The organism is Faecalicatena sp. (genome assembly GCF_058819085.1).
Genome location: NZ_JBZUUL010000019.1, coordinates 1 through 115,343, shown reverse-complemented (window position 1 = coordinate 115,343; position 115,343 = coordinate 1). Strand labels below are relative to the sequence as shown.

At 46.9% G+C, this 115,343-nt stretch carries 89 protein-coding genes, 1 pseudogene and 1 other annotated feature (1 of these 91 running past the window's edge); of the genes and pseudogenes, 74 read left to right on the top strand and 16 right to left on the bottom strand.

From position 1 onward, the window contains the following. The 17 genes from AC4OGX_RS09605 to AC4OGX_RS09525 form a co-directional block, all read left to right on the top strand. Positions 1-3,885 carry the 3' end of a GLUG motif-containing protein gene (locus tag AC4OGX_RS09605; RefSeq protein ID WP_493330113.1) on the top strand. Its footprint begins 8,664 nt before the window's first position, so 3,885 of the gene's 12,549 nt are visible here — the last part of the coding sequence; its start codon lies off the left edge, out of view; the stop codon is at positions 3,883-3,885. A gap of 106 nt (positions 3,886-3,991) precedes the next feature. Continuing rightward, a complete protein-coding gene (locus AC4OGX_RS09600; RefSeq protein WP_493330111.1) occupies positions 3,992-4,768 on the top strand; it encodes a hypothetical protein in 777 nt (258 codons plus the stop codon). Further along, positions 4,752-5,141: a hypothetical protein gene (locus AC4OGX_RS09595; RefSeq protein WP_493330110.1), complete on the top strand. Its 390-nt coding sequence runs from the start codon at positions 4,752-4,754 to the stop codon at positions 5,139-5,141. Before AC4OGX_RS09600 ends, AC4OGX_RS09595 begins: the two co-directional genes overlap by 17 nt. Before the next feature lie 30 nt (positions 5,142-5,171). Continuing rightward, positions 5,172-6,425: a pilus assembly FimT family protein gene (locus AC4OGX_RS09590; RefSeq protein ID WP_493330108.1), complete on the top strand. Its 1,254-nt coding sequence runs from the start codon at positions 5,172-5,174 to the stop codon at positions 6,423-6,425. A 206-nt stretch (positions 6,426-6,631) separates the two neighbouring features. After that, the gene (locus AC4OGX_RS09585) at positions 6,632-7,342 is read left to right on the top strand and encodes an ABC transporter ATP-binding protein (RefSeq protein ID WP_493330106.1); all 711 of its coding nucleotides are present in this window, start codon (positions 6,632-6,634) and stop codon (positions 7,340-7,342) included. Next, complete coding sequence (locus AC4OGX_RS09580; protein WP_493330104.1) at positions 7,343-8,920, top strand: putative ABC exporter domain-containing protein; 1,578 nt, start codon at positions 7,343-7,345, stop codon at positions 8,918-8,920. A 68-nt stretch (positions 8,921-8,988) separates the two neighbouring features. Further along, positions 8,989-9,465, top strand: coding sequence for a methylglyoxal synthase (locus tag AC4OGX_RS09575; protein ID WP_493330102.1), 477 nt, complete (start codon positions 8,989-8,991; stop codon positions 9,463-9,465). A 329-nt stretch (positions 9,466-9,794) separates the two neighbouring features. Next, positions 9,795-11,327 (top strand): sodium:solute symporter family transporter, encoded by a 1,533-nt coding sequence (locus tag AC4OGX_RS09570; protein ID WP_493330101.1) that lies wholly within the window; start codon positions 9,795-9,797, stop codon positions 11,325-11,327. 278 nt (positions 11,328-11,605) lie between these two features. Beyond that, a complete protein-coding gene (locus AC4OGX_RS09565) occupies positions 11,606-12,976 on the top strand; it encodes a sodium-dependent transporter (RefSeq protein WP_493330100.1) in 1,371 nt (456 codons plus the stop codon). Positions 12,977-13,348: 372 nt separating this feature from the next. After that, positions 13,349-15,076 (top strand): NAD(P)/FAD-dependent oxidoreductase, encoded by a 1,728-nt coding sequence (locus AC4OGX_RS09560; RefSeq protein ID WP_493330098.1) that lies wholly within the window; start codon positions 13,349-13,351, stop codon positions 15,074-15,076. After that, positions 15,073-16,368 (top strand): NAD(P)/FAD-dependent oxidoreductase, encoded by a 1,296-nt coding sequence (locus AC4OGX_RS09555; protein ID WP_493330097.1) that lies wholly within the window; start codon positions 15,073-15,075, stop codon positions 16,366-16,368. Before AC4OGX_RS09560 ends, AC4OGX_RS09555 begins: the two co-directional genes overlap by 4 nt. After that, complete coding sequence (locus AC4OGX_RS09550; protein ID WP_493330095.1) at positions 16,365-16,739, top strand: DUF1667 domain-containing protein; 375 nt, start codon at positions 16,365-16,367, stop codon at positions 16,737-16,739. The genes AC4OGX_RS09555 and AC4OGX_RS09550 overlap by 4 nt, the downstream gene beginning before the upstream one ends. A 3-nt stretch (positions 16,740-16,742) precedes the next feature. Continuing rightward, entirely contained in the window at positions 16,743-18,485 is a 1,743-nt protein-coding gene (locus AC4OGX_RS09545) for an FAD-binding oxidoreductase (protein ID WP_493330093.1), read from the top strand. A 115-nt stretch (positions 18,486-18,600) separates the two neighbouring features. Then, entirely contained in the window at positions 18,601-20,169 is a 1,569-nt protein-coding gene (locus AC4OGX_RS09540) for an FGGY-family carbohydrate kinase (RefSeq protein ID WP_493330091.1), read from the top strand. A gap of 587 nt (positions 20,170-20,756) precedes the next feature. Further along, the gene (locus tag AC4OGX_RS09535; RefSeq protein ID WP_493330089.1) at positions 20,757-21,734 is read left to right on the top strand and encodes an RpnC/YadD family protein; all 978 of its coding nucleotides are present in this window, start codon (positions 20,757-20,759) and stop codon (positions 21,732-21,734) included. After that, a complete protein-coding gene (locus tag AC4OGX_RS09530) occupies positions 21,721-22,488 on the top strand; it encodes a GNAT family N-acetyltransferase (RefSeq protein WP_493330088.1) in 768 nt (255 codons plus the stop codon). Before AC4OGX_RS09535 ends, AC4OGX_RS09530 begins: the two co-directional genes overlap by 14 nt. A 72-nt stretch (positions 22,489-22,560) precedes the next feature. Next, entirely contained in the window at positions 22,561-22,977 is a 417-nt protein-coding gene (locus AC4OGX_RS09525; protein ID WP_493330087.1) for a hypothetical protein, read from the top strand. A gap of 3 nt (positions 22,978-22,980) precedes the next feature. Here AC4OGX_RS09525 and AC4OGX_RS09520 read toward each other — a convergent pair whose 3' ends face one another. The 3 genes from AC4OGX_RS09520 to AC4OGX_RS09510 form a co-directional block, all read right to left on the bottom strand. Further along, on the bottom strand, positions 22,981-23,307 hold the full coding sequence (locus AC4OGX_RS09520; RefSeq protein WP_493330086.1) for a hypothetical protein: 327 nt from the start codon (positions 23,305-23,307) through the stop codon (positions 22,981-22,983). Between the two features lie 28 nt (positions 23,308-23,335). Continuing rightward, positions 23,336-24,601: a DNA polymerase Y family protein gene (locus AC4OGX_RS09515; RefSeq protein ID WP_493330084.1), complete on the bottom strand. Its 1,266-nt coding sequence runs from the start codon at positions 24,599-24,601 to the stop codon at positions 23,336-23,338. Between the two features lie 128 nt (positions 24,602-24,729). Continuing rightward, positions 24,730-25,392, bottom strand: coding sequence for a DUF3298 and DUF4163 domain-containing protein (locus tag AC4OGX_RS09510; protein WP_493330083.1), 663 nt, complete (start codon positions 25,390-25,392; stop codon positions 24,730-24,732). Positions 25,393-25,563: 171 nt separating this feature from the next. On the opposite strand from AC4OGX_RS09510, the gene AC4OGX_RS09505 reads away from it, so the two are divergent. From AC4OGX_RS09505 to AC4OGX_RS09485, 5 genes are read left to right on the top strand one after another with little or no spacing between them, the layout of a single operon-like run. Next, positions 25,564-26,241 carry an ABC transporter ATP-binding protein gene (locus AC4OGX_RS09505; protein ID WP_493330081.1) on the top strand — a complete coding sequence of 226 codons (678 nt, stop codon included), beginning with the start codon at positions 25,564-25,566 and terminating at the stop codon, positions 26,239-26,241. A 1-nt stretch (position 26,242) separates the two neighbouring features. Next, a complete protein-coding gene (locus AC4OGX_RS09500) occupies positions 26,243-26,998 on the top strand; it encodes an ABC transporter permease (RefSeq protein WP_493330080.1) in 756 nt (251 codons plus the stop codon). Between the two features lie 2 nt (positions 26,999-27,000). After that, positions 27,001-28,002, top strand: a complete 1,002-nt coding sequence (locus AC4OGX_RS09495; RefSeq protein ID WP_493330078.1) for a hypothetical protein — start codon at positions 27,001-27,003, stop codon at positions 28,000-28,002. Positions 28,003-28,052: 50 nt separating this feature from the next. Beyond that, complete coding sequence (locus AC4OGX_RS09490; RefSeq protein WP_493330076.1) at positions 28,053-28,745, top strand: response regulator transcription factor; 693 nt, start codon at positions 28,053-28,055, stop codon at positions 28,743-28,745. Next, positions 28,742-30,145 carry an ATP-binding protein gene (locus tag AC4OGX_RS09485; RefSeq protein WP_493330075.1) on the top strand — a complete coding sequence of 468 codons (1,404 nt, stop codon included), beginning with the start codon at positions 28,742-28,744 and terminating at the stop codon, positions 30,143-30,145. Before AC4OGX_RS09490 ends, AC4OGX_RS09485 begins: the two co-directional genes overlap by 4 nt. Here the strand turns inward: AC4OGX_RS09485 and AC4OGX_RS09480 are convergent, their stop codons facing one another. From AC4OGX_RS09480 to treR, 3 genes are read right to left on the bottom strand one after another with little or no spacing between them, the layout of a single operon-like run. Further along, the gene (locus AC4OGX_RS09480) at positions 30,146-31,465 is read right to left on the bottom strand and encodes a replication-associated recombination protein A (RefSeq protein ID WP_493330073.1); all 1,320 of its coding nucleotides are present in this window, start codon (positions 31,463-31,465) and stop codon (positions 30,146-30,148) included. Between the two features lie 41 nt (positions 31,466-31,506). Continuing rightward, positions 31,507-32,097 carry an SOS response-associated peptidase gene (locus AC4OGX_RS09475; protein ID WP_493330072.1) on the bottom strand — a complete coding sequence of 197 codons (591 nt, stop codon included), beginning with the start codon at positions 32,095-32,097 and terminating at the stop codon, positions 31,507-31,509. A gap of 23 nt (positions 32,098-32,120) precedes the next feature. Continuing rightward, entirely contained in the window at positions 32,121-32,846 is a 726-nt protein-coding gene (treR, locus tag AC4OGX_RS09470) for a trehalose operon repressor (protein ID WP_493330071.1), read from the bottom strand. 252 nt (positions 32,847-33,098) lie between these two features. On the opposite strand from treR, the gene treP reads away from it, so the two are divergent. The 10 genes and pseudogenes from treP to AC4OGX_RS09420 all read left to right on the top strand — a co-directional run bounded on the left by treP (position 33,099) and on the right by AC4OGX_RS09420 (position 42,232). After that, entirely contained in the window at positions 33,099-35,057 is a 1,959-nt protein-coding gene (gene treP, locus AC4OGX_RS09465) for a PTS system trehalose-specific EIIBC component (RefSeq protein ID WP_493330070.1), read from the top strand. Positions 35,058-35,112: 55 nt separating this feature from the next. Next, the gene (treC, locus tag AC4OGX_RS09460; protein WP_493330069.1) at positions 35,113-36,783 is read left to right on the top strand and encodes an alpha,alpha-phosphotrehalase; all 1,671 of its coding nucleotides are present in this window, start codon (positions 35,113-35,115) and stop codon (positions 36,781-36,783) included. A 45-nt stretch (positions 36,784-36,828) separates the two neighbouring features. Continuing rightward, positions 36,829-36,945, top strand: a pseudogene (locus tag AC4OGX_RS09455) (ABC transporter permease); the annotation flags it as partial. A gap of 212 nt (positions 36,946-37,157) precedes the next feature. Beyond that, positions 37,158-37,355 (top strand): hypothetical protein, encoded by a 198-nt coding sequence (locus AC4OGX_RS09450; protein WP_493330068.1) that lies wholly within the window; start codon positions 37,158-37,160, stop codon positions 37,353-37,355. Between the two features lie 3 nt (positions 37,356-37,358). After that, a complete protein-coding gene (locus AC4OGX_RS09445; protein ID WP_493330066.1) occupies positions 37,359-39,254 on the top strand; it encodes a recombinase family protein in 1,896 nt (631 codons plus the stop codon). Between the two features lie 209 nt (positions 39,255-39,463). Continuing rightward, entirely contained in the window at positions 39,464-40,231 is a 768-nt protein-coding gene (locus tag AC4OGX_RS09440) for a GDSL-type esterase/lipase family protein (RefSeq protein WP_493330064.1), read from the top strand. Positions 40,232-40,287: 56 nt separating this feature from the next. Continuing rightward, positions 40,288-41,556, top strand: coding sequence for a Y-family DNA polymerase (locus tag AC4OGX_RS09435; protein WP_493330062.1), 1,269 nt, complete (start codon positions 40,288-40,290; stop codon positions 41,554-41,556). Further along, complete coding sequence (locus AC4OGX_RS09430; protein ID WP_493330061.1) at positions 41,546-41,881, top strand: YolD-like family protein; 336 nt, start codon at positions 41,546-41,548, stop codon at positions 41,879-41,881. The genes AC4OGX_RS09435 and AC4OGX_RS09430 overlap by 11 nt, the downstream gene beginning before the upstream one ends. A gap of 26 nt (positions 41,882-41,907) precedes the next feature. Then, positions 41,908-42,048 carry a PD-(D/E)XK nuclease domain-containing protein gene (locus tag AC4OGX_RS09425; RefSeq protein WP_493330060.1) on the top strand — a complete coding sequence of 47 codons (141 nt, stop codon included), beginning with the start codon at positions 41,908-41,910 and terminating at the stop codon, positions 42,046-42,048. 7 nt (positions 42,049-42,055) lie between these two features. Continuing rightward, entirely contained in the window at positions 42,056-42,232 is a 177-nt protein-coding gene (locus AC4OGX_RS09420) for a hypothetical protein (protein ID WP_493330059.1), read from the top strand. Between the two features lie 165 nt (positions 42,233-42,397). Here the strand turns inward: AC4OGX_RS09420 and AC4OGX_RS09415 are convergent, their stop codons facing one another. Together AC4OGX_RS09415 and AC4OGX_RS09410 are read right to left on the bottom strand one after the other, a co-directional pair. Beyond that, entirely contained in the window at positions 42,398-43,096 is a 699-nt protein-coding gene (locus tag AC4OGX_RS09415) for an ABC transporter permease (RefSeq protein ID WP_493330057.1), read from the bottom strand. After that, entirely contained in the window at positions 43,089-43,856 is a 768-nt protein-coding gene (locus AC4OGX_RS09410) for an ABC transporter ATP-binding protein (protein WP_493330055.1), read from the bottom strand. Before AC4OGX_RS09410 ends, AC4OGX_RS09415 begins: the two co-directional genes overlap by 8 nt. Before the next feature lie 239 nt (positions 43,857-44,095). Between AC4OGX_RS09410 and AC4OGX_RS09405 the strand changes: the two genes are divergently transcribed. The 3 genes from AC4OGX_RS09405 (at position 44,096) to asd (ending at position 47,437) form a co-directional block, all read left to right on the top strand. After that, complete coding sequence (locus AC4OGX_RS09405) at positions 44,096-44,725, top strand: epoxyqueuosine reductase QueH (RefSeq protein ID WP_493330054.1); 630 nt, start codon at positions 44,096-44,098, stop codon at positions 44,723-44,725. A gap of 165 nt (positions 44,726-44,890) precedes the next feature. Beyond that, positions 44,891-46,270 carry an argininosuccinate lyase gene (gene argH / locus AC4OGX_RS09400; protein ID WP_493330052.1) on the top strand — a complete coding sequence of 460 codons (1,380 nt, stop codon included), beginning with the start codon at positions 44,891-44,893 and terminating at the stop codon, positions 46,268-46,270. A gap of 81 nt (positions 46,271-46,351) precedes the next feature. Next, a complete protein-coding gene (gene asd / locus AC4OGX_RS09395) occupies positions 46,352-47,437 on the top strand; it encodes an aspartate-semialdehyde dehydrogenase (RefSeq protein ID WP_493330051.1) in 1,086 nt (361 codons plus the stop codon). A gap of 124 nt (positions 47,438-47,561) precedes the next feature. Here asd and AC4OGX_RS09390 read toward each other — a convergent pair whose 3' ends face one another. Beyond that, on the bottom strand, positions 47,562-48,353 hold the full coding sequence (locus AC4OGX_RS09390) for a hypothetical protein (protein WP_493330050.1): 792 nt from the start codon (positions 48,351-48,353) through the stop codon (positions 47,562-47,564). A gap of 287 nt (positions 48,354-48,640) precedes the next feature. Between AC4OGX_RS09390 and AC4OGX_RS09385 the strand changes: the two genes are divergently transcribed. The 10 genes from AC4OGX_RS09385 (at position 48,641) to AC4OGX_RS09340 (ending at position 60,031) form a co-directional block, all read left to right on the top strand. Next, a complete protein-coding gene (locus AC4OGX_RS09385) occupies positions 48,641-49,066 on the top strand; it encodes a LytR/AlgR family response regulator transcription factor (protein ID WP_493330049.1) in 426 nt (141 codons plus the stop codon). A gap of 152 nt (positions 49,067-49,218) precedes the next feature. Beyond that, a complete protein-coding gene (gene leuC / locus AC4OGX_RS09380) occupies positions 49,219-50,493 on the top strand; it encodes a 3-isopropylmalate dehydratase large subunit (protein ID WP_493330048.1) in 1,275 nt (424 codons plus the stop codon). Then, positions 50,493-50,984 carry a 3-isopropylmalate dehydratase small subunit gene (leuD, locus tag AC4OGX_RS09375; protein WP_493330047.1) on the top strand — a complete coding sequence of 164 codons (492 nt, stop codon included), beginning with the start codon at positions 50,493-50,495 and terminating at the stop codon, positions 50,982-50,984. Before leuC ends, leuD begins: the two co-directional genes overlap by 1 nt. A gap of 237 nt (positions 50,985-51,221) precedes the next feature. Then, positions 51,222-52,208, top strand: coding sequence for an ornithine cyclodeaminase family protein (locus AC4OGX_RS09370; protein ID WP_493330046.1), 987 nt, complete (start codon positions 51,222-51,224; stop codon positions 52,206-52,208). A gap of 139 nt (positions 52,209-52,347) precedes the next feature. Continuing rightward, a complete protein-coding gene (gene ilvD / locus AC4OGX_RS09365) occupies positions 52,348-53,991 on the top strand; it encodes a dihydroxy-acid dehydratase (protein ID WP_493330044.1) in 1,644 nt (547 codons plus the stop codon). Continuing rightward, on the top strand, positions 53,985-54,782 hold the full coding sequence (locus AC4OGX_RS09360) for a TrmB family transcriptional regulator (RefSeq protein ID WP_493330043.1): 798 nt from the start codon (positions 53,985-53,987) through the stop codon (positions 54,780-54,782). The genes ilvD and AC4OGX_RS09360 overlap by 7 nt, the downstream gene beginning before the upstream one ends. A gap of 17 nt (positions 54,783-54,799) precedes the next feature. Next, the gene (locus tag AC4OGX_RS09355) at positions 54,800-56,107 is read left to right on the top strand and encodes a Na+/H+ antiporter NhaC family protein (protein WP_493330042.1); all 1,308 of its coding nucleotides are present in this window, start codon (positions 54,800-54,802) and stop codon (positions 56,105-56,107) included. A 123-nt stretch (positions 56,108-56,230) separates the two neighbouring features. Next, on the top strand, positions 56,231-57,724 hold the full coding sequence (gene thrC, locus AC4OGX_RS09350) for a threonine synthase (RefSeq protein WP_493330041.1): 1,494 nt from the start codon (positions 56,231-56,233) through the stop codon (positions 57,722-57,724). A gap of 3 nt (positions 57,725-57,727) precedes the next feature. Continuing rightward, a complete protein-coding gene (locus AC4OGX_RS09345; RefSeq protein ID WP_493330040.1) occupies positions 57,728-58,072 on the top strand; it encodes a hypothetical protein in 345 nt (114 codons plus the stop codon). 267 nt (positions 58,073-58,339) lie between these two features. Further along, on the top strand, positions 58,340-60,031 hold the full coding sequence (locus AC4OGX_RS09340) for a phosphoenolpyruvate carboxykinase (ATP) (protein ID WP_493330038.1): 1,692 nt from the start codon (positions 58,340-58,342) through the stop codon (positions 60,029-60,031). Between the two features lie 275 nt (positions 60,032-60,306). Here the strand turns inward: AC4OGX_RS09340 and AC4OGX_RS09335 are convergent, their stop codons facing one another. After that, the gene (locus AC4OGX_RS09335; protein ID WP_493330036.1) at positions 60,307-61,089 is read right to left on the bottom strand and encodes an EFR1 family ferrodoxin; all 783 of its coding nucleotides are present in this window, start codon (positions 61,087-61,089) and stop codon (positions 60,307-60,309) included. A gap of 214 nt (positions 61,090-61,303) precedes the next feature. Next, positions 61,304-61,536 (top strand) — a binding site (T-box leader). 140 nt (positions 61,537-61,676) lie between these two features. On the opposite strand from AC4OGX_RS09335, the gene pheS reads away from it, so the two are divergent. From pheS to AC4OGX_RS09305, 6 genes are all read left to right on the top strand, one after another. After that, the gene (pheS, locus tag AC4OGX_RS09330) at positions 61,677-62,696 is read left to right on the top strand and encodes a phenylalanine--tRNA ligase subunit alpha (protein WP_493330035.1); all 1,020 of its coding nucleotides are present in this window, start codon (positions 61,677-61,679) and stop codon (positions 62,694-62,696) included. Between the two features lie 79 nt (positions 62,697-62,775). Continuing rightward, positions 62,776-65,193 (top strand): phenylalanine--tRNA ligase subunit beta, encoded by a 2,418-nt coding sequence (gene pheT / locus AC4OGX_RS09325; protein ID WP_493330034.1) that lies wholly within the window; start codon positions 62,776-62,778, stop codon positions 65,191-65,193. An 80-nt stretch (positions 65,194-65,273) separates the two neighbouring features. Beyond that, positions 65,274-66,299 (top strand): tRNA preQ1(34) S-adenosylmethionine ribosyltransferase-isomerase QueA, encoded by a 1,026-nt coding sequence (queA, locus tag AC4OGX_RS09320; RefSeq protein ID WP_493330032.1) that lies wholly within the window; start codon positions 65,274-65,276, stop codon positions 66,297-66,299. Positions 66,300-66,621: 322 nt separating this feature from the next. Further along, a complete protein-coding gene (locus tag AC4OGX_RS09315) occupies positions 66,622-70,086 on the top strand; it encodes a carbohydrate binding domain-containing protein (protein ID WP_493330030.1) in 3,465 nt (1,154 codons plus the stop codon). A gap of 17 nt (positions 70,087-70,103) precedes the next feature. Further along, positions 70,104-72,518 (top strand): glycoside hydrolase family 94 protein, encoded by a 2,415-nt coding sequence (locus AC4OGX_RS09310; protein ID WP_493330029.1) that lies wholly within the window; start codon positions 70,104-70,106, stop codon positions 72,516-72,518. A 13-nt stretch (positions 72,519-72,531) separates the two neighbouring features. Continuing rightward, positions 72,532-75,234: a GH36-type glycosyl hydrolase domain-containing protein gene (locus AC4OGX_RS09305; protein WP_493330026.1), complete on the top strand. Its 2,703-nt coding sequence runs from the start codon at positions 72,532-72,534 to the stop codon at positions 75,232-75,234. A 64-nt stretch (positions 75,235-75,298) separates the two neighbouring features. Here AC4OGX_RS09305 and AC4OGX_RS09300 read toward each other — a convergent pair whose 3' ends face one another. After that, positions 75,299-76,039, bottom strand: coding sequence for an AraC family transcriptional regulator (locus AC4OGX_RS09300; RefSeq protein WP_493330024.1), 741 nt, complete (start codon positions 76,037-76,039; stop codon positions 75,299-75,301). A 243-nt stretch (positions 76,040-76,282) separates the two neighbouring features. On the opposite strand from AC4OGX_RS09300, the gene AC4OGX_RS09295 reads away from it, so the two are divergent. The 18 genes from AC4OGX_RS09295 to AC4OGX_RS09210 all read left to right on the top strand — a co-directional run bounded on the left by AC4OGX_RS09295 (position 76,283) and on the right by AC4OGX_RS09210 (position 105,440). Continuing rightward, positions 76,283-77,662, top strand: a complete 1,380-nt coding sequence (locus tag AC4OGX_RS09295; RefSeq protein ID WP_493330023.1) for a carbohydrate ABC transporter substrate-binding protein — start codon at positions 76,283-76,285, stop codon at positions 77,660-77,662. 63 nt (positions 77,663-77,725) lie between these two features. Then, positions 77,726-78,682: a carbohydrate ABC transporter permease gene (locus AC4OGX_RS09290; RefSeq protein ID WP_493330021.1), complete on the top strand. Its 957-nt coding sequence runs from the start codon at positions 77,726-77,728 to the stop codon at positions 78,680-78,682. A 3-nt stretch (positions 78,683-78,685) separates the two neighbouring features. Continuing rightward, a complete protein-coding gene (locus AC4OGX_RS09285; RefSeq protein WP_493330019.1) occupies positions 78,686-79,531 on the top strand; it encodes a carbohydrate ABC transporter permease in 846 nt (281 codons plus the stop codon). 15 nt (positions 79,532-79,546) lie between these two features. Next, the gene (locus AC4OGX_RS09280; protein ID WP_493330018.1) at positions 79,547-82,000 is read left to right on the top strand and encodes a glycoside hydrolase family 3 protein; all 2,454 of its coding nucleotides are present in this window, start codon (positions 79,547-79,549) and stop codon (positions 81,998-82,000) included. 343 nt (positions 82,001-82,343) lie between these two features. After that, on the top strand, positions 82,344-83,015 hold the full coding sequence (locus AC4OGX_RS09275) for a response regulator transcription factor (RefSeq protein ID WP_493330017.1): 672 nt from the start codon (positions 82,344-82,346) through the stop codon (positions 83,013-83,015). Beyond that, positions 83,012-84,199 carry a sensor histidine kinase gene (locus tag AC4OGX_RS09270; protein WP_493330015.1) on the top strand — a complete coding sequence of 396 codons (1,188 nt, stop codon included), beginning with the start codon at positions 83,012-83,014 and terminating at the stop codon, positions 84,197-84,199. The genes AC4OGX_RS09275 and AC4OGX_RS09270 overlap by 4 nt, the downstream gene beginning before the upstream one ends. A 71-nt stretch (positions 84,200-84,270) precedes the next feature. Next, positions 84,271-84,951 carry an ABC transporter ATP-binding protein gene (locus tag AC4OGX_RS09265; protein ID WP_493330013.1) on the top strand — a complete coding sequence of 227 codons (681 nt, stop codon included), beginning with the start codon at positions 84,271-84,273 and terminating at the stop codon, positions 84,949-84,951. A 5-nt stretch (positions 84,952-84,956) separates the two neighbouring features. Beyond that, on the top strand, positions 84,957-87,170 hold the full coding sequence (locus AC4OGX_RS09260; RefSeq protein WP_493330011.1) for an ABC transporter permease: 2,214 nt from the start codon (positions 84,957-84,959) through the stop codon (positions 87,168-87,170). A gap of 109 nt (positions 87,171-87,279) precedes the next feature. Beyond that, complete coding sequence (locus tag AC4OGX_RS09255) at positions 87,280-88,137, top strand: AraC family transcriptional regulator (protein WP_493330009.1); 858 nt, start codon at positions 87,280-87,282, stop codon at positions 88,135-88,137. Between the two features lie 29 nt (positions 88,138-88,166). Continuing rightward, the gene (locus AC4OGX_RS09250) at positions 88,167-88,559 is read left to right on the top strand and encodes an SRPBCC family protein (RefSeq protein ID WP_493330007.1); all 393 of its coding nucleotides are present in this window, start codon (positions 88,167-88,169) and stop codon (positions 88,557-88,559) included. A 306-nt stretch (positions 88,560-88,865) separates the two neighbouring features. Beyond that, complete coding sequence (locus AC4OGX_RS09245) at positions 88,866-90,131, top strand: ABC transporter substrate-binding protein (RefSeq protein WP_493330005.1); 1,266 nt, start codon at positions 88,866-88,868, stop codon at positions 90,129-90,131. 6 nt (positions 90,132-90,137) lie between these two features. Beyond that, positions 90,138-93,107 carry an ATP-binding protein gene (locus AC4OGX_RS09240; protein ID WP_493330003.1) on the top strand — a complete coding sequence of 990 codons (2,970 nt, stop codon included), beginning with the start codon at positions 90,138-90,140 and terminating at the stop codon, positions 93,105-93,107. Between the two features lie 200 nt (positions 93,108-93,307). Continuing rightward, positions 93,308-94,714, top strand: coding sequence for a GntR family transcriptional regulator (locus AC4OGX_RS09235; RefSeq protein ID WP_493330001.1), 1,407 nt, complete (start codon positions 93,308-93,310; stop codon positions 94,712-94,714). A 301-nt stretch (positions 94,715-95,015) separates the two neighbouring features. Continuing rightward, positions 95,016-96,734, top strand: coding sequence for a two-component system response regulator (locus tag AC4OGX_RS09230; protein ID WP_493329999.1), 1,719 nt, complete (start codon positions 95,016-95,018; stop codon positions 96,732-96,734). A gap of 51 nt (positions 96,735-96,785) precedes the next feature. Further along, positions 96,786-100,004: a response regulator gene (locus AC4OGX_RS09225; RefSeq protein ID WP_493329997.1), complete on the top strand. Its 3,219-nt coding sequence runs from the start codon at positions 96,786-96,788 to the stop codon at positions 100,002-100,004. A gap of 3 nt (positions 100,005-100,007) precedes the next feature. Next, positions 100,008-100,373: an Hpt domain-containing protein gene (locus tag AC4OGX_RS09220; protein ID WP_493329995.1), complete on the top strand. Its 366-nt coding sequence runs from the start codon at positions 100,008-100,010 to the stop codon at positions 100,371-100,373. Between the two features lie 2 nt (positions 100,374-100,375). Next, a complete protein-coding gene (locus AC4OGX_RS09215) occupies positions 100,376-104,281 on the top strand; it encodes a PAS domain-containing hybrid sensor histidine kinase/response regulator (protein WP_493329993.1) in 3,906 nt (1,301 codons plus the stop codon). Between the two features lie 43 nt (positions 104,282-104,324). Then, entirely contained in the window at positions 104,325-105,440 is a 1,116-nt protein-coding gene (locus AC4OGX_RS09210) for a glycosyl hydrolase family 18 protein (RefSeq protein ID WP_493330216.1), read from the top strand. 183 nt (positions 105,441-105,623) lie between these two features. Here the strand turns inward: AC4OGX_RS09210 and rpiB are convergent, their stop codons facing one another. From rpiB to AC4OGX_RS09190, 4 genes are read right to left on the bottom strand one after another with little or no spacing between them, the layout of a single operon-like run. Next, complete coding sequence (gene rpiB / locus AC4OGX_RS09205; protein ID WP_493329992.1) at positions 105,624-106,082, bottom strand: ribose 5-phosphate isomerase B; 459 nt, start codon at positions 106,080-106,082, stop codon at positions 105,624-105,626. Between the two features lie 45 nt (positions 106,083-106,127). Further along, entirely contained in the window at positions 106,128-106,772 is a 645-nt protein-coding gene (gene dhaL / locus AC4OGX_RS09200) for a dihydroxyacetone kinase subunit DhaL (RefSeq protein ID WP_493329990.1), read from the bottom strand. An 11-nt stretch (positions 106,773-106,783) separates the two neighbouring features. Beyond that, positions 106,784-107,779: a dihydroxyacetone kinase subunit DhaK gene (locus AC4OGX_RS09195; RefSeq protein ID WP_493329989.1), complete on the bottom strand. Its 996-nt coding sequence runs from the start codon at positions 107,777-107,779 to the stop codon at positions 106,784-106,786. A 35-nt stretch (positions 107,780-107,814) separates the two neighbouring features. Next, complete coding sequence (locus AC4OGX_RS09190) at positions 107,815-108,906, bottom strand: alcohol dehydrogenase catalytic domain-containing protein (protein WP_493330214.1); 1,092 nt, start codon at positions 108,904-108,906, stop codon at positions 107,815-107,817. A gap of 586 nt (positions 108,907-109,492) precedes the next feature. On the opposite strand from AC4OGX_RS09190, the gene AC4OGX_RS09185 reads away from it, so the two are divergent. The 4 genes from AC4OGX_RS09185 (at position 109,493) to AC4OGX_RS09170 (ending at position 113,072) form a co-directional block, all read left to right on the top strand. Beyond that, positions 109,493-110,326 carry an ATP-binding cassette domain-containing protein gene (locus AC4OGX_RS09185; protein ID WP_493329988.1) on the top strand — a complete coding sequence of 278 codons (834 nt, stop codon included), beginning with the start codon at positions 109,493-109,495 and terminating at the stop codon, positions 110,324-110,326. After that, positions 110,272-110,997, top strand: a complete 726-nt coding sequence (locus AC4OGX_RS09180; protein ID WP_493329987.1) for an ATP-binding cassette domain-containing protein — start codon at positions 110,272-110,274, stop codon at positions 110,995-110,997. Before AC4OGX_RS09185 ends, AC4OGX_RS09180 begins: the two co-directional genes overlap by 55 nt. After that, on the top strand, positions 110,997-111,968 hold the full coding sequence (locus AC4OGX_RS09175; RefSeq protein WP_493329986.1) for an ABC transporter permease: 972 nt from the start codon (positions 110,997-110,999) through the stop codon (positions 111,966-111,968). Before AC4OGX_RS09180 ends, AC4OGX_RS09175 begins: the two co-directional genes overlap by 1 nt. An 81-nt stretch (positions 111,969-112,049) precedes the next feature. After that, the gene (locus AC4OGX_RS09170; RefSeq protein WP_493329984.1) at positions 112,050-113,072 is read left to right on the top strand and encodes a sugar ABC transporter substrate-binding protein; all 1,023 of its coding nucleotides are present in this window, start codon (positions 112,050-112,052) and stop codon (positions 113,070-113,072) included. A gap of 131 nt (positions 113,073-113,203) precedes the next feature. Here the strand turns inward: AC4OGX_RS09170 and AC4OGX_RS09165 are convergent, their stop codons facing one another. Continuing rightward, positions 113,204-114,331 carry an ROK family transcriptional regulator gene (locus AC4OGX_RS09165; protein WP_493329982.1) on the bottom strand — a complete coding sequence of 376 codons (1,128 nt, stop codon included), beginning with the start codon at positions 114,329-114,331 and terminating at the stop codon, positions 113,204-113,206. A gap of 214 nt (positions 114,332-114,545) precedes the next feature. On the opposite strand from AC4OGX_RS09165, the gene AC4OGX_RS09160 reads away from it, so the two are divergent. Further along, positions 114,546-115,343: superoxide dismutase family protein (locus AC4OGX_RS09160; RefSeq protein ID WP_493329980.1), on the top strand; the 798-nt coding region annotated here is incomplete at its 3' end.

Genomic DNA, 115,343 nt, shown 5'->3' with positions numbered 1-115,343 from the left:
CCTTGGAAGAACCAGTGGTCTATCTGTCAGTACGGGCATGTAGTGAAGGGAGGCGTTTCAGCGGACGAACTAACAGCAGTCACAGATGCAGACAGAAACGGGGAATCCATTTTCAAGGAAAATGACCAGGGAATAAAAGAGCTGCGTCCAGGCTACTCGGTCCGTTTAGAAAAAGACGGGACTTATACGGTCGTATACAGCATCTTTATGCAGTACAGCAGTCAGTTTGGTAAACAGTTCAAACAGAATATGCTTCATGTAAATGAGGATGCAGATGGTCAGAAAACCTCTGTCAGCCAGAAAGAAAACGCAGCGAAGCAGATACCGATCCAGCAAAATCCTGTCATAGAGGAAGACAGCTGTACGGTACAGCCAAAAGGGGATGGCGCGCAGTATACGTTTACTTGGGATGAAGATCTGGTTCAGAGCGGCGCGGTGTATGATCTGCAGCTATATGGAATGACATCCGGCGGACGGACTCTGCTGGCGTCTCAGGATCGTGTAAAGACGAATGAGTATACATTTGAGGATACAAACGGTAACTGGAATTATAAAAATATGGCTCTTCGTGTGATCCGTGTCGGTTCACCGGAGGACGATGCATCAGCCGTATCTAAGAAGCTGCCATTCTATACAGAAAAGATATTTGATGTGAAGATTGCATTGGAGCGGATATCCAGGCCAAAGGTAAGTCTGTATCAAAAGGATAAGGATCATCTGTACTATGACGTGGAGTGGACCGGGATCGCCCATACAGAGCAGGATCAGATACCGGACTATCTGGCCGGATATGCGGTAACAGCAGAACGAAGCCAGGAGGATACTGTATGCAGCCAATATGATGCAGCAGGGATCCAGGCGCTCAAAGAAGATCTGGAAGCAGAAGGATATACTGTTTCCCAAGGGGAAGGTTTGGATGCGGTGACCTATCGCAGAACAATCGAACATGCAGATTCGGAAATCTATCGGGAAGCGGACAGGGTAGAAAAGACGGTCGAGATCACCAAAAACAGTGATGGGAGTTATACGGCTGCACGTAAAGAAATCTGGACATTCTTCAATCTGAATGAGGTGGAGACGGCATCCTCGGCAAAAATAGTACGTGCGGTGGATTTAAGCGAATTTACAGGCAATACAAAGCTTAAGATTTCCGTCAGGGCATTAGCGTCCCAGGATTCCAGTGTTTATAAAGACGGTCCGTCAGGAGTCGGCAGTGAGATGACTCTTCCGAAGAGGCTTGATACACCGGATATGGAAAAGCTTTTAGAAGGAACGGCGGGTGCAGCAGGTGATAAGCTGGAAATGCAGGAAACATATCATTTACAGGAATGTATGACCTTAGATCAGATGAATGTCCTTGAGGATACGAACGGCCTGCATATCAATATATGGGATCACAGCCGTTTGTCAAGCGGGAAGTATGAACTGAACATGGCTTTCTATGAGGAGTATCCATTCGATACAGCTCAGGGAGAAAACCAGGCCGGAGAAACCGCTGGAACAGCGAGGCCGAAATACCGCTTGAAGGATGCGAATGTTTTAATGGAAGGCTCCTTAAAGAAGGGCAGCTATCACCTGCCTGGTACGGGAATAAAAGTAGTGGATGGAAACGGTGAGACACAGACACTCAGGCTTTCAGACCTTGCGGGAATGTACTGTGTACTGGCATTTCGGGCAACCGCAGATAATGAGATCAGTTCTCTTTGGACTTATGAGGACAGACACAAGGTAAGTTATGTCCAGTTCAGAATACCGCGTGCGCAAAGTGAGACACCAAAGTTGAGTGAGTCACAGACAGAGGTCATCTATTCAGGCGGCGGGCATTTGGAAGAAGATATCCAGGGAGCAGGCGGGACTGTCGTAAAACAGACAACGCTGACAGGAAGTGTGGAAGATTATGCACAGGATTTCCTGTTTGAGACGGCACACCATTCACAAAAGGTGGATGGGATGTCAGATTATGATACGCGCATAGATCTGGACTGGATTTATGCGAAGAGGAGTGTGAATGGTTACAGCATTTACCTCTTATCCACAGACAAAGATGAGATGGAGAGCTTAGGGACCGAGAGTCCTGACACTGAAGCGGCAGAGCGTATGGACGTTCAGAATGCAGGATACGTGGGCGAGCTTCCAATGGGAGGCAGTCTGGATCTGCCGTACCGGCTGGAGATACAGACAGGTTCTGGTTCCATGACCACAACATCCTATCTGAAATGCCAGGCTGACGGGCAGGGAAATACACAACTGGTTCTTGTACTCGCAGATGCAGAGGCCGTGAATGGGACGGCAGTTTCCGAATATGCCAAGACAAAATACGTTAAGGCAGTGGGACTTACAGGCAGTATTGAGCGGTATGAAGATTCTAAGACGGCTTCCTGGTATCGTGGAAAGGAAGAGAATGTTCCTGCTGATGACAGCCTTTCCTATGGAACAGGGGCGCTGTCTGCAAGAGAGGGACACTCCTTAGAGGTGCCGCTTGCAGGAGATTCAAAGAGCCATTACATTTACAGGATCACGGATTTGGCAGAATATGGAAGCACGTATGCGAAAACAAAGGGCGGTATCATAGAGTCTGTTCTGTTTTTAAAGGAATATGGAAACGGGACACTTCTGCCGGAGTTCAGGAGAGTTGAGGATAAGAGGATAGCCGGCGGGTGGAAGTCAGCAGGAGATGCCATCTCTCTGTATGATGAGACGACCTATACGGATGCCAATGTAAAACAGCCTCAGGTCTATATGAATACACGGGATGACAGAGATCAGTATGTGATCGTCATAGCCGGGTACAGCCAGGGAGCCCAGATTTATCTGGAACGGGTGACAAAGGCAGATGGTGAGATATATTACCATGTATTTTATAATGATACCAGAACCGATCTGGCATCGGCTTATCCGCTTGCAGGAACCAAAAAGGAGAAGAAGTATCAACATGTAAGTGACCTTATGGTCGAAAAAGAGGGGACTTACTATCCTTCCTGCAGTGAAGAGCAGAACGCATATTATCTGGGAGATATCCGGGAAGATACGGTATTTGGGCTTCCTTATCTGCTGAAAACCGCAAACGAAGCGGGGACAGAGTTCTTAGAAACCCAAAGTAAACTAAAGTGGTCTGGAAATACATTTGCCATGACGCTCCCGGATGTGATTGGGATCGAGAATAACACAAAGAATTTTGCGCTCAACCAGGATACACAGCAGATTACATTCCAGGCGGCAGGAGAGAATTACCAGACAAACTGGTGGTATCAGGATGGCAGAAATGTCGTGAACCAAAGCGATATACAACAGAATGACTGTCTCGTAAACCTTGAGGATGGACTGTTGGATATTGTTTATGAGAATAAGTTATATGGATATCAGGCGGTATTTAACGCAGTACTGGATGCGGATAGAAAGACCTGTACGGTTACAGAAACACAGGGAAGTACAGCTTATGGCATCCTGTTCCAGTTCACAGGTGTGGATGGAAGTGTGCAGTTTAGATATGCACCGGCAGGAAATGCAGAATTTGAAGTACAGGATCTGGATCAGGTCACTGATCTGAAAGTCAGGGTGATCGACTGGGCCGGAGGCGGCTGTACCAGGTGGCAGGAATTGTCAGGAATCCAGATCAAGACAGCAGAGGAACGTTCAATGGCGGAGGAGAGTCAAAAAGAAGACGGTGCGAGCGCAGAAGAAGGCCATAGGAAGGATAACGGTGTACAGGATACGGAGACACCGGGAAATGCACAGAATGAGGATGCTTCAAAAAATGATGCACAGGAAAATGCTCCGCAGAAAGAGCCTTCACAGGAGAACCATACACAGACAGGGAATGTGCAGGATAATAGTACACAAAATGGGACTTCCGGGGAAGAGCCAAAGCATTCAGACGGTCAGTAAACGTTAGAGGATCAGTAACATGTAATAGGAAGAACCTAAATTCTGGTTCATCCGTTATAGCAGACCGGGATGGATGAAAAAGGACGGGAAGGAGGTACAAGAAAAGTTGGATAAAAAGAAAAGCCGGAAACGCAAGAAAATAAAGAACAGCCCAAACGGCAGTATAAGCTGGAACAACCGGGGCTCCGCACTGGTATATGTGCTGTGTGTTATGGCTGTGATCGTGGTTTTGTGCCTCTCCCTGCTGCTTTTGTCATTTTCGATGTATAAATCCTCGCTGGGCTATAAGAATCAGGAACAGTGCCAGCTATTGGCAGTCTCACTGAGCGGGGAAATCCGGGATGAACTGGAAAATGACGGAAATAGCTGGTATATTACCTTTGACGGAAATACGGTTGCTAAGAGAATCCCAATATATTCTTATGACTCGAAAAACAAAAAGCCGGGATCAAAAGAAGCCCCGGAGCTGGTTGATTTTATCATACGAAACATGTGGAGCAGTGAATGGCCCTATTATGATGAGGAAGAGGAGGGCAGCCACAGCCACAGTAAAAGGGCGGCTGTCCGTGAATTGAAGCTGGATACCGATGCGATTGCGGATGAGTCTTTCCGCAAGCTGGCCGGTGATATTACGGTGGAAATGTATTGGGGCAGCACCAGTGAAAAGGTGATGGAGACAGACAGTGAGAAAAAGAAAAACGGAACACCTCTGGTCGTCACTGTAAAATGCAGGATCGGAAAGCAGTCCAGTACGATCACAAGGACCTATGAGCTGGCATACAGCACGGATAGTAAGCCGGAAGACGGAAATGAAATCTGGGGATGGTTTATGACCAATCCCGGGGAAGAGAGGGGGAGTCTGGAAGATGAGGATTCAGAGTAAGCTTAGCATAAAACAGGGCCATGGAGCTGTTTTTGTGAATAACAGGAAGGGCTCCACCTTTGTAGAACTGATCGTTGGTTTTGTTGTTCTCGTGCTTTTGATCGGAACATTTACAAAGGTAGTTACACAGTCAGGTAAACTATTGACACGCTCTCAGGAAATCCGGAAAAATACAGAATCCATGCTTTCCTCTTTCTATAAACAGAAGCATGATGCCGCAGAGACCCCGAAAACTGCAGTGACGATCAAGGAGAAAGAGGAAACACTGCAGCTCATATATGATGGAGAGAAAATCAATTTAGAGAACCAGAAGATCAGGGCTGCAACAGGAAATGAGATTACGATTTATGAATTTAAAGAAGATGAACCGTAGAGACAGTCAGACGGCGATGGTGGAGATTAGATGAAAAAGTGGATGATCAGGATACGTGAAAACTTACAATCGAATAAAGGGTTTACAATGGTCGAGATGGTAGTCACGATTATTCTGACCGGGATTCTTTTTACGATGGCCTGTACGATGCTGTTGTCCTGGGGAAAGTCCTATGACAAACTCAAAACGATCGAGCATGCCGAGCAGCTTACGGATACGCTCATGGACAAAATTTCTGGAGAAATATCCGGTGCACAGGACCGCAATATACCGGATCACACGAAGGGAACGGAAAATCTGGACCATGTGATTATCAGCGCAGACAATACTGAGATCGAGCTATATGACAGAACCGGAAGTCATATCAAGATCAGTGCCATAGAGAGCACTCCGGGGGATGCATCCACAAAAGAACTCAATATCCATTATTATGAAGTGAAGAATCTAGCCGGAGATGATAACCTCTACGATGCGGTTGACTGGAAATATTCGAAAAATATGTACATGAATTATTACGTCCAGGAGTTAAGATTCGATACCGTGAAGGGAAAAACAGGGAATCTGCTACCCCTTGTAGACGTTACGCTGAAGGTTCGCAATGAAAAATATCAATACACCTGTACGGTGACGAAGACGATCGAATGCTATAACTCGCCAACCATTTCAGGACCGGGAGGGACACCGGAGGAGCCAGATAATCCGCCGATTGATCCGGATAACCCTCCGGTAGATCCGGATAATCCGCCGATTGACCCGGATAACCCGCCGGTCGACCCGGATAATCCCGAGAATCCAGATCATCCGGACAACCCAGATAACCCGGTTCCGCCAGAGGAACCGGATATAAATAAGGAGCAGGGTTATATAGAGATCACGGATGAAGTGATATTCCACGAAGGATCACCGACTTTTGATGAATTAAAAGAAAAAGCACATAATGCAGACAGCAGTAAACCAGTGGATATTTTTATACCGGCAGGAATTTATAGAGATAATAACCGTTGGTACTGGGTTAGGAAAGATAAGACAGTGAAAAGCACCGACTGCCATAATATGCAGCAGGTAATCAACACAGGATATCAGGAAGTATTGGAATTGGATGCAAAAGAGTTTGTTACTTCGGATGATATAAAGAACGGAGAATTTACATCCAATATTCATCCGGGAGGTTTATACTATCATGACGGAAAATGTTATGTCTATGCCGGATGGGGACCGACTGAAGATCCAAAAGATTCTGGGTGGCTGCTGATCGATCCGCTAATTGTATTGGTAAGAGATTAAGTTTAACTGTTAAGAGGTAGAGAAGAAAGACTTTCGGAGCCATTTGGCTCTGAAAGTCTTTCTTAAAATGGTATAATCCAATAAGAATGTTAAATCCAATAAGATAGTATTGACAAGAAAATGAATAACCTGTATTCTTGTATTAAGAAAGTAATACAAGAATCAATATTAACTGAAGTTTACTACATATATGCAGGAGGGGAATCATGCTGGAAATTCAAGACCTAAGTAAATCATATGGTAAGTACCTTGCGGTGGACAAGGTGAACTTTTTTATCCCGGATGGCCAGGTGGGCGTTCTACTGGGGCCCAATGGGGCGGGGAAATCTACGATTATCAAAAGCATTGCAGGACTGCTTCGCTATACCGGAAGGATCGGGATCCAGGGGATCGATGCCAAGACATTGGAAGCGAAACGTCTTTTTGCCTATGTTCCGGAGATTCCGGCCATGTTCGAGGCACTGACCGTGAGGGAACATATCGAGTATGTCCGCCGGGCTTATAACAGCGATGTTACGGATGAGGAGATCGAGGCACTGCTTGCCCGGTTCGATCTGGCTGATAAGCAGGAAAAGCTGGGCAATGAGCTGTCAAAGGGGATGATGCAGAAGGTCAGTATCTGCTGTGCCCTTGCAATTAAACCAAAGGTCATCCTTTTAGATGAGCCGATGGTCGGTCTGGACCCGAAGGCGATCAAGGAGTTAAAGGAGGTCGTGCTTGAGCTTCGTGACCAGGGAGTGACGGTGCTGATCAGTACGCATATGCTTGAGATGGTGGAGAATCTGTGGGACGTAATGTTCGTGATGGAGAAAAGTCATATCATTGGTTCTTACAATAAATCAGAGGTCGGCGAGAAGGATTTAGATGACCTGTTCTTTGAGATGACAGGCGGCTGGGAAACGGATGGTGAGTCATAGATGAATGCATTATTATATGTGACGAAACGCAGATTTATCAATAACCTGAAAAGGGCAGTGAAGAAGCCCGCAAGCCTGATCCTTATTATATTCTGCATATTATATGGGATTTTTATTGTGGTTACATTGGGAGGGGTTGCGGTACAGATTCATTTTGATTCTCCCAAAGGGCTGGTCGTCGTTATCACCATCTGGACGTTATATATATTCCTTTCCAATTTTGCAAGCTATGCATCCAGAAAAGGGATTATTTTTAAAACTTCAGATGCCCATTTTATCTTTCCGGCACCGATCAGCCCAAAGGTAATCCTTCTGCACAGCGCCTGGATGAATTATCTGCTGTCGGCAGCGATCGGTATTTTGTTTGCCATAGCAGGACTGACCGTGTTTGGTGTGGCACCATGGCGGGTGCTCCTTTTGTTTCTGATTGCGACTGTTTTGGAAATCAGCATGGAAGTCAGCGTGATGGTAATCCTTTATACAAATGACAGGATTCCGCAGAAGGTCATTACATGGATAGGCAGAGCGATCAAGGTATTTCTGATTGGTGTGACTGTCTTTATTATTCTGTATTTTAAGAAGTATGGGATTACGCTGGAATCTGCGTCGTCTTTCATTGACTGGCCGGGGTTACAGATGATTCCTTTTGTAGGCTGGAATATTGCAGCATACCGGCTTGTTCTTCTGGGACCAGAGCTTTTGAATATCATCTGTACGATCTTATACCTGATCACAGTGGCGGGGATGTTCCTGGCGGCATGGCGGACGAAGACCGACGGCGGCTACTATGAGGATGCCGCAAAGTTCGCAGATGATTATGCCGAAATGAGGAAACGTAAGTCCAACGGCGAGATGGTGACGGGAATCGGAAAGAACAAGCGTAAGTTCCGCAATGTCAACGAATCTTTCAAAGCGACCGGCGCAAAAGCAATTTTTTACAGGCAGCTTTTAGAGTATAAAAAGGAGAAATATTTTATCTTTTCTAAAATGACACTTCTGCTGCTTGGAATCGCTCTGATCTTAGCGAAAACAATGGCTGATAATGTGAGGGAATCAGGAGTGCCACAGATGTTTCTGGCGGGGATGATTCTGTATATTACTTTGATTTTTTCCGGCTACCTGGGAAAGTGGGAGAAAGAGCTGGCAAATCCGTATTTGTTTTTGATACCAGACAGTCCCGTGAAAAAATTGTGGTATGCGACTCTGATGGAGCACCTGAAGGCTTTTGTGGATGGATGCATTTTCTGTATTCCGCTTGGGATCGCATGGGGGATCAGCCCGGTTCAGATCGTTCTTGCGGTTTTGACATATACGGTGCTGCAGGCGAACAGAATGTATACGCGGGTGGTGTCCCAGTGTATCCTAGGGGATTCCCTTGGAAAGACGGGACAGAATATGGTGAGGGCCCTCATTCAGATGATGATCTTAGGGCTCGGTGCAGGTATTGCTATCGGGATAGGATTTGTGGTCAATGCGGATTTGGTCTTTCCAATTATCCTCATTTATAGTATGATAGTAACAGTAGTCATCGGGCTATTGGCATCGATCCGTTTCAACACGATGGAACAGATCGGGTAGATCAGGATGATACATTCAGGCAGTAAATGCCAGACAGTACATGAGTCAGAACTATGGGAGGAAAAAAGATGTTGGACGACAATTATGTAACACTTGAGATTGGCAAAGCAAAGCATATCGCACTGGTAGCACATGATGGCAAGAAGAAGGAGCTGGTGGACTGGTGTGATAAGAATAAAGATGTATTAAAGGGACATTTTTTATGCGGAACAGGAACGACTGCAAAGCTGATCTCGGAGCGCACAGGACTTCCTGTAAAGGGCTATTGCAGCGGTCCCCTGGGCGGTGACCAGCAGATCGGCGCGAAGATCGTAGAGGGACAGATCGATTTCATGATCTTCTTATGGGATCCGCTTGAGGCACAGCCTCATGATCCGGATGTTAAGGCGCTGCTCAGGATCGCGGTTGTCTATGACATTCCGATTGCGAATAACCTTGCTACAGCAGACTTTATGCTGAATTCTAAGTATATGAATGAACCATACTGCAGGAAGATCGAGAATTTTAATAAGACCATCCAGGACAGAGTAGAGCAGATGAAGTAGGAAGCTGTACATAAAAATGCAGGCCGGAAGTTTGGTGGATTGGTACATGGCTGTTAGATAAGCCAGTATTGATACCGCGGACTTCCGGTCTGTTTTTATTTCCGGGAAGGAGATATCAGAAAATTTTATCCTGTTAAAGGATTGACAAGTGATGGGTATGTGTGTTAGTATACTTTTACGCTTTAAAGCGCAACGCTTTAAAGTGAATTAGTAAAAACCAAGGCTGAACAGAGGATTCATTGCACAGTACATAGAATAGGGTGCGGGATTTTTGCTTAGAGGCGTGGTTTTTAAGATGAAAAAATTAGTAGAAGGAGATGAGGACGAAGATGGGGATCAAGTTGCTTTTATTGGTTGTATTTTTTGCTGTTATGGTGGGGGTCGGCCTTTATTCGAGACGGCATACGAGGAGTGTTGACGGGTTCGTCCTCGGAGGACGTTCGGTCGGACCATGGCTGACAGCTTTCGCATATGGGACTTCTTACTTTTCTGCGGTGGTGTTTGTCGGATACGCCGGACAGTTTGGGTGGAAGTATGGAATTGCATCTACATGGATCGGGATCGGGAATGCCGTGATCGGAAGCCTGCTGGCCTGGGTAGTGCTTGGGCGCAGGACAAAAGTCATGACACAGCACTTACATTCCAAGACGATGCCGGACTTTTTTGGGGCACGTTATGGGTGTAAGTACTTAAAAATTACGGCGTCAGTAATCGTATTTGTGTTCCTGATCCCTTATACGGCTTCTGTATATAATGGTTTATCCAGGCTGTTTGGGATGGCGTTCAATGTGCCGTACACATACTGTGTGATCGTAATGGCAGCCTTTACGGCAGTATATGTGATTCTTGGAGGATACATGGCGACGGCGATCAATGATTTTATACAGGGGATCATCATGCTGATTGGGATCGTGGTGGTGATCGGGGCAGTACTGAGCGGAAAAGGAGGATTTCTCCAGGCGGTCCAGACGATGGCCCAGATCCCGAGTGATGTGCCGCTGACACAGGGGCAGCCAGGGGCATTTACCTCCTTTTTCGGTCCTGATCCTTTGAATCTTCTGGGCGTTGTGATCCTGACTTCTCTGGGGACCTGGGGCCTGCCGCAGATGATCAATAAATTCTATGCGATCAAGGATGAGAAGGCGATCAATACGGGAACCGTAATCTCTACTCTTTTTGCAGTGGTGGTTGCGGGAGGATCCTATTTTCTCGGTGGTTTCGGGAGACTGTTTGACAGTCCGGCCATCCATGACGAGGCAACAAAAGCAGTGATATATGACAGTATTGTACCGTTTATGCTCTCAACGCTGCCGGATATCCTCATCGGGATCGTGGTGGTACTGGTGCTGTCAGCGTCCATGTCCACGCTGTCCTCTCTGGTGCTGACTTCCAGCTCCACGATGACACTGGATCTGTTGAAAGATAATGTGCTAAAAGAGATGAGTGAAAAAAAACAGGTCATTACAATGCAGCTTTTGATCGTATTCTTTATTGTGGTGTCTGTTGTGATCGCCTTGAATCCGCCGACCTTTATCGCGCAGCTTATGGGGATATCCTGGGGCGCTCTGGCAGGGGCATTTCTGGCACCGTTTTTATACGGCTTGTACTGGAAAGGAGTGACCCGCGCAGCTGTATGGGCAAGCTTTATCACAGGGGTTGGAATCACAGTTTCGAATATGTTCCTGGGCTACATCAGTTCGCCGATCAATGCAGGTGCGATTGCCATGATCGCAGGGCTTGTCATTGTTCCGGCAGTAAGTCTGGTGACACCGAAGGTACAGAGGGAAAAGGTCGATGAGATATTTGGCTGCTACGATGAGCAGGTAACGATCACTAAAAAGAGATCACTGGATGTGGAGTGAGAATAAAAAGTTAAGAAAGGAGATCCTGGGTGAGTTGGTATGCCTATCAGCCGCCTGGGATTTTTTTGTTTTTATATCATTATAAGAGCATACAGTAAGGACATGGCAGTCAGCGCCATGGATGCATTTTGCTTGACAGAAAAATGACAATGACGTAAGATACTTCTTAGCGGCTGAATTTGTTCTTGTGCAGTGGAAAAGCAAAAAAGTACACAGATATATTGAGAGTTATCGGCCGCCGTTTAAAAGTCAAGAGATAAAGAGAGGATTCTAGAGGTATGAAAAGAGAAAAGTTTGGTTCCAGGCTTGGGTTTATCCTGATTTCGGCAGGATGTGCCATTGGGCTTGGGAATGTATGGAGGTTTCCCTATATCACAGGGCTGTACGGAGGGGCGGCATTCGTGCTGATCTATTTATTTTTTCTTTTGGTATTGGGGCTTCCGATCATGGTCATGGAGTTTTCGGTGGGACGTGCGAGCCAGGTAAGTGCAGCGCTGTCCTTTGACCGATTAGAGTCTAAAGGCACGAAGTGGCACTGGTATAAATATGGTGCAATGGCAGGAAACTACCTTCTTATGATGTTCTACACGACCATTGGAGGATGGATGCTGTTATACTTTGTAAAAATGGCCGGTGGTAAATTTGAGGGTCTGAACGCAGAAGAGATAGCAGGTGAATTCGGCGCATTGACAGCACAGCCTGTCCTGATGACTGTCTGCATGGTCATTGTGGTGGCGCTTTGCTTCGGGATCTGCAGCCAGGGACTTCAAAAGGGAGTTGAGAAGATCACAAAGGTCATGATGCTTCTGCTGCTGGCTCTGATGATCGTGCTGGCTGTCCGTTCCGCAACCCTGGAGGGGGCAGGAGAGGGACTTCGGTTTTACCTGTTTCCAGATTTTTCAAAGGTAAAAGAAGCGGGAATATTTGATGTTGTATTTGCAGCTATGGGACAGGCATTCTTCACCTTGAGCCTGGGGATCGGCGCTATCGCTATCTTTGGAAGCTATATCGATAAGAAACGTACTCTGACAGGGGAAGCGGTATGTGTGACCGTGCTCGACACCTGTGTGGCACTGGTGGCAGGGATGATCATCTTTCCGGCCTGCTTTGCGTTCGGCGTGAATCCGGACAGCGGACCGAGCCTGATCTTCATCACTCTGCCCAATATCTTTAATTCCATGGGAGGGGGAAGAATCTGGGGAACTTTATTCTTCCTGTGTATGTTCTTCGCAGCTGCGTCCACGATCATCGCAGTATTCGAAAACATCCTCTCCTTTGCTATGGACCTGACCGGATGCAGCAGAAAAAAGGCAGTATTGGTGAACCTGATAGCGATCATTCTTCTGTCGCTTCCCTGTATCTTAGGGTTTAACCTGTGGAGCGGTTTCCAGCCGCTCGGAGCGGGAAAGAACATTTTGGATCTGGAGGATTTCCTTGTAAGTAATAACCTCCTCCCAATCGGCAGCCTGGTCTATCTTTTATTCTGCACCAGTAAGATCGGCTGGGGCTGGAAAAATTTCACCAAGGAAGCCAACACCGGAGAAGGGCTTAAGTTCCCTAAATGGGCAAGACTGTATGTCAGCTATGTTCTTCCTGTCATCGTCCTGTTCATCTTTATCCAGGGATACTGGTCTATGTTCCATAAGTAAAATGGTCTTTCGGCTATATCAAGAACAGCTCGCAAACATGATATGTCTGCGGGCTGTTTTTTAGTTATAGAGCTATGAAGTAAATATCCTTCTAATCTTTTATCTTGTAAATGTCCAACTGTCTTTTAATTCTTCGTACTGTATATCGCAAATGGCAACATACAGGAATCCTGACAAAGCCACGATCCCCACATAAGCCGCCATAAAATTATTTCCGACAGGACAGGTTTTTCGTCGTTAGCGTATAGAATTGTCTACTAAAAGTTTTGATAATAAGGTGGTAATGTCTGATAACTTGGCGTATAATACACATATGGTTTAAATATTGAGAAAATAGATTCTGTATATCTTATTGGGGAAAGAAGGTATTGGATGAATGTGAAGTCACTTCAGAAGAAGCTTGTGAAACGCTTCGGTCCTACCGTTTCTGTCCGCGTGAAGGACAGGAGCATCGTTGTTTCCGGTCATTTAGACAGCTGGGATAAGATTGTCGCCGCATGTACCATGTGCGTGGATAAAAAGTCCGGTATGCATGTGGTAAACGATATCCGTCTGGATGGTGTCAGGATCCCGAAAATGCGCATACCACAGCTTCAGGACGATGCGCTTGAAAATGCGGCTCCGGATGTCCTGATCATCGGGGGCGGAATCTCCGGGGCAAGTATCGCCAGGGAGCTTTCTAAATGGAAGCTGGATATCCTTCTGGTGGACAAGGAACCGGATCTTGCGGTGCAGGCGTCCGGCAGGAACGACGGGGAGGTCCATCCGGGGGTGGATCTGAATACAGGGAGTTTAAAGCAGCACTATGTCCTTTTAGGAAACCGGATGTTTGACCGTGTCTGCAGAGAGTTAAGTGTTCCCTTTAAACGGTGTGGACAGTATGTCGGTTTTACGGACAAATGGGTGTACCCGGTCATCTGGGCATATGTGTGGCAGCGGAAGCATATCTGCCGGGTGACGGATACGCGGATATTGAAAAGGGAAGAGCTGCTCAAAAGAGAGCCGAATCTGAATCCTGAGTTTCAGTTTGCCATGTTTAATCCGTCGGCAGGCTGTGTCTGTCCCTACGGACTTACCATCGCCTATGGAGAAAACGCCGTGGAAAACGGTGTAAAGGTGTCTTTAAATACGGCGGTTCTTGGCATGGAGGTCAAGAATGGAAGAATCTGTTCGGTCAAGACAAACAGAGGAACGATTTACCCGAGGATCGTGGTCAACGCAGCGGGAGTATTTGCGGAGGATGTGGCAAAAATGGCAGGAGACCGTTTTTATTCCATCCATCCAAGAAGAGGGACGAATTCTATCCTGGATAAGAAGTCCGGCAGCCTTGTAAAAGGGATCGCTTCCATCAAGACTTTAAAGAAGAATAAGAATCATACCAAGGGCGGAGGGATTCTGCATACGGTCCATGACAATCTGCTTGTGGGACCGAATGCTGTGGAGACTTACGAAAAGGAGAATTTCGAGACGTTAAAGAGCAGTATCGATACGGTGTTTGCAAAACAGAAGCTGACCGCAGGGGCGTTGAATGAGAAAGATATCATTACATATTTTACAGGAGTCAGACCGGCAACGTTCGAAGAGGATTTTATCGTGGAAAAGGGACGGAAAACGAAGAATCTGATCCACTGTGCAGGGATCCAGTCTCCGGGGCTTACTACGGCGCCGGCCATTGCACTGGATATTGAAAAGATGGTTATTTCGGAACTGTCAAAGGAGAAAAAGCCGGAAAGAAATACGGCATTTAACCCGGTCAGAAAAGCACCTCCGGTCTTGAACCGACTTTCGAAAGAAGAAAGAAACCGTCTGATCAGGGAGAATCCCGATTATGGAGAGATCGTCTGCAGATGCGAAGAGATCAGTAAAGGAGAGATCCTGGATGCACTGAATTCTCCGATCTGTGTGCCCACCATTGACGGGATCAAAAAGAGGGTGCGTCCCGGAATGGGAAGATGTCAGGGAGGTTTTTGTATGCCTCTTGTGACAAAGATCATCAGTGAATTCCTGCAGGTGCCCGAAGAAAAGGTGTTAAAGGCCGGTGAAGGGTCGGAAATTTTGTTTGGTGATACAAAATGCGCGGACAAGGAGGGGATCAAATGAGCAGATATGATGTCATTGTGATCGGAGGCGGTCCGGCAGGCCTGGCAGCGGCCATTTCTGCGGATAAGCGCGGGGCGGAGGTACTCCTGATTGAGCGGGAGGCCCGTCTGGGCGGTATTTTAAAGCAGTGTATCCATGACGGATTCGGATTAATCCGGTTTGGAGAAAAGCTGTCGGGACCGGAATATGTAGAACGTTTTATCCGGGAATTCAGGGAACGAAGGATCAACTTTAGTCTGCTGACCTTTGTCACGGACATGAAGAAGACAGACCGCGGTTTCGTACTGACGGCAGTGAACCGGGAAGGTGTTCAGGAGTATGAGACAAAGGCATTGGTGCTTGCCACCGGATGCAGGGAGAGGACGGCAAAACAGGTACAGATCCATGGCACGCGCCCGGCGGGGGTTCTGACGGCAGGGACGGCACAGCATTTCGTGAATCTGCAGGGGAAAATGCCTGCGGGAAAGTGCGTGATCCTGGGCAGCGGAGACATCGGGCTGATCATGGCGAGAAGGCTTACACTGGAAGGGGCAGAGGTGTCAGGTGTCTACGAAGTGAAACCCACACCGTCCGGCCTGACCCGCAACATTGTGCAGTGTCTGGATGACTATCATATTCCTCTTCATCTGTCCCATACGGTCACCCGGGTGTTTGGTGACCAGAGGCTTACTGCCGTGGAGATCGCGGAAGTGGATGAGCAGATGAGACCAATTGAATCCACGAAAAAAAAGATTGCATGCGATACATTAATTTTGTCGGTCGGCCTGATACCGGAAAATGAGATGGCAGAAAAGCTGGGGGTCCGTCTGGATCCTAAAACAAAAGGTCCCGTGTGTGATCAGAGGTTTATGACAGAGGTGGAAGGGATCTTTTCCTGTGGAAACGCCCTGCACGTCAATGATCTGGTGGACTATGTATCGGAGAGCGGGGAGCTTTCCGGCGCAGCAGCGGCAGAGTATGCAGAATCAAGGTTTGGAAGCGGTGGCGGGAAGAAAGGGGAAACTTCGGATAGGGAAATTACCTTACAGGCCGACGCTTCGCTGCAGTATCTGGTCCCCCAGAAGCTTAAACTGTCAGGGAGAACAGACAAGGTCGTATTTTATTTTCGCAGCAGAGAAATATTGAAGCAGGGAACACTTTATTTTAGGGTGGATGGGAAGGACGTATTTCATAAGAAATACAGAAACCTAAAGCCGCCTGAAATGGAACGGCTGGAATTAGACTGCACGTCCTTCGGGTTACATGCGGCAGGCCAGGTTGAGGTTTTGATAAAAAGGGAGGGAGACATTTGAAGGAGTTAACTTGTATTGTCTGCCCCAATGGATGCAGCCTTAAGGTGGAGGAAAAGGACGGGCAGTGGGAAGTGAGCGGAAATCAGTGCAGGCGAGGGGTAACGTTTGCCATAGAGGAAATGACACATCCGATGCGCACGATCTGTTCCACTGTGAGGACGATCTATCCGGAGATGCCGGTCATTCCGGTCCGGACTGCATCAGAGATCCCCAGGGAGCGGATCTTCGATGTTATGAAACAGATCAATGAGGTAACAGTGGATCACATTTTAAGTACCGGTGACGTGGTGATAGAAAATGTCCTTGGCCTTAACGTGGATGTGATCGTTACGAGTGACATTCTGAAAGAATGGGAAGAAGGGAGAGCATAGACGATGAGTAATAAGCCATATAAAGATTTTGAACCAAACTGGGTGAAGACACCTGCGCCAAAGGACAGCTACCGTTCGATTTTCCGATGGGGAGACCCGGAGTATGTGAAATATCCAAAAGAGTCGCTGTACAAACTGATGAAGGAAAAGTTCAACATGACGGACGACGATTTCCGTTCCTATGACGGGGATATCGGGATGGATCCTGTGAAGCTGGATGCACCCTGTAATCTGGCAGAGGAACATATCGAGGCACTGAAAAAGATCGTGGGGGAGGAATTTGTGACGACAGAGGATTATCCCAGACTTGCAGTAGCTTATGGGAAGACCGGATATGATGCGGCAAGGCTGCGCCAGAGGATCATCGAGAATCTGCCGGATGTGGTGGTCTATCCGGGAACCACGAAACAGATCGAGGAGATCGTGACCTATTGCACAAAATTCGGGATCCCGCTTTATGTATATGGCGGCGGAAGCAGCGTGACCAGGGGTGTGGAGCCGGTAAAGGGCGGGATCTCTCTGGATATGCGCAAACGTTACAATAAGATCGTTTCCTTTAATGAGACCGATCAGACGATCACTGTACAGAGCGGCATGTCCGGGCCGAAGCTGGAGCGTGCCTTAAACCATGCGCCGAAGCTGATGTGGGCAAAACGTGCCTATACATGCGGACATTTTCCACAGTCCTTTGAGTACAGCAGTGTGGGCGGCTGGGTTGTGACCCGGGGGGCAGGACAGAACAGTACTTATTATGGCTGTATTACGGATATTGTGATGTCCCAGAAGTATGCGACTCCGATCGGAAATATCCAGACCAGCCATTATCCGAGGGAGGCGACGGGGCCGAACTTAAATCAGATCATGATGGGGAGTGAAGGAACGTTCGGTGTGCTGACAGAGGTCACATTAAAGGTGTTCCGCTATATGCCGGAAAATAGAAAAAGATTCTCCTACATATTTAAGGACTGGAAGACTGCACAGGAGGCTGCACGGGAGATGATGCAGTGTGAAGCCGGATTTGCTTCTGTATTTCGATTGTCAGATCCGGAGGAGACGGATCTGATGCTGCGGCTTTATAATGTGGATGAAACACCTCTGTGGAAGCTTTTGGATGCGAGAGGGTATATGGATATGGAGAGATGCCTTTTCCTGGGATTTACGGATGGAGAAAAGGGATTTTCCGAAAATATTGCCAAAAATATCCGCAGGATCGCGAAAGAACACGGCGGGATGAGTCTGACCTCCTTTGTTACAAAAAGCTGGGAAAAAGGACGTTTTACAGACCCTTATCTCAGAGACACAATGCTGGATTTCGGAGTGATGACAGATACACTGGAGTGTACGGTCAACTGGTCTAATATGGGAAAGGTACATGAGGAGGTGCGCAGAGTCTGCCACGCCCTGCCCAATACGATCGTGACGACTCATATGTCACACTGCTATCCCCAGGGAGCCAATCTGTATTTTATCTTTATTACGAGAATGGATGATGCGGAAGAATTTAAGAAGTATCACAGCACGATCCTGGATGCCATCCAGAAATCCGGGGCTGCCTTAAGCCATCACCATGGAATCGGCAAAATGTTCGCACCTTGGCTGGAGGGGCAGATCGGCAGAAATGAATATGGAATGATCCGTGCCCTGAAAAATTATTTCGACCCGGGATATAACATGAATCCGGGCGGAACGCTGGGATTAGATCTGAAAGAAGAGGAAAAGCGGTTTTTAAGAGAGGATATTCAGTAAAGGGATGGCCTTGTGATACCCTGCTTGACAGCACGGTTTTCGACCTGCCCGTCAGGGCATATGATGCAAAATACTTTGGAGGGTAAGAACTGCAGATCTATAGGGAGGAAATGCCATGAATGAAGAAAGGGAGAGGATTGTCCTGACCTTTGATGTGGGAACGCAGAGTTCCCGTGCATTGCTGATCAATAACCGGGGCAGGATCTTAGGAAAGGGGCAGCGAAAGCATGAGCCGGCCTATGTTTCCAGACAGCCTGACTGGGCGGAGCAGGAGGCATTGTTCTATTATGAACATATCTGCGGTGCAGCCAGGGAATTAAAGGAGGCTGTGAAAGAAAAGGGGGTGTGGGAGCGGATCGAGGCAGTTTCGATCACCACCATACGGGACACCGTTGTCTGTGTGGATGAGAAAGGCCGGCCGCTGCGCCCTGCCATCGTCTGGCTGGATAAGCGGAAGGCCGAGGGCGGTCCAAGACTTTCTCAGGTTACCAGGATGATGTTTAAGGCAGTGGGGATGGAGGAGACAGCAAAGCTCCAGTTTCAAAAGTCCCACTGCAACTGGATCATGCAGAAGGAACCACAGATATGGGAAAAGACGCATAAATATCTGCTGCTAAGCGGTTATCTGACGTATCAACTGACGGGAAACATGGCGGATGCAGCAGCTGCACTGGTAGGACGCCTGCCCATAGACAGTCAGAGCAGGAGCTGGCAGAAGAAAGGGGCACTGACCCGCCCGGTGTTTGATGTGGAGTCCCAAAAACTCTGTGAGGTGCGGGAATCCGGGGAGGTGCTCGGATACATCACGGCGCAGGCCGCAGAGGATACCGGACTAAAAGAGGGACTGCCTGTTCTGGCATCCGGTTCGGATAAAGCATGCGAAATTCTGGGATTAGGATGCACTTCTAAGGAAAAGGCAGCGATCGGCCTGGGAACGACAGCGACGATCACCTTTAATACAGAGAGGTATCTGGAGCCGGAAAGATTCATCCCGCCCTATCCTTCTGTGATCCCCGGCTGGTTTAATCCTGAGATCGAGATCTACAGAGGGTATTGGCTGATTTCCTGGTTTAAGAAGGAATTTGCGGAAAAAGAAGTGGAGCAGGCCAAACAGCTTGGTGTCTCCGCGGAAGAGCTGTTGAACCGACGGCTCAAGGAGATTCCCGCAGGATGTGACGGCCTGTTGTTTCAGCCCTATTTCACCCCAAATGTGACGATGCCTGTGGCAAAAGGCTCGATTATCGGATTTTCAGACCAGCATACAAGAATCCATCTCTACCGCGCGATCATTGAAGGAATCAATTTCGCTCTGATGGATGGGATGCGGCTTTTGGAAAAACGTTCCGGGCATGTATTTGAGGAGATCCGCCTCGGAGGCGGCGGTTCCCAGAGTGATGAGATCTGTCAGATCACCGCTGATATGTTTGGCATTCCTGTGAAACGGACGGACACCTATGAGGCCACAGGGATGGGGAGTGCGATGGCGGCATTTGTGGGGCTGGGAGAGTTTCGAGATTACGAGGAGGCACAGAAGGCCATGGTACATCTAAAGGATGTGTTTGAACCGGATATGGACCAGCACAGGATCTATGAGGAGCTGTACCGGGAGGTCTTCCAGAATATTTACGGGAAGCTGGCGCCGCTGTATGAAAAATTAAATGAGATATACCGCCGGAGACGATAGTCAAATTATTACCGCATGCTGGGGGAAGTAACAATTCAGCCATGCAAGCTCGATTCCGCGGCAGAGCCGCTGCATCTCGCTTCGGCTAAACGCCGTATGGCAATAAATAAAGAATCTGTGTTTAGTGAGCAAGCTCCCACACACAGATTCTCTATTTATTACCGCATGGCTGAATAGTTATGAAAGTTTTATGAAATGTTCTTTCTTGCTTGTGGAAAAGGTTTTTGTATGATAAAGTGGAATCACCTGGAAATCATAAGGGTGCATTTCAAACATTCTTGGTATCTAATCACAATGGAATCTTAGATTTCATTCCTGAGGGCTGATTCGCCTGAATATTCAATGTTTGGAAAAAGAAACGGTAGTTTGTAACTGATAGTATGCTGATTTGTAAGTTTGTAAAGCGGGGGATGCGTATTGAGAGAGTGAACTTGTCGGGCAAATTGTAAAATTATAGTATCTGTTTAATGCTTTTACACGGACTGTGCAGTAAATGTGCAATCCTGTACGGAACAGATACAATTCATTTACTTATTGAGCTATTAGTGTGCAATAAGGTAAATCATCTGACAAGGAGAAAATTGAATATGGGGAAAAATGATATTTATATGAAACGCTGGCTTTCTGATAAGGAGCGTTTTACGGATCTGATCAATGGGTCTATGTTTCAGGGGAGAAAAGTATTCTCACCGGAAACTCTGCGGGTAGAGAATACGGATCAGGGAATGGTTCTTAAAAATTCTGACGGCAGGAGGATCACGATCCAAAGGTATCGCGATATTGCAATGTCGGCAGAGGACGGGACCCGCATTGTTATTCTTGCATGTGAAAATCAGGAAGAGGTACACTATGCGATGCCGGTACGGGGGATGCTGTATGATGCGCTCACCTATGCAGAGCAGGTCTTAAATATCCGGCAGGAGAGAAGAGAAAAGAAGGACTTAAAAGGAAATGCAGAATTCCTTTCCGGTCTTAAGAGATCCGATCTGCTGCATCCGGTGATCACGGTTGTCCTTTACTATGGGGAAGAAGAGTGGGATGGGAAAAAAGAATTACACGGCCTGCTGGGAATGGACAGGGAGGAGTATAAACTTTTAAAGAAATATGTTCCTAATTACCGGATCAATCTGATCGATCCAAGGCAATTGGAAAATTTGAACTGTTTCCAAACCGATTTACAGATTGTTTTTGGCATGCTAAAATATAGGAAAAGCAAGAGCGGACTTAAGAAGTATGTAAACTCTAACCGGGAATATTTCAGTAATATTGATACAGATTCTTATAACGCAGTAAGGGCTATTCTAGGCTCAGAGCGCGGCCTTAAGGAAATAAAGCAGAAATCAGGAGGGATTGATATGTGTCAGGCATTGGAGGATTTATATCAAGAAGGAATTGAGCAGGGAATTGAACAAGGGATCGAGCAGGGCATCCGGGCTTTCATCCTGGATTACATCGAAGAAGGATACAGCAGGGAGAAGATCCTGGAGAAATTACAGAAACGCTTTTCATTAAGCGGGGAGAAAGCTGAAACATATTTTAAGGGGGTTAAAGATGGGAGTTTATGAGGTTAAGGACAGGCAGTCTATCGCCCCGCTGTTTGCAGGCTGGGAGGAGACCTTTATCTGGTCTTATCTTCAGGGCTGTATGGGCAGAGCCTATGCGTCCGGGGATTCTCCTGTAGAATCTGCACTGATCCTGACGGGGGATTTCTGCTGTCTGGCGGGAAGAGCATGCCGGGAACTGCTTGAAGACCAGCAGATATGGGAAGGAAAAGGGTTTATCATTCTGGTTCCTCAGAGTGAAGCATGGTCGGAGTTGATCGAGAAGTGCCTCGGCAGCTGTGCTGTGCGCAGGGAACGTTATGCATTAAAAAAGGAAGGCGATCTGTTTGACAGAGAAAAGCTTTCCCACATTGTGAACGAGATCAGGGAACCCTATGAGATCCGAATGATCGATGAGGAAATCTTCCATGAGGCATTGGCAAGTGGATGGGCACAGGATCTGTGCTCCCAGTTTGAGGATTATGACGATTATAAAAGGCGCGGATTGGGAGCAGCAGTCCTGAAACATGGAGAGCTGGTGTCAGGAGCCTCGTCTTATATCGTGTATCGGGAGGGAATCGAGATTGAGATCGATACCCGGGAGGATGAAAGAAGGAAGGGGCTTGCTCTTGCCTGTGGGGCAAAGCTGATCCTGGAATGTCTGGAACGCGGGCTGTATCCCAGCTGGGACGCACATAATCGGGGATCACTTAGGCTGGCTGAAAAACTGGGATATCATTTTGATAAGGCATATCCGGCATATGAGGTGTTTTTTTAACTTAAGAGGGAATAAAAAAACAGCAGGAAGAACTCTTTGGTATGTGGAAAAAGATTTTGAAAGGAGCCATACATGAAGATAAAAAAAGGAAAACTGATCGGTGGTGCAGTTGTACTGGCTGCTCTTGTGTATCTCTTCTTTTTTGCACCGCCTATTATGGTTTCAAGGGGTGGAATTGATTTAGGATATTATGATGAAAATTTTGAAAATCCATATGCACATCTTGCGGATGATGCCCTGGCTTTTGAAAATAGGAATGTGCATGATACCAGCGATTTTGAGCATTTCTATTTCCTGAATTTTAAGTTCTGGGAGGAGCTTGAGATCCGGCAGGCTGAGTATGCGGGGGCCAAAAAAGCGGCTGAGGTAAAAAAGCTCCTTCCGTTTTTATATTCCGTGGAGCAGAATCAGAAGAATTCCCCTCATAATGCATTTGGCGTCAGGCGCGGGGATAAGGGGTGGTATTTTGACTATTATACTACGATCTAATCTCTAAAGCGGTTCTGCCGATTTCCACAGTACCGTCCATTTTTGATGTTCTACATAATAGAGCAGGTAAAAGCAGTACTTTAGTGAGTTTACCACGGCATTACATTCATATTCAATGGTGGGAATGCCGCAGTAATTTTTCTTTTCACAGGCAGTAACATGTAAATGAGTCAGGGTGCGGATCTTGCCATCTGCATCCTGAAACTTTATCATCTTCGGCACAGCGTCTCCTGTGCTTGTGTACCAGACCCCGCAGGCCACGGGCTCCTGATGTCCTCTGATTTTTCCGGCATCCGGCGTATGGACGTTGACTCCGATTCCCATACCCATGATGAAACACCTCCAATCTTTTACATTGTTATTTGATTTCTAAACAAGAATAGTCTACCGTTCGTTTCTCACGGGATACCCCTCCTTCCATATGGTCAAGAGGTACACCAAGAAAGGCAGCTCTTTTTACTGCATCTATTCCATATCTTTTCCGTATAGAATCTACGGTTTTATCTAATTGTTCTAATTTTACAAAGTCTATCGTGTCAAACAGATTCATCTGCCGCAGGCCGTTATTTTCTGACAGCCGCCCTGTGTGGATGCCCAGGTGCCGGATTGGGGTCTTCTTGTCCCAGAGCCGGTCGAAAAGCAGGCAGGCATAGTGGTAAAGCTCGGTTGTGATATTGGTCGGATTTTTGAGGATCATCTGATGGCTGGCATAACTCAAATCGCAGCTTTTGATCCCGACGGACATTAATTCTGCCTGAACATGATCCTTCCTTAACCGGGTCCCCACGGTCTCCGCCAGCCCAAGAAGGACCAGCCTGGCGGTATCCGCATCTGATACGTCAAACGCAATGGTCGTAGAATTGCCGTATCCCTTCTGGGGCGGAGGGACCGGCTCTACAGAGGAACAGTCGATTCCGTTGGCAAAAGCCCAGATCGTTTCCCCATGCTTCTTTAAGTGAAGAGAGAGAAGTTTAGGGTCACTCTGGGCAAGCTCGCCGATCGTATGGATCCCCAGATTCAAAAGCTTTTTCGTTGCAGCCTTTCCTGTGAAAAATAGATCCGACACAGGCAGCGGCCACATTTTCTCTGGAATTTCTTCTGGAAAAAGCGTATGGACCCGGTCTGGTTTCTTTAATTCGCCGGCCATTTTCGCGAGTAGTTTATTGCAGGAGATCCCCACATTTACCGTAAATCCCAGCTCCTCCCTGATGCGGTTCTTAATCTGATGCGCGGTTTCAACGGGCGTACCGAACAGGTGGAGCGTCTCGGTCATATCCATGAAGGCCTCGTCGATACTGTACTGCTCTACCATAGGTGTATATTCCTTAAGGATCTTAAGAAATGCCTCGGAGCATTTCTGGTACAGCCCATAATTAGGCGGAGCCATGTACAGGGAAGGACATTTCTGTATCGCTTCTGGAATCGTCTCTCCGGTGCGGATCCCAAACCTTTTCGCAGGGAGGCTTTTTGCAAGAATAATCCCATGTCTTAAGGCGGCATCCCCGGAAATCGCAGAGGGGATGTCTCTAAGGTCCAACGTCCCGCCCAGGTGATGAATGCGGTAAGCCGCTTCCCAGGAGAGAAAAGCACTGTTTACATCGATATGATAAATAACTGGCTCCATAAGAAAGTCCTCCTTTGCTGTATTTTTGTCAGGCTTTACGACGCGGCCCTCTCGTTCCTGCCAGCCGGACGGCAGAAAAACGGAACGTTCTTAAGTATCCTTTGAAATTATTATACAGAACGTATGTTCTATACACAAGTGGGAAAGTTTTCCTGGAAAGGTATGGTAAAAGTCGGAATTCCCGTGGAATAAGGAGCAATATCATACTGCTGGTAATAGATCACGATCCCTTCTGGTTTCAGATAATAGTTTTGGGGATGAAAATTTTCCCGGATCAAAACGGCATAATCGTTAAAATAGGAGGATGGAGAATCTTTTAAACGTTCTGCGATCTGTGCCTCAATGTTCTGAAAAAGATCCTCTGGAAAATCAGGGTCAGAAGGAAAAAACTGTTCCAGGGAAAGCTTGACACCATCGTACAGATCCCAGGTGTCGGACAGGCGCGTGGTGGAGCCGTGAGCGCCTCCCATATATTCATACTGGTCCATATACAGGCTTACGATGCAGTCCTGATTGAGAGTAACCTGAAAAATGGACTGGAACTGGTAACTGTGGAAAGGGGGACGGTTAGTCTGGATATAGCGGGCGCTTTCCACGGCCTGGGGAAACAGGACGGTGTGGCAGTAATGTTCGGTCTTTTGGGACTGCAGGGTATAATATTGATTGACTTTTTTCTCGGTATCAGGATGGAGCGGGATGGAAAAAGCCGGATAATCGATCTGATATGTGAATACAGGAATCGAGCGGTAATACATCGTGTCCTGCCGTGTTTTTGTAGAAACGGTCTGCATGGCGGCCTCTTTTATTGTTCTTCCTTATAGTATATTGCCGGAAGAAGGAAGATGTGAGGGGAGTCAGACGGGAGGACAGGCGAATCTTAAGGCGGTCTTAAGGTTGGATTTATTTTGGCTTTAAGTCCCCCTATTACAATAAATACATCTTAAGAAAAGGAGAGAAAACTTATGAATATGTTGTCATGCAGTCATCTGAAAAAAATATATCAAAAGCAGTGTGTTGTAAATGAATTGAGCTTTTCGGTGCACCAGGGGGAGGCATTTGCACTTCTGGGAAGCAACGGTGCAGGAAAGACGACAACGATCAAAATGATTTTGGGACTGATCCCGAAGGATGGGGGAACCGTTAAGAAGCAGGAAGGGATCAGGATCGGGTATTCCCCGGAAACCCCGTATTTTCACCCTTTCTTAAATGCAAGGGAGGTTCTGGAATTTTACGGGGGTCTGCAAAAGATTCCTAAAAACGAGTTAAGGGAGCAGATCCCGATGCTGCTGGAACGCTCGGGGCTGGAGGATAATCAGACGAAGGTAAAAAATTACTCCAAAGGAATGCTTCAGCGTCTGGCACTGGCACAGGCTTTACTGGGAGATCCCCAGCTGTTGATCCTGGATGAGCCCGCGGCAGGTCTGGATGCCCTGGGGCGGGTGGAAATGATGCAGACGATACAAAGCTTAAAGGAGGAGGGGCGTACGATCATCATCAACTCCCACATCCTGAACGATATCGAGCGCGTCTGCGACCGGGGCATCATTATCAAGAAGGGCGATCTGCTCTATGAATGGGAGAAGGAAAAAGAAGTAAGAAGCCTGGAAGAAATCTTTGTAGAGAAAATCGGAGGAAAATAAAATGGGAATCATGAAAAATGCTTTGAGAGAGAGGATCAGAAGAAAAGATATTTACGTGGTGATCATGATCGGAATGCTGATCGTTACGATGTGTATGAGTGGTACAGCAACCCTGGCTATTAATGGTGTGTCTGTGACGGAATTTGAGATGCTGATGCCGCTGGTCCTGAATGTGATCTCTGTGCTCGGAGGAGGGATCGCAGTCGCGCTCAGCCTGCGGACGATTCCCAATGAATACGAGCGAAGGACCAGCCATCTGATCTGGATTCGGGGTGTGAGCCAGTGGAAGTATCACGGACAGCTGGCCCTGGCAAATGTGATCAGCTCCGTAGGAGCGCTGTTCATCCTGTATGCGGGTGTCATGGTATTTGCAGCAGTGAGAGGTGAATTCGCAGTGCTGACAAAAGGCCTTCCTGCATTCGCAGTCTTTGCAATCAGCACAGCGGCAGTGAGTCTGTTTACCAGCGCAGTCAGCCTGGTAGTTCCGGGAATGGCAGCAGGGGTGATTTGTACCGCCTTCATGCTGATCGGGACACTGCATCCGATCCTGGAAACCATATCCGGGATCGTGTCAGGAGCAGCCAGAGGGCTGCTCAATGGGATCTTATTTGTAGTACCCAGTTTGTATGCAGTTGAATCACAGGCAGCCAGTCTGCTGTCAGGAAAAACAGTGCAGATACATGAGATCCTGGGAGGGCTTTTGGTGCTGTATGTCTGTACCGTGATGTTGTATGTGTTCCACAGAAGGGAGGCATAGCCGTGAAGAAGAAACATATGGTATCTGGAAAAAGGATTCTCTGGAAGGCGGCTGCCCTGGCAGCAGGAGCGGCTCTTTTAGCAGGATGGATCCTGACAGGGACGTCCGGGATCAGTAAGGAAGACAAGGAAATCTATGAGGCGGCACTTGAAATGCAGACAGAGGTGGATCAGATAGGATTTCAGGATTTTCGTCTGGCAGATTATCCGGTTGCGATGTATGACGGGAAAAGAGACTATGTCTTTTATCAGGGAAAAATAGAAAAACGTGCTCCGGTTCTGGAGACCTTTGCCGGGACAGCATACCCGGTGGAGGATCATTTCGAAGTCATCGTCCCGACACGGGAGCAGTTAGAGGGGCTGTTGTCCCTTGCCGGAGGTGTGGAAACACTGGCATCAGGCAGCGGTTATGAGAAAGAGGAGCAGATCGCAACGATCTGGCATGAAACCTTTCATGCATGGCAGATGAGCAATTACGCTGTCTTAGGAGAGACGATGACTCCTCAGGAGATGGCGGCGGAGCTTGAGGAAGAATCCGGGGACGAAGAATCCATGGGTGAAGATGCAGTTCTGGTAAGAGCAGTGGACAAAAATCCAGATATGAAAAAGAAAGTGGAGCAGGAGATGAAGCTCCTGAAAAAGACCGCATTGTCGGAAGCCGGGATTGACGAGATAAAGAGCGGGGTATTAGAATATAGGAAGCTGGAAGAACGGCGGAAGGCAGAGATGTCAAAAGAGGCCGTGCAAGTGGAGGAGCGCTGTGAGCTGATGGAGGGAACTGCATACTATGTGGAGGCAAATGTCCTGAAAATCCAGAAAGGCGGGCAGGAATACCGGAAACGGTATATAGGCACCCTGGATCGGTTTGACGCTGGAAGAGGGAAGTATTACCGCACCGGAATGGCAAAGTGTATGATCTTAGACCGGATCTCTCCGGACTGGAAGAAGAACTTAGATTTTTCTAAGAGCCTGGATGAGCTTCTGGATGATGCTGCCGGAGAGTGAGCCTGACCGGAATCCGACAGGCAGGAGTGCATAAGACAGGGAGGAAAAGGATGGAGTATACGATTTTAGCGGCAGATGATGAGGCCGAGCTTTTAGATGTACTGGAATTATATTTAAGCCGGGAACAGATCGGGATCAGAAAGGCGAAGGACGGGATCGAGGCAATGGAGATCTTCCGGCAGGAGGAGATCCATCTGGCTCTGCTGGATATCATGATGCCGGGACTGGATGGATTTGCAGTCCTGCGCAGGATCAGACAGACAAGTAAGATCCCTGCGATCATGCTGACTGCAAAAAGTGAAGATTATGATAAGATCCTGGGACTGGAGCTGGGTGCCGATGACTATATCACCAAGCCCTATAATCCGCTGGAGGTGGTAGCACGGATCAAGGCACAGCTTCGGCGCAATTATGATTACCGGGAGGATGCAGTGGGGGAGCATGAGCTTTTACAGATCAAGGGGCTGAAGCTTCATAAGACGGAAGGACTGGTTACTTTAGATGAAACGGCGGTGGAGCTGACCTCCACGGAGTTCAAGATCCTGAGACTCTTTATGGAGCATCCGGGCCGGATTTTTACGAAGCGGCAGATCTTTGAACAGGTGTGGGAAGAAACCTATGCCGGGGATGACAATACGGTGATGGTACATATCAGTAATCTGCGCAGCAAGCTAACGCCTGGCGGGGCACCGCAGATCAAAACAGTCAAGGGGCTGGGATATAAACTGGAGAAGGAAGCATGAGAATAAAAGGGAAGAAGGCAGGCAGCGTATTTAAACAGCTGGTGGGCAGCTATATTCTATTTTCCATCCTGCTTGTAATTGGGATGTACGTCTGCATGTTTGGTCTGCTGATCGGTTTAAGCGGAGGGAAAATTGAATCACTGGCGCCCTATGAACTGGTGGACGAAAAGGGAAACGTGGGCGACCTGAGATCACTTGAGAGAATGGGGGGATGGATCGAAAAGCTGGATACAGAGTATCATGTCCTGGCGGTATATGGAGAGAAAAAGGATGAGGCCAGATCCTATACGCAGGAGGAGATTTACGAGTATCTGGTGATCGACAAGCTGGTGGACACCAATACCTCTGCAAAAGAATACCGCGGGTTTTTGGATACGGCAAAAGAAGATGGAAAGACATTTTACTACTTTGTGAAGCTTGACCGGGATGTGTTAAGCCTGACCTACAGCTATCAGGTGAATAATCACGTCGGGGGAGGCAGGATAGCAGTGGTTTTTCTGGCCATATTTCTCCTGATCTTCTTTGGAAACTGTTTCCTGATGAGCCGCTATCTGTCACGAAAGATCAAAAAGCCTTTGAATGAGATCATAGGCGGGATGGAGCAGGTCATTGAGCAGGGAGTAGACCAGGTACATCTGGATTTCCACGCACAGAAGGAGTTTGAGGAGATCCGTGACAGCTTTAATGTTATGACGGAACGTCTGGAACAGGAAAAAAGGGAAAAACGGGTACTGGAAGAGAAGAAGAACCGGATGCTGCTGGAACTTTCCCATGATATTAAGACCCCGGTGGCGACGATCAAAAGCTATGCAAATGCGTTGGAGGAGGGACTGGTAAAGGCAGAGGATTTCAAAGACTATTATCAGATCATTGATAAAAAGGCCGTCCGGGTGGATGTACTTGTAAATGAGCTGTTTCTGATGTTAAAGCTGGACAATCCGGAATATGAACTGGAACTTAAAGAGACGGATCTGTGTGAGCTGGTGCGGACAGTCTGTGTGGAGTACTATGAAGAGCTGGAAAGCAGAGGGATCGAGATGCATATTGAAATCCCGGAGACTCAGATCCGGGCAAAGGTGGATCCAAAGGAACTGACCCGGGTGATCGAGAACCTGCTGGGAAATATCGTGAAATATAATCAGACCGGACATGGCGCCTGGGTGACCGTGAAGGAAGCTAAGGGAAGAATAGAGATTCAGGTTCAGGATGACGGAGAGGCCATCGCAGAGGAAATCCGGCCCGTCCTGTTTGATCCGTTCACCCGCGGGGATCAGGCCAGGACCACACGCGGCGGTACCGGCCTGGGGCTTGCGATCGCACGGAAGATTATGGAGAAACTGGGCGGGGAGATCATATACCTGTATGAGGATGGGAAGAATCAATTTCAAATCAAGCTATAATCAAGGAGTGCCTCGTTTCCATTCCTGTATCGCTTCCAGCCGTTCTTTTGCCTTTTTTTCCTCGCCCTGCACGGTAGGGTGATAATATTCTCTGTCCTTTAACGATTCCGGCATACACTGCATATGGGTCAGCTTTTCTTCGGTATCATGGGCGTATTCATACCCTCTCCCATATTCCAGTTCTTTCATAAGCTGTGTAGGGGCATTGCGTATCTGCAGCGGAACCGGTTCGGCCCTCTGCTCGCGGACATCCTTTTTGCAGGCCTCACAGGCCATGTACAGGGCATTGGACTTGGGGGCGAGTGAGAGGTAGGTTACCGCATGTGTCAGATGCACATCGCATTCAGGCATCCCCAGGAAATGGCAGGCCTGATAGGCCGCTACGGCGACCTGGAGCGCATGGCTGTCTGCCATGCCGATATCCTCACTTGCAAAGCGGATCAGTCGTCTTGCGATATACAGAGGAGTTTCCCCTCCCTCCAGCATACGTATCATCCAGTAGATGGCGGCATCAGGATCACTGTTGCGCATGGATTTATGCAGGGCAGAGATCAGGTTATAATGCTCCTCACCGTTTTTATCGTAAAGCAGGGATTTCTTACTGATACACTGTGCCAGCCCTTCGTTTGTCACGGTGATTCCCCTGGAACTGATCTCGCCATTGATCACAGCCATCTCCAGGGTATTGAGTGCGGTTCTCGCATCCCCGTTTGCAAACGCAGCGACTGCCTGTATCTGCTCTGGGGTGATCTGAACATTCTGATTTCCAAAGCCGGAAGGAGATTTTAGGGCATGATAAAGCAGCTTTACCAGATCCTTTTCCTCCAGAGCCTTTAATACAAAGACACGGCAGCGGGAGAGCAGAGCGGCATTGACCTCAAAGGAGGGATTTTCCGTGGTAGCTCCGATCAGGATGATACTGCCCCTTTCTACAAAGGGAAGAAAGGCATCCTGCTGAGCCTTATTAAAACGGTGGATCTCATCTACAAAGAGAACCGTGCGGATGCCCATACGGCGGCTGTTTTCCGCCTGGTTCATGACTTCCTTGATCTCCTTGATCCCGCTTGTGACAGCGCTGAAATTAATAAAATCCGCTTTCGTCTGTCCCGCGATGATACTGGCAAGGGTGGTTTTTCCCACACCCGGAGGACCCCAGAAGATCATGGAGGAGATCTGGTCCCGCTCGATCAGCTGTCTGAGCATCCTGCCCTTTCCAAGTAAATGCTCCTGTCCCACAAAGTATTCCAGCGTATCCGGGCGCAGACGGCTTGCCAGAGGGGCTGTCAATTTCCTGTCATCAAATAATGTCATTTGTTCCATTTCCACTTCTCCTTTGTAAAAACAAAAATGTCTCCGGGCATCTATTTCAAAAAGTCCAGTGTCTGCTGTTCATATTCGGTGTCCTTTTTTAACGCTCCGGGAACCTTATGCAGGATCAATTCTGTCTGGGAATCGTCAAAAAGCCAGGCATCCAGCTCCTCATCATTTAAGACAAGGGGCATCCGGTGATGCACGCTTTTCATTGACTCGTTGGCATCCGTAGTCAGGATCACAAACCGGACGCTGCCTTTAAATTCCTTGTAGAACCCCGCCAGGTAGCAGATCCTGCCATCCGGTCTCTGGAAGGTGTATTTCTCCTTTTCCTTGTTCCACTCATAAAATCCGGCGGCCGGAACGGCACACCTGTGGTTTCGGATGCTTTCCTTAAACATTCGTTTTTCCAATGCAGTCTCCGAGCGGGCGTTGATGATCAGATTCTTCTGATCAAATCCAGGGAATCCCCATGTAAAAAGCTCAGCAGAAAATTCATTCTGATACCCGGTGATAACGGGAGCCTGGCCGGAAGGATAGATATCTCTTCTGCCTCCTGCTTTAAATTTCTGGTCAAGATGGCGGACAAGCCGTTCAATCTCCCTGGCTGTCTCATCATCGATATAATAACGTCCACACATGAATTATAATTCCTTTCCACTTCCTATTGCCGTTTCCTTGTAGCTGTATCCTGGAAACAGAAGTAATCCGGCCGATGGCGGGACTGAGTATACTCGAACATGATCCCGTCTGCATTATAGGTCTGCCCGGTGATTACGGCCAGACAGTTATAGTCGTTGAGCTCCAGATATTTTTCATCGATCTCAGTCGCCCGCTCCACGGTCATCTTACGCTTACTTGTGATAATAGCCATTCCCAATTCATTTTCAATATATTCATAGATGGACCTTGCGGCGATCTCTTTCGTAAGCCCGGGGACGACAGACTTTAAAAACATGTTCACATCCAGGATCAGCGCCTTTTCTTCCAGATAGCGGACACGCTGGATATAGTAGAGTTCGCTTCCCTCTAAAAATCCCGTTTTGGAAGAAATCCGTTCATCTGCAGTAATCTCCGCAAACTGGATCACATCGGTGCGTGTTTTCTTATGGTTTCTGGCGGCAGATTCCTTGAAGGATTCGATTCCGCCTATGGTAAAGGAGGCCTGATCAACGGGCTGGTAAATGACGCGGACGCCTTTGCCGTGGAGAGACTGTACATAACCCACCTCAGCCAGTTCAGATACGGCCCTGCGGATGGTATTGCGGGAACATCCGTAGATATCCACCATAGTATTCTCGGAAGGGAGCAGCTCCTGATAGGGATACTCCTGGGATTCGATCTTCTGTTTTAAATCTTTATAGATTGTTTCAAATTTGGCTTTCGGCATGACTTCACCTTTCTTTAATGTTATGCTTGTTTAAACATCTGTTTTTATTATAGCTTAAAGGGGCGATAAGTCAAGGGAACGAAAAGAACAGTTTTTAACATGATCCGGCAGATAGATGGATAGAAAGAAAGTTTAAAATTGAAAACGGGGTTGACTTGTTTAAACAAGTATGGTATAAAATAATTAAAGAACTTGTTTAAACAAGATTGACAAAGTGGATCTCATTGGATGAAATAATCGGGAGGAAAGATCATGGGCAGATATGCTAAGGATGCAGAAGAACTTTTAGAATTGATCGGAGGGCGGCAGAACATTGCGGCGGTCTCACATTGTATGACAAGAATGCGGTTTGTGTTAAATGATCCGTCAGCGGCGGATGTGGAAAAGATCGAAGCAATGAAAGTGGTAAAGGGAAGCTTTACACAGTCAGGACAGTTTCAGGTCATCATTGGGAATACTGTTGCAGATTTCTACAATGATTTTACGGCTGTGGCAGGGGTTGAGGGAGTTTCAAAAGATACGGTGAAGCAGGCTGCAAAAAAGAACCAGAGTGTATTGCAGAGGATGGTCACGGCAATTGCAGAAATCTTTGCACCACTGATCCCGGCGATTATCGTCGGCGGCCTGATCTTAGGTTTCCGGAATTGTATCGACAGCCTGTATCTATTCGAAAACGGAACAAAGACATTGTGTGATATCAGTCAGTTCTGGTCCGGGATCGACAGCTTCCTGTGGCTGATCGGTGAGGCCGTATTCCATATGCTTCCGGTCGGGATCTGCTGGTCTGTGACCAAGAAAATGGGAACCACCGAGATGCTGGGAATCGTTCTTGGTCTGACGCTGGTTTCCGGGCAGCTTTTGAATGCCTATTCCGTGGCTTCCACGGCAGCATCAGAGATTCCGTTCTGGGATTTTGGATATTTTAAGGTCAATATGATCGGATACCAGGCACAAGTAATTCCTGCGATCCTGGCAGCATTTACCCTGGTCTATCTGGAAAAGTTTTTCAGGAAGATCACGCCCCAGGTAATCTCTATGATCGTCGTTCCCTTCTTCAGTCTTGTACTGGCAGTAATCGCGGCGCATTTTATCCTTGGCCCGGTCGGCTGGAAGATCGGCTCTGCAATTTCAAGTGTTGTGTATGCAGGAATCACCGGACCTTTTAAAGTTGTATTCGGAGCAATTTTCGGTTTTGTCTATGCGCCCCTTGTTATCACCGGACTGCATCACATGACAAATGCCATCGATCTGCAGCTGATCGCAGATTATACAGGGACCATGCTGTGGCCGATGATCGCCTTATCCAATATTGCACAGGGGTCCGCAGTCCTGGGCATGATCACGCTGCAGAGAAGAGATCCACAGGCACAGGAAGTAAATGTTCCGGCATGCATTTCCTGTTACCTGGGAGTAACAGAACCGGCGATCTTTGGCGTCAACCTGAAACATTTCTTCCCTTTTGTATGCGGGATGATTGGTTCTGCATGTGCAGCAGTCATTGGCGTGGCGTGGGGGACAACGGCAAATGCCATCGGAGTCGGAGGGCTTCCGGGGATTCTGTCCATCCAGCCGAAATATATGCTTTCCTTTGCTGTGTGTATGGCAGTTGCAATTGTGGTGCCTTACGTGCTTACAGTAATAGTAGGAAAGAAAAGGGGGATCGGTAAGGCTTTAGAAAAGGAAACAAAAAGGGTTCCTGAGAAGAAAGAAAAGATCCTTGAAAAGAGAGACCGTGCAGAGGAACAGGCAGGAGAAACGAAAGAATTAAAGGCTTTTCTTGACGGAAGGGTAATCCCATTGAAAGAAGTGGGTGACGGTGTATTTTCCGAAGGGATCATGGGGGATGGACTGGCGGTTATCCCGGAAAGTGAAACACTGTATGCCCCGGCTGACGCAACTGTAACCGTTCTGATGGAGGAATCCAGGCATGCATGCGGCTTGACACTGGGAAACAAAATGGAACTGCTTCTCCATATTGGGATCGATACGGTCGATATGAAGGGGGATGGCTTTGAATACCTTGTAAAGCAAGGGGAGAAGGTGGCAGCAGGGACACCGCTGATCCGGTTTTCACGGGAAAAGATCCGTGCAGCAGGACATTCAGATACAACAGTCTGTGTCATAACAGATGAGGGCGATGCAGAGAATATAGAATTTCATACAGGAATCTGCGCCCGTGCAAAGGAGACAGGTATCGTTACATTTGAATAAATATGTTCCTTATTGGATATTAGCAGTCGATTGAATAAGCAGGAGGAAACACGGCATGACCGATTTTAAAAATAAAGTAGTATACCAGATTTATCCCAAGTCGTTCAAAGATTCTGACGGGGATGGGATCGGAGATTTAAAAGGAATCACGGAAAAGCTGGATTATCTGGAAGCCCTGGGGGTGGATTATCTGTGGCTCACTCCGTTTTTTGTCTCACCCCAGAGAGACAATGGATATGATGTGGCAGATTACCGGAAGATCGATCCGGTATTCGGTACCATGGAGGATCTGGAAGAATTGATCAAAAAAGCACAGGAAAAGGGGATCGGACTGATGCTGGATATGGTATTTAATCACACCTCTACGCAGCATGAGTGGTTCCAGAAGGCCCTCCGGGGCGATCCTGAGTACATGGATTATTATATCTTTCAGGATGGAACACAAGATCAGATCCCGACCAACTGGGAGTCCAAGTTTGGCGGTCCGGCGTGGGAATATGTGCCTGCCCTGAAAAAATGGTACCTTCACCTGTTCGATGTGACCCAGGCGGATTTAAATTGGGAGAATCCCAAAGTACGTGAGGAACTAAAGCGGATCATCTGTTTCTGGAAAGCGAAAGGAATCAAAGGATTCCGGTTTGATGTGGTAAATCTGATCTCAAAGCCGGAGGTTTTTGAGGATGACCTGGAAGGAGACGGACGGAGATTCTATACGGATGGGCGTCATGTACACGAGTTTTTGAAAGAACTGGTTTGCGATACCGGGATCGAAGATATGGTGACAGTGGGAGAGATGTCCTCTACTTCTCTGGAAAACTGTATCCGGTATTCGAATCCACAGGAAAAAGAGCTTTCCATGTGTTTCAATTTTCATCATTTGAAAGTGGATTATAAGAACGGTAATAAATGGGAGCTGACGGAACCGGATATTCCGGCATTGAAAGAACTGTTTTGCAGATGGCAGCGTGGAATGCAGGAAAATCAAGGGTGGAATGCGGTGTTTTGGTGTAACCATGATCAGCCAAGAATCGTGTCACGTCTGGGAGATGATCAGAACGCCTGGAAGGAATCGGCAAAAATGCTGGCGGCCTGCATCCATCTGATGCGCGGAACCCCTTATATTTATCAGGGAGAAGAACTGGGAATGACCAACCCCGGATATGAGACGATCGGGGATTACCGGGATGTGGAGAGCCTGAACTATTATGAGATCCTGTTGAAAGAGGGGCATACAAGGGAAGAGGCGCTTGAGATCCTATCCAAACGATCCAGGGACAACGGGCGTACCCCTATGCAGTGGAATGATGGAGAAAATGCCGGATTTTCGGATGTCAGGCCGTGGATCGGGCTGCCGGAAAATTATAAAAGGATTAACGCAGAGGCAGAAATGGCAGATAAAGATTCCATCCTGGCTTTCTACAAGAGACTGATCATGTTTAGAAAAGAGAACCCTGTCATCTCAGACGGGAAGATTGAATTTTTGTGCCAGGAGAATAAAAATATACTGGCGTACAGGCGCTATCTGGAGGAAGAGGAACTGCTCGTGTTCTGTAATTTCCGGGGAGAGTGTGTACAGATGGGGGATATCCGGGATGCAGAGGGAGAGAAGGAATATTTCCTTGATGAACGATACGAAAAGATTCTCGGTAACTATGAGGGGAAGGGGGAAGACGAAACCCTGCGTCCATATGAAGTTATAGTGTATGAGAAGAGGATAGAAAAATAGACGGCAAAAAAAGAACCCTATCTGATTTAAAATGTCTTTTCCCCTTCACAGCTATTTAAAATGGATTGGCTCCTGATGTCTATCGTTCTATTGTGCATTATGGCGATGGGACTGTATGCACTCATCAATCTGGTCGAAAAAATATATTTGAAAAGGTTTTAACTGTTCAGTACAGGACTGTGCATTTACTGCACAGTCCGTGTGAAAGCGTCGAACAGCTACAAAGATTTACAAAGTCTGTAAACAGCAGGACAAGACATTTTTTAAAAGGATGTTTTGTCCTGCTGTTTTTTGCAGAGCTGGGATTTCTACATAAGTACAAGGTGTTTTTTCATATGCTGATGTAAGGACGGTGAAAGACGGCTGATGGAAGATTGGAAGATTGTAAGGAAAAGCTGCTGCCAGGCGGCAGGAAAAAAAGGATGGCAGAGCAGGATAAGAGGTATGAGCAGAGCCGGAAACAGGAAGCAGAAAAAAGAATACTCCTCCATCTTGCTGATCTCCTTAGGGAGGAGAATTTTTTGACATCGGAAGAATGGATGCGCTTAAAACAGCGTATCGCTTTGGAGTAGCGTATGCTGCGCGCTGTGATCTACTGCCGCTGCAGTACCGAGGAAGAAAGCCAGAAGGATGCCCTGAAACAGCAGGTGAATGAAGCACGTCAAAGTGTCTGCAGGCAGGGCTGGACACTCGTAGATGAATACATAGAGGCAAAGAGCGGTACCACAACGGCCAATCGGAATGAATATAACCGGCTGTATGAGGAACTAAAGAGCGATAAATTTGATGTTGTGGTGATCAAGAGCCAGGACCGTTTGATGAGAAACACGAAGGACTGGTATCTTTTTATAGACCGCCTCATATCCAATGAGAAACGGTTGTTCATGTATCTGGACGGAACGTTTTATTCTGCAGATGACGCTCTGATCACCGGGATCAAGGCGATCCTGGCTGAGGAGTACAGTAAAGAGCTGTCCAGGAAGATCAACAATGCCCATTCCCACAGGCAGCAGGATGGCAGGTCTTTTATTCTGCCGCCGGAGACATACGGTTTGAGAAAAAAAGCAGACGGAACAGTAGAACTTGTTCAGGAAGAAGCAGAAGCAATCAAGCTCATATTTCTTCTATGTAAAAGTATGGGATGTACTTCCATTGGACATTACTTAAAAGAGAATGGGATTTTTGATCGTAATGGCAGACCCTTTAAGGAAGAGACGATCCGCAGGATCATCCGCAACCCGATCCGATGCGGAACTGTGGTACAAAATAGAATGCATTTTGATTTTCAGACAAAAAGAACGGTCAGACTGCCAAAGGATCAGTGGGTCATACACGAGAACGCGGTTCCGGCAGCGGTTTCCAGGAAAGAATGGGAAGAAGCAAACGATGCCATGGATAAGCGCAGAACAACGGGGAAAACCGGACAAAAAGAAGCTTATAAAGCCGGGAGAAAATGCAGGAATTATCTGCTCTCCGGAAAAATTCAATGTGGGATATGCGGCAGTCCTTATTACCGCAGGTATAGAAAACGGTGTAAGGATCAAAAGCTAGTCATTGAATGGAGATGTAAAAATTATATTCAAAACGGAAGAAACCGGGAACCGGCCGGCAGTAAAAAGAATCCTCTTACAGAGGAATTCTCTAGGGGGTGTAGTAACATTCACCTCAGGGAAGAGGAACTGCTCCATCTGCTGGAACACGTTTCCGAGCAATCCTTTCCAAAGAAGGTGTGGCAGGATGAGAAGATCGTTGACAACATGATGTTCCTCTTATCAGAAGTACTGGGACAAAAAGCTTTAATTAGTCAGGTGAAAAAACTTCAAAAGGAAAAGGGACGCTGTGAGCAGAAGAAAAGAAAGCTTTTGGATAAGCTGCTTGAGGACGTGATCTCGGATAGCGATTATCAAGAAAAAAGACGGGAGATTCAACAAAGGATCGTGAGAATCAACCAACAGCTTGAAAAGGTAAGAGATTCTGGGAGCATGCAGGCAGACAGGGAACAACGGCTGGGGAAAATACGGAAACGCCTGGAGAATGGCGCCGTCAGACAGGCAGACACTGCCGCAATGATTGAAGGGATTGAAAAGATTATGGTGTTTCCTGAGAAAGTTACGATCATATATAAAGTGCAGGATGTGGGAAGAGAGGCCCCCGTCACTGTGAACGCGGCACAGGAGATACAAAGGGATGACGGCATGCTGCGGATGGACGTACCGCTTGGCTTAGAATTTCGGTATCAGGCAGAAAAAGAGGCATTAAATCAGCGGATTGTGGGATATATGCATGAGGATCCTCGAATTACTGCAAAAATGATCGCAGAAAAAGAGAACATCAGCCTGTCCAGAGTCAATGCAGGAATCAGAAGACTAAAGCAGCAGGGGAAGATCTATTTTGAAGGGAAGGGGGGCCGCGGTGAATGGAGGAGCATATCGTCTGACGGGAACAAAGGATTGTGCAACAGAGAAGAATGAAGTATAATAAATCAGGGATGCGTCTTGAAACGTATCCCTGTGCTATATAGGTACAATTTGCAGGTATCATGGTTTTTCCATGGCATACCTTAATCTGCAGCGTATGCTGCGGACCCGCCCGCCAGGGCATGAGTTGCGGGATGCCCTCCGGGTATGATGAAATTGGGAAGATATTCTCAAAAGATGTGATATAGAAAGAGGAAGATTTTATGATAAACAGACTGGTAAAATATATGCTTGGAATCGTAGCTTGTGTGATGATTTTAGCAGCCACAGGGTGTGCAGTGAATCGGGAGAAAGCGCACACGGTACCGGACAAAACACAAGCTGCTCAATCAAAGCCAAAAGAGATAAAAATAGCCTGCATCGGAGACAGTATTACCTTTGGGGCGGGCGTACACCAGACGCGTGATCAGGATAGTTATCCTGCAAAGCTGTCGGGCTTGTTAGGAAGTGGCTATACCGTTTTGAACTATGGGATCAGCGGGAAAACGCTGCTCAACGGAACGAATACACCCTACAGGGCAATGGATTTTTTTGAGGAGTCAAAGCAGGCTCTGCCGGATATTGTGCTGATTATGCTTGGTACGAACGATTCGAAGGCGTATAACTGGAATGCGGGAGAATATGAGAAGCAGCTGGAAGAATTTGTGGATATTTATAAAGGACTGCCATCCGGCCCGGAAGTATACCTGATGACCTGCTGTGCCGCATTTGGTGCAGAGGACAGCGATGTGGTGGCTTTTCATGTCAATAAGTCAGTCATTGCAAATGAGGTGAATCCTATCATCAGAAGAGTGGCAGAAAAGTGCCGGGTCCCGGTGATCGATATTTATGAGGTTACGAAAGACCATTCTGGATATTTCGTAGACGGGGTCCATCCGAATGCAGAAGGCAATGAGGTGATCGCGCAGGCGGTATATGAGGCAATTGAGGCATCTGGCGCTGACAGAAAAACAGTGGATGAACAGAAATAGGAAACAGATAAAAGGCAGCATTTAAGGGAAAAACGAGGAAGGGAGAAGAGAGCGTTATGCAGCAGGAAAGAGTCTATATCTGCATTGATCTGAAATCATTTTTTGCCTCGGTAGAATGTGTGGAGCGCGGTTTGGATCCACTGACGACGAATCTTGTGGTTGCAGATCCGGAGCGGACAGAGAAGACTATCTGTCTGGCTGTTTCTCCTTCCATGAAGGCACAGGGAGTAAAAAACCGCTGCCGGGTGTTTCAGATTCCTGAGAACCTTGAATACATTAAAGCAGTACCGAGGATGCAGCTGTATATTGATTACTCTGCAGAAATATATGCAATTTATCTCAAATATATCTCAAAGGATGATATCCATGTATACTCCATAGACGAGGCATTTATGGATGTGACGGATTACCTCGCCATGTACCAGATGAGTGCAAAAGAGCTGAGTAAGGCGATTATGCAGGATGTATATCAAAAAACAGGGATCACGGCAACATGTGGGATCGGGACCAATCTCTATCTTGCAAAGATTGCTTTGGATATTACGGCAAAGCATGCAAAAGATAACATCGGAGTATTAGATGAAGAATCCTACAGGCAGACGCTGTGGGATCACAAGCCTCTCACAGATTTCTGGAGGGTAGGAAAAGGAACAGCAGAGCGTCTGAGACACTCCGGCATCAGCACTATGAGAGAGATCGCACAGGCGGATGAGGCGCTTTTGTACAAATTATTTGGCATTGATGCGGAGCTGCTCATCGACCATGCCTGGGGCAGGGAGATCACAACAATAGCAGATATCAAAGCATATAAGCCAAAGTCTAACTCTATCTCCAGCGGGCAGGTGCTGGGATGCGATTATTGTTTTGAAGACGCAAAGCTGGTGGTCAAGGAGATGGCAGACATGCTGAGCCTGGAACTGGTGGATAAGGAGCTGGTGACAGATTCTATCTCCCTTTATGTAGGTTATGGCAGCCGCTATGAGGCGAAGTCGGCACACGGAACGATCAGCATGACAGTGACAACCAGTTCGGCAAAGCAGATCATTTCCTATACGGAAAAGCTGTATGACAGGATCGTAGACAGGCATATCCCCATACACAGGCTGAATCTGGCATTCAACAATGTGGTGGATGAGAAATATCAGCAGTATGATCTTTTCACGGATCCGGCAGAGCTGGAGCGGGAGCATAAGATGCAGAAGGTCATGCTGGATATAAAAGAGAAGTATGGGAAAAATGCCATATTAAAGGGCATGAATCTGGAGGAAAAAGCAACGGCCAGGGAACGGAACAGACAGATCGGAGGTCATAAGAGTGGCATCTAAAATGAGCAGGGAAGAGCGTGCAAAACAGTTTATGCCATTTGCGGCTTTAAAAGGATATCCGGATGCGCTCAGGAAGAAGGAAAAGATCATCGTGCCGAAAATGGAGCTGTCCGAGGAGTATAAGGAAGAACTGGACAGGAAGCTAAAGCAGGTGCAGAAAAACGACATGATCACAGTGGTTTATTATGAAAAGAATGAGTATCTGAAAAAGACCGGGATGGTCTCCAGGATCGATGAGACGGCGCGGGTCCTAAAGATCGTGAATACGAAGATACCTTTTGAGAGTATCTTTGAGATCAGCGGGGAGAAGATGAAGGAATTTTAAGTTCGATGGACAATTAGTTATGCAAAATGGAGGATGAGGCAGAAAAAGCGTTACGACAGATTGCGGACAGGCATTATGATCAGGAGCTGAAAAGGGATGGATATGAGAATATTATCCGGTATGGAGTTTCATTTTATAAGAAAAACTGTCTTGTGGCGAAGGTGTAGGTAATATATGAAGCTATTAAATCCCCTCTACTTAAATAAACTCCCAAAACAGATATTGGGGAGTTTAGGAGTAACAATTCAGGAAGATAGTGAAATAAGCGAAGAATACGATGAATTTATATTAGAGTGGATGGCGGATGTGTATACTTATATGCAGTGGAAGTATGATATTTTTTTCCAGTGAAATAATATGTAAAGTAAAACCGGGAGAATTATATTCAAAATATAGTCCTTTGCATGAGACACCATTAAGTAATGGTGTAGAAAGATTAATAAAAATATATAGTCTCTGTTAGAAAACATGAAAGAAATTTAAAAGTCAGCATTGTCTTTGTGTCATTTTCCCCACCTAAGTAAACACCTGGCTGGAGTATATAATCAGATATCCAAGTCCGTCCCGTGCCGCCAGGAACTCCCCGATGATGACACCGACCAGGCAGAGCCCGATGTTGACCTTCATATTGCTGATGATCGCCGGGATGGAGCTGGGCAGCACGACCTTGGTCAGTGCATGCCATTTATTCCCGCGTAAGGTGTAGATCAGCCGGATCTTCTCACCGTCTACCGTAGTAAAACTGGTGTAGAGGTTTAAAATGCTTCCGAAGATAGCCACGGACATGCCGGCAACGATGATCGTTGTTTTCGTAGCGCCCAGCCATACGATTAACAGCGGGGCAAGTGCGGATTTGGGCAGGCTGTTGAGTACGACAAGGTAGGGATCCAGGATTTCCGAGAGCTTCTTACTGCACCATAGGGCGACTGCAATCATGACACTGATGACAGTGACCAGAAGGAAACTAACGATTGTCTCATATAAGGTGACCCAAATATGGACAAAAATGCTTTTGTCCAGGACCATTCCCCAGAAGCAGAGGGCAATTTTGGACGGGCTGCTGAAAATAAAGGAATCAATGATCCCTACATTTGCTGTGAATTCCCAGAGAAATAAAAAGCTTAAAAGGATTGCCACGCGGGAGACCCGGACGATCCTTTTGTGTTTTTTGTGCATATTCAGATAACTTTGCTGTCCTGCGGAAATTTCATTCATTTTGATTCAACTCCTCCCATATAATATTAAAGTAATTCTTGAACTCCGGTGCATTCCTGCGAAGAAGAGGGGTGTCTTTATCCAGAGTAAATGTGATAGGTACGATCTTGGAGATATGGGCAGGCCTGCTTGTTAGGATGATGACCTGGTCGGCGAGACTGACTGCTTCTGAAAGGTCATGTGTCACTAATAATGCCGTTTTGTGTGCGTGACGAATGATCTGTCCAATGTCATCGCCAACGGAGAGTCGTGTCTGGTAGTCTAAAGCGGAAAACGGTTCATCCAGAAGCAGAAGATCCGGTTCCAGGACAAGAGTGCGGATCAGAGCTGCCCGCTGTCTCATTCCTCCCGATAATTCGGATGGTTTTGAATTGGCAAATTGTTTCAGCCCGTACAATTCCAGAAGTTCCTTTGTCTTGGCTTTTGATTTTGGGGAGAGCATGTGTTGGATCTCCAGCCCTAGAAGTACATTTTTATACACCGTGCGCCACTCAAAAAGGTGGTCGTGCTGCAGCATATATCCGACATTCATGGTGCTTTCTTTCATATATTTCCCATTCATTTTTATCAATCCCTTTTCGGGCTCCAAAAGCCCTGAGATAATCGAGAGCAGGGTAGATTTCCCACAGCCGGAAGGTCCGACGATCGCGACAAACTCACCGGAAGCGATGGAAAATGAAATATCTGTCAGTGCCTTGGTTTCTCCTTCTAAAGTGTGATATGCATAATTAATGTTTTTTAATTCAAGTATCGGTTCCATGCAGACACTCCATTCGACAAGTATATAGTTAGTTTATGGAAAAATGCCAGTAAGGTGAATAAACATCTGATCCGAGGTATTTAACGAGCTTAGCATTTGTGGTATAATGCTCGCACTTAGCGCGGTATTTCCGCGCTTTAGAAAGACATATACCCAAATCCTTAGCGAGGTATTTAACGAGCTTAGCATTTGTGGTATAATGTTCGCATCTATTAGCACAGGAAAGGTGTTTGGGCGAGATGAACTATAGAAATGTTAATTATCAGAAAGAACTGGACAAGCTGATTAGTGCACTCCAAAAGGAGAATAGGGTGCCGAAGCTTCTGCTTCACAGCTGCTGTGCTCCCTGCAGCAGTTATGTACTGGAATATTTATCCGAATATTTTGAGGTCACGGTTTTTTATTATAATCCGAATATATTTCCGGAGAGCGAATATACAAAACGTCTGTTAGAGCAGCAGACGCTGATCGGGGATATGCGCTTTAAGCATCCGGTGTCTTTTTTGGCGGGAAATTATGACAAGGATAAATTTTATGCCCTGGCAGCAGGGATGGAGCACTTAAAAGAAGGCGGGGCACGCTGTTTTAAATGTTATGAACTGCGTTTGAGAGAGACGGCAGAGATGGCAGTCAAGGGAGGATTCGAGTATTTTACCACCACCCTGAGTATCAGTCCTTTGAAAAATGCCGGGAAGCTGAATGCAATCGGCATGGAGATCGCATCCGAATATGGGATCAAGTATCTCCAGTCTGATTTTAAAAAGAAGAATGGGTATAAGCGGTCCATTGAGCTATCAAAGGAATACGGGCTTTACAGGCAGGATTACTGTGGGTGTGAATTTTCAATTGAGAAGAAAAAAGAAAAATAATTACAGATATCCCGGCAGACCCGCAGTTAAACTATGAAAAAATGTGAAATGTTCCAAATATTTTTTGGCGAAAGGCTGCAAAACCGTGAAGTTTCATGTGGACATTAACACGTTACTATGATAAACTAATGAGAAAATCTAACAGAGAGAAGAGAGGATAAGGAAATGGCACAGTTATGGGGCGGTCGTTTCACAAAGCAAACAGACCAATTAGTGTACAATTTCAATGCATCAATATCTTTTGATAAAAAATTTTATGAGCAGGATATCCGCGGCAGTATTGCTCATGTGACCATGCTTGCAAAGCAGGGGATCCTGACAGAAGAGGAAAAAGAAAAGATTATCGAAGGGCTTTTAGGCATCAAAACTGATGTGGAGAGCGGAAAATTAGAGATCACGGATGAATATGAAGATATCCACAGCTTCGTGGAGGCGAATCTGATCGACCGGATCGGAGATGCGGGCAAGAAATTACATACAGGAAGAAGCCGCAACGACCAGGTTGCTTTAGATATGAAGCTTTACACCCGGGATGAGATCCTGGAATTAGATCAGCTTTTGAAGGAGCTTCTCGAAGTGTTATTGAAGCTGATGAAGGAGAACACAGAGACCTACATGCCTGGTTTCACGCATCTGCAGAAGGCACAGCCGATCACACTGGCTCACCATCTGGGAGCATATTTTGAGATGTTTAAGCGTGACCGGTCCCGTATGAAGGATATTTACCAGCGTATGAATTACTGTCCGCTGGGATCCGGTGCACTGGCCGGAACCACTTATCCTCTGGACCGGGATTACACGGCAGAGCTTTTAGAATTTGCAGGCCCGACGTTGAACAGCATGGATTCCGTGGCAGACCGGGATTATCTGATCGAGCTTCTGTCCGCGATGTCAACCGTTATGATGCACCTGAGCCGTTTTTCCGAGGAGGTCATCATCTGGAATTCCAACGAATATCAGTTTGTGGAGATTGACGATGCATACAGCACAGGCAGCAGCATCATGCCGCAGAAGAAGAATCCGGATATTGCGGAGCTGGTACGTGGAAAGACGGGACGTGTCTACGGGGCATTGATGTCACTTCTGACTACGATGAAAGGAATCCCTCTTGCATATAATAAAGATATGCAGGAAGATAAGGAATTTGTTTTTGACGCCATCGATACAACGAAGGGATGTCTGGCACTGTTTACAGGCATGATAAAGACCATGCGTTTCAACGATCAGCGTATGGAAGACAGCGCGAAGAACGGATTTACAAACGCAACGGATGCGGCAGACTATCTGGTGAATCATGGAGTACCTTTCCGTGATGCACATGGCATCGTTGGACAGTTGGTTCTCTACTGTATTGAAAAAAACATTGCGCTGGACGATATGTCACTGGAAGAATTCAAAGTGATCTCTCCTGTATTTGAAGAAGATATCTATGAGGCAATCAGCATGAAGACGTGCGTGGAGATGCGCAATACAATCGGTGCACCGGGAAAAGCGGCCATGGAAAAGGTGATCGCAGCACATGAGATGTACTTAAATATAGAATAGATGTCAAAAAGGATCTGGCAGGATCCGAAATGGCAGGAACACATACAGAAGCAAGTTGAGAGAAAGGAAAAGGTGAGGAAAATGGATCAGAAATTAAGAGTGGGTATTTTAGGTGCAACAGGAATGGTGGGTCAGAGATTTATTTCCCTGCTGGAGAACCATCCCTGGTTCGAGGTAGTGACCGTGGCAGCCAGTCCGCGTTCTGCAGGAAAGACCTATGAGGAGGCAGTCGGTGACAGGTGGAAAATGGACACACCGATGCCGGAGGCAGTGAAGAAATTAGTGGTGTTGAATGTAAACGAAGTAGAAAAAGTTGCGGCTACCGTTGACTTTGTATTCAGTGCAGTGGACATGACAAAAGAAGAGATCAAAGCGATCGAGGAAGCGTATGCTAAGACAGAGACTCCGGTCGTATCCAACAACAGCGCACACCGCTGGACACCGGACGTACCGATGGTAGTGCCGGAGATCAATGCAGATCACTTTGAAGTCATTGCAGACCAGAAGAAGCGTCTGGGAACCACCCGCGGATTTATCGCAGTAAAACCAAACTGCTCGATCCAGAGTTATGCACCGTGTCTCGCAGCATGGAAGGAATTCGGACCAAAGGAAGTTGTAGCGACCACATATCAGGCAATTTCCGGCGCAGGTAAGACCTTCAAAGACTGGCCGGAGATGGTGGAAAACATCATCCCATATATCGGCGGAGAAGAGGAAAAGAGCGAGCAGGAGCCGCTGAGAGTACTCGGCAAAGTAGAAAATGGTGAGATCGTGAAGGCAGAGCTGCCGAAGATCACATGTCAGTGTATCCGTGTACCTGTATTAAACGGACACACCGCAGCCGTTTTCATCAACTTTGAGAAGAAGCCAACGAAAGAAGAACTGATCGAAAAAATAGTTTCTTATAAAGGATTCCCACAGGAGGCAGAGCTTCCGAGCGCACCGAAGCAGTTTATTCAGTATCTGGAAGACGACAACCGTCCGCAGGTAAAGTTGGATGTGGATTATGAGAATGGAATGGGCGTATCCATCGGACGTCTGAGAGAGGACAGCATGTTTGATTATAAATTCGTTGGACTGTCTCACAATACAGTTCGCGGAGCCGCAGGCGGAGCGGTACTTTGTGCAGAAGCGCTTACTGCGAAGGGATATATCCAGGTGAAGTAGAGCAGATGGAGAATGGACAGATCAGGAAGGATACTGTTTCAATCTGCAGGGTTAAAAAGATGCCGTTTAATCATGTAAAATGATTGAGCGGCACCTTCTTTTTTACCGGAATTTCTATGAATGATTAAAGAAATCCATCTTCGTTATAATAATTTGTATTGCGGTAATCCTCAAGCACTCCGTAATATTTTAAGAGGGTGGTTTTGTCCTGCATGTATTTTCCAACATCCTCGGGACCATAGCGGAGAAGGTAATAGTCCATGTCATGCAGGATACGGTAAATATTTATGACACAGTTTACATCGTGTGTGTCTTTCGCTTTTTGGACCAGATCGGACAAGGCTTCAAAGTTTTTTCGGAAGGATTCGTTGTAGACGCTCTCTTCAAGCTCTCCAAGAATCTGGAGAATGGCTTTTGCGTCATAGTCACTGGTGGCATAAACCGGTTCACCGTACTTCTTCTGAAATTCTTCCTCAGTTAATCCAAGCTGTTCCTTTTTGTCCATATCTTCTGACTCGTAGGCATAACCAATGATAAATTCACCCGTCACATCCAGATATTTCCATGTACCGTCATCTGGATTAGAAAGGTGATCCTGTAAGTCTTCAAATATCAGGTGGCGTTCTAAACGTAGATTTGCGTTTGAAATGACAGTTTTTAGCCTCTTGATACTCTCAGGACTCATTCCTTCCAGCGCTGCGCTTCGCATAGTGAGGACGGTAGCTTTATCAGGATGTTCACTATTTCGTTTTTCATTGGTGTCCAAAGCAGCGGTCTTGTCAGAGAAAACAGCTGGAGCAATAGAGGCCTTTTCCGTTTTGGGACTGCAGCCGGTAAAGAGCAGGCATAACACCAGAAGAAACGGACAGAGCGCAAGACAGCGAATCATTTGTTTTTTACGTGTTTTTTTAAACATAGTATCTCCTCCATAAACAATGTGACAGTAAGCTCGCCCGCAGAGCATGAATTATGGGATGTCCTGTGGGGATAGGCAGGGTATATATATTTATTGTATCATACCCTGCCGGATAAAAAGATGCAAATATTGAGGATAACTGGGATTGTTTTTGGGTTAATCGAGACTTATGGAATCCAGATACCAATTGTGCAGGAATGTTTCCCAGTTATACAAACCAGTTTACAGGAGTGCATAAACATAGTATTCTAGAAAAAATATTGTTAAAAGAACGACAGGAGATTCAAATGATAAATACAGTAATATATGGCGTGATCAATGGAGTGAGCTTCTGTCTGGGGCTTCTTTTTGTGATCCGAAATTTTCCGGATAAAAGGTTTCGGTCAAAATGGATGCAGGCAGTTGAAAATACGGGTTCTGTCATAGAGAAGGTATATTTTGACGATATATTCTACATAGAGACCAGGATAAGGAAAACTTGTGTCCATAAGAAGAATCTCAGCTATGTATCCAAGACAACGATGTCTGATTATGAAAAGAAATTGGATGAGAGATTTTACCGCTGTCATGCCGCTTATATCGTCAATATGTATTATATCAGGAAAATAGAAGAGATGAAGATATATCTGAGCAACGGAGAATTTATCTTCATAAGTAAAGGAAGGCGCAGTAGATTCATACAGGCTTACATGGAATTCTTACAGGGAATTTAGAAGAATAGTTCAGTTTCTGTTCATACCTTTTGGGCGTGCACAGTAATGCAGCACACTCGTTTCCTAAAAGAGGATAATATCTCTACTTTCTTTTCGCACTTTAATATGATAAAATGAAAAACAGAATTTATATGAAAGAGGAGGTTGTCGTTATGGGAATGACAATGACGCAGAAAATTCTGGCGGCTCATGCGGGACTGGATTCTGTAGCAGCCGGTCAGCTGATAGAAGCGAAATTAGATGTGGTAATGGCAAATGACATTACCGGGCCTATGGCTCTGCCGATTTTTAAACAGATGGCAGACAAGGTTTATGATAAAGATAAAGTGGTACTGGTTCCGGATCATTTTACACCGAATAAGGATATCAAGTCCGCAGAGAATTCCAAAGCGATCCGTGAGTTCGCGAAGGAGCAGGGCTTAAAGTGGTATTTTGAGCAGGGAAAATCAGGTGTGGAGCATGCCATCCTTCCTGAGGCAGGCGTGGTTGCTGCAGGAGAGTGCATCATCGGCGCAGACTCTCATACCTGTACATATGGTGCGCTGGGCGCATTTTCAACCGGTGTTGGTACAACGGATATTGCAACTGGTATGGCAACAGGAGAACTGTGGTTCAAGGTGCCAAGTGCCCTGAAGTTCGTATTAACAGGAAAACCAGGACCTTATGTGAGCGGCAAGGATGTGATCATCCATATCATTGGTAAGATCGGTGTGGACGGGGCACTTTACAAATCTATGGAATTTACAGGGGACGGTATCCAGAATCTTTCCATGGATGACCGTTTTACGATCGCTAATATGGCGATCGAAGCGGGAGCAAAGAACGGGATCTTCCCGGTCGATGAGCAGACAAAGGCTTATCTGGATGAGCATACAGTGAAAGAATATACTGTTTATGAGGCAGATGAGGATGCAGTTTATGATGAAGTGATCGAGATCGATCTGTCCAAGGTTCGTCCGACCGTTGCATTCCCGCATCTTCCGGGCAATGCGAAGACCATCGATGAGATCGAGGCCATGGAGCCGATCAAGATTGATCAGGTAGTGATCGGATCCTGTACGAATGGAAGAATGGAAGATATGCGTAAGGCTGCTGCGATCCTGAAAGGACACGAGGTTCACCCGGATGTGCGCGTCATGGTGATCCCTGCGACTCAGAAGATCTATAAGCAGTGTATGAAAGAGGGACTTCTGGACATCTTTGTAGACGCAGGCTGTGCAGTAAATACACCGAGCTGCGGACCTTGCATGGGAGGACACATGGGGGTCATGGCGGCTGGAGAAAAGTGTGTTTCTACAACTAACCGTAATTTCGTAGGACGTATGGGACACGTAGATTCTCTTATTTATCTGGCTTCCCCAGAATTAGCTGCTGCAAGTGCGATCGCAGGCTGCATCGCGAATCCGGAGAAAGTAGGTGACAAATAATGAAAGCATTGGGACACGTTTTTAAATATGGAGACAACGTAGATACAGACGTTATCATTCCGGCAAGATACTTAAACTCTTTTGATGCACAGGAACTGGCAAGCCATGCAATGGTCGATATTGATCCTGATTTTGTCAAGAAAGTACAGCCGGGAGACTTGATCGTGGCAAATAAAAACTTCGGCTGCGGTTCCTCCAGGGAGCATGCACCGCTGTGTTTAAAGACAGCAGGGGTCAGCTGCGTGATCGCAGAGACATTTGCAAGGATCTTCTACCGCAACGCCATCAATATAGGGCTGCCGATCATCGAGTGCCCGGAGGCGGCCAGAGGGATCGAGGCAGGAGATGAAGTGGAAGTGGATTTTGACAGTGGAAAGATCTATAACCGCACAAAGGGGACACAGTTTCAGGGACAGCCGTTCCCGGAATTCATGCAGAAGCTTATCGCAGCAGGCGGACTGGTGAATTATACCAATAGTAAGAAAAAATAATAGCAATGGATCAATAGAAGTAAAAAAAGAGGAAAAGTGAGGTGTCGGCCTTTCTTTTCCTCTTTTTTTCTGACACGTGCTCCTTAAGTCCATCAGGGATGCATGTTATAGCGGTGGTATGTTATAGAGGGGATTGACATTTCTCCCGGGATTGTTATAATGAATATATTAATAGTTACCTTTGGGGTATACTAAGCTAAAACCAGAATACGGGATCAAAAATTAGGAGGTATTGTTATGCTGTTATTATCGAAATCGGACATTAAGAAGGTGTTTTCCATGAGGGAAGCAGTGGAAGCGGACAAGGAAGCTTTCCGGTTATTTTCGGAGGGGAAGAGTGAGGTGCCTCTGCGTACGAATATCCAGGTGCCAAGACATGAGGGAGCACTTCTTTTCATGCCTTCCTTTGTGGATGAATTGGATACGGCCTGCCTAAAGGTTGTAAATGTGTTTCCTAAGAATATTGAGCAGGGGCTGCCTTCCACTCCGGCACAGGTGCTTTTGATCGATGCTTCGAATGGACTGGTTGTTTCTGTTCTGGACGGGACCTATGTGACACAGCTTCGCACCGGAGCTGCTTCCGGCGCGGCACTGGATGTTCTGGCGAAAAAGGATTGTAAGAAGGGGGCTCTGATCGGGACAGGCGGACAGGCAGCCACACAGCTCGAAGCGATGGTAGCCGTCCGCAATCTTGAGACCGTTAAGGTCTTTGACCTGAATGCACAGCGTTTGAATGCCTTTGTCGGGCAGATGAATGAAGAGCTATCCGAATATGGAACGCAGATCCTTCCGGCAGAAAGCGCAGATGACGCAGTAGAGGATGCGGATATCTTAGTCTGTGTGACTCCATCCACGCGTCCTGTATTTGACGGCACAAAGGTGAAGGCAGGGGCAACGGTAAGCTGTGTAGGCTCTTATCAGCCTCATATGCAGGAGATGGATCCGGAAATCCTAAAGCGTGCTTCAAAGATTTATTTTGACTCTGAGGATGCAGTTCTTTCGGAGGCCGGAGATATCCTGATCCCGTTAGAGCAGGGAATCATCACGAAGGAGGATTTCACAGGCGATTTGGGAGATGTGCTGCTTGGAAAAGTAACAGGCAGGGAAAATGACGAGGAGATCATCGTTTTCAAGACGGTGGGGATCGGTACGCAGGATCTGATGGCGGCAAAACGGATTTACGACAAAGCGCTGCAGGCTGGTGTGGGTACAGTCTGGGAATAAGCCGAAAGCCGGGGGAAACCATAATTTGAGGATAAGCAGAAAGCGATACCCATAGGGCATACTTTATCGAACTGCTAATGTTCGATAAGTGTAAATGTTCGATAAGTGTAAATGAAGAGATATTCAGGAGGAGATACAAATGGAATCATATTGGAACGGGGCAGAGGCGGCACACCGCCGTGTCATGATGAAAGCAGCAGGATATTCCGATGCGGATATCCGTAAGAAACCACATATTGGAGTACCTAACTCATACATGGAGGGTTCACCGGGAAGTGCTCATCTCAGACAGATCGCTGAGGCAGTCAAGCAGGGGATCTGGGCGGCAGGCGGAGTCCCTGTTGAATTCGGCATCCCGGCGACCTGCGGCAATATTGCAAACGGAGCGGAGGAGCTAAAGTATGAGCAGGTAGGACGCGACATTGTAGCGATGTCTGTAGAATTTGTTTCCAGGGTACATAATTTTGACGGACTTGTCATGATCGCATCCTGTGATAACATCATAGCAGGCTGTTATCTTGCCGCGGCGAGAATGGATATCCCATCTATGGTTGTGACCGGCGGCTCCATGCAGCCGGGACATCACTGCGGGAAAGCGGTTGTGGAGGCGGATCTGGATGTGGCGAGATTTTCCGGTTCCACAGAGGAGGAGCTGATGGAGCTTGAGGAGGCCGTCTGTCCATCCTTTGGTGCCTGTCCTTCGATGGGAACAGCCAATACCATGCAGATGCTCGGGGAGGTCATGAATCTGGTCATGCCAGGCACGTCTACGATCCCGGCATCAGACAACCGGAAGCTGCGCCAGGCAAGGGAAGCGGGAAAGTTTGCGGTGAAGCTTGTAAAATCAGGCTTGAAGCCTTCTGACCTGATCACAAAAGAGGTTCTATTGAACTCGATCATGTTTGATATGGCAGTGGCAGGCTCTACCAACGCAGTACTTCATATTCTGACCATGGCTTATGAGCTGGGGATCGACATTACTCTGGCTGATTTTGAAAAATATGCGGAAAAGATCCCCTGCATCAATGCAGTCATTCCAAGCGGACCTTACACGGTCGTGGATTTCCATTATGCAGGCGGCGTGCCCAACGTCATGAAAATGCTGGAGCCTCATTTGTTTACGGATGCTTTGATGATGAATGGCGGCACATGGGCCGAATACCTGTCCAGTGTGACTGCACAGCCAAATGAAGTGATCCATTCACTGGAGAAACCGCTCTTTCATGAGCCAGGATTAAAGATCCTGCGCGGAAACCTTTCTCCCAACGGTGCGATCGTGCGTCCGACAGCAGTTCCGGATCCTGTAAAATATATCCGGGGGAAAGCGAAGGTCTTTGACGGTGACAGAAGTGCATTTGAAGCGATCGAGGCAGGGCAGATCGTTCCCGGTGATGTGATCGTCATCCGTTATGAGGGCTGTAAAGGCGCTCCTGGTATGAAGGAGCTGATGCTGAGTATCGATGCGCTGATCGGACATGGCCTCCATACAAGTGTTGGCCTGATATCAGATGCAAGATTTTCCGGCTTTAATTATGGCGCGATCATCGGACATGTTTCACCGGAGGCGTATGACGGCGGAACCATCGCCCTTGTAGAGGAGGGGGATGAGATCGTGATCGATATTCCAAACGGAAAGGTGACGCTGGAGGTATCAGAGGAAGAGCTGGAGAAAAGAAAGGCTGCCTGGGTCTGCCCGCCCCTCAAGGAACAAAAGGGCTGCCTGAATCTGTTTGCACGTAACTGCAGACCGGCAGAAGAAGGTGGTGCGATGCAGCCTTGGTAGATAAGATCGGTTTACTCAATAAGGTAGGGCTTACGGATGCGGAGGCCAAGGTTTATCTGACTCTCTTAAAAAATGGCGGTGCAACGGGGTATGAGGCGAGTAAATTTTCGGCAGTTCCCCGTTCCAAAATTTACAATGTGCTGGAATCTCTTGTCATAAAAGGATTTATATTGTATTCTGAACAGGAGAATACCAACCGTTATGTTGCTGTACCTGTGGAAGAGATCTCCGAGAGAGTGAAGCATGAGACTGATGTGACTCTTAAGGAGCTTAAAAGCCAGCTAAAGGATTACAGGGCACAGACGGATATGGATGAGTTTTGGCATATCAGGGAATACGAAAACGTATTTGCAAAATGCCGCAGTATCTTAAAAAGGACAGAATCAGAGCTGCTTCTGCAGATCTGGGAGGAAGACCTGGACCGGCTGCTTCTGCCTATACAGGAGCTGGAAGCGAAGGGGATCCGCACAGGAATCGTTTATTTCGGGGAGAAAAACGAGGATGAGATCTTGCTTCGTCACGTCTGCCGCCACGGAATGCTGGAGGATAAGAGGCAGGAGATGGGAGGGAGATTTTTGACACTTGTTTCTGACAACCGGGAGGTAGTGTTCGGACAGATCATCAGTGACGCCGTTTCAGAGGTGATCTGGACAAAGTCAAAGCCCATGGTCGCCATGGCGGCAGAGTGTGTCCGGCATGACATCTATTTTTACAAGAGTGCAGGGTTATTCCAGGAACAGATGCAGGAGGAGCTTGGCGAGGATTTCCATAAGATACGGGAAATATTTTAACGAAGAGAGGATATGGAATGAGACAAGAAAGTACAACAACAGGAAACGAGAAGGGCAGGGCGTCTGCGCTGCTTCCTATCGGAGTGTTTCTGGTAATTTTCCTGGGAGCAGGGATCGTGACGAAGGACTTCTATGCGATGCCTGCCATTGTGGGATTTTTGATCGCATTATTTGTGGCTTTCCTGCAGAACAGAAAACTGAATTTTAATCAAAAGCTGAAGATCATCGCGAGAGGAGCAGGGGATGAGAATATTATTACGATGAGCCTGATCTTCTTATGCGCAGGAGGATTTTCCGGTGCGGTTACCGCAGCGGGCGGTGTGGAGAGTACGGTCAATTTTGGATTGTCGATCCTTCCGGCGAGGGTCGCGATCGTCGGATTGTTCGTGATAGGATGCTTTATTTCTGTTTCTATGGGAACCTCCATGGGGACGATCGCGGCTCTGGCGCCGATCGCAGTGGGAATCTACGAGGAGACCGGATTTCCTTTGGCGATCTGTATCGGAGCAGTTGTCTGCGGAGCGATGTTTGGTGACAATTTATCTATGATATCAGATACCACCATCGCGGCGGTCAAGACGCAAGGATGTGAGATGAAGGATAAGTTTAAAGCGAACTTTCTGATCGTGCTCCCGGCAGCAGTCATCACGATCGTGATTTTCTGGCTGACGACCCGCAATGTGAAGCTGCAGGTGACTGCATCGATGGACTATAATTTGTGGAAGGTCCTGCCGTATATTCTGGTCCTGGTAGGGGCATTGATCGGAATTAATGTGTTCCTCGTCCTGATCGGCGGGATCGTAGTTTCCCTGATCGTGGGCGTGGCAACTGGCAGTATTGCGCTGTCTCAGATCTTTGCCGTTGTAGGTGAGGGAGTGACCTCCATGTACGATATCACGGTGATTTCTATCGTCGTAGCATGTATCGTGTCACTTGTAAAAGAATATGGGGGGATCCAGTTCATCTTAAACATGATCAAGAGCAGGATCAAAGGAAAGCGCGGCGGAGAGCTTGGGATCGCCTTATTGGCACTGTTTGTGGATCTGTGTACGGCAAACAATACAGTAGCCATTGTCATGGCGGGGCCTATAGCCAAGGAGATCAGCGACGAATTTGAGATCACTCCGAAACGTTCCGCCTCCTTATTGGACATTTTCACTTCCGTGGGTCAGGGACTGATCCCATACGGAGCGCAGCTGTTATCGGCTGCCAGTTTAACGGGGCTGACTCCGTTCCATATTATGCCATATCTGTATTATCCGATGCTGATGGCTGCCAGCGGAATCCTTTTCATTATGTTCCGCAGGCATGAGAAAACAAATTAGAAACGAAAACAAAACCTTATAAACACACTCTGGTTCCTGGATTCCCACTCTTGAATCTGCAAAGGACATATGATATAATTCAGTGCAGTAACACAGTGAAGAAAGAAAAAGAGGGTAAAAAGAATGAATCTATTATACAAAAGTACAAGGAATGCAGAGAAAACAGTCACAGCCTCCGAAGCGATCTTAAAAGGTCTGGCAGAAGACGGCGGACTCTTCGTCCCTGTGGAGATTCCAAAGCTGGATGTAACAATGGACGCCTTAAAGAGTATGAGTTACCAAGAGACGGCATATGCAGTCATGAAACAGTTTTTCACTGATTTCACAGAGGAAGAGTTGAAACATTGTATCAACAGTGCTTATGATGAGAAGTTCGATACAGAAGTGATCGCGCCTCTTGTCAAGGTGGGAGATACCTATCACCTGGAATTATTCCACGGTGCAACGATCGCGTTCAAGGATATGGCATTGTCCATCCTTCCACATCTGCTTACCACAGCAGCGAAGAAGAATCATGTGACAAAGGAGATCGTGATCCTGACAGCCACATCCGGCGACACCGGGAAAGCGGCTCTTGCTGGATTTGCGGATGTTCCTGGTACCAAGATCATTGTATTTTATCCAAAGGACGGAGTGAGCAGAGTCCAGGAGCTGCAGATGGTGACACAGAAAGGGAAGAACACTTCTGTAGTAGCGATCCACGGCAACTTTGACAATGCTCAGAGCGGCGTAAAGGCTCTTTTTGAAGATAAAGAGCTGGAACAGGAGTTAAGCCGGGCAGGGTATCAGTTCTCTTCCGCCAACTCCATCAATATCGGCCGTCTGGTTCCACAGGTCGTATACTATGTGTACGCGTATGCGAAGCTGCTTGAAAACGAGGAGATCGAGAACGGCGAGGAGATCAACGTAACGGTTCCGACCGGTAACTTTGGCAATATCCTGGCTGCATATTATGCAAAACAGATGGGCGTTCCGATCGCTAAGCTGATCTGCGCATCCAATGAAAACAAAGTGCTTTTCGATTTCTTCCAGACAGGAAGATACGATAAGAACCGTGAGTTCGTGCTGACCTCATCCCCATCCATGGATATCCTGATCTCCAGTAATCTGGAGCGTTTGATCTATACGATCGCAGGAGGGGATGCACAGAAGAATGCAGAGCTGATGAAAAAGCTCAATACAGAAGGGGTATACGAGATCACGCCGGAAATGAAGGAGAAGCTGGCTGATTTTGCAGGCGGCTATGCAACTGAGGATGAGACAAAAGAGGTTATCCGGGATACATACCGCTCAACAGGTTATGTGATGGATACCCATACAGCGGTTGCGGCCCACGTATGTAAGGCATATAAGAACGAAAGCGGCGATACCAAAAAGGCACTGGTCGCATCCACTGCAAGCCCATACAAGTTTGCAAGAAGTGTGATGACAGCGATCGATGCTTCTTACGATACAATGGATGAGTTTGCCCTGATCGATGAACTGGAAAAAGCATCGGGAGTCGAGATCCCTAAGGCGATTGAGGAGATCCGCAATGCAGAGATACTCCATACAAGAGAGTGTGATGTGGATAAGATGAAAGAGACCGTGAAGATAATTCTCGGCGTAGAGGTGTAATGTATGGATAGTATGTTTGGTGCGATCAGTATCCTGATCTTATGCTGTGGTATTTACTGCCTGTATGCATATTTAAAAATGAAAAAGGATGGACATATCAACGAAGTACTTCTGCTAGGTAAGAATTACTCAGAACATAACTGTAAGGATAAAAAAGCATATATGGAAAAGGCGGTTCCGGCAGTTCTGATATTCGGTATCGCAACCACTCTGTATGGTGCTGTCGATGTGATCCATTTTTATGTGACTCCGATCCAGATTCTTGATTACATTGCGATGGCGGTATTTTTTGCTGCAATGGTCTGGTTCATGGTCTATACGACAAAATTAAAGAATAAATACTTTTAAATATGCGTTTAGTGAAATATTTAACAAGCGAGTTGCAAAAAAGAGCTTAAAAAGCGGTAAAAAAGAGATAAAATGAACAATATAAAGCGCGAAAATGCAGGAAATAAAAAACGGACTTGCATTTTCGTGCTTTTTTTAATGTATTTAATGAGAATTTCATAAATAAATGAATCTAAAGAGATAACCACTTTCAGTAAAAGTATTGACTTTTCAATACAAACATGAGATAATTGAACAAATTTCGATTTGAAGGAGGAAATTAACACTATGTCAACTAAAGCATATTATCCAATTAATGAAATTGGAAAAGGCAAACCAGGATTTTCAAAGACAAGATCCATCATTGAAGCAGCATTTTATGGAAACAACGTAGTTCCAGTTAACACATTAAAAGAGGCATATAATCTTGCAAAGAATTCACCGGGAACGATCGTTACAGACATGCCGGTATATAGAGGAGAAGAATTTGGTCTGGACGCAGATGCAAAGGTTCTTTTATTCAATGACGGTGCGATCACAGGACGTTACGCAGCAGCACGCCGTATCGCTGGCGAGCCGGGCGTAGACTGTGATAAATTAGACAAAGTGGCTATGGATGCTATTTACAGCGCACGCTACAAAAAACTGTATCATGCAACTGTATATGCAGGACTTGATCCGGAATTCATGGTAAAAGTACACCTCCTGATTCCAGAAGGCGAAGAGAATATCATGTACTCCTGGATGCTGAACTTCCAGTACATGTCAGACGATTATGTAAAGATGTACAAGAACTCTGTTGCAGTCGGTGACGGAAAAGAACCTGACATCTACATTTTCTCAGACCCACAGTGGACACCGGTTGCTCACCCAGGTGTTGATTACAGCTGCTTAAGCGATCCACAGACACTGTGCTACTTCAACACAGATACAAACTGTGCATGTATCCTTGGTATGAGATACTTCGGAGAGCACAAGAAAGGTACTCTTACTATGGTATGGGCGATCGCTAACCGCAACGGATACGCTTCCTGCCATGGCGGACAGAAAGAGTACACACTTGCTGACGGAAGCAAATATGTTGCATCTGTATATGGTCTGTCAGGATCAGGTAAGTCTACGATCACACATGCTAAGCATGACGGAAAATATGAGATCAAGGTTCTTCACGATGATGCTTTCATTATCAATACTGATACATGTGCATCTATCGCTATTGAGCCAACATACTTTGACAAGACACAGGATTATCCGACAGGATGCCCGGACAACAAGTATCTGCTGACAGCTCAGAACTGCTCTGCAACACTTGATGAGGACGGAAAAGTCCAGTTAGTAACAGAAGATATCAGAAATGGTAACGGACGTGCGATCAAGTCCAAATTATGGTCACCTAACCGTGTTGACAAGATCGACTCCCCGGTTAACGCGATCTTCTGGATCATGAAAGACCCAACCATTCCGCCGGTAGTGAAATTAAAAGGAGCATCCCTTGCATCTGTAATGGGAGCTACACTGGCAACAAAGAGATCTACAGCAGAGAGACTTGCTCCTGGCGTAGACCCGAATAAGCTGGTAGTTGTGCCTTACGCTAACCCATTTAGAACATATCCGCTGTCACATGACTATGCGAAGTTCAAAAAGCTGGTTGAAGAGAAGAACGTAGACTGCTACATCATCAACACAGGAGATTTCATGGGCAAGAAGGTACAGCCTAAGGATACACTTGGAATCCTGGAAGCGATCGTAGAGAAGAAAGCAGACTTCCATCAGTGGGGACCATTCTCAGACATCGAGATCATGGATTGGGAAGGCTTCGTACCGAACATGGAAGATGCTGAGTATGTATCACAGCTGAAAGCTCGTATGAATGACCGTGTAAACGAGATCAAAGCATTCGAGACAGCGAAAGAAGGATATGACAAACTTCCTGATGACGCACTTGCAGCAATCCAGAAAGTTGTTGACGAATTAAACTAGAATTAATGAGACATGATCGTGAGATGGAGCGCCTGACGTAAAGCAGGTGCGGTATGCCGCCGCAGAGGTTTCGTCCGGATGCGGAGGCTGGCCATTCACGAAGCGGTATGAGATAAAGCAGGCCGGATCTTATGGAGAAAGATAACATCCATAAGGTCCGGCCTGTTTTTTTTGTTGTATGCAGCTAAAAAACTTATCCTACGCCGATGTATTTATCCTCAATAAGGAAGGTCCCTCTGCCTCGATGGCAAAGAGACATCACAGGAGGGGGCGTCTTACAGGAAAATGTCTGCTGCTTTATCACTCTGACAGACTTTTGTGAGCTTTTTATAGGCCATTTTCATTTTAAAGCTGCTGACATGTTTTGCCTTTTGTTTACATCCGCGTACACATTTTGTACAGGTGATACACTTCTTTTTGTCTACCTTTTTAGGATCTGCGGCAGAGATGGCCCCAGACGGGCAAAGCTTAGCACATGCTCCACATTCTGTACAGAGACTGACATCTGTTTTGGGATATAGAGGGGTGCGGCTGTACTTACGGTATGGCGTGTTGCCGGGCACCTGGATCTTAATATTATCAAAATTTTCCTTCTGCCTGATGCGGCGGTTCAGCTGGATGCCGAAATCAGCGATTATCTTCATGTCCTCCTTGTTTGGACGGCTCAGTCCGATGGAACGTACAATGGAGTGCTCTGTCGGGAAAGCTCCGGCTCCGATGACTTTGAAGCCTCGTTTTTCTACCTCAGTCTTTAATTCCAGAAGTGCATCTTCATATTCACGGCATCCGTATGTAGCGATCAACGCTGCCGGAGTATGATCACCCTGCAGTGTATCAAAATATTCCAAAAATGTCTGCGGCACACGGCCGCTGTAAACGGGAATCCCAAAAAGAACGAAATCATTGCTTTTAAACTGCAGTGACGGCCTCTTTTCTTTGTGTACTGTAAGGTCAAAGGAAACAGATTTCAGTTCAATATTTCTGGCAGCCTCCATGATGACCCTGCGTGTAGTGCCTGTCGGGCTGAAATAGACGAGTTTCAATTCATTCATTTTCATAAACTATGGCTCCTTTATCAAAAATGGTAAGCTCGCAGGGAATACCGCGATACATGTCCTGTGAGCAATTACGGCTGTGCCGTAAATTATAAAAATAACTATACCATATAATGGCGGAAAAATCCCGGAAAAATAAAAAAATCTTGACATTCGAAAAGCTTATGTTACAATAATAAAGTGAATTCAATCAATTATTGAAGTAGTTAAATAAAAGTAAAAAGCGATGATCGTGTACAGTAGAGACCCATTTCCTATCAGAGAGAGAAAATCACTGGCTGAAAGTTTTCTTTAGTTCAGATGGCAATCGAAATTCCCACGCCAGCTGTGTCCTTGAAAGTTCGTTAAGAGTAGTAGAGGATGCCGTATGTTGTACGTTACACAAGACTAAGCGCCTGCAGTCAGCTGCGGGAATTAGGGTGGTACCGCGATATGAACTTCGTCCCTTTGTTGGGAGGAAGTTTTTTTTATGATATAGGAGATTCCTTTGGAATTTACTATATCATAAAAACCCTCCGGGGGATGGAAAATTGAAGTGAGCCTGCCCGCTTAGTTCTATTTTACAGGGAATATGAAAGGAGAAGAAATTCATGAAGGAAAAGTTGGAACAGATCAAAGAAGAAGCAATCGCACAGATCCAGGCTGCGGATGTTCCTGAGAAGCTGAACGAGGTTCGTGTCAGGTTTCTTGGTAAGAAAGGGGAACTGACAGCCGTCTTAAAAGGAATGAAGGATGTGGCACCGGAGGAGAGACCGAAGGTGGGACAGCTTGTCAATGAGACAAGAGCAGCCATCGAGTCTGTTTTGGAAGAATCCAGGACGATGATGGAGAAGGTCTTAAGAGAGGCGAAGTTAAAGGCAGAAGTGATCGATGTAACTCTGCCGTCCAAGAAGAATACGGTGGGACACAGACATCCAAACACCATTGCCCTGGAAGAAGTGGAGCGTATCTTCGTAGGGATGGGATATGAGGTCGTGGAAGGACCGGAAGTGGAATATGATCTGTATAACTTTGAAAAACTGAACATCCCTGCAGATCATCCGGCAAAGGACGAGCAGGATACCTTCTATATTAATAAGGATATCGTGCTGCGTACCCAGACATCACCGGTACAGGCACGTGTCATGGAGCAGGGAAAACTGCCGATCCGTATGATCGCACCGGGAAGAGTCTTCCGTTCCGATGAAGTGGATGCGACACATTCTCCTTCCTTCCATCAGATCGAAGGACTTGTGATCGACAAGAATATCTCCTTTGCAGACCTGAAAGGAACCCTGGAAGTATTTGCAAAAGAACTGTTCGGACCGGAGACAAAGACGAAGTTCCGTCCGCATCATTTCCCATTCACAGAGCCAAGCGCCGAGGTGGATGTAAGCTGCTTCAAGTGCGGCGGAAAAGGATGCCGTTTCTGTAAGGGATCAGGCTGGATCGAGATCCTGGGCTGTGGAATGGTACATCCGCATGTATTGGAAATGTGCGGCATCGATCCGGAGGAATATTCCGGTTTCGCATTTGGGGTCGGCCTGGAACGTATCGCTCTTCTGAAATATGAGATCGACGATATGAGACTGCTGTACGAAAATGATATCCGTTTCCTGAAACAATTCTAAAATGCATTCAGGCAATACAGAAAAGGCAAAAAAACGCTGAGAATAGAAAGTATGAGAATCAGAAAGTGAGGAAATAAGAGTGAATACTTCATTATCATGGATCAAGGCGTATGTCCCGGATTTAGACGTGACAGCGCAGGAGTATACAGATGCAATGACATTGTCAGGTACAAAGGTAGAAGGATTTGAGGAATTAGACGCAGATCTGGAAAATATCGTGATCGGACAGATCGAGAAGATCGACAAACACCCGGATGCGGACAAGCTGATCATCTGCCAGGTGAATGTGGGGAATATGTCGGTTCAGATCGTTACAGGCGCCAGCAATGTGCATGAGAAAGACAAGGTTCCGGTCGTACTGGACGGAGGACGTGTCGCGGGCGGCCACGACGGTTCCAAGACACCGGGGGGAATCAAGATTAAAAAAGGAAAACTGCGAGGCATCGAGAGCTGCGGCATGATGTGCTCCATCGAGGAGCTGGGTTCCACAAAGGAGATGTACCCGGAGGCACCGGATAATGGAATCTATATTATGCCGGAGGATGCCGAAGTCGGAGCAAGTGCGATCGAGGCACTGGGCCTGAACGATGTTGTGTTTGAGTACGAGGTGACCTCTAACAGGGTGGACTGCTACAGTGTGATCGGGATCGCACGTGAGGCGGCAGCAACCTTCCGTAAGGAATTTGTACCTCCTGTTGTGACAGAGACTGGAAATGACGAGGATGTCAATGATTACATCAAGGTATCTGTAGAAAATACAGACCTCTGCCCGCGTTACTGTGCAAGAGTGGTGAAAAATGTAAAAGTAGGACCGTCCCCAAAATGGATGCAGAGAAGACTGGCATCTGTGGGGATCCGCCCGATCAACAACCTGGTTGATATCACAAACTATGTGATGGAAGAATACGGACAGCCGATGCATGCCTATGACCTGGATACCATTGCAGGGCGTCAGATCGTTGTAAAGACTGCACAGGATGGAGATAAGTTCACCACACTGGACGGCCAGGAGAGAAACTTAGACAGCGATGTGCTGATGATCTGTGACGGTGAGAAGCAGATCGGGATCGCCGGGATCATGGGCGGAGAAAACTCCATGATCACAGACAATGTTCAGACGATGCTGTTTGAGGCTGCCTGCTTTGACGGCGTGAATATCAGAAAGTCCAGCAAGAGGGTAGGACTGCGTACAGACGCTTCCGGTAAATTCGAAAAAGGACTGGACCCGAACAATGCAAAGGCTGCCATCGACCGTGCCTGCCAGTTAGTAGAAGAGCTGGGAGCCGGAGAGGTAGTCGGAGGAACTGTGGACGTTTACGGAAAGGTAAAAGAGCCGGTACGTGTACCGTTTGATGCAGACAAGATCAATGCCATGCTGGGAACTGACATTTCAGAAGCAGAGATGCTGGGATATTTCGAGAAGATCGGACTGGAATACGATGCAAAGGCAAAAGAAGTGATCGCTCCGACCTTCCGTCACGATCTGTTCAGAATGGCAGACCTGGCAGAGGAGGTTGCTAGATTCTACGGATATGATAATATCCCGACCACACTGCCAAACGGTGAGGCAACCACAGGAAAGCTTTCCTTCAAGCTGAGGATCGAAGAGGTTGCAAGAAATATTGCAGAATTCTGTGGTTTCAGTCAGGGAATGACCTATTCCTTCGAAAGCCCGAAGGTATTCGACAAACTGCTTCTGCCAGAGGATTCTCCTCTTCGCAGAACCGTAAATATCATGAACCCGCTCGGCGAGGACTACAGTATTATGAGAACTACCTCCTTAAACGGAATGCTGACCTCGCTGGCAACCAACTACAACCGCAGAAATAAGGATGTACGCCTGTATGAGCTGGGTAACATTTACCTTCCGAAGTCTCTGCCGTTGACAGAGCTGCCGGAAGAACGGATGCAGTTCACGCTGGGAATGTACGGAAAAGGTGATTTCTTCAGCATGAAGGGCGTTGTAGAGGAATTCTTCGAAAAGATCGGTATGGAGAGGAAGGAAACCTATGATCCGAATGCAGGCAAGCCGTATCTGCACCCGGGACGCCAGGCAAATATCGTGTATGAGGGAAAAGTGATCGGTTATTTAGGAGAGATCCATCCTGAGGTTGCTGACAATTATGGGATCGGGGACCGCGCTTATGTGGCAGTGATCGATATGCCGGAGATCATGGAGTACGCAACCTTCGACAGAAAGTACACAGGAATCGCAAAATATCCTGCTGTAACCCGTGATATCAGTATGGTAGTACCAAAGAATGTGCTGGTAGGTGAGATCGAGAATGTTATTGAAAAGAAGGGCGGCTCTTATCTGGAAAGCTATGCGCTGTTCGACCTGTATGAAGGCGCACAGATCAAGGAAGGCTTTAAATCCGTTGCATATTCGATCGTATTCCGTGCAAAAGACAAGACTCTGGAAGAGGCTGATGTATCAGCGGCAATGAAGAAGATCTTAAAGGCACTGGAGGATATGGGAATCGAACTGAGACAGTAAGAAACCAGAAAATCTTTAAGGAGCAGTGAAGGCAGACATGTCGTCACTGCTCCTAAATCAGTAGAAAGAAGGAAATCAAGTTGAAGACAAGTGATTTTTATTATGACCTGCCCCAGGAACTGATCGCTCAGGATCCTTTAGAGGACAGATCCGGTTCCCGGCTGCTTGTATTAGAGAAAGAAACAGGAAAGATCCGGCACCGCATGTTCCGTGATATCATAGAATACCTTAAGCCGGGAGACTGCATGGTCATCAATGATACGAAGGTCATCCCTGCCCGTCTGATCGGATCTAAGATCGGTACGGATGCAAAGATTGAAGTCCTGCTGCTCAAACGGAAGGAAAATGATGTCTGGGAGACGCTTGTAAAGCCCGGGAAAAAGGCAAAGCCGGGTACCAGGATCAGCTTTGGTGACGGACTCCTGGTGGGAGAGGTCATGGATGTGGTGGAGGAAGGCAACCGCCTGATCCATTTTGAATATGAAGGGATCTTCGAGGAGATCCTGGACAAGCTGGGGCAGATGCCGCTCCCGCCTTATATCACACATCAGTTAAAAGACCGCGACAGGTACAACACCGTGTATGCGGCAAATGAGGGCTCCGCAGCGGCACCGACGGCAGGACTGCATTTTACGCCGGAGCTTTTAAAGACGATCGAAGAAAAGGGAATCGACATTGCCCGCGTTACTTTACATGTGGGGCTTGGAACCTTTCGGCCTGTAAAGGTGGATGATGTGACAGATCATCACATGCACTCCGAATTCTATCAGATAGAGGAAGAGGCGGCTGAGAAGATCAACCGTGCAAAAGAACACGGGGGCCGTGTGATCTGTGTCGGAACGACAAGCTGCCGCACCATCGAATCGGCTGCGGATGAAAACGGACGCTTAAAGGCATGCAGCGGATGGACGGAGATCTTTATCTATCCGGGTTACAGGTTCAAAGCACTGGACTGTTTGATTACCAATTTCCATCTTCCGGAATCCACGCTGATCATGCTGGTGTCAGCACTGGCAGGGAAAGAGCATGTGCTGAGTGCTTATGAGGAGGCCGTGAAGGAGAAATATCGGTTCTTCAGTTTCGGGGATGCGATGCTGATCGTATGATCCCCGTTTTAGGTGAGGCAGATGATTTGTATAATGCCGGGAAACCCGCATAAACAGAGGAGATCGGCCACTTATGGGGGATTCACAGGTATAAAGAGAGAGCACAGGATTATATAGATGAAAGGCACCATGATTTATGTGAATCATGGTGCCTTTCGTCTTTTGGGGAATTACGATCATAAAATTACGATACGGTAAAAATATATGAAAGGACATGAATCTGATATTTTTGCTTCTGATTTTGTATATATGAAACCATGAAAAAGGTAAAATGAAATCCAATTAGATGGTAAAAATATTATGAAATCAGGAGGGAAGATGTGTGTTAAAAAGGAGCAGGATAGTGGTGGGAATGCTGGCTGTATGTTTGTGTACATTGTTTGTGAAAACACCGGCAGCGGCAGCAGATTCCCCGAATCAGGAACCTAAAATATCTGTAACTACGGACAAGTCTGACTATTCAGGGAACCAGAATATTACGGAGATCGTCACAATTGAAACCGCAGAGGGAGGAGCAGTAACTGATGTAGAGATCAGAGCGCAGATACCAGAAAAGTTTGCAGCAGAAGATGGAGGGGAGGCACCGGACGAATGGGTTTTTGCTATTCCCAGAGTAGCAGAAGGAACCGTATCAGAGACAAAGGTTACATTTTACAGAAAGAATGCGGACCAAAATGATATAAAGGATAACGAACAGAATGACGGAAACAAAGATAATAATGGAGGCACCAACAGCAACCAGAACAATGCTGCCCCGGGAGATAAAACAATGCCGCGTACCGGCGATTCCGGCCGGATCCTACTGTGGCTGTTCATTGTACTGATTAGTATAATTTTGATTTTTATATTGGTGAGAAGGCTGAAAGGAAGAAAAAAAGGTACATTTCTTTTATTTCTGGTTATAGCCGGGCTTGCTGCCGGAAACCATGAGCTATTAGTACGGGCAGCGGGAAATGAAGCAGAAGAGAAGGTGGTAACACTGAACAAAGAGATTATGGTTGACGGTAAGAAGACAACATTAGCTGTAAAAGTGAAATATAAAATGGAGTTAAAGGATCATCCAGGGACGGAACCGGGAGAGGAGGAAAAACAGTTGTCGTATGAAGGCTATCATTTGAAATGGCAGGATGAATTTGAAGGAGATGTGCTGAACAGAGAAGACTGGAATGTAGAATTACATGCACCAGGATGGGTGAATGCAGAATTACAGGAATATGTGGATTCAGAAGAAAATATCTATTTGAAAGATGGGAAACTGGTATTAAAACCAGTTAAGACTGTGAATGAAAATGGAGAAGCATCCTATACATCAGGACGGATCAATACGCAGAACAAACAGAATTTTAAATATGGTATTTTTGAGGCCAGACTGAAAGTTCCCGAAGGAAAAGGCTATCTTCCGGCATTCTGGCTGATGGCAGCCGACGAGAATCAGTACGGCCAGTGGCCGAGATGCGGAGAGATCGACATAATGGAAGTGCACGGAAGTGACACATCGAAGTCTTACGGAACGATTCATTATGGTAATCCCCATAAGGAGAGTCAGGGGAGCAGCCAGTTAAGTGAAGGAAGTTTTTCTGATGATTATCATACGTTTGCGGTGGAATGGCTGCCTGGAAGAATCAACTGGTATGTAGACGGAAAGCTGTTCCATACGGAGGATGATTGGTATAGCAGGACAGAAGGGCAGGGCGAGATAACCTATCCGGCTCCTTTTGATCAGGAATTCTATATGATTTTGAACCTTGCAGTAGGGGGAAGCTGGGTCGGATATCCGGATGAGACAACAGACTTTGATCATGCGGCTTACGAGATCGATTATGTAAGGGTATATCAGAAGGACAGTTATGACGAGAATGTAACAAAGCCGGACCGTGAGGTCATACTCAGAGATCCGGATGAAAATGGAAATTATATCATAAATGGTGATTTTGCAGATGCGGAAGACCTGACAGATGAGAAGGACTGGAAATTTCTTACTGCGCTTGACGGAGAGGCAGACGCAGAAATTAAAAATAACATGATTCAAATACATACAGCCAACGGCGGCACTGCAGATTACAGTGTGCAGCTTGTACAGCCAAATCTCCCCATGAAAAAGGGCGGGACTTACCAGCTGTCTTTTGAAGCATGGTCAGAAGAAGGGCGAACCATAAAAGCAGGAGTGACTGCACCGGATAATGGCTATGTGCGTTATATGCCCGATACAACGTTTAACTTAACAACTGAAAAGCAGATCTATACCCATGAGTTTACCATGACACAGGAAGATGATGCCAATGGACGCCTTGAGTTTAATCTGGGGAATGTTATGCCGAAAGCGGATGTTTTTATTACAAATGTAACACTTAAGAAAACGGCTCAGGCAGAAGATACTGATGAGAAAAAGACGGTACTGGCGGATGGAAACTATGTCTATAACGGGAACTTTCAGGAGGGAAAAGGCCATCTGGGATACTGGGATATCAACGCTGATAATGCCGAAGTCAGTGTGACTGGTTTAGAGGATGGCAGGAGATTAAAGGTGACAGCGCCGGAAGGAACAACGCCGGAGAACCCGGTTATTATTTCACAGAGTGAACTTGCTTTATCTGCTGAGACACCTTATGCTTTTAGTTTCAATGCACAGGGAGATTCAGGAAAAAGGATACAGGCAGAAGTGGCCGGACAGTCTTTTTGGGCAGAATTAACTGGCGAGAATACGGCATATAGCTATAAATTTATGAAGTCCGGGGAAAACACGGCGAATGATGTAGTATTTATTATCAGCGAGCAGGGAACCTATTATTTAGATGCTGTCCGCATTGTTGATGATGCGCTGATCAAAAATGGAAGCTTCCAGGCAGGACTTGCAGGCTATGAGGTGTATGTGGATGGTTCGGCAGATGCATCCTGTGTGGTAGACAGTCTGACGGAAGACTACGCAGCAGATTTTACGATCTATAACACAGGAGATCAGGCGTGGAAGATTCAATTAAAACAGAACAATATAGAACTGGAAAACGGACAGTGGTACAGGCTTGCACTGGATGCAAAATCAAGTGTTGACAGACAATTAATGTTTGCCATTCAAAGAGATGGCAGTGCGGATGATGACTGGACTCCTTATTCAGGAGAGAAGATCGTAGATTTGACAAGTGACTATCAGACATTTACATTGGAATTTCAAATGAACCATCTTACAGACCTAAAGTCTATATTAAGTCTCTCCATGGGAGCCGTAGGGGGAACGCAGATAACAAGCCAGCACAGGATCTGCATAGATAATATCAGCTTAGAGAAAATAGATGCACCTGTGATTGAAGAGAAACCGGCAGGCGAGAATATGTTGAAAAATCCCGACTTCGCTGCCGGAAGTGAATCATGGGAAAGTGCTGTTACGCTGCCGGGAGAAGCCAATGTAGTATTTGAAGAAGGAAGTGCAGTTTATCAGATCAATAATGTGGGAAATGCTGACTGGAACGTACAATTGAAACAGGGCGGCATCACTCTGGAGGAAGGCTGCCGCTATAAAGTAACATTTAAAGCACACTCCACAGAAACGAGGACCATAAAGCTTGCGATGCTGACAGCGGCCTACGACTGGTATGGCGGAGCAGATATTGTCTTAACTGCGGGGGAGGAGAAAGAAGCAGAGGCTGAATTTTATGTAGATAAGCCAACGGATGCTAATATAACAATGGTAGTTTCTATGGGAGCAATAGAAGGAGAAGAGACACTGCCATCAACAGTCCGTTTGTCGGATTTCTCTTTAATCAAGTGCCCATCCGATTCAGAAGCCCTATAGGAAGGAGAAGTTTAACTATGAAATATGGATATTTTGATGAACAGAAAAAAGAATATGTAATAACCAGGCCTGATACACCTGCGCCGTGGGTGAACTACCTCGGCTCACCGAAGTACGGAGCGATTGTATCAAATAATGCAGGGGGCTATAGTTTTGCAAAATCAGGAGCAAATGGGAGGATATTGAGATATATCTTTAATCAGTTTGATGAGCCGGGAAGATATATTTATATCCGTGATAATGAGACCAGGGATTATTGGTCTGCATCCTGGCAGCCGGTTGGAAAGGATCTTGAATTATATAAGAGTGAATGCCGTCATGGAACTGCATATACAAAGATAAGGGCTGATTACAGCGAAATTCATTCCGAAGTAAGGTATTATGTGCCGTTAGAACAGGAATATGAAGTGTGGAGCCTGAGTCTTACAAATCATTCGGATAAAGTAAGAGAGCTTACGGTTACGGGATATGCAGAATTCACAAACAATAATAATTACGAACAGGATCAGGTGAATCTGCAATATTCCCAATTTATTACACAGACTATATTCTGTGAAAACAGAGTCCGCCAGATGATCCATGCAAATCTGGACCGGCTGGATGACGGAACAAAAGTGGATGACAAGAATGTGTCCGACCGCTTTTTGGGCCTTGCAGGAGCAAAGGTATCTTCCTGGTGCGGAGACAAAGAAGAATTTCTTGGGCGATATCATGGGTATGGCAGCCCGGTCGGAGTACTTGAGGGGAAATTGAGTGACAAAGGAAACTATAATGAGAATGGCTGCGGCGCGCTAAGTACAATTATTCGCCTTGAGCCGGGTAAGACAAAAGAAATTGCATTTCTCGTTGGAATGAAAGATAATAAAGAAGCGTCCGATATTATGAAGCGATATGAAAAAACAGAAGAAACCTGCAGAGAGGAATTAAAAGAATTAATAGCTTACTGGCATGGGCAGCTTTCACATTTTCAGGTCAGGACGCCGAGTCCGGAATTCGATACCATGATAAATACGTGGAATGCTTATAATTGCTTTATGACATTTATCTGGTCCCGTGCAGCATCGTTCACATACTGCGGACTTCGTAACGGATATGGTTACCGGGATACCGTTCAGGATATACAGGGCATCATTCATCTGGCGCCGGAGATGGCTCTGGAAAAGATCCGCTTTATGCTTTCGGCGCAGGTAGATCACGGAGGCGGACTGCCGCTTGTGAAGTTTACACATCATCCGGGACAGGAAGATACGCCGGAAGATACATCCTATGTGCAGGAGACGGGACATCCGGCATATCGTGCAGATGATGCACTGTGGCTTTTTCCCACTGTATATAAATATGTATCTGAAACAGGAAATGTTGAGTTTATAGATGAAATCATTCCTTATGCAAATTGCGGTGAAGCAACCGTGTATGAGCATCTCAAACAGGCCATTCACTTTACCATGAACCATCTTGGGAAACATGGAATGCCGGCAGGATTATATGCGGACTGGAATGACTGCCTCAGGCTGGGAAAAGAGGGGGAATCTTCATTCGTTGCACTGCAGTTTTATTATGCCATGACGATTTTAAAGGAGTTTGCAGAGTATAAAAAAGATTCAGATTATCTATTATACTTAGAAAAAAGCCAGCAGAAACTTGGAGAGGTGATCCAGAAGCTGTGCTGGAACGAAGACCGCTTCATCCGTGGTTTTACGGAGGATGGCGAAGTAATTGGAAAGCGCACAGATCCGGAAGCAAACATGTGGCTGAATCCGCAGAGCTGGTCTGTCATAAGCGGGCTTGCAACGGATGAACAGGCTGAACTGGCACTGGATCAGGTATATAAAAGACTCAATACAGAGTATGGGGCGATCCTGATGGACCCGCCATACCATGTACATGCATTTGAGGGAGCACTCGCGGTGATATATAATGCAGGGACAAAAGAAAATGCGGGTATTTTCTCACAGTCACAAGGCTGGATTATTCTTGCTGAGGCTCTTAAGGGGCATGGAGAAAGAGCGTTTTCTTATTTTATTGAAAATGCCCCGGCCGCTCAGAATGACAGAGCCGATATCCGGAGGCTGGAACCATACTGTTACGGGCAGTTTACAGAAGGCATAGCAAGCCCGCACTTTGGACGGTCGCATGTTCATTGGCTGACGGGAACGGCTTCTACCGTTATGGTAGGATGCGTAGAAGGTATTCTGGGGATGCGCCCGGACTTTTACGGGATTCGTATTTCACCATCTGTTCCAAAAGAATGGGAGGAATTTGAGATCGAAAAAGATTTCCGAGGGTGTCATCTGCATATTGTTGTAAAAAATCCCGGGCATTTGGAGACAGGCTGCAAAGCACTTTTCGTAAACGGTGAAAAGATGGAAGGAAACTATATACCGGAGTCCCGGCTGAAGCAGGAGACGGAAATCGAATTTTATATGTCATAAGAAAGGGGCAGGGATGAAAGAAATTAAATTTCTGGATAGAGACGGAACATTTCAGATCAGAGATCCTGAGAACTACAGCTATCTGTATTTTCCTCTTGCGGGTGAAGGCGGATTAAAATCCAGTATCACCCCTAATCTGGGAGGGGACAGTAAACTGGATCAGAACCATTTCCTGTTAGAACCAGTGAGTGTAGAGAACCTCCATAACAATCGGGGCACTAGAAATTTTTGGTGCAGAATCAAGGGAAAGGGCAGCTGGTCCGTATGCGGAATGTCCGCAGAACAAGAAGGGCAGAAGTTTACAGAGGCACAGGACGAGAGTATATTGGAAGCCGGGTTTATGTGGCAGAAAATAAGCAGAAAGTCAGAGAAGTATGGATTAGAGGCAGCCGTGACCTCTTTTGTGCCAAAGGATGAAAATGTGGAAGTGACTCTGGTCGAAATAAAAAATGTAACTGACAAAAATGTGGAACTAACACCGATCGCAGTGTTTCCGATTTTTGGGAGAAGTGCAGATAATATTCGGGATCACAGGCATGTGACATCGCTTTTGCATAGAATCCGCACAACAGACAATGGAGTTATTGTTACACCTGTCTTATCATTTGATGAACGCGGGCATCAAAAAAATGATACGAGTTATTATGTTTATGGATTCACAGAGGCAGGGGAAGGACCGGAGGATTTCTATCCCACAGTTGAAAAACTGCTGGGCGAGGGTGGAAGCTATCTGATACCAGAAGCAGTAAGGACCGAAAAGAAGGGAGATCGGCCGGGGACAAAGATTCAGGGAAAAGAAGCAGCGGGAGGCATCCGCTATTTGGAGACGGTATTAAAACCAGGAGAAAGCACCGGTTATATTGTGCTTGCCGGAGTGGCGGAGGGGATGGAGATGATTGATAAAACTGTCTCGGCCCTCAAAACAAAAGAACAGGTGTTAGACGCACTGGAGAAAACCAGACAATACTGGATCCGGAAAGTGAACGTAGAATTTCAGACAAACAGCAGTGATGCAGACAATTATTTGAAATGGATCTGCTTCCAGCCGATATTGAGAAGAATCTACGGGTGCTCCTTCCTTCCATATCATGACTACGGAAAAGGAGGACGCGGATGGAGAGACCTGTGGCAGGACTGTCTGGCACTTTTATTTATGGAACCAACCCCTGTTCGGCAAATGATCGTAGATCATTATGGCGGAGTCCGAATGGACGGAACGAATGCGACGATTATTGGAAGTCAGCAGGGAGAGTTTACTGCCGACAGAAATAATATCACACGTGTTTGGATGGATCACGCATTTTGGCCATTTATGACAACGAAACTATACATAGACCAAACAGGAGATTTAGATATTCTGCTGGAAAAGACTACATACTTTAAAGATATCCAGGTACAGCGGGGGACAAAGCTTGACCGGAAGTGGGATGAGGCATATGGACACCGGCAGCGTACCATTTTAAACGAGGTCTATTTTGGCACCATTCTGGAACATATACTATTACAAAATCTATGCGCGTTTTATGATGTTGGAGAGCACAACCAGATAAGGCTTCATGGTGCTGATTGGAATGATGCACTGGATATGGCAAAGGAACGGGGGGAGAGTGTCGCGTTTACCTGTGCCTATGCCGGCAATCTAAAAGAGATCGCCGCATACATGAGAAAAATGCGTGATATCAGTGGTATTGAATATATTGAACTTGCAGAAGAAATGAGCTGTCTGCTGGTGGGAAACGAACAGTTATATGAAGATCCAGATGAAAAAAATCGTATTCTGGAAACCTATGAAATGCGCTGCATACATAATATCAGTGGAAATACGATAATTGTAGACATAGAGGAAGTCAGCAGGAACATAGAAGAAAAGGCCAAGTGGCTGATGGAACATATCAGGAAACAGGAATGGATATCGAATTCAAAAGGGCAGGGCTGGTTCAACGGATACTATGATAATCATGGAAAACAAGTTGAAGGGTGCCAAAGCGGGAATGTCCGCATGATGCTGACAGGGCAGGTGTTTGCAATGATGAGCGGAACTGCACAAATGGAACAGATACAAAAGATATGTGAGAGTGCAGATGAATATTTGTATGATGAAAAGGCCGGCGGTTACCGCCTGAATACAGATTTTAAGGAAGAGAAATTTGATTTGGGCAGAATGTTCGGTTTTGCATATGGAGAAAAGGAAAATGGAGCCGTTTTTTCCCATATGGCAGTTATGTATGCAAACGCACTATATAAACGGGGGTACGCAAAAGAAGGACACAAGGCGATGCGGGCACTGCTGGATACAGCAATGAAATTTAAAAGCAGCAGAATCTACCCGGGGCTTCCGGAATATTTCGACAATAACGGCAGAGGGATGTATCCATACCTGACAGGTGCAGCCAGCTGGTATATGCTGACGATGATTACCGAAGTATTTGGTGTCAGGGGAGAACTGGGAGATCTTATGGTGGCTCCGGCACTGATGGCAGAGCAGTTTGATGAGAACGGAAATGCGGTATTACAGACAGAATTTGCGGGAAAAAGGTTTCAGATACATTTTTCTAATCCGCAGAGACTGGATTTTGGTGAATATAAGATCATGCAGGCTGTCTGCGGAAGTGAATGCCTTGAGCGGCTCTCAGACGTGAAAGTATGTCTGAATAAAGAGCAGATCAAAACACTGGATGCAGACAGCCTGCATCAAATAAGTGTGACACTGGGGTAACAGTTCAGGCAGATCAGGAGATTTACCGTTACTGTGCGCGCACGCGGGTGTGAACAGCAGCGGTCTACCACAGCGATTTATAAAATTTGTCCCTATATTTCTTTGGGGTCAGGCCTATAAAATTTTCAAAGGTCTGAATAAAGTGGCTTTGTGAGGAAAAAGCAAGATAATTGGCTATATCAATCACGGGCTTATCTGAGTAACGCAGCAGATGACAGGCCTTCTCGATCTTCTTCTCGCGAATGTAATCGCTTATGGAGACTCCAAGATTCTGTTTAAAAACTCGGGACAGATAACTTGTGGACAGGCCGGTATACTCAGCGAGCGCCTGAATGGTAATACGTTCTTTAATGTGACTGTAGATATAGTCAATACACTGCATCACAGGTTTGGAGAGGACGGAACTCTTTTTCTGCAGGATCATCTTACCGGTAAAATCTTTTGCCATGATATGATGAAGGTTGCCGATCTGCTGGATGTTGGAACATGAGTCCATCTTTAGTATATAGAAGTCACTCAGGCGGTATGCCTGTTCCGGCTCCAGCCCGCCTTCGATGCAGTATCTGGTCAGCATTGCAGCAGTGACAACAAAATGATATTTTATATTAGTGAGAGGGTTGCTGGAAAGCGTGCCGGTTCCCTCCATATTCGTAAAAGCATCTTCACGGCAGTTTTGGATAACGGCATCCATATCACCATTCTTCACAGCATTATAAAAAGAATACTCAATACTAGGTGAGCGGTGCTTCTTTTCCAGTTCACTGGAGTGATATTCTGTACGGTACCATTCCTTAGATATGCTCATAATATTAAGGTCCACCCTTTCTTTTTTACTTATATTATGGCATGATTTTTATATTTTGACAACGATAAATCGGTGTCATGATTTTGATATTTTGTTTTGAAATATAATATAATCACAGAAAGATTCATGATAAAGTATCATTAATGAAACAAGCGTAACTGTTAAGAAATGCAAGGCTTACGCTCAGGCTCATGAAAAAACGCCTATGACAAAGGGAAAACTAATTGAAAAGGAGATTGAATTATGAAAAAGAGAGTCGTAGCAATTTTAATGGCAGCAACAATGGCAGCATCACTGGCCGGATGCGGGGGTTCATCTGAATCTGCAAAAAGCGGAGACGATGCAGGCGAAGGGAAAGTCATTAATATATATTCCTGGAATGACGAATTTCGTGAACGTCTTGAAGCTGTATACCCGGAGGTGAAGAAAACGTCTGATGACGGAACGGTTACAACCTTAAAGGACGGTACAGAGATTCACTGGGTGATCAATCCGAATCAGGATGGTGTCTACCAGCAGAAATTAGACGAAGCCCTCTTAAAACAGGCAGACGCTGCAGCGGATGATAAAGTGGATATTTTTCTGTCGGAGACGGACTATGTAAATAAGTATACAGACAAAGATGTTGATGCTGCAATGCCTCTTACCGAACTTGGAATCGACCCGGATAAAGACCTTGCAGACCAGTATGATTTTACCAGAACAACAGCTTCCGATATTGATGGGGTCCAGAGGGGATCTACATGGCAGTGCTGCCCGGGGACACTTGTATACCGCCGGGACATCGCTAAAGATGTATTTGGTACTGATGATCCGCAGGCAGTGGGAGAGAAAGTAAAAGACTGGGATACGACAAAAGCTACTGCAGAGGAGATGAAAGCAAAAGGATACTATATGTTCTCTTCCTATGCAGATACCTTCCGCCTGTACGGCAACAGCATTTCAGAATCCTGGGTCACACCTGGTGAGAGCATCATAAAAGTGGACAAGCAGATCATGAACTGGGTGGACAGCTCGAAAGAATGGCTTGATGCAGGCTATTTTAACGCAACTGTAAAAGGCCAGTGGAACGATGACTGGAATAAGGCGATGGGGTCACAGTCGAATGTATTTGCATTTCTTCTTCCGGCATGGGGAATTGATTTTGTGCTGGATCCAAACTGGGATGGGGATACAGGTGCCTGGGCAGTTACCAATCCGCCGCAGGAATACAATTGGGGCGGTTCCTATATCCATGCAGCAACGGGGACAGATAATATGGAACATGCAAAAGACATTATTCTTGCAATGACAGCAGAAAAAGAAAATCTGTTAAAGATCTCAAAAGATTATGCTGATTTTACAAATACGAAGAGCGGAATGCAGGATGCGGCAAAAGATGATGCTAATTTCTCATCAGAGTTCCTTGGAGGACAGAATCCATTTGTTTACTTTGCTCCTGTGGCAGAGAATATCAAAATTGCACCGCTTTCTGCTTATGACCAGGGCTGTGTTGAATTGATTCAGAATACATTCGGTGATTACTTACAGGGGAAGGTTACCTTTGATAAAGCGAAATCAAACTTTGAAACAGCAATAAAAGAACGTTACCCGGATATCACGGAAGTTCAGTGGCCAGAGTAACAGCTGACAACTGTGGGGCATGAGTGCCCCGCAGTTGTGTTATATGGAAAGGAAAGGTTGTTTATGAAAAAAAGGAAAAAAAGTGTGAGCTATGCAAAGTGGGGAATTATTTTTATTATCCCGTTTTTTCTGACATATTTTATCTTTTCTTTGATTCCTCTGCTGGATACGGTTCGGTATAGCTTTTATGAATACTATCGTTCCGGAATTAAGGAAATAGGCCCTAATTTTATAGGAATTGAAAACTATGTCAGCCTGCTTAAGTCAGATATGTTCAAGTATGCGGGAAACACGTTGATCATGTGGCTGATTGGATTTATTCCTCAGATTATAGTTGCACTGGTTCTTGCGTCATGGTTTTCGGATATGAGGCTTAAGATCCGGGGGAAACAGTTTTTTAAAGTAGTGATCTATCTGCCGAATCTGATTATGGCATCTGCATTTGCATTGCTGTTTTTTACATTGTTTTCAACAAACGGGCCCATGAATTCTATTTTAATGTCAATTGGCCTGACGAAGAATCCCATTGATTTTATGGGATCTGTGTTTGGGACGAGGACGCTTGTTGGAATGATGAACTTTATAATGTGGTTTGGCAATACCACAATTATGCTGATGGCTGCAATTATGGGAATCAGTCAGGACGTCTTTGAAGCGTCTGATCTGGATGGATGTAATGGCATTCAGAGATTTTTTTACATCACGCTTCCGCAGATACGTCCGATTCTTGCATATACGCTGATTACATCTATCATTGGCGGCCTTCAGATGTTTGATGTGCCGCAAATACTGACAAATGGTCAGGGGAATCCGGACCGTGGTGCTATGACATTGATCATGTTCCTTAACAGCCATCTGAGGAGTAAAAATTATGGCATGGCAGGCGCGTTATCCGTTTATCTGTTCATTGTCAGTGGGATTCTTTGCTTCTTTGTCTATAGGATGACTGTGGATAATGATCCGGATGGATTAAAAAAAGCAGCGAGAAAAAGAGCAAAAGAAGAAAGAAGGGGGAAATAAACTGTGAAAGCAAAATCTGGCAATCGGGTATGGAATTTTATCATTCATGCAGTGTTGATACTTTTAGCATTTTTGTGTCTTTTCTTCTTTTATGTATTGATCATCAATGCGACAAGATCTCATGCGGATCTGCAAAAGGGATTTTCCGCACTTCCCGGAACACATTTTCTGGATAATCTGAAAAGCGTGGCAAATGACGGAACCTTCCCGATGTTTCGCGGCATTTTAAACAGCTTGACTGTATCAGGCTTTTCGGCGGCTATTTGTACTTATTTTTCGGCTTTGACAGCGTATGGATTGTATGCTTATGATTTTAAAGGGAAGAAAATAGCATTCACCTTTATCATGGCAATCCTTGTCATGCCAACACAGGTTACGGCAATGGGATTCCTCCGGCTGATTACTAATATGGGACTGTATGACAGTCTGCTGCCTTTAATCATTCCATCTATTGCCTCACCGGCAGTATTCTATTTTATGTATAGCTATCTCCAATCCTCTCTTCCCCTGTCATTGGTTGAGGCGGCGAGAATCGACGGGTCCGGAGAATACCATACATTTAACAAGGTAGTAATTCCGATCATGAAACCGGCAATTGCAGTTCAGGCGATCTTTACGTTTGTAGGGTCATGGAACAATTACTTTGTGCCGGCCCTGGTATTACAGTCAAAGGATAAAATGACAGTACCGATTCTAATAGCCACACTTAGAGGGGCAGATTATATGAACTTTGATATGGGTAAGATCTATATGATGATTATGGTGGCGATTGTCCCGATCATTATTGTATATCTCCTGCTCTCTAAGTACATCATTGCCGGTGTGACACTTGGCGGTGTAAAAGAATAAGGAAAAGGAAATGATATGAAAAAAAGTAAATGGGTTCATAGTGGAACATTGGATAACAAACCTTCAAAGAGGGAGGTTCTGCATAGCCGTTTTGCGAGGAAAGCGGCTGCTGAGGGGATCGTGTTACTAAAAAATGAAGGGATACTTCCCCTCGGATCTTCATGGCCGATTGCATTATTAGGGAATGGGGCACGAAAAACAGTAAAGGGAGGGATTGGATCAGGCGATGTAAACAGCCGTGAAAATATCTCCATATATAGAGGATTAAAAGAGGCCGGTGTCGTCATTGTCAGCGAAGACTGGTTAGAAGATTACGATAACCGTTATGAAGATGCGAGAGCACAATGGAAGAAAAAGATCTTGGATGATGTAAAGACGGTGGATAATCCTTTTGATGCCTATGCCTCCAATCCATTTGAATTTCCGCAGGGAAGGCCGGTTTCCTCAGACGATGTGGATGGAGCTTTGGCCGTGGTCTATGTGATCAGCCGTATATCGGGGGAAGGAAAAGACCGGCGCAGGACAGCGGGGGATTATTACTTGAGTGAAAGGGAAAAAGACGATATTCTGTATCTCAATGAACAGGATCTCCCGATCGTATTAATTCTAAATGCAGGCGGGGCAGTGGAACTGACCGGTTTATTGGAGCAGGCGGGGAATATACGCGCTGTTTTGAATATGTCCCAGCTTGGTCAGGAAGGCGGCCATGCTGTTTCAGATGTACTGCTTGGTCAGGAAGTGCCGAGTGGGAAGCTTACCTCGACATGGGCGAAACATTATGAAGATTATCCTTTTGCGGAATCGTTTGGTTATTTGAATGGAGATCTGGAGAAAGAAGAGTATAAAGAGGGTATTTATGTCGGATACCGATATTTTGACAGTTTTCAGGTGAAACCTTTATTTCCCTTTGGATATGGCCTTTCTTATACATCCTTTGAACTGGAGTTTCAAGATCTAAAAGTGGAGCATACCAATATCGGTCTGGACATTTTGGTTAAGAATACCGGAGATTCCTATGCGGGAAAAGAAGTCGTGCAGAGCTATATAACACTGCCCCGGACAGGAATGGAAAAAGAATACCACAGGCTGGCCGGGTTTGCAAAGACGGATGTAATTCAGCCCCAAAAAACACAGTCTGTCCACATAACGATTGCACAAAAGCAGCTTGCAAGCTACTCAGAGGAAATGCATGCATGGATCATTGAAAAAGGTATATACGGGGTGTGGATCGGGGAGCATTCTGCGTCACTCAAACTTGCAGCATTGATTAATGTTTCAGAATCAGCGGTGATAGAAAGAACGAATGCAGTCTTTCAGCCGAAAGAAGTGTTTCAGGAATTACGGATGGGGGAGGCTGAATCAGCAGAAGAAGCGGCATGGCTGATAAAAGCAGGACGGCAGAATATCCCGGAGTTTTCCTATGTGCCGCAGCAGGAAGAAAAACGGGAATACCAGCAACAATATGCAGATACAGAAGTGGTTGAAAAGCTGATACCGCTTTTATATGGAAATATTACCCAGGGGACGAGCACGCTTGGTTCGTCAGGTGTCAGGGTACCGGGTTCTGCGGGAGAGACAACAAAGCAGCTTTGGGAAACAGACGGCATCCCTTCCTTAATTATGGCAGATGGTCCGGCAGGACTGCGTTTACGCCAAAGCTATGAGGTGGACCAAGCATCAGATACGGTGTATGGCATGGGGGTTCTTGGGGCCGTGGATAATGGATATCTGGAGCCCATGGAATATCATGAAAATGCGGATCTTTACTATCAATACTGTACGGCTTTTCCGGTTGGTACTGCGCTGGCCCAGACATGGAACCTGCCATTGATGGAGGAATTTGGTGAAGCGATCGCTTCTGAAATGCAGGAATTTCATGTAAATCTCTGGCTTGCGCCGGGAATGAATATCCATAGAAATCCGCTTTGCGGGCGTAATTTCGAATATTATTCAGAAGATCCTCTGCTGACGGGAATGATAGCTGCTGCTGTTACCCGGGGGGTGCAGAGTAAAAAAGGGTGTGGGGTAACCCTGAAGCATCTGGCTTGTAATAACCAAGAGGATAATCGGATGGGGGTGGATGCCTGCGTTTCCGAACGTGCACTCCGTGAAATCTATTTCAGGGGATTTGAAATTGCGGTAAAGAGCAGTAAACCCGCAGCTATCATGTCATCTTATAATTTGATCAATGGCATTCACGCTGCTAATCATCAGAATATGTGCACGGCCCTTGTGCGGGGCGAGTGGGGATTTGATGGTATTATTATGTCTGACTGGAATACAACCGTTCCGGAGGATGGCAGTATTCCATATAAATGTATAGACGCAGGAAATGACCTTATTATGCCGGGAAGCCAGAAGGACGACCATAATATAAGGGAAGCTTTAGAAAGGGGGATTCTGTCGGAAGAATCACTTAGAATCTGTGCGGGGAGGATCCTTGCACTTGTGCAGAGACTGGGCAGCTGATTTGGTTCGCATTTAGTAGTGTGGTTTTTAGTTTGGTACAGGCCATCAGAGGCTGTTTAGCTGGAAAAACGACAAATTTTATGGTATGCTGAATTAGTAAATGAGGAGCAGGAATCATAACTTATTAATTATAAGAATGAAGCCAGATGCCAAAGCTTTTACTAGATTGTAAGTATATTAGTGGAGCGGAGATTGAAGAAGAACCCGTAAAAGCGCAGACTTACTGGACTTTTACGGGTTTTTCTTCGTTCTGTTTTACCGGTAGCGGTATTCAATTAGTATGTTGGATACAGTTTTGTAGAAAAATATCAAATAAACGAGAGATGAAAAGAGAGAATAAATCATGATCAATCTATACTACGCTGAAGATGACGAGACGATCGCACAGTTGGTAAAGGAATATCTGGAACAGGAGGAATGCCAGGTCAGCATCTTTTGGACGATCGCAGACTTAAAGACTGCACTGCTTAGCAGGCAGCCGGATCTTGTTCTGCTGGACTGGAATATGCCTGACGGCCAGGGGAGTGATCTGTGCCGCTGGCTTCGTCTGAGGTGGCCGTTACTTCCGGTGATTTTCCTGACAGTCCGGGGGGACTCTTCTGATGTGGTCGGCGGATTTCTAAACGGAGCAGATGATTATGTGACAAAGCCTTTTGAACTGGAGGTTCTGCATTCACGTATCCTTGCCCTGCTTAGGCGTGCCGGACAGAAGAAAGATACTCGTTTTTACTGTGATGCTCTGATTCTTGACACCGAAAAAATGTCTGCTTTTTATGAAGATGAGGAAATTATCTTAAGCCAGCCCGAATACCAGATCCTACGGCTTTTAATGGAAAATAAGGGGAAAACGGTCACAAGAAAGCAGCTTCTGGAGCAGGTATGGGACAGCAATGGGAATTTTGTAAATGATAATACCCTGACGGTTACCGTCAAGCGGCTTAGGGAGAAGCTGCGGCGTCCTGCCTGTCTCAAGACGATCAGGAGCTTTGGATACCGCATGGAGGATTCGCTATGACAGAAAGAAGAAAACAGATGCTTATGATATGGCTTCCGGTACTGGTCTGCCTGGCAGGGATCCTGATCTTAAATAACATATGGCAGCAGCGTTATGAGCAGGCAGCCTTTGGAAGCGTATCATCCCTGTCTCAGATCATATTAGAAAAGGATCCAAAAGCCGGGGAACTGCTTCTTTCTTCCCTGAAAGAGTATACTTACGGGGAAGGTAAGCTAACAGGAGGCGATGTATTTTTAAAACAATACGGGTATACAAGTGAGGATTTTGCCGGAGGGACAGGATATCAGGGGGCCGCGGCGGCATTGTTTACTGCTGTTTTGATATCGGCAGTATTTATTCTGTCTGTCTGGTTCAGGGGAAAGAGAAAACAGGCAAGAATATCAGGGCTTACGAAGTATTTGGAACAGGTCAATATTGGAGCCGGCGGCACCATGTTCCAGGCAGGAGAGGATGAATTTTCCCATCTGCAGGATGAGATCTATAAAACAGTTACCAGCCTGTATGCAACAAGAGAGGCTGCCATAAAGGCCAGGGAACGCTTTGCAGACCATCTGGCTGACATCGCCCACCAGCTCAAGACGCCTCTCACCGCGGCATTTCTGTCCCTGCAGCTTATGGAAAAGTCGGCTTCCAATCCTTATATTAAGACGCTCCAAAATCAGCTGGGACGCTTAAACAGACTGGAGGAGGCTCTTTTGACCCTCTCCAGGATTGATTCGGGCACATTAAAACTGGAGCATTCTGATGTGGATGTATATACCGTGTTGAATCTGGCGGCTGATAATCTGGAAGAGCTGCTGGCCGAAAAAGAGGTCCGCGTAGAGATCCCGGATAAAAGCTGTGCAGGATTTCAGGGGGATATGGAATGGACAATGGAGGCATTGATCAATCTGATGAAAAATTCCATGGAGCATTCACCGAGGGGGAGTGTGATCCATTGTGATTATTCCCAAAATCTTCTGTACACGGAAATTTTGATCCGGGATGAGGGGCCGGGGTTTGACCCGGAAGATCTCCCCCATCTTTTTGAACGGTTTTACAGGGGGAAGAGCTCAGGAAAGGATGGTATGGGAATCGGGCTGGCACTGGCCCATTCCATATTTGAGCTGCAGGGAGGCAGTCTGACAGCCCGGAATCTGCCGTCAGGGGGCGCCTGTTTTGAAATCAGGATCTACAGTCACTGAGCTGTCATTTTTCTTTGCTATAATAAAGCGGCAGGAAATCCTGCGGCCTATTAGAGAAAGGAGAGATGAATTTGGAAGTTTTAAAATGCATAGGAGTTAAGAAATCATATGGAAGCGGAAGCAATCAGACGGAGGCGCTTAGAGGCATTGATCTGACGGTAGAAAAAGGTGAATTTGTTGCCATCGTCGGCGCCTCGGGTTCGGGAAAATCCACCCTGCTCCATATACTGGGAAGTGTGGATCAGCCTACAGAAGGGAAGATCCTGGTGGACGGAACGGATATATCCTCCATGAATCCCACCCAGGCAGCGATTTTCCGCCGCAGAAAGGTAGGGCTGGTCTATCAGTTTTATAATCTGATCCCAACACTTACTGTTAAAAAGAATATTTTAATGCCTCTTCTGCTGGATAAAAGAGAGGTGGATCCCCGGTATTTTGAGGAGGTGGTAACCTCACTCGGGATCCAGGATAAACTGGATGCCCTTCCCAGCCAGATGTCAGGCGGACAGCAGCAGAGAACAGCCATTGCAAGGGCGCTGATCTACCGCCCCGCGATCCTTCTGGCGGATGAACCGACCGGCAACCTGGACCGGAAGAATTCAAAAGAGATCGTGGATCTGCTGAAAATGTCCAACAGGAATCTGGATCAGACGATTCTTCTGATCACCCATGACGAGAAGGTTGCGCTGGAGGCAGACCGTATCGTGACTATTGAGGACGGCCGCATCATCAGTGACCGGAAACGGGGGTGAGCCGCATGTGGAAAGATTATTCCCGAAGTTATATAAAGAATAACCGTTCGTCCAGTATTTCCGTCATGGTGGCAGCGTTCATTTCCGCACTGTTTCTGTCCCTTTTGTGCACCTTGTTTTACAATTTCTGGAAATATGATATCGAGAGGATTGAAATCGAGGAGGGCAGCTGGCAGGGGCGGATCGAGGGGAATCTGGACGAGAAGACCCTGGATGCAGTAAAGATTTACCCCAATATAGAAAAGGTTTCAGTCAATGAAGAATTAACAGAAGGGCAGAATGTTGTGGCAGACCTCTATTTTCACGATATGAGGACGATTCTTAAAGATCTGCCCCGGATCGCAGAATTAGCGGGAGTAAAACCTGAGGCAGTCACCTGCCACCATTCACTTTTGGCGATGTACCTGATCCGGGACCCGCAGGATCCGGCGCCCCGGCTGGTGTTTCCGTTTTTTTTGGTGATCACGGGGATGGCCTGTTTTTCACTGGTCATGATCATTCATAACTCCTTTGCGGTTTCCATGAATGCCAGGATCCATCAGTTCGGCATCTTTTCCAGCATCGGAGCCACACCTGCGCAGATCAGGACCTGCCTTTTGCAGGAGGCAGCGGCATTGTGCGCTGTTCCCGTTGTACTGGGGAATTTATTAGGGATCGTGCTGGGAATCGGAACCATGGAAGTGACCAACGTCATAGCCGGAGGCATGGTAGCCGGACGGCATGAGGCGGTGGGGGGATATCATCCCCTGGTTTTTGTAGTTACTTTTGTGATCACGGTTCTTACGATCTGGATTTCCGCCTGGTATCCGGCAAGGAAAATGAGCCGCCTGACACCCCTTGAAGCCATAAGAAATACAGGGGAGATGCAGCTGAAAAAAAGGAAAAGATCCCGTCTGATGTCTCTTCTGTTCGGCCTGGAAGGAGAAATCGCAGCAAATGCGTTAAAGGCGCAGAAAAAGGCCTGGCGCACCGCTACGATATCCCTGACATTTTCTTTTTTGGCGTTCACCCTGATGCAGTGTTTCTTTACACTGTCAGGTATCAGTACGAGAATGACCTATTTTGAAAAATACCAGGATGCCTGGGATGTGATGGTAACGGTGAAGGATACAGGAATCGATACATTTGATAAGACAGAGACGCTGAAAGAGCTTTCCGGGGTGAGGAGCCTTACGGTATATCAGAAGGCAGCAGCGAAACGGATGCTTACAGAGGAAGCAGTCAGTGAGGAATTCAAAGCCCTGGGCGGTTTTAGGAATGCAGATGAGACCTGTGTATCAGCAAGCGACGCAGGATGGCTGGTCAATGCCCCGGTCGTCATAATGGATGACGCAGGCTTTCTGGAATATTGTGAGCAGATTGGGGCAGAACATAAGCTGGACGGTGCAGTGATCTTAAACCGGGTAAGAGACAGCCGTAATCCGGACTTTCGTAATCCGGATTATGTTCCATACTTAAACGACACACAAAAGACCACCACTCTTGTGCAGGCAGAGGCAGCCGAACAGTCAGCAGAGATCCCTGTGCTTTCCTATACACAGGAGACCCCGGTTTTACGGGAAGAATATGGAACTCTGGATTACTATGAGGTGGTACATTTTCTTCCGGTTTCCCTGTGGAAACAGATCGGGGAAACGATCGGCGGGGCAGAAGAGGACTCTTATATCCGGGTTCTTGCAGAAGAAGGTGTGACATTAGATGAGCTTAAGAAGCAGGAGAAAGAGATCACTAAGATCATTGGAAGCGGATATGAGATTGAGACTGAGAACCGTATCCAGGATAAGATTGCCAATGATAAGATGATCGATGGAACGATGCTGATATTCGGCGGCTTTTGTATCCTTCTTGCCATCATTGGAATCGGCAATGTGTTCTCGAATACACTGGGATTTGTGCGGCAGCGCAAAAGAGAGTTTGCACGCTATCTGTCCGTGGGGATGACACCCGGCGGGATTAAAAAGGTGTTTTGTATAGAAGCGCTGGTGATTGCCGGACGTCCGGCTTTGGTGACACTTCCGCTGGCGGTGGTGTTGTCCTGGGCTATGACAAAGGCAAGCTATCTTGACCCCATGATCTTTATCAGGGAGGCTCCGGTGATCCCTGTCCTGATATTCCTGCTTGCGATCTTCGGCTTCGTGGGATTTGCGTATTATCTCGGAGGAAGAAAGATCCTGCGGAATAAGCTGGCGGAAACGTTACGGGACGATACAATGATCTAAAGACAGGATGTTTTCATGACGGCGAAGCAGAAGCTCTCTTTATTTGTATGGAAAAAGAGATGCGCCAAAATTGGAGATGCTATAAAATAGGAGAATGAGGAGAAGCATTATGGATTGGTTGGATTGCCTGAACGAGGCAGTGGAATATATAGAACAGCACATTACAGAAGAAATCGATTACGGAAAACTGGCAGAAACACTGGGTGTTCCGGCCTATTATTTCCAGAAGATGTTCGCTGGTATGGCGGATATATCCTTATCAGAGTACATAAGAAGAAGGCGGATGTCCCTGGCAGCAGTAGAGCTTATAAACAGCAGCCAGAGAATCCTGGATATATCCCTGAAATATGGTTACAATTCCCCCACTGCCTTTAACCGTGCCTTCCAGGGTGTTCACGGTGCATCCCCATCCATGGTCAAAAAGGGACTGGCTCCGGCGGCAGCCTACCCGGCACTTCATTTTTCAATGTCTGTGAAGGGGGCAGAAAAACTGGATTTTAGGATGGAGAAGAAGGAGGGCTTCCGTATTCTGGGAGTTTCCTGTCCGCTTGACGAGGATCTGGAGAAGAACTTTGAAAAGCTTCCGAGGATGTGGGATCAGGCGCTTTCAAATGGTACTCTGGGCCGTCTGCTTTTATACATGGACGGACAGCCATCGGGATTATTGGGGGTCAGTGTACACCATACGGATAAATGGAAGTATTTGATAGCGGTCAGTTCTTCAAAAACTCCTCAAATGGAAGAGAGACTGGACTCTTATCTCTTTCCTGATGCTTTGTGGGCAGTGTTTACCGGGAAGGGGACGAATCAGAGCTTACAGGAGCTGGAACGGCGTGTGATCACCGAATGGCTTCCCTCGTCCGGCTATGAATATGCAGAGATTCCGGATGTGGAAGTGTATCTCAAGGCTGATCCTAACGATTGCGAGTATGAGTACTGGCTCCCGGTAATTCCGGCCGGTCTGTGATCCAGAATAAAAAAGAAGGGGACAAAAATATGGCAGTTTCTAATAGGAAGGCGGTTTTTAAAAGTGAGATTCAAAAAGTGTGGGAGGTGGTAGCTTCGCTCGAAGATTATGCGTGGCGCAGTGACCTAAGTAAGATCGAGATCGTAGATGAGAACCGGTTTATTGAGTACACAAAGGCAGGATATGCGACCCGCTTTACCATTACGGTGAAGGAACCATATAAACGGTACGAGTTTGATATGGAAAACGAGAATATGAAGGGGCATTGGACAGGCATTTTTACGGAAAAGGACGGCGGTACAGAGATCGATTTTACCGAGGATGTGACTGCCAAAAAACTATTTATGAAGCCCTTTGTAAAGGGGTTTCTGAAAAAACAGCAGGAGCTATATTTTTTGGATCTTAAAAAAGCATTGTCTTAATTATGAGTATAACGGCTGCGCTTCCTATCGAAGCGGCAGCCGTTTTTGCATTTGTTTTTCCCGGATCTTGAGAGAGAGGCTGTGATGTCATCTCTCTATTTTATTGCATTATCACATATTTCATGTTATACTGGTACCTAAGTGAACAGTGTTGAAACCGGGCACTTAAAGAAGCGGTATGGCGTGATTCCATTGAGACTGTTTATCCTGGAGGGAGCGTGCAGACGTATTGTGTCATACAAAGCATGACGCGCACTCGGCAGCAAATACGCCGGGGCGGATCTGAACGAAATAGGAGGGAATGTAATGAAAAAGAGAATTCTTGCGTTATCCCTTGTTCCTGCATTTGTCTTGACATTAGTGGCCGGGTGCGGAAATAAGAATCGGGTATTTAACTATGAAGATTCCAAGGATAAGATCACCAGGATCACGTTCTTTGGCAATAAATATGAGGCGGAAAATGTGGAGGTGATCGAAGCGATTCTCTCTGGTTTTATGGAGGAAAATCCGGATATCCAGGTTACCTATGAAAGTATGAAGGGGAACAGCTACCAGGATGCCTTGAATAAGAGAATGGCCGCGGGGAAAGGAAACGATGTGTTCATGGTGAACCACGATACGCTGCTTAAGCTGGAGGAACACTCCCAGGTGGCAGATCTGTCAAAGCTTTCTGCAATGTCACAGTATACGGATCAGATGAGCAGGCAGATGGATGAAGACGGGAAAATATACTGGGTCCCTACAACGGTCTCTGTCTTTGGCCTTTACTGCAATCTGGATCTTCTGGATAAACATCATCAGGAGGTGCCTGGGACCCTGAAAGAATGGGAAACAGTCTGCGATTATTTTGTGGAACAGGGGATCACACCGATCGTTGCGAACAATGATATCTCCCTTAAGACACTGGCGATCGGACGGGGATTTTACTCTGTATATCAGGAGAATCAGGAGGAGAACGTGTTTAGGAGCTTAAACACCGGGGAGGAGAAGCTGAGCACATATCTGACAGACGGTTTTTCTATTGTCAAGGATTTTATTGACAAGGGATATGTGGATGCCGGGAAGGCACTGGATACACAGAAGACATCGGGTGATCTGGAGGAATTTGTGGAGGGCACATCCCCATTTATGCTGACAGGTGCCTGGGCAGCCGGGCGGGTGAAAAAGATGGAACCAGATTTTGCATTTCAAGTGGTCCCTCTGCCGATCCTTGAGGATGGATCTCTGCTCGTTATCAATGCGGACACCCGCCTGAGCGTAAATGCTGACAGCGAAAACATAGAAGCTGCCAAGAAATTTGTGGAATATTTTATACAGAGGGATAACATACGTGAATTTGTGGACCAGCAGTCTTCCTTCAGTCCGCTTAAGAATGGATATCCTTCTTCCGCAGAAGCGATCCGGCCGTTGATTTCAAGCTATGAGTCCGGGCAGACCGTTATCGGGACGGATGGACGTCTGGATCTGCCGATTTGGAATCTTACAGCCCAGGCGTCTGTGATGCTTTTGTCAGGAGAGTCACTGTCAGATACGATGAAATGGATCGACCAACAGGCAGAAGGGAAGGAGTAGAAAACGGTGAAGCAAACGAAGAAAAAAATAAAACTGCGGATTACGTTTACTGCGCTGGTCATTTCCGGGATTCTTGCTATTGTGGCGATCTTTTTTGTCACCGAGGTCAAGGAGCAGCTGTGGCAGCAGTCGGTCAATACGATCATGGAAAGTACCCGGCAGGGCAGTAATACCCTGAAGGTGCAGCTGCAGGACGGATTCAGATCGCTGGAACTGGTCAAGGGATACTTAAGCTTAATTACGGCAGGACAGACCGACAAGCTGGAGGCGGCCGTGGGAGGTTACGGGCAGGTGGACAGCAGTATCAGCCTCTATTTTATGGATGGTTTTAGTTTCCCGAAGGGGCACAGTATCGACGAGGAGGCAGTGAAAGCACTGCCTGACATAGAGTCAGACAGCGGGATCATCGATCCGCATATCAGCAGTGTGACGGGAGTCAACGTATTCGATCTGTACACAAAGGTCCTTCTTAAGGATGGAACGCCCGGGTATCTTTTGAAGGAATACGAGATAGATCACATCGTAGACAGCTTTAGTATATCGTTTTATAACAATGCAGGCTTTTCTTATGTCATGGATGCAGAAGGGGATATCCTGATCCGGCCGCTGCATCCCGACAGCAATAAGACGGTAAGGAATCTTTTTGATATGCTTCCGAAGGGGGAGAACTCGAAAGAGAGCCTGAAACAGTTTCAGGATGCCATTGAGGAGGCAAAGACAGGCTGGGCTGTATTTACTTATATGGAGGAGCCGACAGTATTTTGTTATACTCCCTTAGGTATGGGATCTGACTGGTATTTGATCTCCATCATACCGCAGGAGGTAGTTGACACACAGACGAAGGATATCCTGATACGCACCCTGATCCTGATCGTAGCCATCCTGTCGGGAATCACTTTCCTGGTCACAATGTACTTCCGGTATGTGAACCGAACGAACCGCCGCCTGAAAAGCCAGGCAGATTATACCGCTCATCTGTATAACGCTGTGCCGGAAGGGATTGCACTGCTGACTTTAGAGGAACCATTCCGGTTTCTGCAGCTTAACCGGGAAGGGAGGCGGCTTTTGGGATATCCCCAGGATTCTCCTGATGATATTCCAAAGGAACAGATGCTGAAACATGTTGTTGAACCTGAGGATTATGAACGCTTAGCGGATATTCTGCATGCCACAGCTGTTTCCGGGGATAAGAACAGTTTTGAAAATCGTGTGATCAAAGTAGACGGCAGCTTTTTTTGGGCGGCCGGGCTCGTTGAAAAAACACTGGATGAGAATGGGAAACCGATCTTGATCACCACCTTTCATGATATTACGGCTGAGAAGCTGGCCGAGGAAGAGATGCAGAGGGAAAAACGCCAGGAACGCATCATGCTGGTCAGTGCGATCTCTACAGTGTACCCTGTGATCATCAGCTTAAATCTGACAAAGGATACGCTGAAATTTATCTATGTGAAGAATGATCTGATGGTGGACATGGGGAAACAAAAGACTTATGGGGGACTCTATCATGAATTTCTGCAAAATGTCCATCCTGATAATGCGGTGGAGTTTGAACGGCGTTTTGCACCGGAAAACATTCTTAGGAGACTGGGAAGGGAGCGGCAGGAAATTTTCTTAGAGGCCAGGCAAATGCTGACGGACGGGCATTACCATTGGATCTTCACACTGATCATCTCCGTAGACAATCCTTATTCAGATGACCGCCTGGCTATTTTGCTGTCACGCCGGATCGATGAGCAGAGAGCTGACGAGGAACAGCAGCGTCAGGCATTACAGAGTGCTTTGGAGAATGCAAAGGCAGCGAGTGTGGCGAAGAGCCAGTTCTTATCTAATATCAGCCATGATATCCGAACTCCGATGAACGCCATTGTAGGGATGACCGCGATCGCGGCAGCACACCTGGACGAGCGGGACAGAGTTGCCGAGTGTCTGAAAAAAATCAATTTTTCCAGTCAGCACCTTCTCAGCCTGATCAACGATATTCTGGATATGTCGAAGGTTGAGAATGGAAAACTGTCTATCAGTGAAGAGCCGTTTGATCTGGCAGAGCTTGTTTTGGATATTGTAGAGCTGGTACGGGTCCAGGCAGAGTCGGGAGGACTCACACTTAAGGTCCATAAGCCCGCCATCCGGGATGAAAAGGTGATCGGTGATCCTTTGCGCATTCGTCAGGTCTACTTAAATATTTTGAGTAATGCAGTGAAGTATACACAAAGCGGCGGCAGTGTTTCCGTAGAAGCGTGGCAGGAATCCAGCCGGAAAAAAGGGTATCAGAATTATGTGTTTCGCTGTACAGATACCGGGATCGGTATGGATCAGGAATTTTTACAGAAGCTATACCAGCCCTTCGAGAGAGCTCAGGATGAAACGGCCAGAAAGATCAGCGGAACAGGTCTGGGGATGGCGATCACGAAAAATATCATAGAACTGATAGGCGGAGATATCCATGTGAAGAGCAGTCCGGGGGAAGGCTCGGCTTTTACCGTGACACTCCCCTTACGCCTGCAGAAGATGCAGAAGGAGGAGAGAGCCGAAGAGACAGAAGCGCTTAGCGGCAGGAGCAGTACCAGTATTGGCGGCCGGGTGCTTTTGGCTGAGGATAATGCTATGAACCGGGAGATAGCCCGGGCTCTGATCGAGGATGACCAAACAGTGGTGGAGGAGGCTGTAAATGGGGCCGAAGCGGTGCAGATGGTGAAGGATTCCCCGCAAGGGTATTATGATCTGATCCTCATGGATATCCAGATGCCGGTGATGAACGGGTATGAGGCGGCGGAGGCGATCCGCAAGCTGGATCGTAAGGATGCCGGCACAGTGCCTATTGTAGCCATGACAGCCAATGCTTTTGAGGAAGATATACGGACGGCTTTAAGTGCAGGGATGAATGCTCATTTTTCAAAGCCGGTGGATGTCAAAGAATTAGAAAAGCTTCTGCACCGTTATCTTGGCGGGGACAGAAAGAAGCACCGCGGGTAATCAGAGATCACAAGATGGATGTAAGGGGCGTTTTGAGCTGGTGCATCCGGCACGCCTTCTTTCCGTATGTTTGTGCTTATATTATGACACGATCCTTTCTTATATCAGTCATTATTATGGACAGTTAGTGTATTTCCTTCTATAATAATACTGGATTTGTTTGTGTTTTAATATTGGGTTCAACATTACGGGAGGTAGAAATGGAAAAGGATAAAGGCCGGCATAAGCTGGTCTATGATTATTATGAAACACGGATCCTGTTTGGATTCTATAAATACGGGGACAGCCTGCCATCCATTGCCCAGATCTGTTCGGATTTTCATTTGGGAAGAAGATCGGTACGCACCGCCCTGGCTATGCTGGAAAAGGAAGGGTATATTAAAAACGAGGAGCGAAAGCAGGCGGTCATCGTATTTCAGGCTGATTCCACGCAGGTGGCTGAAAATATGGCAAGATATTATGTGCCCCGGAAAGAGGGAATCCTGGATTTTGCCAAAGCGGGGGATTATCTTTTTGTACCCCTCTGGGAAGGCGCAATGCGGCGGATCGGGAAAGAGTCCTGGAAAAAAATGCAGTATGATTTAAGCAACACAACACTGGATGCCATGCCGCTTTCGTTAAAGTTCTATGTGAGCGTACTGGCTGCCTGGGAGAACCGCCTGGTGCTCAATCTGCTGGCAGAGGGGCTGCGCTATCTGCGCTACCCCTACCTGATCGAAAAGAAGTCATCGGTGCTTACATCCCCGGAGCTTCTCAATATGAAACAGGATGAGGCGGTGTCTTCTCTGAAAAGCAGGATCGAGGATTCCGACAGCTGCTTAAGGCAGGAGCTATTCGATTATATTGACCAGGTTTCGCCAAAATATGATCTGGGGGACCAAAAGCCCATACCGTTTCGCTGGAATATTTACAGACAGCGTCCTCAGATGCGCTATACTTTGGCATCTTTGATCATCTGGGAGATCATGAGTAAGAAAATTCCGGCAGGAAGCTATCTGCCATCCCTGCCGGAGATGGAGCAGCAGTATGGCGTTTCCAGGACAACCATCAGGAGAACGCTTGCTTTGCTGGAAGAGCTGGGGATCACGCGATCCTTTCAGGGAAAGGGGACACAGGTGTGGCTGGAACCCGGAAAGATTGATTTCTCAAAATCCGAGATCAGGGAAGGGATGCGGCTGTATCAGGAAAGCCTGCAGCTGCTTGCGCTGACGATCTTTCAGGTTTCCAGACTGACACTGGGATCTTTGCCGCATAGAAGATGGGAAAATCTTAGAAAAGAGCTGGAACAGATCAGGACGGAAAAACACAGTTTTTTCTGCTTCGAGGTTTTCTTCCGCTTTATCCGCAAAGAATGTCCGTTAGCTGCTGTCAGGGAGTGCTACAGCAAACTGGCGGAGCTGGTAGTCTGGGGGTATCCGTTTACCATGTTCCAGTTCAAAGAAGAGCGGCTTGACACAGTCTATGCAGGCAGGCTTAAGCAGATGGAGAGGCATCTGGAGAAGGAAGAGCTGACGGCATTTTGTGAAGACTGGGAGAGACTTTTGGAAGGGGAAGAACAAAGAAGCAGAGAGTTTGCCTGGCAGATGGGGGAACCGAAATCTGTTTGATTTGGTGTCTCTTCTTTTAAGAAGCGGGAAAAACAGAATGCCTGTTACCATGTAAGAAGCTGTAAAAATCTCAGGAGCATCCCATGATGCGAAAAATAGGGTAAAAAGTGCGAAGATCATTGCAATTGTGATTTTTCCCCGTATTTTAAGGCAAAACTGTTCTTCATAAAAAGGGGAAGTGATTGCCTTTTCAGGGGTACTATGTTAGAATTATAGGGTATAAATAGGTAGTTTAACTGGGGGAGAATGCCCTCAGGATCATAAGATATATTTAATTCTCAAAGATAGAGGGGTGAAATTCATGTTTTCACGGAAAAAAATCTTGGTAGTGGAAGATAATCCATTGAACCGGGGCCTATTATGTCAGATTCTGGATTCAGATTATGACGTGCTGGAGGCAGAGAATGGACAGGAGGCTTTAGACATATTAAAGCAGTATAAAGAGGGGATCTCTCTTATTCTGCTGGACATCGTAATGCCTGTCATGGATGGTTATACCTTTCTATCTATCATGAAAGCAGATCCTGCTTATTCTTCTATTCCCGTTATTGTCACAACTCAAAATGACGGAGAGTCCGATGAAGTAGCAGCGCTGTCACATGGCGCATCGGATTTTGTTGCGAAGCCTTACAGGCCGCAGATCATACTTCACCGTGTAGCGAGTATCATCAATCTTCGCGAGACTGCTGCGATGGTGAATCTGATCCAGTATGACAGACTGACAGGAGTATACAGTAAGGAGTTTTTCTATCAGCAGGTCAAAGATATCCTGCTGCGTAATCCGGATAAGCAGTACGATATCCTATGTTCAGATATTGAGAACTTTAAGCTGATCAATGATGTGTTTGGCGTACCTACGGGGGATCGTCTGCTCAAGGGAGTTGCAGAGATGTACAAGCATAGAGTGGATGGCAGAGGAATCTGCGGAAGACTGACATCGGATAAGTTTGCATGTCTGCTGGAGCGGCGATATGCTTATACGGACGAGGTCTTTAAGGAGGCCAGCGAGCAGGTAAACGGCGTGCTGGAAGTCCGCAATATCGTTATGAAGTGGGGCGTTTATTATATAGAAGACAGGACGATCTCTGTAGAGCAGATGTGCGACAGGGCGCTTCTTGCTGCCCGCAGCATCAAGGGACAGTACGGCAAATATTTTGCACCGTATGATGATACTCTGCGCAACCGGCTTTTGAAGGAGCAGGCAATCACAGACATCATGGAATCTGCCCTTGCACAGAACCAGTTCCAGATCTACCTGCAGCCAAAATACCGGATCGGAGATAAAAAGCTGGTGGGTGCGGAAGCACTGGTAAGGTGGATCCACCCGGAGTGGGGCTTCCAGTCACCGGGCGAGTTTATCCCGCTGTTTGAAAAGAACGGGTTTATTACCAAATTAGATCAATATGTCTGGGACAAGACATGTGCCGCGATCAAAGAGTGGGAAGAGGAAGGGCTTGCGCCGATCTCTGTTTCTGTCAATGTGTCGCGTGCAGATATATATAATGCCGACCTGGCGGATATTTTAGTTCGGATCGTACAGAAACATGACCTTTCACCGTCACATCTCCACCTGGAGATCACGGAAAGTGCCTATACAGAAAATCCGACACAGATCATCGATACAGTAGGAAAACTCAGGGATCTCGGATTTGTCATCGAGATGGATGATTTCGGAAGCGGGTATTCCTCCCTGAACATGCTCAATGAGATGCCCATCGATATCCTGAAGCTGGACATGAAGTTTATCCAGAGCGAGACTGCAAAACCGCAGAGTCAGGGGATCCTGCAGTTTATCATCGCATTGGCACGATGGATGCATTTGAGTGTTGTGGCAGAAGGCGTGGAAACAGAGGAGCAGTTTAACAGGCTCAAGGTGATCGGCTGTGATTATGTACAGGGATATTATTTCGCAAGGCCGATGCCGTGTAATGAATTCAAGGAGCTTCTCTCAAAAGAGGGGGAAGCAGGAGAAGGTTCTGTCATGGATGCCATGAAATATACAGCGAAGGCGGGGGAATAAGCAGTGAAGCGGATTTGGAATATCCGTTTTGACTAGAAAGAGGAAATTGGTATGGAGATACATAGTGAGGTACGCCAGGCCGTGGTGTCGTTCTGTGATGCGTGGTTCAAGGAACGAAATTTAGAAAGGATTGTGCCTTTTCTGGCAGAGGAGGTCAGTTTTGTAGGGACCGGATTGAATGAGATAGCCAATGGAAAGGAAGAGATGATTCGATATCTGGGGGAAGATATCAGAGAGTGCCCGGAAGCGTTTCAGATGGAGACAAAGGTCCTTCATGAGCGGCAGTTATCAGAGGACATCTGCACGATGGCTGTGGAGGCAGCGCTGATCAATCCGCTGTATACATGGCACCTGCGTTTTTTCTTTATTCTTAGGAAGGAACAGGAAAGGTGGCTTGTCCAGAACCTGCATATCGCAGAGCCGGGGAACAGCCAGAAGGGGGACGAGCATTATCCTCAGACCCTGGTGGTAGAAAATGTGATCAGGCAGCGGCAGGAGCTTCTGAATGAGTCTCTGGCGGGCGGGATGATGGGCGGATATCTGGAACCGGGATTTCCGTTTAGTTTTATCAACCGCCGGATGCTTCAATACCTGGGATATGAAAGAGAAGAGGAGTTCATCACAGATATCGGCGGGGAGCTTATGAATTGTATCCATCCAAAAGAGCGTAAGGAGACAGAACAACAGATCCGCAGACAGCTCAATACAGATGGCGAATATGCTGTGGAATACCGCATGAAGAAGAAGGACGGGACGTATATCTGGATACATGATATAGGGAAGGTGACCCGGGATGAGACAGGGCGGTCCGTGGTGACTTCAGTGTGTGTGGATATTACGGATGCCAGGCGCGGACAGGAGTATGTGAAGGACCTGTATGAAAAGGAGCTGGTTTATTTTGCGGAGCTGTCCTCATCGGATGGCAGCATCCAGGGGCGGCTGAATGTGACACAGGACAGGATGGAGAGCTATCTGAGTTCATCCGATGTTGCGGTGGCTGCAGTTGGTTCTTCCTATCAGGAGACTGTGGAGAATTTGGCAAGATCAGCGGTTGAGGAAGCGGATGCAAAGCAGGTTCGAAGTGAACTGAGACGGGAAAAGGTGCTGGCAGACTACGAAGCAGGCCGGGCAGATTACCATTTTGAATTTTTGAGAAAGAAGAATAAAGGGGGCGTATTCTGGGCAAGCACAAGTTTTCGTTCCTATCAGAATCCGGAGACGGGGGATATCATCAGCTTTTTCTATACATTTGATATCACGGAGCAGAGGGTACAGGAAGAGCTTTTGAGTAAGATTACGGAGCTGGATTATGATATCATAGCGGAAGTGGATATGATAAATGATACTCAGCGGGTGATCTCCTGCGATAAAGAGGAAGAGACGATTCTGCCTAAGGGAAGCTTTCAGGAGGAGATCCGTTTGTTTGCGGATCGGTTCATGGAAGGGGCGGCAAAAGAAGAGTATCTTACAAAACTATCCTATGAATTTATCAGGAAAGAGCTTGCCAGAGAAGAATCCTACAGCTTTATCACAGAGATACGGGACCGGCATGGAAGGCTGAGAGTGAAGCGTTTCCAGATTTTTTATATCAGTAAAGAGCTGGGGAAGGTCTGTCTTGCCCAGACCGATGTAACGGATGTGGTGCGTCAGGAACAAAAGCAGAAAGAGGAGCTTGCAGCTGCGCTGGTTGCAGCGGAGCAGGCCAATGCAGCCAAAACAGACTTCCTTTCCAGGATGAGCCATGAGATCCGTACGCCGATGAATGCTATCATCGGAATGAGTACGATCGCGGCACAGTCACTTGGAGATGATGAGCAGGTGGCGGACTGCATTTCAAAAATAGGGATCTCTTCCCGTTTTCTGCTTTCCCTTATCAATGATATCCTGGATATGAGCCGCATTGAGAGCGGTAAGATGCTGCTGAAGAATGAAAAGATACCGACAGAAGAATTCCTGAACGGGATCAATTCCATCTGTTATTCCCAGTCGGCAAGCAGAGGGGTTGATTACGAATGTATCGTAGATCCGGTATTGGATGATTACTATATCGGTGATGCCATGAAGCTGCAGCAGGTATTGATCAATATATTGAGCAATGCGATCAAGTTTACAAAGGAAGGCGGAAAAGTCACGTTTTCGGCTTCACAGCGCAGAAGAACAAAGAACGATGCAGTACTTAGGTTTATTGTAAATGATACGGGGGTCGGGATGAGTGAAGAATTCCTTCCTCATATATTTGAACCGTTTTCACAGGAATCAACGGGGACGACGGCGTTATACGGAGGGACCGGACTGGGACTTGCGATCTCCAAGAATATCGTGGATATGATGGATGGGAAGATCACGGTGCGTTCCATCAAAGGGATTGGAACAGAGTTTACGGTGGATGTGAAGCTGGGGATCACAGAGGAAGAGAAGCAGCGGCATAATCAGAAGAAGCCGCAGTACAATTTTTCGCATTTAAAGACCCTGGTGGTGGATGACGATGTGGCGGTCTGCGAAAGCGCAGTCGTGACATTGGAAGAGATGGGGATCAAGGCAGAATGGGTGGACAGCGGCCGTAAGGCGATCGACCGTGTCCGGCATCTCTATGATGAAGGAAAATATTTTGACATGATCCTCATAGACTGGAAGATGCCGGGGATGGACGGGATCGAGACGGCCCGGCGGATCCGCAGCATCGTCGGCCCAGAGGTGACGATCATCATCATGACTGCTTATGACTGGATCTCTATCGAGCATGAGGCTAAGATGGCGGGGGTCAACCTCCTCATGAGCAAACCGATGTTTAAGTCTTCTCTTGTATCCGCGTTTACAAGGGCGCTGGGTAAGAAGGAAGAGGAAAAGCGGCAGACAGAGGTATTGGATTATGATTTTTCGGGGAAACGAGTTCTGCTGGTAGAGGATAATATGATCAACACGGAAGTGGCTGTCATGCTGCTCAAGAACCGGAATTTTGAGGTGGATACAGCAGAAAACGGCCTGCGGGCAATGGAACTGTTTGGTAAATCAGAAGAGGGATATTATGACGCGATCCTGATGGATATCAGGATGCCGATCATGGACGGGCTGTCAGCAGCCACGAATATCCGGCATTTGAGCAATCAGGATGCGACGAAGGTGCCGATCATTGCAATGACGGCCAATGCTTTTGATGATGACATCGAAAAAAGCAAGGCGGCTGGGATGAATGCCCATTTGGCGAAGCCGATAGAGCCGAACAGGCTGTATCAGATCTTATATGATTTTATATATGGAAAGGAGGCTTGAGAAATGTCAGAATTTCGCAGTATATTTGAGGCTTATGGTGGAGATTATCAAGCTACTATGGCAAGGTTTGTGAATAAGGAAGACATGTACCTAAAGTTTCTGGACATGCTTTTCAAGGATGATAATATGCAGAAATTAGGGGATGCCCTCGACAAGGGAGACATGAAGGGGGCATTTGAGGCAGCCCATACGCTGAAAGGTGTTGTTGGGAATATGGGCCTGACCCCTCTGTTTTCTTCTGTATGCACGATTTTAGAGCCGCTGCGTGCCAGAGAAGAGCGCAGCGATTATTTAGAAATGTACGATGTGATCAAAAAGGAATTCCAGAAGGCTGATGATCTGAGGGCGAATCTCAAAAAGGGGGAATAGGCATGATCCAAACGGAGTCTCTCATCCAGGGAGAGATGCAGGATATCATCAATGCGATTCCCGGGGGCGTCGCCATCTATAAGGCCACGGATGTATTTGAAACTGTATATTTTTCAGACGGAATACCACAGTTGACCGGACATACAGTTGAGGAATACGAAGAGCTGATGCATACAGACGCATCGGAAAGGATTTATTGTGAGGATATAGACATGGTAAGGCGGGCGGCAGATGAGGTCATAAAGACACATGAGGCTGCCGAGATCGAATTCCGCAAACAGCATCGTGACGGACGGATCGTCTGGGTGAGGATGCGGATGAAGTGGATCGGGGAAGAAGACGGATATCCGCTTTTACATTGTGTATTTCATAATATTACAGATCTAAAGGAGATGCAGCTGGAAAAGGATCATCTGATCAATTCAATACCAGGTGGGATCGCCAGCTACAGGGTGGAAGGACAGAGGTTCATACCTGTCTTTTTTTCTGACGGTGTGATGGAACTGTCTGGACATACCAGGAAAGAATATGAGGAGATGATCAAAGAGGATGCCCTTGATATCATTTATGGGCCGGACCGGGAGCGGGTATTGGAGGCGGCAAAGGCGGCCGTGATAAATGGAACGGTTCTGGATGTTTCTTACCGGATGTACCATAAAAACGGAAACCTGATCTGGATCCATCTGAATGGAAGGAGAATGGGGCCGCTCGCTGAGTCGACCAGGTTCTATGCAGTGTTTACAGGGATCTCGGCGGAGACGAGACTGTTTCAGAGCATTGCCAATGAGGCAGTGGACGGCATCTATATCATCGGTAAAGAGAATTACGACCTGCTTTATGTGAATGTGCCGCAGGATGCGGGGAGCGGACGCTCTGCCAGTGTGGGTCAGAAGTGCTATAAGGCGTTATATGGGAAGGAACATCCCTGCGAGTTCTGCACCCTCAATACTCACAGTGCGGATGGAGCAGAGCACGAGATGAAGGTGGAAGGAACAAACCGCTATTATAGTACCCGTTTTCGGGAGACGGACTGGAACGGGATCCCCTCTTACCTGAAATATGTAAAGGATATCACAGAAGAGGTCCAAAACCGGAAGGAAAAGGAGAAGCTGGAGCAGTATTTTCAGACGATCGTGAAGAATCTGCCCGGAGGTGTTGCTGTCATGCGTTATCATGCAGACGGAAGTATGACACCGGAATTTCTTTCGGAGGGATTTACAGAGCTGACCCGGATGAGCAAGGAAGAAGCCTGGGAGCTGTACAAAGGGGATGCGATGGCAGGAGTGCATCCTGAGGACCGGGCTGATCTGGAGGCTGAGATTTTGGAGTATATCAGATCTGGGGGCGGAAGATGCGAAGCGATCTACCGGCTGAAAAGCGGGCCGGATAACTATATCTGGGTGAAAGGAACCTTTACGCTGATCGAGGATGAAGAGGGCGAAGGGCGGTTTTATGCTGTTTATCATGATATGACAAAGGAACGCGAGGAGCAGGAGCGGATCAGGCAGCAGTATAAAGAGCTGATCCTGCAGCATTACCGTACACCTGACCCGAATGCTTTGATCATCGGGCACTGTAATATTACGCAGAACAGGATCCTGGAGATTTTGGACCATACGGATTCGAACCTTTTGGAGACTTTCGGACATGTACGGGAGGAATTTTTTAAGGGGATCTCCACACTGGTCGTGGATGAGAAGGAGCGTCAAAAGTTCCTGGACACTTATTTGAATGGACCTACTATGGCGGCTTTCCGCAGAAATGACACGGAACAGATCCTGAAGTGTTTTATCAAGATCCCGAAGGAAGAGAAGGGAAGATATGTCCAGTTTACAGTGAATCTTGTAGAGACGCCGGATACAGGGGATGTTACGGGGATTCTGACGGTGACAGATATTACGGAGCAGACGATCTCTGACCGGATACTGCACCAGCTTTCTGTTACCAGTTATGATTTTGTGCTGGACCTGAATATGGACGAGGATACCTACATGATCCTTGCCCGCAATAAAGAGTCTGACTGTATCCCGCAGGACCGGGGCTTACACTCGAAGCGTGTGGAATATATGGCCGGACAGGTCGTTGTCCCGAAGGACCGGGAAGTATACAAAAATGCTCTGGATCTAAAGAAGATGCGCAGGCGGCTGGAGGAAGAGAGGGCCTATACCTTTTCTTTCAGTCTGTTCAATGAACACGGAGATATCCGCACGAAGACAATGACGGTCTCTGCCATTGACCTGCGTCTTGGCAGGGTATGTCTGATCCGCACGGATGTGACGGCCTCTGTGCGTGAGCAGCAGGGAATGCTGAACCTGCTTGCCTATACATTCGAACTGGCTGCGTTTATTGATGTAAACAGTAAGTCTCTGATCATGTACACGCGGGATACGGTCCTGGAGAATCTGCCACCTTACCTGTTGGATGACTATGACAAGGCGGCTGGTAATTTTGCCTCTAATTATGGTGCGGAGAATGGAAGGGAAATAGCGCAGACGCAGTTTAAGCTGGATACCATGCTTGAGAAGTTAAAGGAAAAGCCTTCGGGGTATGATTTTGTCTTTCCTTATCAGTCGGAAGGTGAGCTTCGGTATAAGCAGATCAATGTGCTCTGGGGTGATACAAATCACAGTACAATCTGTCTTGTAAGGGCAGATGTGACTGATATGCTGACAGCAGAACGTGAGGCAAAGACAGCTTTGGAGAAGGCCCTTGAACTTGCGGAGGAGGCGAACCATGCAAAAAGCGAATTTTTGTCTGCGATGAGTCATGACATCCGTACGCCGATGAATGCGATCATGGGAATGACCTCATTGGCGTTTGCCCATATAGACGATAAGGAGAGGGTGGAGGACTGTCTGAAGAAGATCTCCATTTCTTCCAAGCATTTATTAAGTCTGATCAATGATGTTTTGGACATGAGTAAGATCGAGAGGTCCTCGATCACACTGGGCAGAATGAAGATCTCGATGCAGCAGCTTTTGAACCAGCTTACAGCGATCATGATGCCCCAGGCAAAGGAACAGGGGATAGAGCTGGAGGTCAAGAGTGAAGGGATCGTCCATGAATGCTTTTATGGGGATTCCCTGCGTATCAATCAGATACTGTTAAATATTTTAGGGAATGCGGTTAAGTTTACTCCAGAGGGCGGAAGGGTATCGTTTCTTGTGGAAGAGACGGGAGCTAGTGAGGAGCAGAAGACGGTCAGGTACCGGTTTACGATCAGTGATACGGGAATCGGTATGTCAGAAGAATTTCTAAAGCACCTGTTTGAACCTTTTACCCGGAGCTATAGTGCATCCCGGGTGGAAGGGACCGGGCTGGGCCTGAGTATTACGAAGGGGCTTGTGGATCTGATGGGCGGAACAATTTCCGTAAAGAGCCAGGTGTGTACAGGAACGACCTTCCAGGTGGAGCTGGATTGTGAATGCTTAGAGGATACGGAGAGCAGCCTGCCTGTGAAGGAGGAGTTTCTGACTGGTTTCGAGAAGGATAAGATATTCCTGGGGCGGAAGTTTTTGATCGCAGAGGACAATATAATCAATGCCGAGATCCTGGTGGAGCTGCTTGCGATGCATGGAGCGGAATCTAAAGTAAAAGGAGACGGCGTGCAGGTGGTCGGGGAATTTAAGGAGGCTGCGCCGGGGACTTATGATGCGGTGCTGATGGATATCCAGATGCCGGAGATGAACGGATATGATGCTGCGCGTGCGATACGGCAGATGCAGCGGGAGGATGCGGCAGAGATTCCGATCATTGCGATGACTGCGAATGCGTTTGCGGAGGATATACAGGCGGCCAAAGAAGCGGGGATGTCGGCACATGTGGCAAAGCCGGTAGATGTGGAGCTGTTAAAGCTGACGCTTGCGAAGGTGCTTGCTGAAAAGAAGAAAGGCTATTTTATGTCATAAGACAGGGATCACCCTCATATGCTATTGCGTAGGGGGTGATTTTATTATATATGTTGTTAAGGCCGGAGATTCACTTTTTTCTATTTCAGACCAGACGGGCGTGCCGGTATGGAAGATCACATATGACAATCAGCTTATGAACCAAGATCAGCTGGCAGTGGGCCAGGCGCTTTTGATCCTGCCGCCCGGGGAGTCCGGGAGTATCAGAGGGGATATGTATGTCACAGGATATGCATATCCTTTTGTTGAGCCGTATATACTGGAACAGGCATTTCCGGCGATCAATGAACTGCTTGTCTTTTCATACGGGTTCACGTTTGAAGGGGAACTTGTTCCCCCGCTCCAGGATGATACCTGGATGATAGAGGCTGCATACGAGGAAGGTGTGGAGCCGATCCTGGTACTGACTCCGTTTTCAGAGGGGGTCTTTAATAACCAGCTTGTAAAAGTACTTACAGAGAATTTGGATGTACAACAACGGCTGACTGCAAACCTGCTGGAAACGGTGGAGCAGAAAGGATTCGCGGGAGTGGACGTGGATTTTGAATATATCCTGCCGGAGGACCGGGTGGGATACGCCGAATTCGTGGGAAGGCTGAGGGAGCAGATGAATGCCCGGGGCTATCAGGTTTCGGTGGCACTTGCTCCGAAGACCTCGGCGGACCAGCCGGGTCTTCTGTATGAGGGGATCGACTACGCTCTTTTAGGCGAGAATGCTGACCATGTATTTTTGATGACTTATGAGTGGGGGTACACATATGGGCCGCCTATGGCAGTGGCTCCGCTGAATAAAGTCCGCCAGGTGGTGGAATATGCCCTGACGGAAATCCCCCGGGAAAAGATACTGATGGGCATCCCTAATTATGGGTATGACTGGACGCTGCCCTATGAGAGAGGGATCACGAAGGCCAGGCTGATCGGAAATGTGGAAGCGGTACGGATCGCGATCGAGAATGGGGCTGAGATCCGGTTTGACGAGGTGTCCATGAGCCCGTATTTTAACTATGTTAGAGACGGACTCACCCATGAGGTCTGGTTTGAGGATGTCAGGAGTATTGAGGCGAAGCTGAATCTGGCAAAGGAGTTAGGACTTATGGGAGTGGGATATTGGAATCTGATGCGTCCTTTCCGGGCAAACTGGCTTTTGCTGGAAAAATAAGCGAAATTGAGCGGTATATAAGAGAAATGAAACAGTGGGAAGCGGTCTGCCGGGAATAGACTGTACGATGAGAAAAGGAAGAAGGAGTGACCAAAGTGTGAAAGGCTTACATTTCACGCTCCGGCCCTCCTTCTTGCTGTTTGGATTTTAAGATGCGGTAGTTCTGTCTGTCCAAAAGCGGGATCATCCCGCATTTTGGATATGCTCTTGTTCCAGCTCTGTGATCCTTTCTACCTTGGGCGCAGAACCGCCTCCTGCAAAATCACACTCCAGCCAGATATCTACCAGGTATTTTGCCAGCTCCACGCCGATCACCCTCTCCCCCATGCACATGATCTGTGCATTATTGCTTTTCCGGGAGCGTTCGGTTGAAAAGGGATCGTGGCAGACTGCGGCCCGGATCCCGGGGACCTTATTGGCGCAGATCGCCATGCCGATCCCGGTGCCGCATACAAGGATCCCGCGTTCATACTGGCCTGCAGCCACAGCATCGGCGACCTTGTATGCGATATCCGGGTACAGGACGATATCACCTTCATCCGCCCCGAAATCACAGTATGTAATGCCTTTTTGTGCGAGGTGCTTCATGATTTCTACTTTCAAGCTGTATGCAGCCTCATCACATCCTATTGCTATTTTCATATGGCTTCCTCCTTCATCGGATCAATCTTTCAAGCTGTCGTTTGTTTATGCGTTCAAAAGCTCATTTATCCCGTCAGCCATTGCTTCGAGGATGATGCAGCAGGATACAGAGCCGGCATCTAAAACACCTCTGGAGCGTTCGCCAAGACGGCTGGAGCGTCCGAACTTTGCGACCAGGTCTTTCGTGGAATCCCGTCCGGCCCCGGCAGCTGTCTTCATTTTCTCCAGGGCATCACAAAACTCCTCCCCGGACTGTGCGGATCTCTTTAGACTGTCAACGGCAGGGGAAAGGGTATCCACCAGTGTTTTGTCTCCTACCTGAGCCTCCACGATAGACTGAAGCCCTTCAAGTCCTGCACCCAGCATGGAAGCCAGATCAGCCAATGTTATTTCTTCCAGATCTTCTCCTGCTTCGGACATATCTAAGAGGATGGTTCCATAGATAGGCCCCATGGAGCCCCCGATCTCCGAGAACAGGATATTGCCAAGCTCGCCCAGTCCTTCTGTAAAGGAAAATTCCTTGTCTGCGAACCGGGTCCCGAACAGAGTGAACCCTTTATTCATATTCATTCCATGGTCTCCGTCCCCGATCAGTCCGTCGACCTCCCCCAGATAAGCTTTATTATCCTGGATGGCCTTTACGATTTTTAATAAAACGGATTTTCCGTCTGCGTTCTTGAATCTATCCATGATCTATCCTCCTAAAACTGCTTCATGCCCATTGTGTTTACAGGCATATCCATCAATCTTTTTAATTCGTCGTCCAGCTTCATGACGGTAAGTGTGGCCCCCATCATTTCCAGGGAAGTAAAATAATTTCCTACATATGTTTTATAGATCTTGATCCCTTTTTCAGTGAGGAGCCTGTTGATCTCATCGTACAGTACATACAGCTCCATGACAGGGGTGGCACCCAGCCCGGAGACAAGTACCACAACCTCATCCCCGCTCTCATAAGGGTAATCAGGGACAATTACATCCACCATTCTTGCAGCAATCTTATCGGCAGTTTCCAACTCACAGACTTCGATACCAGGCTCTCCGTGATGGCCGATCCCGACTTCCATGGTTCCCTCCTTGATCTCAAAGTTCGGATGTCCTACTGCCGGAAGCGTGCATGGGGTTAGACCGATGCCTATGCTCCTTGTGTTGTCAATGGCTTTCTGGGCAGCGGCAATGACCTCATCCAGAGTACCGCCCTCAGCGGCCCTGGCACCGCCCACCTTCCACATGAGAACTTCCCCTGCGACTCCGCGGCGTTTCTCCCGCTGGTCCTTTGGGGCAGAGGCTGCATCATCGTTTGCGACAACGGTTTTCACCTCGATGCCCTGCTTCTTTGCCATTTTGACAGCCATTTTGACGTTCATATTATCTCCTGAATAATTTCCGTACAGGCAGGCAACGCCTTTTCCCTGGTCCGCTTCTTTGAATGCATCCAGAAATGCGGCTGCAGTAGGAGAGGAGCATATCTCCCCTACGGCTGCTGCATCACACATATTCGCTCCCACATATCCGATGAAGGCAGGTTTATGTCCTGAGCCTCCTCCGGTGACCACACCCACCTTACCGGCCGGAATATGTTTGGCCTTTACGACACGTGGATTCGAAGTTTCTTCCACGATATCACTGTGTACTTTCAAAAATCCTTTGAGCATCTCATCAACAATGTCATCCGGGTTATTCATGATTCTCTGCATATTTTATTCCTCCATTTTCTGAATCCTTCCTCGCTTTATGCTTCCATGCCTGGTACAAGGACTACCTTGAGTGCCCCGTCCTTACCGGTCTTTGCAAGCTCAAATCCTTCCTCCCATTTTTCAAGAGGGAACTGGTGTGTGACGATGCCGTCTGTCGGGAGTTTTCCGCTGCCGATCCATTCGATGACGGTATCGTAACAGAATGGACTTAAGTGTGCACCTAAGAGATCCAGCTCTTTTCTGTCGGAAATAATGCTCCAGTCAACAGTTACAGGCTGGCCGAAAACGGAAAATTCAACGAAACGTCCCATCTTGCGGATCGCGTCCAAGCCCTGCTGCACACTTGACGGATGTCCGGTTGCTTCTATGTAGATATCACAGCCATAGCCGCCTGTCATCTCCTTGATCTTTGTAACGACATCCTCTTTTGCCGGATTCATTACGATGTCAGCACCGAATGCTTTTGCTTTTGCCAGACGTTCATCGTTCATGTCCAGCACGACCAGACATTTTGGATTTGCCTGGCGGATAGATCCTACCATGCCAAGGCCCAGTGTCCCGGCCCCGGATAATACTACAAAGTCCCTTGGTGTGATCTGTGCACGTTCTACACAGTGGAAGGAGCAGGAGTAAGGCTCGATCAGGGCTGCTTTCTCTAAAGGCATGTCAGCCGGCACTGCATAAGGGATCGCCTCTTTTGTAAGCTTTACATACTCTGCCATCCCGCCGTTTACATTATTCTGGAATCCAAAGAGATCATGTTTCTCGCACATCCAGTGTCTTCCGGTCTTGCAGAACATACATTCCCCGCATGGGACGATCTGCTCCGGGCAGATGCGGTCGCCCAGCTTCCAGTTTCCTTTTACATTCTTACCCATCTCTACAACGGTCCCGACGAATTCATGTCCCGGGATCATAGGAGCCTTGATATACTTTGGCTGGCCGTCCAGCCCCCAGAAGCTGGCGGCGCCTGCAAATGCCTTTGCGTCTCCGGCACAGATCCCGCAGCCCTCTACCTTTAATATCATCTCGCCCTCCCCGGCCCTCGGGGTATCTGCCATTTCGAATCTATAATCTCCTGGAGCATATGCAACAACTGCTTTCATTTTTTTGGGTAATTCATTCATCATATTTACCTGACCTTTCTTTGCGTTATTATTTTAGGTTACTTGATCCTGATCATCTGATATGTTTCCGGATCCATATCAGGTTCATGGCTGCGCAGCCTGAATGACTTATGTAAACTAATTTTACATAATAGTACATCACGAGAAACGATTGTGTCAATCGTGAAAAATACACAAAATAGATGGAAAAATATAGTAAAATTGCACAAATACTCGTTAAAAAATCTACAAAAGCAGGACAAGATTTGTGAAGTGAAGCAAGATAATTTGACAAATTATACTATGAACTTACAATTTTCTATGCTGTATTAATCTTATTTGAGAAAGTGTACATATTTTTGGTTTTAACAATATTGACAAAAATATATCAAAAAATAGGGCGATTTTCCATTATAACACGGGAGATACAAGCGGTATTTTTTGATTCAAATCATAATTTTGTGCAATATAGACAAAAACAAAACATGTTTTATTTGCATATTAACCAATTGACGAAATGGTATGCGCTGGGTTATTCTTGTGTAAACAGTTTTTACATAACTTGCCAGGCACGAGATAGAAAGTAAATAGGAATGGAGGTATAAAAGTGCACGAGGAAAACATATTGGAAATGCGGCAGATCGTAAAAGTCTTTCCGGGTGTAAAGGCCCTGGACCATGTTGATTTCCAGGTCAGACGAGGGGAAGTACATTGTTTGATCGGAGCCAACGGGGCAGGGAAATCTACATTAATGAAGGTTCTCTCGGGGGCGTATAAAGAAGAGGAGGGCGAGATATATTTTGACGGAGCCATTCTGGACTCTCACGGGACCGAGAAGAGAAGAAAGGAAGGGATATCCGTCATCTATCAGGAGCTTTCGCTGTTCAATGAATTGACAGTGGGAGAAAACGTTTACATTAATAATTATCCCCGGGGACGTGCAGGAGGTGTGGATTGGAAAAAGGTTTTCCGTATGACCCAGGAGCTGGCGGACAGTCTGAACATCAAGATCAACGCCAGATCTAAGGTTTCCTCATTGAATATGGGACAGCGGCAGCTGACGGAGATCATGAAGGCTCTGGCATGTAATGCAAAGCTGATCGTTATGGATGAACCCTCCTCCACGCTTTCTCAGTCAGAATTCGAGATTTTGGTCAAGGTGATCAAGGATCTGAAGGAAAAAGGAATCACCATCATTTACATATCCCACCATCTGGAAGAATTATTTACAGTGGGGGACCGCATCACGGTACTTCGGGACGGGAAATTTATCATCTGCAGACAGGCATCAGAGTTAAATGAAGACAGCCTCGTTGAGTATATGACGGGATCAAGATCACCCAGATCGAAAATGAGGAGGCTAAGATACACCATGTTTCTGACGACGTGGTCCTGGAATTGCGGGGTCTGTGCAACGATAAGGTCTCCGGCATCGATCTGAAACTCCATAAGGGTGAGGTGCTGGGACTCTATGGACTGGTGGGCGCGGGCAGGACGGAGATCCTCCAGTCCATATACGGGGTCAGACCGGCTGCAAAAGGAGAGATCCTGGTCAGGGGGGAGCAGGTACACATCCATAATACTCAGGAGGCTATCCGGCACAGGATCGGGCTTGCCCCGGAGAGCAGGAAAACACAGGGACTGGTCCTCATACTACCAGTCTGGGAGAATATGTCCATGGTTGCCCTGCGAAAGTTCAAAAAGGGGATGAAGATCAATTATCAGAAGATCAATGGGGAATGCAGGGAGTATGTCGAAAAGCTGAATATCAAGACACCGACGGTTCAGACAAGAACCGGTAACTTATCCGGCGGAAATCAGCAGAAGGTGATCCTGGCCAAGTGGCTGATGCAGGACTGCGATATCCTTCTTTTGGATGAGCCTACACAGGGAATCGATGTTGTTGCCAAGGAAGAGATCTATAAACTGATCCGTGAGATGACAGACATGGGGAAAAGCGTGATCATTGTATCATCAGAGCTGCAGGAGCTGTTGCGTGTCAGTGATAATATCCATGTCATTTATGACGGGCAGCAGGTGTTGAAAACAAATAAAGCAAACTTTAATGCAGACCAGATCCTGCATGCATCAGTAATCGGAAGGAGCTTGTAATGAAAGAGAGATCAAAATTCAGTGAAATTATTAAAAAATACAATTTAATCATACTGCTGGTGATTTTTATCATCATATCCACTGTCCTGTCGCCAAATTTTCTGACACTGGCCAATTTTTTAAATCTGCTCCAGCAGGCGTCCATACCCGGGATCGTTGCGATAGGGATGACCTTAGTCATACTGCTGGGGGGCATTGACCTTTCTGTTGGTTCGGTGCTTGCGTTTTCGGGAATGGTCACAGCCATCATTGTGGAGAAATCTAATTCAAGCGGAGGCTCCATCCTGATCGGGTGTCTGGCCGGCCTGGCTGTTAGTGCTGTAATGGGAATCCTCACCGGTATTCTGATCTCCAGATTCCGTCTGCCGGACTTCATTGCTTCCCTGGCCATGATGGAGATAGCCAGAGGCGCTGCACTTTTGACCACAAGCGGAAATCCAGTGTTCGGACTGGGAGAATCCTTCCATATGCTGGGGGGCGGATTTCTCTTCGGGAAGGTAGCGATCAGTGGTATTTTTTGGATCATCCTGACTATTATTTTTATCCTTGTATTGAAATATTCAGTCTTTGGGCGCAGCCTGTTTGCGATCGGCGGCAACCGGGAGGCAGCGATGCTCTCAGGGATCAAGACGAAAAGAAATTATGCACTGACCTATATGATCAGCGGAGTGCTGGCCGGATTTGCCGGGATCTTAACGGCCTCCTGGATGTCTACCGGACAGCCCACAGCCGGAAACGGTTATGAATTGGATGCGATCGCTGCCAGTGTTATTGGCGGAGCCAGTCTAAGCGGCGGTATCGGATCCATAGGAGGAACCTTCGGAGGCGTTTTCCTGCTGCAGATCATCACGAATATATTCAATCTTGTGGGTCTTCCTTCTTATTATCAGCAGATCGCAAAAGGTGCGATCATCATCTTTGCACTGCTTTTGAACCAGGCTGTTTCAAAGGAAAAGGGGAAGGCAGATTAAAGAATGTTAAGCCACAGGCTTTTCAGATCATACCGGGATACCGGGGCAACTCTATGGTATATGATTAAAGGAGGTAACATTATGAGATCAGACAAACTGAAAAAAATACTTGCAGTAACAGTGGCAGCTATGACTGTGCTCTCGGCAGCAGGCTGCGGTGCTGTCACATCACAGGATTCGGGTTCCAAGGCGAAGCAGACATCTGGAGAGGCGAAGTCAGCGGAATCAGAATTGAAGATCGGGTTTTCGAACTGTTCACAGGACACACCGTTTTTTGCGAATATGACTCCGATCATTGAGGATTATGCAAAAGATAAGGGAATCAGTGTTGTTTCCCTGAATGCGGATAATGATATCGCGAAGCAGAATAAAGATATACAGGATCTGATATCACAGGGGATCAATGTGCTGATCATCAACCCGGTAAATGAAGACGGTCCGTCTGCAGGAATCGAAGCATGCAAGAGCGCCGGCATCCCGGTCATCACAGTGGATAAAAATGTAAAAAATGGTTACACCGCATGGGTTGGGCGTGACAATAAAGAAATGGGACGTCTGGTCGGAGAGAGGCTGATCAAGCTGCTGGGCGGAGAAGGCGCAACAGGGACCGTGCTTGAGATCCAGGGGACGGCAGGTTCGACAACCATGATGAACCGCCGCGACGGATTCCATGAAGCTTTGAAAAAGGCACCGGGACTTAAGATCGTACAGTCCTCTTACTGTGATTATGACAGATCTAAGGCTATCCCTGCTACACAGGATCTGCTTCAGGCAAATAAGGATGTGGTTGCTATCTTTGGACACAATGATGATATGGCCCTGGGGGCAGCACAGGTTTGCTCTGAGCAGGGGCTTACAGATATCAAGGTATGCGGAGTTGACGGATTGATGGAAGCAGTCCTTCAGATCCAGGAGGGCAAGTATGCGTGCACAGCCTCCAATGACCCGGTTTTACTTGGACAGACCGCAGTGGATACGGCCATTAAGGTGCATGACGGCGAGAAGGTAGAGGAATTCGTAGATGCCGGTACCGTCGTGATCGATACAGATAATGTAAATGAATATGCAGATAAAGATCTCGATTTTGCTACTATGGTAAAATAGGAAATCTATCATAGAAAATCAGTCATAGAAAATCAGTCATAGAAAATCAATAGGAAAGAGACAATAGCGGGAAAGATAAATTCCTTATCTATTGTCTCTTTTTATCATGCCTGTAAACCTGAAAAAGACTGCTACATGATCGTCTGGAGATATTCCTGGATGATTGGCAGCGCCGCTCCGATACACAGCGGAAGGTTCGAGCAGCGGCTGATACTGATGTACTGTCTCTGTGTAGGAAAGGCAGTCCTTTGGTTGATCAGCTCCTGGAGCTTTTGAACATCCTCGCCGATCAGGAATCTGGACAGGGTTCCGCCCAAGATGATATCACAGTTGATCGCCATATGCAGGTTATCGATGGCTACCGCAAGATACTCAAGGTATTTGTCCCATCTTTTCCTGTGTGTGGCTGAACCGTTGCGCAGCATCAGGAAGAAGTTCTGGATATCTTCTCCGTCATGCAGAAGCGCCGACAGGGAGCAGTAAGAATTGACACAGCCCCGCTTTCCGCAGTAGCAGGGTTTTCCGTTGGGGACGATGGTCATATGCTCGAACACACCGCTCTTATATTCACCGCTCTGGAAAAACTTCCTTCCGATGATGATCGCACCGCTTAGATCGGAACGGATATTAAAATAAACCGCATTCTCAAGCATTGGATTCATCCACAGCTCCACATTTGCATTTGACTCCGCATCGTGGCTGAAGGCACAGGGGAAAGGCAGTCTGTCGCTGAATTCCTTGATATCGAGTCCATCGCAGTTCAGTACCTTGCCGTAGATGACCTTTGTGCCGTCCGCCGAGATCAAGGCCTGCAGTGCGATCCCGATCCCGAGGATGCAGTCCGGGTCTGCCTGCAGAGAATCAATAAACCGTCTGATGGAGCTGCATACCTGCTCGTAATATTCCGGGGTATCAGAAAAGGTGAGTGTGTTCTTTTCATATTTTAAAGTATCTGCATAGAGATCCACCGCGGTGATCTCATAATGGTCGATCAGCAGCTCCACGCCGATGGTGATCCGAAGAGAGGGATTGAATTCATATAAAAAGGCCTTCCGCCCGCCGGTAGAACTGGCAAGGCCGTTTTGGAAGATCAGATTTTCTTCCTGAAGCTCCTTTAAGATCTGGGCAATCGTCGGTCTGCTCAATGCGGTTTCGTCCTGCAGAGTACGCGGGGTAGCCCGTTTTCTGTCATAAATATATTTTAATACGCTTTTTCTGTTGTTGATTTTTAATGCGGCAACTGTAAAATTTGAATCCATAGTATCCCCTTTGTCGATTTTTGCTTATTATAGCAAATATTTTTTGTTTTATAAAGTACCACGTGATCAAATTTTATGTTCCGCAGGGGAGCTATAAGGGAGAAGGCGGATGCTTAAGCTGATTTTTAAAGGAATCTGACAGGGAAAATGTATGCCTGAGATAGGAACATCTGCCGTGGTCCTGGCATATACTGTGCAGAAGGAGGGCGATGTTATGCTAGAAAAATTAAACGGAATGCCGGAGGCATATGCAGAAGTAGAAGGTTCAGCACAATTTCCGGAAATACATGGTATTGTATACTTTTTTGAAGTATATGGAGGGACGATCGTGATGGCAGAGATCTATGGGCTGCCAGATGAGGAGAAACAGGATATCGGAAAATTCTTCGCATTTCACATTCATGAGGGAGGAAGCTGTGGTGGTAATGGCAGGGAAGCTTTTCCGGGTACAGGAATGCATTTTAACCCGGAGCGTACACCCCATCCGGAACATGCAGGAGACCTGCCGCCGCTGATGTCGACTCACGGTGCGGCATGGAGTGCTTTCTATACAGGCAGGTTTTACCCGGAGGATGTGGTCGGAAAGACTGTGGTCATTCACAGCAGACCGGATGATTTTAAGTCCCAGCCGTCCGGAGACAGCGGGGATAAGATCGCCTGCGGAGTAATCAGGGAATGGCAGATGGAGCAGGGCGGGATGGAACCGGAAGAAATGGAACCGCAAAGGCCAGAGCGAAGAATGCAGGATCCGGGAATGATGGAGCCAGGGATGATGGAGCCACGAAGAACGGATCCGGGAATGATGGAACCGTGGAGGATGGATCCGGGGATGACGGAGCCAGGGATGCAGGAACCGAGGCGTATGGATCCGGGGATGACGGAGCCGCGGAGGACGACTGAGCCAGGGATAATGGAACCGAGGCGTATGGATCCGGGAATGACGGAGCCGCGGAGGACGACTGAGCCAGGGATAATGGAACCGAGGCGTATGGATCCGGGAATGACGGAGCCG

Bases quoted from the DNA above. Each gene is read 5' to 3' on its own strand.
- dhaL (WP_493329990.1), bottom strand. From the start codon at position 106,772: ATGGATAGATTCAAGAACGCAGACGGAAAATCCGTTTTATTAAAAATC.
- AC4OGX_RS09290 (WP_493330021.1), top strand. From the start codon at position 77,726: ATGAAAAAAAGGAAAAAAAGTGTGAGCTATGCAAAGTGGGGAATTATT.
- pheS (WP_493330035.1), top strand. From the start codon at position 61,677: ATGAAGGAAAAGTTGGAACAGATCAAAGAAGAAGCAATCGCACAGATC.
- AC4OGX_RS09425 (WP_493330060.1), top strand. From the start codon at position 41,908: ATGGAGGATGAGGCAGAAAAAGCGTTACGACAGATTGCGGACAGGCAT.
- AC4OGX_RS09195 (WP_493329989.1), bottom strand. From the start codon at position 107,779: ATGCAGAGAATCATGAATAACCCGGATGACATTGTTGATGAGATGCTC.
- AC4OGX_RS09510 (WP_493330083.1), bottom strand. From the start codon at position 25,392: ATGCAGACCGTTTCTACAAAAACACGGCAGGACACGATGTATTACCGC.
- AC4OGX_RS09255 (WP_493330009.1), top strand. From the start codon at position 87,280: ATGGATTGGTTGGATTGCCTGAACGAGGCAGTGGAATATATAGAACAG.
- AC4OGX_RS09530 (WP_493330088.1), top strand. From the start codon at position 21,721: ATGGGAGTTTATGAGGTTAAGGACAGGCAGTCTATCGCCCCGCTGTTT.
- leuD (WP_493330047.1), top strand. From the start codon at position 50,493: ATGAAAGCATTGGGACACGTTTTTAAATATGGAGACAACGTAGATACA.
- AC4OGX_RS09545 (WP_493330093.1), top strand. From the start codon at position 16,743: ATGAGTAATAAGCCATATAAAGATTTTGAACCAAACTGGGTGAAGACA.
- AC4OGX_RS09235 (WP_493330001.1), top strand. From the start codon at position 93,308: ATGGAAAAGGATAAAGGCCGGCATAAGCTGGTCTATGATTATTATGAA.
- AC4OGX_RS09505 (WP_493330081.1), top strand. From the start codon at position 25,564: ATGAATATGTTGTCATGCAGTCATCTGAAAAAAATATATCAAAAGCAG.
- AC4OGX_RS09335 (WP_493330036.1), bottom strand. From the start codon at position 61,089: ATGAAAATGAATGAATTGAAACTCGTCTATTTCAGCCCGACAGGCACT.
- AC4OGX_RS09480 (WP_493330073.1), bottom strand. From the start codon at position 31,465: ATGGAACAAATGACATTATTTGATGACAGGAAATTGACAGCCCCTCTG.
- AC4OGX_RS09540 (WP_493330091.1), top strand. From the start codon at position 18,601: ATGAATGAAGAAAGGGAGAGGATTGTCCTGACCTTTGATGTGGGAACG.
- AC4OGX_RS09445 (WP_493330066.1), top strand. From the start codon at position 37,359: ATGCTGCGCGCTGTGATCTACTGCCGCTGCAGTACCGAGGAAGAAAGC.
- AC4OGX_RS09310 (WP_493330029.1), top strand. From the start codon at position 70,104: ATGAAATATGGATATTTTGATGAACAGAAAAAAGAATATGTAATAACC.
- AC4OGX_RS09300 (WP_493330024.1), bottom strand. From the start codon at position 76,039: ATGAGCATATCTAAGGAATGGTACCGTACAGAATATCACTCCAGTGAA.
- asd (WP_493330051.1), top strand. From the start codon at position 46,352: ATGGATCAGAAATTAAGAGTGGGTATTTTAGGTGCAACAGGAATGGTG.
- AC4OGX_RS09500 (WP_493330080.1), top strand. From the start codon at position 26,243: ATGGGAATCATGAAAAATGCTTTGAGAGAGAGGATCAGAAGAAAAGAT.
- rpiB (WP_493329992.1), bottom strand. From the start codon at position 106,082: ATGAAAATAGCAATAGGATGTGATGAGGCTGCATACAGCTTGAAAGTA.
- AC4OGX_RS09490 (WP_493330076.1), top strand. From the start codon at position 28,053: ATGGAGTATACGATTTTAGCGGCAGATGATGAGGCCGAGCTTTTAGAT.
- AC4OGX_RS09345 (WP_493330040.1), top strand. From the start codon at position 57,728: ATGGATAGTATGTTTGGTGCGATCAGTATCCTGATCTTATGCTGTGGT.
- AC4OGX_RS09475 (WP_493330072.1), bottom strand. From the start codon at position 32,097: ATGTGTGGACGTTATTATATCGATGATGAGACAGCCAGGGAGATTGAA.
- AC4OGX_RS09435 (WP_493330062.1), top strand. From the start codon at position 40,288: ATGCAGCAGGAAAGAGTCTATATCTGCATTGATCTGAAATCATTTTTT.
- AC4OGX_RS09275 (WP_493330017.1), top strand. From the start codon at position 82,344: ATGATCAATCTATACTACGCTGAAGATGACGAGACGATCGCACAGTTG.
- AC4OGX_RS09220 (WP_493329995.1), top strand. From the start codon at position 100,008: ATGTCAGAATTTCGCAGTATATTTGAGGCTTATGGTGGAGATTATCAA.
- AC4OGX_RS09520 (WP_493330086.1), bottom strand. From the start codon at position 23,307: ATGGGTATGGGAATCGGAGTCAACGTCCATACGCCGGATGCCGGAAAA.
- AC4OGX_RS09595 (WP_493330110.1), top strand. From the start codon at position 4,752: ATGAGGATTCAGAGTAAGCTTAGCATAAAACAGGGCCATGGAGCTGTT.
- AC4OGX_RS09225 (WP_493329997.1), top strand. From the start codon at position 96,786: ATGGAGATACATAGTGAGGTACGCCAGGCCGTGGTGTCGTTCTGTGAT.
- AC4OGX_RS09245 (WP_493330005.1), top strand. From the start codon at position 88,866: ATGAAAAAGAGAATTCTTGCGTTATCCCTTGTTCCTGCATTTGTCTTG.
- treP (WP_493330070.1), top strand. From the start codon at position 33,099: ATGGGCAGATATGCTAAGGATGCAGAAGAACTTTTAGAATTGATCGGA.
- AC4OGX_RS09340 (WP_493330038.1), top strand. From the start codon at position 58,340: ATGTCAACTAAAGCATATTATCCAATTAATGAAATTGGAAAAGGCAAA.
- argH (WP_493330052.1), top strand. From the start codon at position 44,891: ATGGCACAGTTATGGGGCGGTCGTTTCACAAAGCAAACAGACCAATTA.
- AC4OGX_RS09570 (WP_493330101.1), top strand. From the start codon at position 9,795: ATGGGGATCAAGTTGCTTTTATTGGTTGTATTTTTTGCTGTTATGGTG.
- AC4OGX_RS09420 (WP_493330059.1), top strand. From the start codon at position 42,056: ATGAAGCTATTAAATCCCCTCTACTTAAATAAACTCCCAAAACAGATA.
- AC4OGX_RS09560 (WP_493330098.1), top strand. From the start codon at position 13,349: ATGAATGTGAAGTCACTTCAGAAGAAGCTTGTGAAACGCTTCGGTCCT.
- AC4OGX_RS09170 (WP_493329984.1), top strand. From the start codon at position 112,050: ATGAGATCAGACAAACTGAAAAAAATACTTGCAGTAACAGTGGCAGCT.
- AC4OGX_RS09405 (WP_493330054.1), top strand. From the start codon at position 44,096: ATGAACTATAGAAATGTTAATTATCAGAAAGAACTGGACAAGCTGATT.
- AC4OGX_RS09525 (WP_493330087.1), top strand. From the start codon at position 22,561: ATGAAGATAAAAAAAGGAAAACTGATCGGTGGTGCAGTTGTACTGGCT.
- AC4OGX_RS09260 (WP_493330011.1), top strand. From the start codon at position 84,957: ATGTGGAAAGATTATTCCCGAAGTTATATAAAGAATAACCGTTCGTCC.
- AC4OGX_RS09385 (WP_493330049.1), top strand. From the start codon at position 48,641: ATGATAAATACAGTAATATATGGCGTGATCAATGGAGTGAGCTTCTGT.
- AC4OGX_RS09535 (WP_493330089.1), top strand. From the start codon at position 20,757: ATGGGGAAAAATGATATTTATATGAAACGCTGGCTTTCTGATAAGGAG.
- leuC (WP_493330048.1), top strand. From the start codon at position 49,219: ATGGGAATGACAATGACGCAGAAAATTCTGGCGGCTCATGCGGGACTG.
- AC4OGX_RS09250 (WP_493330007.1), top strand. From the start codon at position 88,167: ATGGCAGTTTCTAATAGGAAGGCGGTTTTTAAAAGTGAGATTCAAAAA.
- AC4OGX_RS09415 (WP_493330057.1), bottom strand. From the start codon at position 43,096: ATGAATGAAATTTCCGCAGGACAGCAAAGTTATCTGAATATGCACAAA.
- AC4OGX_RS09280 (WP_493330018.1), top strand. From the start codon at position 79,547: ATGAAAAAAAGTAAATGGGTTCATAGTGGAACATTGGATAACAAACCT.
- AC4OGX_RS09215 (WP_493329993.1), top strand. From the start codon at position 100,376: ATGATCCAAACGGAGTCTCTCATCCAGGGAGAGATGCAGGATATCATC.
- AC4OGX_RS09515 (WP_493330084.1), bottom strand. From the start codon at position 24,601: ATGGAGCCAGTTATTTATCATATCGATGTAAACAGTGCTTTTCTCTCC.
- AC4OGX_RS09305 (WP_493330026.1), top strand. From the start codon at position 72,532: ATGAAAGAAATTAAATTTCTGGATAGAGACGGAACATTTCAGATCAGA.
- AC4OGX_RS09270 (WP_493330015.1), top strand. From the start codon at position 83,012: ATGACAGAAAGAAGAAAACAGATGCTTATGATATGGCTTCCGGTACTG.
- AC4OGX_RS09410 (WP_493330055.1), bottom strand. From the start codon at position 43,856: ATGGAACCGATACTTGAATTAAAAAACATTAATTATGCATATCACACT.
- ilvD (WP_493330044.1), top strand. From the start codon at position 52,348: ATGGAATCATATTGGAACGGGGCAGAGGCGGCACACCGCCGTGTCATG.
- AC4OGX_RS09355 (WP_493330042.1), top strand. From the start codon at position 54,800: ATGAGACAAGAAAGTACAACAACAGGAAACGAGAAGGGCAGGGCGTCT.
- thrC (WP_493330041.1), top strand. From the start codon at position 56,231: ATGAATCTATTATACAAAAGTACAAGGAATGCAGAGAAAACAGTCACA.
- AC4OGX_RS09175 (WP_493329986.1), top strand. From the start codon at position 110,997: ATGAAAGAGAGATCAAAATTCAGTGAAATTATTAAAAAATACAATTTA.
- AC4OGX_RS09575 (WP_493330102.1), top strand. From the start codon at position 8,989: ATGTTGGACGACAATTATGTAACACTTGAGATTGGCAAAGCAAAGCAT.
- AC4OGX_RS09585 (WP_493330106.1), top strand. From the start codon at position 6,632: ATGCTGGAAATTCAAGACCTAAGTAAATCATATGGTAAGTACCTTGCG.
- AC4OGX_RS09440 (WP_493330064.1), top strand. From the start codon at position 39,464: ATGATAAACAGACTGGTAAAATATATGCTTGGAATCGTAGCTTGTGTG.
- AC4OGX_RS09230 (WP_493329999.1), top strand. From the start codon at position 95,016: ATGTTTTCACGGAAAAAAATCTTGGTAGTGGAAGATAATCCATTGAAC.
- AC4OGX_RS09165 (WP_493329982.1), bottom strand. From the start codon at position 114,331: ATGGATTCAAATTTTACAGTTGCCGCATTAAAAATCAACAACAGAAAA.
- AC4OGX_RS09190 (WP_493330214.1), bottom strand. From the start codon at position 108,906: ATGAATGAATTACCCAAAAAAATGAAAGCAGTTGTTGCATATGCTCCA.
- AC4OGX_RS09370 (WP_493330046.1), top strand. From the start codon at position 51,222: ATGCTGTTATTATCGAAATCGGACATTAAGAAGGTGTTTTCCATGAGG.
- AC4OGX_RS09295 (WP_493330023.1), top strand. From the start codon at position 76,283: ATGAAAAAGAGAGTCGTAGCAATTTTAATGGCAGCAACAATGGCAGCA.
- treC (WP_493330069.1), top strand. From the start codon at position 35,113: ATGACCGATTTTAAAAATAAAGTAGTATACCAGATTTATCCCAAGTCG.
- AC4OGX_RS09555 (WP_493330097.1), top strand. From the start codon at position 15,073: ATGAGCAGATATGATGTCATTGTGATCGGAGGCGGTCCGGCAGGCCTG.
- AC4OGX_RS09390 (WP_493330050.1), bottom strand. From the start codon at position 48,353: ATGTTTAAAAAAACACGTAAAAAACAAATGATTCGCTGTCTTGCGCTC.
- treR (WP_493330071.1), bottom strand. From the start codon at position 32,846: ATGCCGAAAGCCAAATTTGAAACAATCTATAAAGATTTAAAACAGAAG.
- AC4OGX_RS09485 (WP_493330075.1), top strand. From the start codon at position 28,742: ATGAGAATAAAAGGGAAGAAGGCAGGCAGCGTATTTAAACAGCTGGTG.
- AC4OGX_RS09565 (WP_493330100.1), top strand. From the start codon at position 11,606: ATGAAAAGAGAAAAGTTTGGTTCCAGGCTTGGGTTTATCCTGATTTCG.
- AC4OGX_RS09590 (WP_493330108.1), top strand. From the start codon at position 5,172: ATGAAAAAGTGGATGATCAGGATACGTGAAAACTTACAATCGAATAAA.
- AC4OGX_RS09580 (WP_493330104.1), top strand. From the start codon at position 7,343: ATGAATGCATTATTATATGTGACGAAACGCAGATTTATCAATAACCTG.